The organism is Gordonia sp. w5E2, from assembly GCF_036540975.1.
Lineage (GTDB): Bacteria > Actinomycetota > Actinomycetes > Mycobacteriales > Mycobacteriaceae > Gordonia > Gordonia jacobaea.
Window position 1 is genome coordinate 2,302,121 of record NZ_CP144213.1, and the last position, 115,343, is coordinate 2,417,463.

Genomic DNA, 115,343 nt, shown 5'->3' on the forward strand with positions numbered 1-115,343 from the left:
CAAGATGCCGATGCCGTCCCGGGTGTCCGTGTGCGGGTTCGGTTCTCCGGCCGACTCGTCGACGGCTTCCTTCTCGACCGCGTCGAAGAATCCGAGCATCCCGGCAAGCTGGGGTGGCTCGAACGGATCGTCTCACCCGAGCCGGTGCTCTCACCCGAGATGATGCTCGTGTGCCGTGCCGTGGCCGAGCGCTACGCAGGCACGATGTCCGACGTGATCCGACTTGCCGTGCCGCCTCGACATGCGCGCACCGAGAAGGGGGAGACGCCTGCGCCGACGTCGGACGTCGTCGTTCCCGAACGTGATGGGTGGCGTGCGTATCTCAACGCAGACTCCTTCGTAGACTCACTCGCCGACGGCGCTCCGCGCGCGCTGTGGCAGGCGACGCCGGGGGAGGACTGGCCTGCCCGACTCGCCGAACTCGCTGCCCACGTCGCCGCAGCGGGACGCGGGGTGGTCGTCGTGGTGCCCGATCAACGTGACCTCGACCGATTGTCGGCAGCATGTGAGCCGCTGCTCGGCGACCGGTGCGTCACCCTCGCCGCCGGACTCGGCCCGACCGCCAGGTATCGGCGGTGGTTGGCGGTGCGGCGTGGTGCTGCCGACGTCGTGCTCGGGACCCGTAGCGCGGTGTTCGCGCCCGTGCACGATCTGGGACTGATGGTCATCTGGGACGACGGCGACGACAGCCTGGATGAGCCGCGAGCGCCGTATCCGCATCCGCGCGAGGTCGCGGTGTTGCGGGCGCACATCGAGCGCGCCGGACTCGTGATCGGTGGTTTCGCACGAACCGCCGAGGCGCAGGTGCTCGCCGAGGCGGGCTGGGCACACGACCTCGTGGCCGCGCGCGCGACGGTCCGCGACCGCAGCCCCAGGATCGACGCGATCAGCGACGAGGATTCGCGCGTGGCACGTGATCCGCTGGCGCACAGTGCACGTATACCCGAGGTGGCGTTCGACGCCGCGCGCAAGGCCATCGCCGCCGACACCCCGGTCCTGTTCAGCGTGCCGCGGCGCGGCTACATCCCATCGCTCGCGTGTGCGCGGTGTCGTACCCACGTGCGCTGCCGGTCGTGTCACGGGCCGGTACAGATGGGCGCCGACCAGCAGCTCACCTGCCGATGGTGTGGCCGTGTGGAGTTGCGCTTTCGCTGTGTCGAGTGCGGCGGTACGCAGGTCAGGGCGCTGACGACGGGCGCTCGTCGCACCGCAGAGGAATTAGGACGGGCGTTCGCGGGGGTCCCGGTACTCACCAGCGGTGGCTCGTCGATCCACGACCGGGTCGACGGCGGTGCGCGCGTCGTCGTGTCGACGCCGGGCGCCGAGCCGGTTGCCGACGGCGGTTACGGAGCCGCGGTCGTCCTCGACACGTGGGCCCAGCTCGACAGATTCGACCTACGCGTCGACGAGAACGCGGTCCGCCGATGGATGGCGATCGGTGCGCTGATCCGCGCGCGCCACGACGGCGGCGCGATGGTGATCGTCGCCGACGCCTCACTGAGCCCGGTACAAGCGGTCATCCGGTGGGACCCGGTGGGCTTCGCCGCGCACGAACTCGCCAATCGGGTCGAGCTGGGTTTTCCGCCCGCGGTCACGATGGCGTCGATCGACGGCGACACCGCGTCGATCAACGCGTTCACCGATCTGATCGAATTGCCCGCCGGCGCAGACGTTCTCGGGCCCGTGCCACTGCCGCCGGGTGTGCGTCCTCCCGCAGGTGTTCCCGACGGCGCTGAGATCGAACGCATTCTGGTGCGCACCGATCGTCGGCACGGGCGCGAACTGACGGCGGCGCTGACCGAGGCGCAGGTGCGGCGCAACACACATCATGAGACCGGGCCGATCCGTGTGCAGGTCGATCCACCTACCATCGGATGAGCGCAATGTCTGCGCCCAACGATGCCGAAGGAGTCTGACGTGCGGATCGTGTTCGCCGGAACACCCGAGGTCGCGGTGCCCTCGCTGCAGCGGCTCCTCGAGTCACCCGACCATGAGGTCGTCGGTGTGATCTCACGACCCGATGCGGTCGCGGGGCGTGGTCGTAAGGTGTCGCGGTCACCGATCGCCGAGCTGGCCGATGCGAACGGCATCGAGGTCATCACTCCGCGTCGGATGTCCGACGCCGACGTCGCCGAGGCTCTCGCTCGGTGGCAACCCGCCGTCGGGGCCGTCGTCGCTTATGGCGGGCTGATTCCGCCGGACGTTCTCGAAATCCCACCGCATGGCTGGATCAACCTGCACTTCTCGGTGTTGCCCGCATGGCGTGGCGCCGCACCGGTGCAGGCCGCGATCGCCGCGGGTGACGAGACCACGGGCGCCAGCACCTTCCTGCTGGAGAAGGGACTCGACACCGGCCCCGTGTACGGCGTGCTGACCGAGACGATCCGCCCGACCGACACCAGCGGAGAACTGCTGGACAGATTGGCCGTCGCCGGGTCGACGCTGCTTCTGTCCACCCTGGACGGGATCGCCGCGGGTGCGCTGTCGCCGGTGCTGCAGCCCGCGGACGGGGTCAGCCACGCACCCAAGGTCGAGGTCGACGACGCGCGGGTGCGGTGGGATCTGCCTGCGCACCTGCTCGATCGACGTATTCGTGCGCACACTCCCGCACCGGGCGCATGGACGACGCTCGGCGACGCGCGTGTGAAGGTCGGCCCGGTCGGTCTCGTCGGCTCCGACGACCCTTCCGCGCCAAAGGATCTGGCGCCTGGGCGCGTCGTCGTGACCAAGAAGGTGGTGTTCGTGGGTACGGCCACCGATCCCGTGCGGCTCGGGTGGGTGCAGCCGCCGGGTAAGAAGCAGATGCCGGCCACAGATTGGGCGCGTGGGGCGCGCCTCGACGAGGAGACGGTGCTGTCATGAGTGATCCGAAGCTGCGGAAGAAGGCCGCCGATCCGGTACGCGAGGTCGCCCGAGACGTCCTGCGCGCCGTCCGCGAGCGCGACGCCTACGCCAACCTCGTACTTCCGAAGCTATTGCGGGAACGCAAGATCACCGGACGTGACGCCGCGCTGGCCACGGAGCTGACCTACGGCACCGCGCGTGCGTTCGGCACTCTCGACGCGATCATCGCCGCGGCCGCGAATCGTCCGGTGTCCGAGATCGATGGCGACGTCCTCGATGTACTGCGTCTCGGTGCCTACCAGTTGCTGCGGACCCGCATCGGGGCGCACGCGGCGGTCTCGACGTCCGTCGACCTCATTCGTAGCGAAAAGGGCATGGGCCCTTCGGGTTTCGTGAATGCCGTGCTGCGCAAGATCTCTCAACGCGACGAGGACCTGTGGGTTGACGAACTGGCTCCGCCGATCTGGGACGACCTCGTAGGAAACCTGGCGTTCCGATATGCGCACCCGCGCTGGATCGCGGAGGTCTTCTCCGACGCGCTCGGTGGTTCCGCAGGCGAACTGCAGGCCGCGCTCGCCGCCGACGACGACCGACCACCCGTGCACCTCGTCGCACGCCCGGGACTCATCACCGCAGAGGAATTGGCCCTCACGAGCGGTGGCGAGGTCGGTCGCTACTCGCCGTACGCGGTGTACCTGCCGGGCGGAGACCCCGGCGACATCGAGGCTGTGCGTCAGGGTTATGCGGGAGTTCAGGACGAGGGGAGTCAGCTCGTCGCACGGGCTGTCACCGCCGCCGACGTCGGCGAGGACGGCGGCCGATGGTTGGACATGTGCGCGGGCCCCGGCGGTAAGGCCGCGCTGATCGGCGCGATCGCCGACATCGACGGTGCGCATCTCGACGCCGTCGAGGTGAGTGAACACCGCGCCGACCTGATCCGGGGTGTCACCCGCGACATGCCCGTCGACGTACACGTCGGCGACGCGCGCAACCTCACGCCCGAGACGGGCCTGGCCCCGGGCTACGACAGGATTCTGCTGGACGCCCCGTGCTCGGGACTCGGCTCGCTTCGTCGTCGACCGGAGGCCCGCTGGCGGCGCACTCCCGACGACGTGACCGAACTCGTAGGCCTGCAGCGTGAATTGCTCACGGAGGCATTGCGAATGGTGCGCCCCGGCGGCGTCGTCGTCTATTCGACGTGCTCGCCGCATCCCGCGGAGACGACCGAACTCGTCGCCTCTGTTCTCGACGACGTCCCGGAGGCTCGCCAGCTCGACGCCCGGCCACTGGTCGGCACCGAGGAGATCGGCGACGGCCCACACGTACAACTCTGGCCCCATCGGCAGGGCACCGACGCCATGTTCCTGGCCGCGCTGACGAAGGAATGACCACTACTCCTCGGCGTGTTCGATCCAGTGCGGTCTTGATCGAAAATGCTTGCGGCACCGCCTTATTCGAGGTATACTAGAACAAAGATTCGACGGCGTCGGGGGTCTCATGTTCGCAGAAACCAGTGACCTGGAATCGCTGGTTTTTGCGCTCGGTGAGATGCCTGCCGCTGAGTCCGAAGCCGACGCCGCCGCCCGGCTGACCGTTCTGGAAGAGATCAAATCCGCCTGTGCCGCAGCGCAAGCGCGTGAGGCGGCGCGGCTGGATGAGCTCCGTCGCGCCGATGAGGAACTGCGTGGCGTACCGAAGGCGAGGCAGGGCAGGGGACTCTCGGCCGAAATCGGAATCGCTCGAAAAGCCTCTCCGCAGAAGGGTTCTCAGTATCTCGGGTTCGCGCGGGCGATCCAGCACGAGATGCCCCACACGCGAGACGCGCTGGCGTCGGGTCGGCTGACGGAATGGCGTGCCACCATTCTGGTTCGCGAGACGGCCTACCTCACCCGCGAAACACGCGAGGAGATCGACCGACGGGTCTGTGCGGATCCGACGACGCTCGACGGTGTCGGCGACCGCCAACTCGAGGCGCTCGCCAAGCAGCACGCCTACGAGTTGGAACCTCAGGCCGTGGTGGATCGAAAAGCGAAGGCCGAGAAGGATCGTCGAGTGTCGGTACGTCCGGCGCCCGATCTGATGACTCGGTTGTCCGCGCTGCTGCCGATGAAGCAGGGAATCTCGGTCTACGCGGCACTCAAGCGGTACGCCGACTCGGTCGTCGGTGCAGACGACCGTAGCCACGCGCAGATCATGGCCGACACGCTCGTCGAGCGGGTCACCGGACAGAAATCGGCCGACGCCGTGCCCGTCGCGGTCAACGTCGTCATGTCGGCCGACACGATGCTCGGGGGCGAGAAGGTGGCGGAGGTTCCGGGATACGGGCCGATTCCGGCGTCTATTGCACGTCAGCTCGTCTCCGAGGGCTTCGACCCCGATAGTGAGACCGCGTCGACGTTGAGACGCCTGTACGCAAGGCCGTCCGACGGCACGCTGGTCTCGATGGACGCAAAGTCGCGCTGCTTTCCCGCGGCACTGGTGCTCTTCGTCGCCCGGCGTGACAGGCGATGCAGGGTTGCCTACTGCAACGGGCACGTCGAACACATCGACCACATCCTCGCCCACCGCAGTGGTGGGCCAACGACCGCGGAGAACGGCGAGGGGCTGTGCCGTCTCCACAATCTGGTCAAGGAACTACCCGGTTGGAAATATCGTCGGCGCACCGAGTTCGGCGACATCACCGTGATCGACGTCATCACACCCTCGGGGAGCGAGCACCGGAGCACGTCACCGCCCGCTGTCGGCTTCCGGCCGGCGGGGGAGAGTGCGCTCGAGACCGAACTGGCGGCGCTGATCAACGCAGCGTGACGTCGGTTGCGTAGCTGACGATGACGAGGGTCCCGCCGACCTCGTCGTCGACGACGACGAGTCGACATCAGCTATGGCAGATGGGCGAAATGCAGCGCATTCAGAACACTCAATTGTGATCACTTTCCACGGCGCGCGGATTCTCGGTGCGGGAGTTTGAGCGGTGACCACGTATATTGCCCTTACGTGAACGATCTTCGCGCAGCCCGGTACGCCGAACACATACGTAGCATGGGCCAATTTGTCCGTTTCGGCATTGTCGGGGCGTGCGGAGTCGTCGTCAACATGGTCGTCGCGATCCTGCTCAACAAAGCCCACGGCGGTACCTCGAAGGCGAACGACGTGGTGTGGCACGTCAGCGGAACCGACTTCAACCTGCGGTTCACCGTTATCGTCTGGATCGTCGGATTTCTCGTGGCGAATTGCGTGAATTTCCAGCTCAACCGCACATGGACCTTCAAAAGCTCCAAACATGCCAGCTGGTGGTCGGAGTTCTGGCCATTTCTGGCGGTTGGCAGCGTCGCCGCGATCGTCGGGATGTTCCTGAAGGTCGGCTTCACCAATCCGACGTCGCCGATCTACCTCTCGTCGTCGTTCTTCCACGAGGGAGCAGGCCTGCACTCGCGCGAATACTGGGCCCAGATCATCACGATCGTGATCACGATGCCCATCAACTTCGCCGTCAACAAGCTGTGGACGTTCCGTGCGGTGCGGTCACCGATCGCCGAGCGTGAAGAGCAGGTGCCGCCGACTGCCTCCGCGGAACCTGCCACATCGTCGGGGCCGGTGGACAGTTAGATTGGCTGCCATGACTGACGCCAACGCTCCGATGATCGCGCCGTCGATTCTCTCCGCCGATTTCGCCAATCTCGCAGCCGAATCCGCCGCGGTCGCGCATCCGGGCAGCACTCGCGCCGACTGGTTGCATGTCGACGTGATGGACGCACATTTCGTCCCGAACCTCACCCTTGGACTCCCGGTAGTCGAGAGCCTGCTCAAGGCAACCGACATCCCGCTCGACTGCCACCTGATGATCGACGATCCCAAGCGCTGGGCTCCGCCCTACGCCGAGGCCGGTGCCTACAACGTCACGTTCCACGCCGAGGCGACGTCGGATCCTGTCGACGTTGCGCGCGACATCCGCGCCGCAGGGGCGAAGGCCGGCCTGGCGATCAAGCCGAACACGCCGCTCGAGCCATATCTGGAGATCCTGCGCGACATCGACACGCTGCTCGTGATGAGTGTCGAGCCGGGCTTCGGCGGACAGAAGTTCATCGCAGAGGTGCTGGAGAAGGTCAAGATCGTGCGCACGATCGTCGACTCGTCGGATCTGCGACTGCTCGTCGAGATCGACGGCGGAATCAACGCCGACACCATCGAGCAGGCCGCGGAGGCGGGCGTCGACTGCTTCGTCGCGGGCTCTGCTGTCTACGGCGCCGACGATCCCGGTAAGGCCGTCGCAGCGTTGCGCGAGCAGGCCGCCACGGCCAGGGCTCGTGTCGACTGACGACCCCCTGCTCGATTCTTCGATGCGGTCAGCCATCGAGGAATCGGTCGGCGCGCTGGGGCTCAGCTCTCCCAACCCGCCCGTCGGCGCGGTGATCGTGTCGCCCGACGGCCAGATCATCGCGCGCGGCCACACGCAGCCACCTGGTGGGCCGCATGCCGAGATCATGGCGCTGCGTGCTGCGGGGGACGCGGCGCGCGGCGCAACCGCGGTGGTGACACTCGAACCCTGCAATCACACAGGCCGCACGGGCCCCTGTTCGCAGGCTCTGATCGACGCGGGGATCGCGCGCGTGGTGTTCGCGGTGGCCGACCCCAATCCCACCGCCAGCGGGGGAGCCGGACGGTTGCGCGACGCGGGCGTCGACGTCGAGTCCGGTCGCCTCGACGTCGAGGCGCGCACCGGCCCGCTGCGCCACTGGCTGTTCACGCAGGAGCACGGCAGACCGTTCGTCACCGCGAAGATCGCATCGACCGTTGACGGCCGGGTCGCAGCACCCGACGGCACGAGTCGGTGGATCACCGGCCCTCAGTCGCGGGCGCGCGCACACCGGCAGCGTGGGCAGATCGACGCCATCGTCGTCGGCACCGGAACCGTGCTCGCCGACGATCCCTCGCTCACCGCGCGCCTGCCCGACGACACTCTCGCGCCACACCAGCCGACCAGGGTGGCGATGGGGTTGCGCGACGTCGACGCGTCGGCGCGCATCCGCGACGACGCCGCACCGTTTCTGCATGTCCGCAGCCACGACCCGGCAGACGTCCTCGCGGCGCTACCCGACGCCACCTGGGTGCTCGTCGAGGGTGGACCGGCGATCATCGGTGCGTTCGTCGACGCGGGTCTCGTCGATGAGATCGAGGCCTACGTTGCGCCGACAGTGCTCGGCGCAGGCGCTGCTTCTGTCGATCGGCCGACACTCACGACGCTCGCGCAAGCGCAGAGATTCGCCACCACCGAGGTCGAGCGACTCGGCGACGACGTTCTCATTCGCATGGCGCGCGGCTGAACCTACTTGCGCTTCAGGCGGTTCCGGCCGATGAACCATCCCGCGATGACGCCCGCGAGCGCGATGATCGTCAGCACGAGCCACAGCGACGCTCCGACGTGGATGAACAAGAAATTGATGCGCACGTGTTGGGTGTTCTGCGCGATGAAGATGACGCCCAGAACGATGAGCAGGAGTGGAATCCAGTTGCGTGCGGCGAGTCCGAGGAGCTTCGACGACGTCGTCTGTCCTGTTGAACTGCGCTCGGTGTTCGCGGTCACGGCGACACCGCCTTTCCATGAGGTTGAACATTGCGGTTGAGTGCTGCGGTTGAGCACTGCGGCGTGGGCGATGTACGCCCGCTGATCGGAATTATCACCCGGTGAGGGGCACCGGTGGCGGATTGCGGGTTTCGGGTGAGTGTCGAACCCCTTCACCTGCGTGCTAGCGTCGAAAGTGACGTTCTCGGGGCGGGGTGAAAGTCCCCACCGGCGGTGAGTGGTCGCGATCAGGTCGCGACGACAAGCCCGCGAGCGCCCGGCCACAAGGTCGGGGTCAGCAGATCCGGTGTGATTCCGGAGCCGACGGTCACAGTCCGGATGCGAGAGAACAAGACGGCACACGTGTGCCGCCCTGTCCGCCCCAGCGGGTTGCCGACAGTGTTCGCCAGAACACGCCGGGTAGCCCAGAACGCAGCGGGTCGCCCACAACGAGGGCAGGACAGGAGCGCATATTGTTCACCGGCATCGTCGAAGAACTCGGCACGATCGTCGCGCGCGACGACCTTTCGGATTCGGCCCGATTCACCATTTCCGGACCGCTCGTCACCTCTGACGCCTCACACGGTGACTCGATCGCGGTCAACGGCGTGTGCTTGACTGTCGTGGAGCTTTCGTCCGACGGCGCGTTTACCGTCGACGTGATGGCCGAATCCCTCAATCGCAGCTCGCTCGATGTCCTCGCGACCGGCAGCCGCGTCAATCTCGAACGCGCGATGGCCGCAGACGGACGATTCGGGGGCCACATCGTGCAGGGCCACGTCGACGGAACCGGAACGGTGACCTCCGTGACCCCCTCCGAGCACTGGACCGTCGTGCGCATCGCGGTTCCCGACACGCTGTCGCGCTACCTCGTGGAGAAGGGATCGATCACCGTCGACGGGGTGTCCCTCACGGTTTCGGCCATCGGTACCGAACCCGGCGGGAACGGGCAGAGCTGGTTCGAAATTTCCCTGATCCCCACCACGTTGAACGAGACGAACTTGGGTACGGCGCAGGTGGGTGCCGTGGTCAACCTCGAAGTCGACGTCATCGCCAAGTACGTCGAACGTCTCGCGTCGGCGAATACCACCGCGACACCCGCGGACGCAGCAGGAGTGAAGTGACACAGATGAGCACCGACAACAGCGCCCTCACCGAGAGCCCAGTCACCGACGACACCGGTACGCACACGACGGTCGAGCTCGACACCGTCGAGCGCGCCATCGCCGACATCGCCGCCGGTAAGGCTGTGGTCGTCGTCGACGACGAGGACCGCGAGAACGAGGGCGATCTGATCTTCGCCGCCGAGAAGGCGACCCCGGAACTGGTTGCGTTCATGGTGCGCTACACCTCGGGCTACCTGTGTGTGCCCCTCGACGGCGACACCTGCGACCGGCTCGGCCTGCCCCCGATGTACTCGGTGAACCAGGACAAGCACGGCACCGCCTACACCGTGACGGTCGACGCGCGTGAGGGCATCGGCACCGGCATCAGCGCGTCCGACCGCGCGACGACCATGCGCAAGCTCTCCGACCCGGAGAGCACAGCGAACGACTTCACCCGACCCGGCCACGTGGTGCCGCTCCGCGCCAAGGACGGGGGAGTTCTTCGACGCCCCGGACACACCGAGGCCGCCGTCGACCTCGCGCGCCTCGCGGGCTTCACCCCCGCGGGCGTGATCTGCGAGATCGTCTCGCAGAAGGACGAGGGCTCGATGGCGCAGACTCCCGAACTGCGGGTCTTCGCCGACGAACACGACCTTGCGCTCATCTCGATCGCCGACCTCATCGCGTGGCGGCGTCGACACGAGAAGCACGTCGTCCGCGTCGCCGACGCACGGATCCCGACCAGGCACGGTGAGTTCCGCGCGGTCGGCTACACGAGCATTCACGACGACGTCGAGCACGTCGCGTTGGTGATGGGCGACATCGCGGGCGAGGACGGAACCGGCAGCGACGTGCTGGTGCGTGTGCACTCCGAATGTCTGACCGGTGACGTGTTCGGATCGCTTCGCTGTGATTGCGGGCCGCAACTCGACGCCGCGATGGAGATGGTCGCCACCGAGGGTCGCGGCGTGGTGCTCTACATGCGCGGTCACGAGGGCCGCGGCATTGGGCTCATGCACAAGCTGCAGGCCTATCAGCTGCAGGACGCGGGCTCTGACACGGTCGACGCCAATCTTCAGCTCGGGCTGCCCGCAGACTCGCGTGACTACGGACTCGGCGCGCAGATCCTCGCCGACCTCGGCGTCACCTCGATGCGGTTGCTGACCAACAATCCCGCGAAGCGCGTCGGACTCGACGGCTACGGTCTGCAGATCGTCGAACGTGTGCCGATGCCGGTGCGCGCGAACAAGGAGAACCTGCGGTATCTGCGCACCAAGCGCGACCGTATGGGCCACGACATCATCGGACTCGACGAACCGCTCGCCGACGGCGCAGCGGTCGCAGGTGAGGCGGGACAGGCATGAGCGGCGCGGGCGAACCCGAACTCGACCTCGGCGATGCGGGCGACATCTCGCTCGCCATCGTGTCGTCGCAGTGGCACGCAACGATCTGTACCGCGCTCCTCGACGGGGCGGTGCGGGAGGCAGCCAAGTACGGCGTCGACAACCCGACCATCGTCCAGGTCGCGGGCGCCATCGAACTGCCGGTCATCGTGCAGGCGCTCGCCCGGACCCACGACGCGGTCGTGGCACTCGGGGTCGTGATCAAGGGCGAGACGCCTCATTTCGAATACGTCTGCGACGCGGTGACCGCTGGTCTGACCCGTGTGTCGCTCGACGAGTCGACCCCTGTCGGCAACGGCGTCCTGACCACGCTCAATGAGCAGCAGGCCCTCGACCGCGCCGGGCTTCCCGACTCCAAGGAGGACAAGGGTGCCCAGGCGACCGCCGCGGCGTTGGCGTCGGCGCTCACACTGCGCGCGTTGAGCACCGCCGGGTCGCCCGCGTGACCGAGAGCAGCCCGCAGATGGCGTCGACCGATTCACCCCGCAACGGTGATGCCGAGTGGGACATGATCTACCGACCACGCCGACTCGCGCGGATCGCCGTCGTCGTCGCCATCGTCGTGCTGGCCATCCACATCGTCTTCGGCGTGTTGCTGACGATCTCCGACACCGGCCCGGAGAACATCGGGGCCTCGGATCAGGCGGCGATCATCATCATCGGACTGATCATCGCGGCCGCCATCCTGCTCTTCACCCGGCCGCGGCTGCGCGTGGGAGAGCAGGGTGTATCGGTGCGCAACCTGTGGGGAGACCGACTGTTCGGGTGGGATCGGGTGCGCGGATTGACCTACCCGGACCGTGGGTTCGGTGCACAGTTGCTGCTGCCGGCCGACGAGCACATCCCGGTGTTGGCGGTCCAAGCGGGCGACGGAGACAGGGCTGTAGAGGCGATGGATCGCTATCGCGTCCTCGCAGCGCGGTACCAGAGCGGTTCGTCATCGACCTGACCGGCGGGTGCGCCGCTGTGGTCGGTACCGCGTACTAGCCTGGAATCCGTGGCAGACCCGACTACCTACCGTCCCGCACCGGGGACGATTCCGACCGACCCCGGGGTCTACCGTTTCCGCGATGCACACGGCCGCGTCATCTACGTGGGCAAAGCGAAGAACCTCCGCTCGCGTCTCACGTCGTACTTCGCCGATGTGGCGTCGCTGCATCCACGCACGCGTCGGATGGTCACGACCGCGGCGTCGGTCGAGTGGACGGTCGTCGGCACCGAGGTCGAGGCGCTTCAGCTCGAGTACAACTGGATCAAGGAATTCGATCCGCGGTTCAACGTCCGCTACCGCGACGACAAGACCTACCCGATGCTCGCGGTCACCATGAACGAGGAGTACCCGCGGTTGTTCGTCTACCGCGGTCCGCGTAAGAAGGGCGTCCGGTATTTCGGTCCCTACTCACATGCGTGGGCGATCCGCGAGACGGTCGACCTCCTCACTCGCGTCTTTCCGGCCAGAACCTGCTCCGCCGGTGTGTTCAAACGTCATCGCCAGATCGATCGTCCGTGCCTGCTCGGCTACATCGACAAGTGCGCTGCGCCGTGCATCGGACGCGTGAGTGCCGACGAGCACCGAGCAATCGTCAACGACTTCTGCGACTTCCTCGCCGGACGCACCGATCAGATGATTCGACGCCTCGAACGCGAGATGAACACGGCGGCAGAGCAACTCGACTTCGAACGCGCGGCGCGGCTGCGCGACGACGTCGGCGCGATGCGGCGCGCGATGGAGAAGCAGGCCGTTGTGCTCGGCGACGGAACCGACGCCGACGTCGTCGCGATGGTCGGCGACGATCTCGAGGTCTCGGTGCAGATCTTCCACGTCCGCGACGGGCGTGTACGCGGGCAGCGAGGGTGGGTCGTCGAGAAGCCGGACGACGAGTCGCCGGCCGAGCAGGTCTCGCAGTTCCTCACCCAGTTCTACGGTCGGCAGGACGACCTCGACGGCAGCGAGGCGATCCCGCGAGAAGTCCTGGTCCCGGAATTGCCACCGGACGAGGAGCAACTCGCGGAGTGGCTCTCGGGCCTGCGCGGGTCGAAGGTCCGGCTGCGCGTGCCGCAGCGCGGCGACAAGCGCGCACTCTTCGAGACCGTCGAGCGTAATGCGGGTGAGGCGCTCGCCCAGCACAAGCTCAGGCGCGCAGGCGATCTCACCACGCGGTCGGCCGCGCTGACCGAATTGCAGGAAGCGCTCGGACTCGACCAGGCACCCCTGCGGATCGAATGCGTCGACATCTCGCACGTCCAGGGAACCGACGTCGTCGCATCCCTCGTCGTGTTCGAGGACGGGCTGCCACGCAAGTCCGACTACCGTCACTACTCGATTCGGCAGGCTGCCGGTGACGGGCACTCCGACGACGTGGCATCCATCGCGGAGGTGACCCGCAGGCGATTCCTGCGTCACCGCGCCGACCAGGAGGCCGCCGCGTCGGCCGCGGTGCACGTGACATCGGGCGAGATCTCCGCGCGTGCGGTCGATTCCGCGCCGCCTCCGCCGAAGAAGTTCGCGTATCCGCCCAACCTGTACGTCGTCGACGGCGGCGCGCCCCAGGTCCACGCTGCGGCAGCCGTTCTCGACGAACTCGGCGTCAACGACGTCTCCGTCATCGGCCTCGCCAAGCGTCTCGAAGAAGTGTGGGTGCCCGGCGACGACGATCCGGTGATCCTGCCACGCAACAGCGAGGCGTTGTTCCTCCTGCAACGCGTGCGCGACGAGGCCCACCGGTTCGCGATCACCTTCCATCGCAGCAAGCGCAGTAAGCGGATGACCGAATCGGTGCTCGACGGCGTCGCCGGCCTCGGGCGTGCACGCCGCACCGCGCTGGTCACCCACTTCGGTTCGGTTGCCCGACTGCGCGAGGCGTCGATCGACGAGATCGCACAGGTCCCCGGCATCGGTGAGGCGACGGCGCGCGCGGTCCACGACGCGCTGGAGCCCGTCAACGCGGGCGCTCCGGCCCAGAGTGGTGTTTCAGATCAGAACGGTGTCCCAAGTGTTCCAACCCAGACGGGAGCAGAGAGTGGCTGAGATCGCCGACGACGATCAACTCGTCGTCCTGTTTGTGGCAGGTATGTCGGGTGCAGGCCGATCGACTGTCGCCAACATCTTGGAGGACGACGGCTGGTACGTGGCCGACAACGTCCCCGCTCCGCTGCTCTCGACGCTCGTCGAGACCGTGCGCGAGTCCGACCCGCCGGTCACCCGACTGGCGGTGGTGCTGCGGGCATCCGATCCGACGATCGGCGCGCAGTTGGAGTCTCTGCGCACCCAACTCGAACTCGCGGGGATCGCTACGAAGGTCCTGTTCCTCGATGCGACCGATCCGGTGCTCGTCCGTAGATTCGAGCAGGTTCGTCGTCGACATCCGTTGCAGGGCAGCGAAACTCTCGTCGAAGGCATCGCTCGCGAACGTGTCATCCTCGCCCCGATCAAGAACTCGGCCGACCTCGTCGTCGAGACGTCGTCGTTGACGGTATCGAAGCTGCGTGAGCTCGTCGAGGAGGTCTATCCGCACGACGGCGAGCCACGACTGTCCGTCGCGGTGCAGTCGTTCGGGTTCAAGTACGGATTGCCGATCGACTCCGACATGGTGGCCGATGTCCGATTCCTGCCGAACCCCTATTGGGTGTCGGAGTTGCGTGAGAAGAACGGTCGCGACGAATCGGTTCGCGACTACGTGCTCGGTCACGACGAGGCAGGGCATTTTCTCGATCTCTACACCGACCTCGTCGGTGTCGTCGGCAAGGGCTACCTGCGCGAGGGTAAGCGATACATGACGATCAGCGTCGGGTGCACCGGCGGCAAGCATCGCAGCGTCGCGATCGCCGAAGAACTCGCTTCGCGGTTGAAAGCTGCGGGAGACGACGCCGGTTCGACCCGGTACGACGTACGCGTGATGCACCGCGATCTGGGGCGCGAATGAGCAGCCCGGAACGCATCGTCGCGCTCGGTGGAGGCCACGGCCTCTACGCGACGTTGACGGCGATGAGGTATCTCAGCCAGAACGTCACGGCGGTGGTGACGGTTGCCGACGACGGCGGCTCGTCCGGCAGGCTCCGGAGTGAGCTCGACATCATCCCTCCGGGTGATCTGCGAATGGCGATGGTCGCGCTGATGAGCGCGCCCGCCGCGCTCGACGATCGCGACGACGATCCCGAACCGGGCGCGATGGAGCGCTCCCGTCACGAGCTGTGGGCACGCACTCTGCAGCATCGTTTCGGTGGATACGGCGCACTCGCAGGGCATCCCGTCGGCAATCTGCTCCTCGCGGGCCTGTCCGAGGTTCTCGGCGACCCGGTCGCGGCCCTCGATGAATTGGGCAGACTTTTCGACATCGACGGCCGGGTACTTCCCATGTCGACCGGCCCATTGGAGATCGAGGCGGATGTCTCCGGCCTCGAATCCGATCCACGGATCAGTCGGGTCATCCGGGGACAGGTCGCGGTCGCGACGACGCCGGGCAAGGTGCGTCGCGTGCGTCTGATGCCGCCCGACCCGCCCGCCTGTGACGACGCTCTCGACGCCATCGCTGCCGCCGACCTCGTGGTGCTCGGTCCCGGCTCGTGGTTCTCGAGCGTCATCCCGCACGTGCTTGTGCCTGCCCAGCGAAAGGCGTTGCGGCAGAGCGCAGCCCGCAAGATGTTGTTCGTCAACCTGGCACCCGAACCAGGGGAGACGCCCGGCTTCTCGGTCGAGCGTCACCTTCACGTCCTGCACGCGCACGACGACACGTTGTCGATCGACGACGTCGTCGTCGACTCGGCGTCTGTACCGTCGGGTGCCGAGCGTGATCACCTGGTGCGGGCGGCGAAAAACTTCGGCGCACAACTGCGTGTCGGTGATCTGGCCGTCCCCGGTCAGCACGTACACGACCCCGTCAAGGTTGCATCGCTGGTGAAGGAACTGTGCGAAGGTGAAGGCACCGACTAGGCTGGGTCTATTGTCTGCAGCGCGGGCGTTGCGTGACTCGGGTGTCTGCACAATCGCCCGATCGAGGGGTTTGGGAACCAGGTGACAGGAGGCAAGGGACCGGTGGCAATGACCGCGGCCGTGAAGGACGAGTTGAGCCGGCTCACGGTGACACAGGTGAGTTGCCGCAAAGCCGAGGTGTCTGCACTGTTGCGGTTCGCGGGCGGCCTGCACATCGTCGCCGGTCGCGTGGTGGTCGAGGCCGAGGTCGACATGGGCAACGTTGCGCGCCGCCTACGGCGCGACATCCACGACCTCTACGGCTATGCCTCCGATGTCCACGTTCTCCGCAGCGGCGGCATCCGTAAAAGCGCGCGCTACATCGTGCGTGTCACCAAAGACGGCGAGGGACTCGCGCGTCAGACGGGACTTCTCGACCTGCGTGGCCGACCGGTCCGTGGACTGCCTGCACAGGTTGTCGGCGGTAGCGTCGCCGACGCCGAAGCTGCTTGGCGCGGAGCATTTCTCGCGCACGGATCACTCACCGAACCCGGGCGTTCGTCGGCCCTTGAGGTCAGTTGTCCCGGGCCCGAGGCGGCGCTCGCACTCGTCGGCGCCGCTCGTCGGCTCGGTGTGTCTGCCAAGGCACGCGAGGTGCGCGGAGCCGATCGCGTGGTGATCCGCGACGGCGAGGCCATCGGTGCCCTGCTTACCCGCATGGGCGCACATGACACTCGTCTGGTGTGGGAGGAACGACGGATGCGACGCGAGGTGCGCGCAACCGCGAACCGCCTCGCGAACTTCGACGACGCGAATCTACGACGGTCCGCGCGTGCCGCCGTCGCCGCGGCCGCGCGGGTCGAACGGGCGTTGGAGATCCTCGGCGACGAAGTCCCCGACCACCTCATCGCCGCGGGGCAACTGCGTGTCACGCACAGGCAGGCGTCGCTGGAGGAGCTCGGTCAACTCGCCGATCCGCCGATGACCAAAGACGCCGTCGCGGGACGGATCCGGCGCCTGTTGTCGATGGCCGACAAGAAGGCGCGCACCGAGGGGATTCCCGATACCGAGTCGGCGGTCACGTCGGATCTTCTCGACGACGCCTGACGCTAGCGACCCTAATGGGTGCCGGAGCAGTTCGGGACCACTAGGCTGGACGGTGACTGGGTTCGCGGAGGCACTTTGGCTGCGCCCATGACCCGGGCCGTGAGGCCCGAGACCGATGAAACCGCTTAAGGAGCACACAGTGACTGTTCGGGTAGGCGTCAACGGATTCGGCCGAATCGGCCGCAATTTCTTCCGTGCCGTTGAGGCACAAAAGAAGCTGGGCCAGACCGACATCGAGATCGTCGCGGTCAACGACCTGGCCGACAACAAGTCCCTCGCACACCTGCTGAAGTTCGACTCCGTCGGCGGCATCCTCGACGAGGACGTGTCGCTCGAGGGTGAGGACACCATCGTCGTCGGCAACCAGAAGATCAAGGCGCTCGAGGTCCGCGAGGGTCCGGCAGCGCTTCCCTGGGGCGACCTCGGCGTCGACGTCGTCGTCGAATCGACGGGTATCTTCACCAACGCCGAGAAGGCGAAGGGCCACCTCGAGGCCGGCGCGAAGAAGGTCGTCATCTCGGCACCCGCGACCGGTGAGGACATCACCATCGTCATGGGCGTCAACGACGACAAGTACGACGGCAGCCAGAACATCATCTCCAACGCGTCGTGCACCACCAACTGCCTCGGCCCGTTCGCGAAGGTGATCAACGACGAGTTCGGCATCATCAAGGGCCTGATGACCACGGTCCACGCCTACACCGCCGACCAGAACCTGCAGGACGGTCCGCACAAGGACCTGCGTCGCGCACGTGCAGCGGCGATCAACATCGTCCCGACCTCGACCGGTGCCGCCAAGGCCATCGGCCTCGTGCTGCCCGAGCTGAAGGGCAAGCTCGACGGCTTCGCGCTGCGTGTGCCGATCCCGACCGGCTCGATCACCGACCTCACCGTCGAACTCGAGAAGGGCGCGTCGGTCGACGAGATCAACGCCGCGATGAAGGCTGCCGCCGACGGACCGCTCAAGGGCATCCTGCGGTACTACGACGCACCGATCGTCTCCTCGGACATCGTCGGCGACCCGCACTCGTCGATCTTCGACGCGGGCCTGACCAAGGTCATCGAGGGCAATCTCGCCAAGGTCAGCTCCTGGTACGACAACGAGTGGGGTTACTCCAACCGCCTCGTCGACCTCTCCGATCTGGTGGGTAAGTCGCTGTAATGAGTGTAAAGACTCTGAAAGACCTTCTGGCCGAAGGCGTTTCAGGGCGCGCGGTGCTGGTCCGGTCGGATTTCAACGTTCCGCTCGACGGAACGAAGATCACCGACCCGGGCCGCATCATCGCGTCGCTGCCGACGCTCAACGCGTTGATCGACGCGGGCGCCAAGGTTGTCATCGCCGCCCACCTCGGTCGTCCCAAGGGCGAACCCGACCCGAAGTACTCGTTGGCACCGGTCGCCGCGCGCCTCGGTGAAGAACTCGGCCGCAACGTGCAACTCGCCGCCGACGTCGTCGGTCCCGATGCGCTCGCACGCGCCGAGGGTCTGACCGACGGCGACGTGCTCCTGCTCGAGAACGTTCGATTCGACGCCCGCGAGACGTCGAAGGTCGATGCCGAGCGCGAGTCGATGGCTGCCCAGCTCGCCGAGCTCGTGGGCGACGACGGCGCGTTCGTCTCCGACGGTTTCGGTGTGGTGCACCGCAAGCAGGCGTCGGTGTACGACGTCGCCAAGCTGCTGCCGCACTACGCGGGTCAGCTCGTCGAGCGTGAGGTCGACGTGTTGACCAAACTGACTACCGATCCGGCGCGGCCCTATGCCGTCGTGCTCGGTGGCTCGAAGGTGTCGGACAAGCTCGGCGTGATCGAATCGCTGGCCCCCAAGGTCGACACCCTGGTCATCGGCGGCGGTATGGCGTTCACTTTCCTTGCCGCACAAGGACATTCCGTCGGAAAGTCGTTGCTGCAGGAAGATCAGATCGACGTCTGCAAAGACCTTCTCGACCGGTTCGCCGACGTCATCCATCTTCCGGTCGACGTCGTCGTCGGCGACAAGTTCGCCGCCGATGCCGAGTCCGACACCGTCTCGGTCGAGGACATCCCCGACGAGTGGATGGGCCTCGACATCGGGCCGGAGTCGGTCAACCGCTTCGCCGCGGTCCTGACCGGGGCCAAGACCATCTTCTGGAACGGTCCGATGGGCGTGTTCGAGTTTCCGAAGTTCGCCGCGGGCACCAAGGGTGTGGCCGAGGCGATCATCACCGCAACCAACAACGGCGCGTTCAGCGTCGTCGGCGGTGGCGACTCCGCAGCGGCCGTGCGCACGCTCGGGCTGCCGGAAGAGGGCTTCTCGCACATCTCGACCGGTGGCGGTGCGTCGTTGGAGTTCCTCGAAGGCAAGGAGCTTCCGGGTCTGAAGGTGCTGGAGGACTGATGGCTGCTCGTAAACCGCTCATCGCAGGCAACTGGAAGATGAATCTCAACCATCTCGAGGCCATCGCCCTGGTGCAGAAGATCGCGTTCGCACTGCCGGCGAAGTACTTCGAGAAGGTCGACGTGACGGTGATCCCGCCGTTCACCGACATCCGCAGTGTGCAGACCGTCGTCGACGGCGACAAGCTGCTGCTCACTTACGGGGCGCAGGATCTGTCCGAGCACGACTCGGGCGCCTACACCGGCGAGATCAGCGGAGCCTTCCTCGCGAAGCTCGGCTGCACCTTCGTCATCGTCGGGCACTCGGAGCGTCGGACCATGCACGGTGAGACCGACGAGGTGGTGCTGGCCAAGACCAAGGCGGCGCTGCGTCACGGACTGACCCCCATCGTATGTATCGGCGAGCACCTCGACGTTCGTGAGGCCGGAAACCAGGTCTCACACAACGTCGAGCAGCTCAAGGGTTCGCTGGCAGGGCTCTCGGCAGAAGAGATCGGCAAGGTCGTCGTCGCCTACGAACCCGTCTGGGCCATCGGCACCGGCCGCGTGGCCAGTGCGGAGGATGCCCAAGAGGTCTGTGGCGCCGTGCGCGGTGCGCTTGCCGAGTTGGCCGACGAGGCCACCGCGGCGACGGTACGCGTGCTCTACGGCGGCTCGGTCAATGCCAAGAACGTCGGCGACCTCGGGGCACAGCCCGACGTCGACGGCGCCCTTGTCGGCGGTGCATCGCTGAAGGCCGACGACTTCGCAACGCTCTCGGCCATCGCGGCAGGTGGTCCGCTGCCCTGACGGGTGGTGCCCACCGGCCGTGGGTCGCTCGCGGGGTCATAGCTCGCGACGCGTAGACTATGGCAGGTTGGTTTCGTCATGCGCGCTTGCGCCCGCAACGAGGCCAACCTGCCCTCTGCCGTACACGACGAAACAGGAATGCTCACCGGATGAAGCTCGCGCTCGAAATCGGTCTGATCGTGACCAGCGTTATGCTGGTCGTTCTCGTGCTGCTGCACCGCGGTAAGGGCGGTGGCCTGTCCTCGCTGTTCGGCGGCGGCGTGCAGTCGAGTCTTTCGGGTTCGAGCGTTGTCGAGCGCAATCTCGACCGGCTGACCATCTTCGTTGGCCTGGTGTGGTTCATCCTCATCATCGGCGTCGAACTCGACATCAAGTACTCCTGACCCAGATCACGTACTTCTGACACATTCAGCACAAGGGCCGCGCACATTGCGCGGCCCTTGTGCTGTGTCCGCTCTGTCCTTCTCGGGTTGCGTCGAGATGCCCCGTTCGCTGAATACCTGAATACTTGAGGACATGACCTCAACCGATCCGTCCCACGGTGCCCCGGCCTGGCGTCCATCGACGTCCATCGATGATCTGATCTCCGTTGACGACGAGGGGCGTGCCCTCACCGAACCGCTGCGTGAAGACATCCGGTTGCTTGGCGGTCTTCTCGGTGACGCGATCAGAGAGCACGCGGGCGCCGAGGTTTTCGATCTGGTCGAAGCTGCGCGCGTCGCGGCTTTCAAAATCCGACGCGCCGAGATCGACCGAGATGATCTCGCCGACATGTTCATCGATCTCGACATCGACACCGCGATGCCGGTCATCCGTGCATTCGGTAACTTCGCGCTTCTGGCGAATCTCGCCGAGGACATCCACCGTGAGCGTCGGCGTGCCATTCACGTGCGTGCGGGCGATCCGCCACAGGAGAGCAGCCTTGCGGCCACCTACGCGAAGCTCGCGGCCGCAGACCTGTCCGACGCGCAGGTGGGAGCGGCGCTCGCCGACGCGACGGTTGTCCCGGTGATCACCGCCCATCCGACCGAGACCCGACGTCGCACCGTCTTCGACGCACAGAACCGCATCACCGAGCTCATGCGCTTTCGCGGACGCACCAACCTCACCTCCGACGAGGACGCCGAGGTCATTGAGGCGATCGAGCGCCAGATCCTGACGCTGTGGCAGACGGCACTCATCCGTCTCGAACGTCTCACCATCCAGGACGAGATCCGCTCCGGCCTGCGCTACTACGACGCCTCGTTCTTCGACGTCGTGCCGAAGATCAATACGTCGGTGCGGTCGACACTGCAGGCGGCGTACCCCGACGCGGGCCTGTCCGACGAGCCGATCCTGCGGATGGGCTCGTGGATCGGCGGCGACCGTGACGGCAACCCGTATGTGACCGGCGATGTGGTCGCGTTGGCGACGTCCCTCGCGGCGCGCACCGCGATCGGACACCACCTGTCCGAACTCCGTCTGCTCCGTCAGGAGCTGAGCATGTCGGCGCGGTTGATCGAGACCAGCGGGCGGCTCGTCCAACTCGCGGGTGTCGACGCAGACGATCCGGCAACCGACGAGCCATTCCGGTTGGCACTCAAGCACATTCGTGCGCGACTCGTCGCGACGGCGGAGTCGCTGTTCGGCCCGGACGTGCTGCAGAAGGAGGATCTCGACCTCATCGACGGCAAGCCGCCCTATGCCGACTCCGCCGAACTTCTCGCCGAGCTCGACGTCGTCGACGAAGCGCTCCGCGAGAACCACGACGACGCCATCGCCGACGACCGTCTCCTGCGCCTGCGTGAGGGCGTCAGGACGTTCGGATTCAATCTGTCCGGTCTCGACATGCGGCAGAACTCCGACATGCACGAAGAGGTCGTCGCCGAGCTGCTGGCATGGGCAGGCGTCACACCCGACTACCTGTCGTTGTCCGAGGAGGACAGGGTGGCGGTGCTGTCGGCGGAGCTCCAGGCACGCCGTCCGCTCACCAGGCGCGACTCGGACCTGTCGGAGCTCGCGCGCAAGGAACTCGACATCGTGCGCGCTGCCGCTGTCGCCGTCGCGGCATTCGGCCCGCAGTCGGTACCGAACTACGTCATCTCGATGTGTACCTCGGTCAGCGACATGTTGGAGCCGATGATCCTGCTCAAAGAGGCAGGCCTGATCGACATCGACGACGACGGCAAGCTGGTCTCGACGGTGCGGATCGTCCCGCTGTTCGAGACGATCGAAGATCTCCAGCAGGGCGCCGAAACGCTGCTCGCTGCGCTCGATCTGCCGTTCTACCGTGACCTCGTCGATTCGCAGGCCGGGATGCAGGAGGTCATGCTCGGGTACTCGGATTCGAACAAGGACGGCGGGTACATGGCCGCCAACTGGGCGCTCTATCGCGGTGAGCTCGACCTCGTCGAGGCGGCCAAGAAGGCGGGTATCCGCCTGCGTCTGTTCCACGGCCGCGGTGGCACGGTCGGTCGTGGTGGCGGCCCGAGCTACGACGCGATCCTCGCCCAGCCGCCGGGTGCGGTGCAGGGTTCGCTGCGTATCACCGAGCAGGGCGAGATCATCGCCGCCAAGTACGCGGAACCCGTTGTCGCCGAACGCAATCTGGAGACGCTTCTCGCGGCAACCATCGAGTCGTCGTTGCTCGACGTCGAGGGTCTCGGTGACGAATCGGAACAGGCGTACCAGAACATGGACGAGGTAGCGGCCCTTGCCCGTGCCGCGTACTCGAAGCTCGTGCACGAGACGCCCGGGTTCGTCGAGTACTTCACCACGTCGACACCGCTGTCGGAAATCGGCGCACTCAACATCGGCAGCAGGCCCGCGTCGCGCAAGCAGACCGAGAAGATCTCGGACCTGCGCGCCATTCCGTGGGTGCTGTCGTGGACGCAGTCCCGTGTGATGCTGCCGGGGTGGTATGGCACCGGCACGGCATTCGAGCAGTGGGTCGGCGACGACCCGCAGCGACTCGAGACCCTCCATCGGTACTACGAGAAGTGGCCGTTCTTCCGCACGGTGATGTCGAACATGGCGCAGGTGCTCGCCAAGTCGGACATGGGTCTAGCGCACCGGTACGCGCAGCTCGTTCCGGATGAAGCGTTGCGGGACAAGGTATTCGGAATGATCGTCGACGAGCATGAGCGCACCCTCGCGATGTACGCGAAGATCACCGGCACCGACGACCTGCTGGCCGACAACGCGGCGCTGAAGCGTTCGGTGTACAACCGATTCCCGTATCTCGAGCCGTTGAACCTGCTCCAGGTGGAGCTCTTGCGACGGTTCCGCGCAGGCGACGACAGCCCGCGGGTACGGCGTGGCATCCAGCTCACGATGAACGGGCTGGCGACGGCACTGCGGAACAGCGGCTAGCCAGACCGCCGACCGGGGAACTACACCGCGAGTTTCCCGGCGGCGGCGTCGTCGAGGAACCACACGGTCTCCGACGTCCCGTGCGCTCCGGCACACGGCCAGTCGTCGCGCGACGCCCCCGAATGCGCGGCGGCCACGGCCTCGGCCTTGTCGGCGCCCGACACCAGGAACCACACCGCTGACGACCGGTTGAGCGCGGGGAAGGTCAGCGTGATCCGACGCGGCGGTGGCTTCGGCGAGTTCTCGACGGACACGACTGTCCGCACGTTCTCCGCCGTGGCATCGGTGTGGGGGAAGAGCGAATTGATGTGACCTTCGCCGCCCATCCCGAGCAGGTGCAGATCGAACGCGGGGGAGATTCCGTTATCCGCGTTGGCCGCGAGGACGGTCGCGTAATCCTGTGCGGCAGCCTCGATGTCGTCGCCGAACGGTCCGTCGGACGCCGCCACCGGATGCACTCGGGCCGGGTCGACCGGCACGTGCGCGAGAAGGGCTTCGGTCGCCTGTCCGACGTTGCGTTCGGGGTCGTCGTTCGGAACGAAACGTTCGTCACCCCAGTAGAAGTCGATCCGCGACCAGTCCAGCGGGCTCGTGTCGACCTCGCCTCCCGGTGCCAGAGCGCGCAGAATGCCGATCCCGTTGCTTCCTCCGGTCAGCACCACCGACGCGACCCCACGCTCCTTCTGCGCACGTGACACTATGTCGACGAATCGTGCTGCCGCCGTGGTGGTCAGCATGTCGCGGTCGTCGAACACGAGGGTTTCCGTCGTCATACCGGCGCTCCCTGTGCCTGTAGCTCCACCGCGCCGCGCAGGGCGAGTTCGTACATGTCGTCGGTGTCGAGTCGGCGCAATTCCTCTGCCAGGCAGATCGGCAGGTCGCGGTGCATCATCGCCACGCGGCCGTCGGGTTTGCCCGGGGCGCTCAGTACGGCGTTGCCGTTCTGGTCGATCGACATGACCGTGGTGCCCTCGTCACGGTGAAGGCGTACCTCGAAGCTGCCGATGTTCCGCCGTGTCGGAACGCCGAGCGTCGAAAGAAGCCATCCCGCAAGCAGATCGACGCTCGGGGACGTCGCGGGTCCGGTCACCTCCGCAGCAGTGATCGGGGTATGCGGAGGCCGCTCGACAGCCGACGCGAGCAGCGCTCGCCACCCGGTGATCTGCGTCCACGCGAGGTCGGTGTCGCCGGGAGCGTACGTGGCCAACCTGCGTTCGAGGACCGTCTCCGGGTTCGCCGACTTCGTCGCGTCGAGAATCCGCCGACGCCCGATCTTGCCCATCGTGTCCTTGGCGGGATCCTCGGGCGCCGCACCGGGCCACCACGTCACGATGGGGGTGTCTGGTAGCAGGAACGGAGTCACGACGCTGCGCGGATGATTCGCCAGCTCGCCATGCAGCGTCAGCAGCACGACCTCCGACGCACCCGCATCACCACCGACACGGATCTCCGCGTCGAGCCGCGATTGTTCGTCGCGCGGATCGCAGGAGATCACGATCACCCGGCTCGGGTGTTCGCTACTGGCACCGATGGCCGCCTCGATGGCTGCCTCGGTCGGTTCGCCGTGTTCGGCGACGACCACCAGGGTCAGCACGCGCCCGAGGCTGATGGCGCCTCCGGCCTCGCGGACCATGACGATCTTTTTGGCGACCTCGTTGGTCGTCGTATCGGGCAGGGTGACGATCATCAGTGCCTCCTCGGCGCGGGCGGGGGATGCGGCGAAAACCGGTCGGTCGGCATCGGCCGAGTCGGCGTCAGGGTCGACGCCATGTTCGGCCGGTACGTTCCATCATCTCGTCGGCGGAATCGGGTCCCCAGGTACCCGACTCGTAGGTGTCGGGTCGACCGGACTGCGCCCAGTGCTCGAGGACGGGATCGAGGATCTTCCACGACAATTCGACCTCGTCGTTGACCGGGAACAGCGACGGCTCACCGAGCAGCACGTCGAGGATCAGCCGTTCGTAGGCCTCGGGAGATGCTTCGGTGAACGCCGTGCCGTAACTGAAGTCCATGTTGACGTCGCGGACCTCCATGCTCGACGCGGGCACCTTCGACCCGAACCGCAGTGTGATGCCCTCGTCCGGCTGCACTCTGATCACGAGTGCGTTCTGCGACAGCTCCTCGGTCATCGTCTTGTCGAACGGAAGGTGTGGTGCACGCTTGAAGACCAGTGCAATCTCGGTCACCCTGCGGCCCAAGCGTTTTCCCGTGCGAAGGTAGAAGGGCACGCCCGCCCAGCGTCGTGAATCCACCTCGAGCGCGATCGCCGCGTAGGTCTCGGTGATGGAGTCGGCGCTGAACCCTTCCTCCTCCAGGAGTCCCGGGACCTTCTGGCTGCCCTGCCAGCCCGGCCCGTACTGGCCGCGCGCAGTGTTCTCGTCGAGAGGCAGGATGTTGCTCGTCGCCGAGAGCACCTTGATCTTCTCGGCCTGTAATTGCTTGGGCTCGAACGAGATCGGCTCCTCCATCGCGACCAGCGCCATGAGTTGGAGTAGATGGTTCTGGATCACATCGCGCGCGGCACCGATGCCGTCGTAATAGCCGGCACGTCCGCCGAGGCCGATGTCTTCGGCCATGGTGATCTGGACGTGGTCGACGTAGTGCGAACTCCACAGGGGATCGAACAGTTGGTTCGCGAAGCGCAGCGCGAGAATGTTCTGCACCGTCTCCTTGCCGAGGTAGTGGTCGATGCGGAACACCGACGACTCCGGGAACACGGCATTGACGATGGCGTTGAGTTCTTTCGCCGACTGCAGATCGTGGCCGAACGGCTTCTCGATCACCACGCGGCGCCAGTTGTCGCCCTCCTCGGAGGCCAACCCACTGCGCTCGAGTTGCTCGCATACAGTCGGGAAGGCGTTGGGCGGAATCGACAGGTAGAACGCGTGATTGCCGTCGGTGCCGCGCTCCTTGTCGAGGCGCAACAGCGTTTGCTGCAGACGATCGAACGCGGCGTCGTCGTCGAAGGAGCCCTGAACGAAGCGGAACCCCTCGGACAGCCGCTCCCACACCTCCTCCCGGAACCCGGTGCGGGCATGCTCGCGTACGGCGTCGTGCACGACCTTCGCGAAATCCTCGTCGTCCCAGTCGCGTCGGGCGAACCCGACCAGCGCGAACGAGGGCGGCAGGAGGCCGCGATTGGCGAGGTCGTACACCGCGGGCATCAGCTTCTTGCGTGCGAGATCTCCGGTGACACCGAAGATCACGAGACTGCACGGGCCTGCGATGCGGGGGAGGCGCTTGTCACGTGGGTCGCGGAGCGGGTTCTTCCATCCCTCGGTGCCTGCCACCTACGTCAGCTCTTCTTCGCGGCGGAGAGCTGCTCCTCGGTGGCACCGAGGAGATCGGTCCATGCGTCGACGAACTTCGACACGCCCTCGTCCTCGAGGACCTTGAACACGTCCGAGAAGTCGACGCCGACAGCGGCGATCGCGTCGAAGACCTCACGCGATTCCTGCGCGCGGCCCACGATCGACAACGTGTCGACCCAACCGTGGTCGGCGAACGCGTCCATGGTCTTGCCCGGCATGGTGTTGACGGTGTTCGGTGCGACGAGTTCGCTGACGTAGAGCGTGTCGGCGTAGTCGGGATTCTTGGTTCCCGTCGATGCCCACAGCGCACGCTGCGGCAGCGCTCCCTGTTCCCGGAGTGCGGCGAATCGTGAGTCGATCTCGAACGCCTGCTGGTAGGCGTGGTAGGCCAGACGCGCGTTCGCGAGTGCGGCAGAACCCTTGAGCTGCACGGCCTGTGGCGTGCCGATCGCGTCGAGACGCTTGTCTACCTCGGTGTCGACGCGGGAGACGAAGAACGACGCAACCGAGTGGATCTTCGAGATGTCATGCCCCGCAGCGAGTGCGGCGTCGAGTCCGTTCAGGTAGGCGTCGATGACCTCCTGGTAGCGCTCGACCGAGAAGATCAGGGTGACGTTCACGCTGATGCCCTCCGCGAGGGTGCGGGAGATCGCGGGCAGGCCCTCCTTGGTCGCCGGGATCTTGATCAGCGCGTTGGGACGGTCGACGATCTTCCACAACTCCACGGCCTGCGCGGCCGTGTTGTCGGTGTCGTGTGCAAGGCGGGGATCGACCTCGATCGACACCCGACCGTCGAGTCCGTTGGTGCTGTCAAAGACGGGCTTGAGGACGTCGCAGGCGTTGCGGACGTCGTCGGTGGTCAGCGTCCGGACCGTGCTGTCGACATCGGTGTCGCGTGCGGCCAACTCATTGATCTGGTCGTCGTACGCGGTGCCCTTCGACAATGCGGCCTGGAAGATCGACGGGTTGGTCGTCACGCCGACCACCGACTTGGTGTCAATCAGTTCCTGGAGCTGTCCCGAGCTGATCAGGTCTCGGGACAGGTCGTCCAGCCACACCGAAACCCCGGCTGCGGACAATTCTGCGAGCTTCTCGTTCTGTGTCACGGTTCTCTCCTCCGGCAGTGCGCCCCTTGTGGGGGCGCCTCTAGTGGGTGTGCCTCGGTTGGGATTTCGATGTTCAGTTATGGATCTCGTCCGGCGATCAGCCCGCGACTGCGCGTAGCGACGCCGCGACGACGGCTTCGGCGGTGATGCCGAACTTCTCGTAGAGCACCTTGTAGTCGGCCGATGCGCCGTAGTGCTCGAGCGACACGATCTGGTCGCCATTGCCCACCCAGCGGTACCACGGCATCGCGATACCGGCCTCGACCGAAACCCGCGGCACTGCGGGGGGCAGCACCGAGTCGCGGTAGCCCTGTGGCTGTTCGTCGAACCACTCCATGCTCGGCATGGACACCACACGGGCCGCGATTCCCTTCTCGGCCAGAGTCTTCTGCGCCTCGAGCGCCAACTGCACCTCGGAGCCGGTGCCGATGATGACGACCTGCGCGTCGTCGTCCGAGTCGCTGAGTACGTACGCGCCTGCGGCAACTCCCTCGACCGACGTTCCCTCGAGAACCGGAACGTTCTGTCGGGTGAGCACCAGGCCGACGGGATGGTTGCGACGCGTCAGCAGGTGCGCCCACGCCGCCGCCGTCTCGTTGGCATCAGCCGGACGTACGACGTCGAGGTGGGGGATGGCACGCAGTGCGGCGAGATGCTCGACGGGCTGATGGGTCGGGCCGTCTTCGCCGAGTCCGATGGAATCGTGCGTCCACACGTAGATCGGATCGATCTCCATGAGAGAAGCCAGTCGGACCGATGGACGCATGTAGTCGGCGAACTGCAGGAACGTGCCGCCGTAGGCGCGCGTCGGTCCGTGCAGCACGATTCCGGAGAGCACCGCGCCCATCGCATGCTCGCGGATACCGAAGTGCAGCGTGCGGCCGTAGGGATTGGCCGACCACTTCTTGGTGGAGATCGCGGTCGGGCCGAACGACGCCGCCCCGTCCATGGTGGTGTTGTTCGAGCCCGCGAGGTCGGCCGAACCGCCCCACAGTTCCGGCAGGATGCCACCGAGCGCCGAGAGCACCTTGCCCGACGCCGCGCGGGTCGCGAGATCTTTGTCGCCGGGAGCCCACGTCGGGATCACGTCGCGCCATCCCTCGGGTAGCTCGTGTGCGTGCAGACGGTCGAACAGCTTCTTGTTCTCGGGATTGGCGCTCGCCCAGGCGTCGAACGCCGGCGTCCACGATTCCTTGGCCTCGATCCCGCGCTCGACGAGCTTGCGGGTGTGGCTGATGACCTCTTCGGAGACGTCGAAGTTCTTGTCGGGATCGAATCCGAGGGCTTCCTTGGTCTTGGCGACCTCGTCGGCGCCGAGAGCCGAACCGTGGATGGCGCCGGTGTTCATCTTGTCGGGAGCGGGGTAGCCGATGATGGTGCGCACGCAGATGAGCGACGGCTTGTCGGTGACCTTCTTGGCCGCCTCGATTGCCGCTTCGATCGCCACGACGTCCTCGCCGCTCTCGACCGTCTGCACGTGCCAGCCGTACGCCTCGTAGCGCAGCGGGGTGTTCTCGCCGAGCGCGATGGTGGTGTCGTCTTCGATGGAGATCTGGTTCTGGTCGTAGAACACGATCAGGTTGCCCAGTTCCTGGGTGCCCGCGAGCGAGGACGCCTCGGACGTCACGCCCTCTTCGATGTCGCCGTCGGAGGCGATGACGTAGATGAAGTGGTCGAACGGGCTGGCACCCGGCGCGGCGTCGGGGTCGAAGAGGCCACGTTCGTAACGCGACGCCATGCTCATGCCCACGGCCGACGCGAGTCCCTGACCCAGCGGACCCGTCGTGATCTCGACGCCCTTGGTGTGACGGAACTCGGGGTGTCCCGGCGTCAGCGACTCCCAGGTGCGGAGTGCTTCGAGGTCGGCGAGTTCAAGGCCGAATCCGCCGAGGTAGAGCTGGATGTACTGCGTGAGGCTCGAGTGTCCACACGACAGGACGAAACGGTCACGACCGACCCAGGTGGTGTCGACCGGGTCGTGACGCATGACGCGCTGGTACAGCGTGTAAGCGAGCGGAGCAAGACTCATCGCGGTGCCGGGGTGGCCGTTGCCGACCTTCTGGACGGCGTCGGCGGCAAGAATGCGAGCCGTATTGACCGCACGCGTGTCCACGTCGGACCAGTCCTCGGGGTAGGCCGCCTCGGTGCGTTCGCGGATCTCGTCGGTATCAGCCACGTGTGCCGTCTCCTGTACGTGTTGGTGTGCCTGCGTGATGCGTGTGGTGCTGGTGTGTCGGGCGAACGCCAACTCGCGGGCGTTACGTCCGAGTGCTGATGCAGGGCCTTTCGACCCACGATGACCAGAGTAATCGGCTAGTGCCGTCGGTGTGGGGGGTGGCCGGTAACGATCGTCATGTCAGCCGGTCGTCGCAGGTCGCCGGCGGCGCGGAGCCTCAATTCTTTGATCGAACACCCCAGCGTCTACCATGCTGAGTAGTAGTCGGAAATGCCCGCGAGCCGAATCGTCGGCGGGGCAGGGGAGTTGACGTGAGGATCGGTGAGCGTGTGAGCGGAGATGGTTCCGCCACTTCTCGCGGCACGTCCGAGGTGGATTCTGACCGCCCCGTCAGCGAATCGAACACGACCGTCGGCACGAGTCTCGTCGCTCGCGTTCGCGGCACGGTGATGGCCTATATCGCGCTCACCAAGCCTCGTGTCATCGAATTGCTGCTGGTGGCGACGATCCCGGTCATGCTGCAGGCAGATCGTGGACACGTCGACCTCAGAATCATCGCGTTCACGCTGCTCGGTGGCTGGTTGGGCGCGGCGAGCGCGAACACGCTCAACATGGTCGTCGACGCCGACATCGACAAGAAGATGCGACGCACCGCGAAGCGTCCGCTGGCTCGTCACGCGGTGACGAGAACCAACGCGTTGATCTTCGGATTGCTGCTCTGGGTGGCCTCGTTCGCTGTCCTGTGGTGGTCGGCGAACCTCCTGAGCGCGCTGCTCGTGTCCGCCACGATCATTTTCTACGTCGGTGTGTACACGCTGATTCTCAAGCGTCGTACCTGGCAGAACGTGGTGTGGGGCGGCGCGGCCGGATGTATGCCGACGTTGGTCGGCTGGGCTGCGGTCACTGGTTCGCTCAGTTGGCAGCCGATCGTGCTGTTCGGTGTGATCTTCTTCTGGACGCCGCCGCATACCTGGGCACTGGCAATGCGCTACCGCGAGGACTACAAGGCCGCGGGCGTGCCGATGCTGCCGGTGATCGCCACCGAAGAGCACGTCACCCGCCAGATCCTCATCTACACGTGGCTCACGGTGATCTGCTCGTTCCTGCTCATCGGAGCGGCGAGCTGGATCTACGCCGGCGTCGCCGTGGTGGCGGGCGTGTGGTTCCTCAACCGGGTGCACAAGCTCTATCGCGACACTCGACGCGGCGTCGAGGTGGCACCGTTGAAGGTGTTCCTGCAGTCGAACGAGTATCTCGCGGCCCTGTTCTGCGGACTCGCCATCGACGCCGTGGTCAACCTGCCGACCATCGCCAGCTACTTCTGACGAGTGGCCGCAGGTCGGCGTCACCGCCTCACGGAATGAGTGCGGTGGCTCCCGTTGTGATCCGGTTCTCCAGGTCCGTTTGAGCCTGCGCGGCGTCGGCGAGGCGATACTCCTGACCGACGCGCGCATCGAGGCCGTCGAGAACAGCGTCGAAGTACTCACCCGAACGCCACCGCAATTCGTCGGTGTCGGCGATGAAATGGCCGAGCGTCGGACGCGTCACCGACAGCGAGCCCGCCGGGTTGAGTCGCTGGATATCGAACGGTGGGACAGGTCCGCTGGCCGCGCCGAACACGACGACGATCCCGCGGACCGCGGTCGAGGCGAGTGACTGTTCGAAGGTGTCGGCTCCGACGCCGTCGTACACCACCGGGACCCCCTTGCCGTCGGTGAGGTCACGGACCTGACCGACGAGGTCGTCGCCGTATCGCAGGACGTGGTCGGCACCCGCCTGCGCCGACAACGCCGCCTTCTCGTCTGTCGACACGGTGGTGATCACCGTGATGCCACGACGCTTTGCGAGTTGCGTCAGGATCAGGCCGACGCCCCCGGCGCCGGCGTGCAGCAGGATCGTGTCACCGGCCGCTGGGTGTGCACTACCGTCGAGCAGATAGTGGGCGGTGAGGCCGCGCAGCATCGTCGAGCCCGCTACGACGTCGGGAACACCGTCGGGGACCGGGATGGCACGGGCGGAGCGCACCGCAACGAGTTCGCCGTACGAACCCGGTGCGTCGACCCAGGCGATTCGTTGGCCGGGCTCGAGGTCGGTGACGTCGCTGCCGACCGCGACGATCTCGCCTGCGCCCTCGGTGCCCGGAACATACGGCGGGGTCGACGGGTACATGCCACGCCGTAGATAGGTGTCGATGAAGTTGACCCCGATGGCGGTGGTCCGCGCGATCACCTCGTCACGAGCCGGGATGGGGTCGTCGACGGTCCCGTAGTTGAGCACCTCGGGACCGCCGTGATGTGTCACCTGAATTGCGCGCATGAGTCGTTTCTACACGGCGCCGAAGTGTGGCCGCCGCCGGTCCCGAACGCCACGCTAGAGGTCCGACTCGCTGCTGGAGTTCCTCGTGCCGACGACCGGCGGATCCACCGACCACGGGAAGTTGATCCACTTGTCCGTGGTGCGCCAGCAGTAGTCGGGAGTCGTGATGGTGTGCGGCTTCTGGAAGATCACCGCATTGCGGACCTCGGCGACACGGCCCTGCTGTTCGCAGAAATCGTCGACCAGTTTGAGGGTCTTCCCGGAGTCTGCGACGTCGTCGACGACAAGCACCCGCTGATCGTGCAGGCCGCTGCTCTCGAGTAGTGAGGGGAGCATCACGGGCTCCGACAGAGTCTCACCGATGCCGGTGTAGAACTCGACGTTGAGCGACAGCATCAGCTTGCAGTCGAGCGCATAGGCCATTGCTCCGGCGGGGATGAGGCCGCCGCGAGCTATCCCGATGATGATGTCGGGGACGTACCCGTCGTCTGCGACCATCTGGGCCAGCTCGCGGCAGGCGACGCCGTTGAGTTCCCAGGTGAGGATTTCGCGCTCCTGCGCGGGCGAGTTCATGAACACAACTCTGCCAAGTCTGCGGCTGCCGCACACCTCGGATGGGCCACCGGCCGTCGGTCGGTATGCTCTACAGACCATGAGCGATGAGCAGACCACCGAAAAGGCCGAGAGCTCGACACCGCCGGTCAAGGCGCCCGCCGAGGTCGTCGCCTCGATCAAGAAGTTCGTCGCGGGCGAGGGCGGCGCAGCCAAAGCGGTCCTGCAGCCCATCGGCACCGCCGGGGTACGCATCACGCTCGTCGGCGAGTCCGACGGATACCTCGGCGACCGGGTCGTCGACGACATCGCGACCGCACATGCCGTCGTCGACGCCGTGCCGGGCCTCGAGATCGGGGAGTGGGATCGGGAGCTGACGTCGAAGGCAACCGTGTCGCCCGAGCACTATCGCAAGATGGCCGGCTGGGTCGCCCATTCCGAGCACTTCCCCAAGGCGCGCAACAGCGCGATCATCTGACGGTCCAGCAGGCGTGCCCGTTCAGTTGACGGGTGCGTCGCTGACTTCGCGTCGCTTGGCGTCCTGCTGATCGCCACCTGCCCGCTGGTCGCTGCCGAACCACAGCACCAGCCAGGTGGCGCCGATCATCAACAGCGCGCTTCCGAGCATGTGCGCGATGACCAACACCATCGGTAGGTCCGTGGCGTACTGAATGCCACCGATCACGCCTTGGAGTGCCAGTAGCCCGACGTAGATGAGCGCGGCGCGGGTCTGGGGCATGCGGAGCACCCGTGCCGTGACGGCACCTGCCAGTGCAAGACCCACGAGCACGAACACGAAGTCGGCGTGCAGTTGCGTCATCGCGCTCGGGTCGAGTCCATTGCGCGGCGCATCGGCGTCACCGGCATGCGGCCCCGATCCGGTGACGATGGTCCCGACGTAGATGGTCGCCCAGGTGAGGACATAGATCAGCCACGAGAGGGCGCTGCCGAGGCGAGCCGCCACGACGTTGGTCGACTTCTCCCGCTCGTACGGGGAGGTACGGAACACCAAAACGGTTGCCGCCGATACCAACGCCATCGACAAGACGAAGTGCAGCGAGACGACCCACGGATTCAGGTCGGTGAGCACGGAGATGCCGCCGATGACAGCCTGGAACGGGATGCCGAGCGCGATGAGTGTTGCCAGCCAGCGGTCGCCGCGCGTCGAGCCGCGTCGGCGGAACACGGCGAGCCATGTGCCGATGGCCACGACGGCGAGGACCCAGGTGAGCATCCGGTTTCCGAACTCGATGGCTCCGTGCATCCCGAGCGCCTGATGCGGAACGAAGGAACCGTCGGTGCACTGAGGCCATGTCGGGCAGCCGAGACCCGAACCGGTGAGACGCACCGCGCCTCCGGTGACGACGATGCCGACGTTGACCACCAACTGTGCGATTGCCCAGCCGTAGACGAAACGCGCCGTCGGGTCTGCGAATCCGGGGACGCGGCCCAGCAGGCCACCACGCCGAGTCGTGGTGTCCCGCGATTCGGCATCGTTGGACTCGGGGGACCGCTCGGTACGGGTCTCTGACGTCGTCATTGGAATCGGAACCACCTCACTGCCAGCGCCGAGCCGACGACGGCCCAGGCCAGCAAAACCACTACGCCGAAGACGTCGACACGTCCGTCGGCAGCTTGTTGTAGCGCTTCGGTCAACGCGCCGGACGGCACGACGCGCGCCACCCACCACACGGAGTCGGGTACGCGCGACGACATCACGACGAGGCTGCCGATGCCCAGCATCGCGAACCACAGGAGATTCGCCAGCGCCAGGACGACCTCTGCCTTGAGTGTTCCGCCGAGGAGCAACCCGAGGGCCGAGAACGCAGCGGTGCCCAGCGCGATGACGAAGGCGCCGATCAGTAGGCCGACGGGTTCGGGACGCCATCCGAACGCAAAGCCGATCGCTCCGAGCAGGATTGCCTGTGCGATGACGACGATGACGACGGCCATCGCTTTGCCCGCGATGATGCCCCACCGCGGAATCGGCGTCGCCCCAAGTCTTTTCAGTGCGCCGTACCGTCGGTCGAACCCGACGGCGATGGCCTGTCCGGTGAAGGCGGTCGACATGACCGCGACGGTCAGGATGGCGGGCACGAACGTCGCTGCGCGCTCGGCATTGGTCGTGCCGAGGTCGGTGTCGAGGGGTAGGAGGCACAATCCGATCAACAGTGTGATTGGGATGAACATGGTCAGCAGCAGCTGCTCACCGTTGCGGAGCAGCAGGGTCAACTCGAGCCGCGTCTGTGCGGCGAGCATGGCGGGAAGCGACGCGGGTTGCGGGTTCGGCGCGAAGGTTCCCGGCGGGAACTGCGACGTCGACCGAGTGCGTGCGGCGGTCATCGACGCAACTCCCGTCCGGTGAGGTCGAGGAAGACGTCTTCGAGGCTGCGGGTCTCAACGCGCAGGTCGGTGGCGAGAACGTTGATCTTGGCGCACCACGCGGTCACCGTCGCCAACACCTGTGGTGTCACGTCGCCGCTGACCAGGTAATTGCCGGGCAGCGGTTCGGTGCAGCGATAGTCCTCGGGCAAAGCGAGTTCGAGCATCGTGAGGTCGAGTCCGCGCGGGGCGGTGAACCGCAGTTCGTTCTCGGCTCCGCGGCTGGTCAACTCCGCCGGCGTGCCGTTCGCGACGACCTTTCCGTGGTCGATGATCACGACCTGGTCGGCGAGTTCTTCTGCTTCGTCCATGAGGTGTGTGGTGAGCAACACCGAGACGCCGTCGCCGCGCAGGCGGTCGATGATCTCCCAGACCACCAGGCGTGCCTGGGCGTCGAGTCCCGCGGTGGGTTCGTCGAGGAAGACCAGTTCCGGTCGGCCGACGATGGCGCACGCGAGCGACAGCCGTTGCTGCTGACCGCCGGAGAGGCGTCGGAACGGGGTACGCGCGGCCGATTCCAGACCGAGGGCGCCGAGCAGCCAATCGGGATCGATGGGGTCGGCCGAGTACGCGGCGCAAAGGCGCAGCATTTCCTCGGCCCGAGCGCCGGGATATGCGCCGCCGCCCTGCAGCATGACGCCGATCCGCGTACGGAGTCGGTCGTTGTCACGCCAGGGATCGAGGCCGAGCACCGACACACTGCCCTCGTCGGCGTGGAGGAATCCCTCGCAGATCTCCACCGTCGTGGTCTTGCCTGCGCCGTTGGGGCCGAGGAGTGCGAGGACGGTTCCGGTCTCCAGATCGAGGTCGAGGCCGTCGACGGCGGCACGGTCGTCGTATCGCTTCACCAGTCCGCGTACGCGGAGTGCGGCGTCGGGTTCTGCCGTCGCGTCCGTCGATACGGATCCGCGAGGGCGACGATCGGTCATCGGATCGTCTGCCGGAGATGGTGAAGGTGAAGCCGTGCTGCGCACACGCCAAGACTATGCGTTGAGGGGTGCTGGAGAGAAAACGGTGTTTCCTCGGACACCCCCGTGGTCGACGTCGTCACGTGTCGGCGTTCGACGACGATCGTCGGCGTCTGTGCCGGGTGAACGGCAGATCTTCGAAGAACAGTGCCGTCAGGACCGCGACCATGATCACACCGGCGAGCAGTCCTTGCGCGAGCACAACGCCGCTCGTGTTGGAGCTGGTCGGCATGACGACGATTGCGATGATCGCCGACGCCGCGATGCTCAGTACGCGGAACCACGGCCCGGTTGCCCACGCGGCGAGTGGGATGACGGCCCACAGCAGGTACCAGGCCTGCACGAACGGGAAGAACAAGACGACGGTCGCCATCGCGATGCCGAGACCGCCGAGCGGGTGTAGCCGTCCGGCGAGCGTCGCCAGCATCCATCGGACGACGAAGATCGCGGCGATGAGCTGCCCGATCGGTCGTGCGACGTCGAGGATGGCCTGCGTCTGATCGCCGAGGCCGAGCCACACGCCGACCCTGCCCGTGCTCACCGACATCAAGGTAGGCATCGACATCCAGGATCTGACGATCTCGCCCGTCGACAGCGTCGTGGTCCAGCCGAAACCGAGCCCTGTGCCCAGACAAATGCCCACGACGACTATGGCGAGAATCACGAAGAGAAAGCCTGCCGACGCCGCGAGTGCGCGCACGGAATCGCGCGACCGCGACCACCAGGTACTCACCGGAGCATGACGAAGCGCGGGCAGAGTGGCGCCCCACCGTCCCGCGAGGGCGATGCCGACGAATCCGAGGGCGAGCATCGATGTGACCTTCACCATGGACGACGCCGCGATCACCGCCGTGCCGGCGATGAGCATCCACCCGGCTTGGGTCGGCCAGAATCCGGATCCCCGCAGCCTCCCGCTGCTGTAGATCCCCGCGAAACACAGCTCCAATCCGACGAGCATCAGGCCGAGCATGAGTGCCTCGTTGTGGATGCCTCCGACGAGGTGCAGGATCACGAGCGGATTCATCGCGCCGAGCCAGAGCGCGGCAACTCCCGACACCCCGCAGCGCCGTGCGAGGCGGGGTAGCGCCCAGACGATCAAGCCCACCCCGAGCAGCGCAACGAGTCGATGCAGGAAGATCGCCGCGGTGATGTTGTCGCCGGTGATCTTGGTGATGCCCTCACCGATCCAGATGAAGAACGGGCCATAGGGCGCGGGGGTGTCTCGCCAGAGATTGGGCACCGATCGCGTCAGGACGTCGTCGACGCCGAGTCCGCGGACGGGGCTCACCGAGTACGGATCCATGCCGCGTTCGGCGATGGCGCTCTGTGCCAGGTACGAGTAGATGTCCTTGCTGAGCAGCGGGGGAGCGACGAGGATCGGGGCGATCCAGAGCAGCAGCGTGCTGTCGGCCTGGCGGCGGGTCATGCGCCGCTGCGGGCTTCGACCTTCGAGCACCTCCACGCTGAACCTGCCGACCGCGAAGCGTCCGATCATCAGCCACGCGACGACGAGCATCAGCGTTCCGCCGATCGACATCGTCAGCGCCGTGCTCCACATTCGGGACGGCAGCGACAGGAGGCGCATCCCGGCGACTGGATTCTGCAGCACGGGGATCTGTCCGGTACCCAGCGAACCGATCAGCAGTAGCACCGAACCGGTGGCTCCGAAGATCTTGATCCGGAAGAGGCGTCGATTCTCTTCCGCGTTGAGTGGGCCGACTTCCTGCTCGGTCTCGTGCAGTGTCGCCACCGACCGGCCGTAGCCGCCGGGCGTATCGGAATCCGTGTCGGCTGGTCGGGCAGACTTCAGCCCGAGGTACGTCGCGGCACGACGCAGGACACTGGTTTCAGGCACGAGACGACTGTAATGGTTGCCGCCTCGCGGTCCTCCGACGCCGCACCTGAGCATCGTGCGGGCCAACCCCTTAGGTGACCCTTGCTGGAAGCCGGGAAGCAATTACGTCACACTGGCGTTGTGAAAACCATGCGGAGTGATGCAGTGCTGTCTGCCGACAGCGCCCGTCCCGGTGTGGTCGCCGATCCAGGAGCCATGCATGCCGACGGGCAGACGCGTGCTGCCGTGGTGTCGCTGCTCGTCGAAGACGGGCCGCTGACCGCGGGAGAGATCGCCGAGCGGTTGGGTATCAGTCCAGCGGGCGTGCGTCGTCATCTCGACGCGCTCGTCGATGCCGGTGATGCCGAACACGCCTCGCCCGGTTTCGGCCGGGGCGGCGAGCGCGGTCGGGGCAGGCCTGCGAAGTGGTTCCAACTGACGGCGACCGGCCGCGGAAAGCTTCAACACGCATACGACGATCTCGCCGGAGCTGCGATGCGCAAACTCCGCGACATCGCCGGCGAGGAAGCGATCGGTGAGTTCGCGCGCGACCGCATCGAGGGCATCGTCGACGGGGTACGTCCCGTCGCGGAGTCCGGCTCTGTGGCCGACACCGTCGAAGAGATCGCCGACGCCCTCACCAGCGCGGGTTACGCCGCCAACACCAGGTTGGTCGGCTCCGGCGTCCAGATTTGCCAGCATCACTGCCCCGTGGCACATGTCGCGGCGGAGTTCCCCGAGCTCTGTGAGGCAGAAACCGCGGCGTTCACCGAGCTTCTCGGTACGCACGTACAACGTCTCGCGACGATCGCCAACGGCGATTGCGCGTGTACAACGCATGTCCCCCTGATGATCGGCGACAACCAGCCCGGCAATGACGCCGTCGCCGACCCGAAGCAGACGAGTCGAAAGGCCCAGCGATGACAGTTACAGATGGACAGGCTCCATTGACCCAAGAGGAGACCATCGCCTCACTCGGCACGTACGGATACGGGTGGGCCGATTCCGACGTCGCAGGAGCGAGCGCGCAGCGTGGACTCTCCGACGCCGTGGTCGCCGACATCTCGTCGAAGAAGAGCGAACCGGAGTGGATGCTCGAGAACCGCCTCAAGGCGCTGCGCATCTTCGACCGCAAGCCCATGCCGCACTGGGGCGCCGAGCTCGACGGCATCGACTTCGACAACATCAAGTACTTCGTGCGCTCGACCGAGAAGCAGGCCGCTTCCTGGGAAGACCTGCCCGAGGACATCAAGAACACCTACGACAGGCTCGGCATCCCCGAGGCCGAGAAGCAGCGCCTCGTCGCTGGTGTCGCCGCTCAGTACGAGTCCGAGGTGGTCTACCACCAGATCCGTGAGGACCTCGAGCAGCAGGGCGTGATCTTCCTCGACACCGACACCGGTCTCAAGGAGCATCCCGAGCTCTTCCGCGAGTACTTCGGATCGGTCATCCCGGCGGGCGACAACAAGTTCTCCGCGCTGAACACCGCGGTGTGGTCGGGCGGATCGTTCATCTACGTGCCCCCGGGCGTGCACGTCGACATCCCGCTGCAGGCCTACTTCCGGATCAACACCGAGAACATGGGCCAGTTCGAGCGGACGCTGATCATCGTCGACGAGGGTGCCTACGTGCACTACGTCGAGGGTTGTACCGCGCCGATCTACAAGACCGACTCGCTGCACTCGGCCGTGGTCGAGATCATCGTGAAGAAGGGCGGACGCTGCCGCTACACCACCATCCAGAACTGGTCGAACAACGTCTACAACCTGGTCACCAAGCGTGCCAAGGCTGAGGCGGGCGCCACGATGGAGTGGATCGACGGCAACATCGGCTCGAAGGTCACGATGAAGTACCCGGCCGTCTGGCTGACGGGCGAGTATGCCAAGGGCGAGGTGCTCTCCGTCGCATTCGCCGGCGAGGGTCAGCATCAGGACACGGGTTCCAAGATGGTCCACCTCGCGCCGCACACCTCGAGCAACATCGTCTCCAAGTCGGTCGCGCGTGGCGGTGGACGAGCCTCCTATCGCGGCTTGATCAAGGTCAACAACGGTGCGCACGGCAGCCGTTCGACGGTGAAGTGCGACGCACTGCTCGTCGACACCATCAGCCGTAGCGACACCTACCCGTACGTCGACATCCGCGAGGACGACGTCACGATGGGCCACGAGGCCACCGTCTCCAAGGTCAGCGACGATCAGCTCTTCTACCTGATGAGTCGCGGACTGACCGAGGACGAGGCGATGGCCATGGTCGTGCGTGGATTCGTCGAGCCCATCGCGAAGGAACTCCCGATGGAGTACGCACTCGAACTCAACCGCCTCATCGAACTTCAGATGGAAGGAGCCGTCGGCTGATGGCTGATCCGACAATCCCGGTCTCGGTTCCGGGCAGCACAGTCGCGCCCGTCAACAAGGGCGAACTGTTCACCTCATTCGACGTCGAGGCGTTCGAGGTTCCCAGCTCGCGTGAAGAGGCGTGGCGATTCACCCCGTTCCGACGCTTGCGCGGCCTGCACGACGGCAGCGCGACGGCCGACGGACAGGCAACTGTCTCGGTCACCGGCGCCGGTGACGGCGTCACCGTCGAGACCGTCGGGCGCGACGACAAGCGACTCGGACAGGGCGGAGTCCCGTTCGATCGCATTGCGGCGCAGGCATATTCGTGCTTCGACGAGGCCACGGTCGTCACCGTCGCCCGCGAGGTCGAGGTCGCCGACCCGATCGTGGTCACGCTCGAGGGTCCCGGCGTCGACAAGACGGCGTTCGGTCACGTGCAGATCCGCCTCGAGGCATTCGCGCGCGCCGTCGTCGTTCTCGATCAGAAGGGCAGCGGAACCTACGCGGAGAACGTCGAATTCATCGTCGACGACCAAGCCGCGCTGACGGTCGTCAATGTCCACGACTGGGCCGACGACGCCGTGCACGTCGCAACGCACCACATCAAGGTGGGTCGCGATTCCGTGCTGCGTCACTTCGCGATCAGCCTCGGCGGCGACCTCGTCCGCCTCTCACCGCTGGTCCGCTACGCGGCGCCGGGCGGCGACGTCGAACTCTGGGGTCTGTACTTCGCCGATGCCGGACAGCATCTCGAACAGCGACTCCTCATCGACCACAACCAGCCGAACTGCCGCTCCAACGTGGTGTACAAGGGTGCGCTGCAAGGAGATCCGTCCGGCGACCGCAGTCGTGAGGCGCATACGGTCTGGATCGGCGACGTGCTGATCCGTCCGGAAGCCGAGGGCACCGACACCTTCGAGCTCAACCGCAACCTGCTGCTCACCGACAACGCGCGTGCCGACTCGGTGCCGAACCTCGAGATCGAGACTGGCGAGATCGTCGGTGCGGGCCACGCCAGCGCCACCGGCCGATTCGACGACGAGCAGCTGTTCTACCTGCAGGCCCGCGGCATTCCGGAAGACCAGGCCCGACGCCTCGTCATCCGTGGATTCTTCGGCGAGGTCATCGCCAAGATCACGGTGCCCGAACTGCGCGAACGTCTCTCCGCCGCAATCGAACACGAACTCGAGATCTCCGGCGCCTGATCGCGCTGATCGAGACCGAACCCGCTGATCGAGACTGAACCCGCTGATCGAGCTTGTCGAGATCACCCAGCCCCAGAAAGAAAGCCACATGAGCACACTCGAAATCCGTGACCTGCACGTCGACGTCGCGCAGTCCGACACCGACGCCGAGCCGATCCACATCCTCAAAGGCGTCGACCTCACCGTGAAGTCGGGGGAGACCCACGCATTGATGGGCCCCAACGGCTCCGGCAAGTCGACGCTCTCCTACGCCATCGCCGGCCACCCGAAGTACACGGTCACCAGCGGGTCCATCACCCTCGACGGTGAGGATGTGCTGGAGATGAGTGTCGACGAGCGCGCCCGCGCGGGCCTGTTCCTCGCGATGCAGTACCCCGTCGAGGTTCCCGGCGTCTCGATGTCGAACTTCCTGCGCACCGCGGCGACCGCCGTCCGTGGCGAGGCTCCCAAGCTGCGCCACTGGGTCAAGGAGACCAAGGAAGCGATGACCGCGCTCGACATCGATCCGTCGTTCGCCGAGCGCTCGGTCAACGAGGGCTTCTCCGGTGGCGAGAAGAAGCGCCACGAAATCCTGCAGCTCGACCTGCTCAAGCCGAAGTTCGCGATTCTCGACGAGACCGACTCCGGCCTCGACGTCGACGCCCTGCGCGTTGTCAGCGAGGGCGTGAACACGTACAAGGCGGAGGAGAACGGCGGCATTCTGCTGATCACGCACTACACGCGAATCCTGCGCTACATCAAGCCGGACTTCGTGCACGTGTTCGTCAACGGTCGCGTCGTCGAATCCGGTGGCCCCGAACTGGCCGACGAGCTCGAAGAGAACGGTTACGTCCGCTTCACGACGGCTGCTGCGGCGGGCTGAGCCATGTCGACGGAGACCGTGGCCGAACAGGCTTCGACGCTCGACGTCGACGCCATCCGTGCCGATTTCCCGATTCTGTCTCGCACCGTGCGCGACGGAAAGCCGTTGGTCTACCTCGATTCCGGTGCCACCTCGCAGCGTGCGGTCCAGGTGCTCGACGCCGAGCGTGAGTTCCTGACGACCCACAACGCCGCCGTGCATCGTGGTGCGCATCAGCTCGCCGAGGAGGCCACCGACGACTACGAGGGCGCCCGCGAGAAGATCGCCGCCTTCGTGGGTGTCACCGCAGCCGAGACGGTGTTCACGAAGAACGCCACCGAGTCGCTGAACCTGGTCACCTACACGCTCGGCGACGACCGCAGCGCACCGCTGTTCGGAGGCCGACAACTCGGCGAGGGCGACACGGTCGTCATCACCGAGCTCGAACACCACGCGAATCTCGTTCCGTGGCAAGAGCTGTGCCGACGCACCGGCGCCACCCTGCGCTGGTACGGCGTCACCGACGACGGTCGCATCGACCTCGAATCACTCGAGCTCGACGACACCGTGAAGGTCGTCGCGTTCACGCACCAGTCCAACGTGACCGGTGCCGTGGCCGACGTCGACGAGTTGGTTCGCCGCGCACGTGCTGTCGGTGCGCTCGTCGTGCTCGACGCCTGCCAGTCGGTTCCGCACATGCCCGTCGATTTCCGTGCCCTAGACGTCGACTTCGCGGCGTTCTCCGGACACAAGATGCTCGGACCGTCGGGCGTCGGCGTGCTCTACGGCAAAGCAGAGCTTCTGGCCGCGCTGCCGCCGTTCATCACCGGTGGATCGATGATCGAGACCGTCACGATGGAGGCAACCACCTACGCCGATCCGCCTCAGCGATTCGAGGCAGGCGTGCCGATGACCTCGCAGGTCGTCGGACTGGGTGCAGCGGTCGACTACCTGTCGGCGATCGGGATGGATGCTGTTGCCGCGCATGAGCATTCGCTCGTCGAGCATGCATTGCGCTCGCTCGGTGAGATCGATGGACTGCGCATCATCGGACCGAACACGACCGAAAACCGTGGCGGTGCAGTCTCGTTCGTCGTCGACGGCATTCACGCACACGACCTCGGGCAGATCCTCGACGACGAGGGTGTCGCGATCCGCGTCGGACATCATTGCGCGTGGCCGCTGCACCGACGTTTCGGAGTTGCCGCGACGGCTCGTGCGTCGTTCGCGGTGTACAACACGCACGATGAGGTCGACGCTCTCGCCGCAGCAATCGTCAAGGCGCAGAAGTTCTTCGGGGTCGTCTGACATGCGTATGGAGCAGATGTATCAAGACGTGATCCTCGATCACTACAAGCACCCGCACGGCCGCGGGCTGCGCGAGCCGTTCGGCGCAGAGGTCCATCACGTCAACCCGACATGTGGTGACGAGGTGACCCTGCGCGTGGCGCTGTCCGACGACGGCAACACTGTCACCGACATCTCCTACGACGGGCAGGGCTGCTCGATCTCGCAGGCGTCGACATCGGTGCTGTTCGACCAGCTCGAGGGTGCCAGCGTCGACGACGCGCTGGCCACGGTCGCGTCGTTCAACGCGATGATGACTTCGCGCGGCTCCGACGAGGGCGACGAAGACATCATCGGCGACGGCATCGCGTTTGCCGGAGTGAGCAAGTATCCGGCACGCGTCAAATGTGCACTGCTGGGCTGGATGGCGTTCAAGGACGCCCTGGCCCAGTCGGTGGAAGAACGTGAATCAGAACAGGTGGAAGCTCCATGACCGAACAGCCTTTGGCAGATACTGCCGCAGTCGAGACACCCCCTGTCGAGACGCCCGCGGCTGACGCGCCCGTGAGCGCGCCGAGCACCTCGTTGCCCCAGCTCGAGGACGTCGAGGAAGCGATGCGCGACGTCGTCGACCCCGAGCTCGGAATCAACGTCGTCGATCTCGGACTCGTTTACGGCATCGAGGTCACCGACGACGCGGTCGCCAAGATCGACATGACCCTGACGTCGGCGGCGTGTCCGCTGACCGACGTCATCGAGGACCAGTCACGCGCAGCGCTCATCGGCAGCGGTCTGTGCACCGAGTTGGAGATCAACTGGGTGTGGCTGCCGCCGTGGGGCCCCGACAAGATCACCGACGACGGCCGCGAGCAGCTACGCGCGCTGGGCTTCACCGTCTGAGCCGTCGGAGACACGGAGGCGCGAGGACACGGTGACAGGACGCCCCGGTGCCTGAACACATGGACGAACCCGAAGGACGGTTTCGTCGTGTCCGCCGCTGGAAGCCGCCCACGTACGAGACGCGCGTGGAGAAAATGATCCGCGAGGCCACCGAGCGGGGCGAGTTCGACAACCTGCCGGGCATGGGCAAGCCGCTCGACCTCTCCGATACCGACGACCCCGACTGGTGGGTCAAGCGCAAGATCCGCGACGAAGGACTTGATTCGACGGCCCTGCTGCCCGCCTCGCTGCAACTCCGCAAAGAGGCGCAAGGGTTTCCCGACTCCCTGGCCGACATCGCCGACGAATCAGCGGTGCGCGATATCCTCGCCGACTTCAATCGCCGTGTACGCGAAGCACATCTGACCACGCGGGCCGGACTCCCGTCGGTCGTCACTGCCCACGTCGTCGACGTCGACGAGATCGTCGAGCAGTGGCAGGCGCTCAGGCAGGGGCGTCGGTGACCCTGACGGCACCGCTCGCCTGACCGGTCACACGTCCGACCAGCCGTGACCGGTCGCCGCACCGCGCGCGATCGTCATCTTGGTTCGCATTCCGACGCCCTTGACCACGCGGCCCATCGCCTCGAGTGTGCCCGCGAGGTTGTCGCGCTCGCTGAGGTAGCTGCGTTGGGCGCTGATCGGCATGGTGAAGAAGGCGTCGAAGAAGTCGAGGGTCTGCTCGGCCGAGAGGTCCAGCAGTGCCGACAGACCGCGGATTCGGAGTTCGTGTACCGAACGTGCCGATGCCGGCCACAGCGCGGCCTTCGGGTCGTCGCCGTCCGCGATCGCGACCGCGACGGTGTCGGCACAGGCGAGTGAGGTGGCGACGCTGTAGCCCGTCGTCGGATTCTTCATCCCGCCCGCAGCGCCGAACCGGAAGACCGGGTCCTTCCACGGCGTCGTCGACGCGCCGACGAGCGGAAAGTTCACCACCTCGGTGCGGAGCACGGTCGGTTCATGGTCGCCCAATCGAAAGCGCAGGCGGTGTTCGAGGTCTGGGATCGACAGCGCGGGATGCCCTGCGAGACAGGTCTCTTCGAGCAGCACAGTCCCATCACCGAGCGGCACGGCGTAGAGAAACGACGGTAGTGGTGAGCCTGCGGCACCGAGCTGGCGAGGACTCGCCCAGTCCATGAGCAGCGCGCCCGCGCCGCCGAGTACCGCCTCCGCGTCCTTCGCGTCGACGATGATCCCGAACGCGGTCTGGTACGGGGCGTCGTGCGGCAGCGCACCTCGACAGTCGACGATCTGATCGGCCCGGACGACCGAACCGTCAGCGCACACCACCCGATCAGCCGACACCGACGTCGCGGCCGACGCCACCAGCGCCACCCCGTCGAGGTTCAATTCGGTTGCGAGAGCGACATTGTCGAGAACCGTGTATCCGCGGGCGATCTCGTGACGGGTTCGCGCAGACACCTGCACGGCGTCGGTCTGCGCTGCTATGGCGTTGTCGCTCAACCAGTTCGGCAGTTCGTCGGTCCATGCCGCATAGGTGGCGTGCCACGCCCTGTCGGGGTGCGGATCGATGAGAGTGGTATCCACCCCGTGGTGGCGTAGGCGGTGGGCCAGGCCCCTGCCCGCCGGACCGCCGCCGACCACCGCCGCCGAACGGGACACGGTCACATCGATCCGGTGGCCAACAGTCCGCCGTCGACCTGCAAGGTCTGACCGGTGATCCACGACGCGTTGTCGCTGACGAGGAAGGCGGCAGCCTGCGCGATGTCTTCCGGGTTGCCGAGTCGGCGCAGCGGGTAGCCGGCAATCGCGCGTTCTTCGTTGTCGCCAGCGATGAGTGCGTCGGCGAACTTCGTCTTGACGATGGCGGGCGCGATCGCGTTGACGCGGATCTGCTTGGGCCCGAGTTCCCACGCGAGCTCCGCGGTCAGGCGGATCAACGCGGCTTTCGACGCCCCGTAGGCGGCGATGACTCCGGTGGAGCGGATTCCGGCGACCGAGGCGATGTTGAGCACAGCTCCTCCTGATTCGGCCATGCCCGCCCGATATGCCTCTTGCACGAACCCGAGGGCGGCGACCACGTTCGTGTCGAAGATCTTGCGCACCGCGTCGAGATCGGCGTCGACGAGCGGCCCATACGTCGGGTTGATTCCCGTGTTGTTGACCAGTATGTCGATTCCGCCACCGAGCCGCACCGCGTTCGCAACGGCGTCGGCTCGATGAGCGGCGTCGCCGGTATTGCCGGGACAGATGTCGACCTTCGCCCCGTCAACCGCAGTCCGGATCGACTCGGCTGCCTGCTGCAGCGGTTCGGGTTTACGGCCGGTGATGACCACCGTGGCGCCTCGACGGGCGAGTTCGGTGGCGATGGCCAATCCAATGCCGCGGCTCGCGCCGGTGACGAGTGCGGATCGCCCGGTGAGATCGGGTGTCGGCAACATTCCGGTGGGTTCAGCTGTGCGTTCGGTCACCCTGCCACCGTATCGAGCGACGTGAGGAAGTCGCGGCCGCCCGGGGTGGAAAAACCACGGGCCGACGCACAGTAGACTGGACCGTCGTGATCACCGCGACCGACCTGGAAGTTCGAGCGGGCGCTCGGACCCTGCTGTCGGCGCCCGGCTCAGCATTGCGTATTCAACCCGGCGACCGGATCGGCCTCGTCGGCCGCAATGGCGCAGGTAAGACGACCTCGCTGCGCATTCTCGCGGGCGAGACCGAGCCCTACGCCGGAACGGTGACCAGGACCGGCGATCTCGGCTATCTGCCGCAGGACCCCAAAGAAGGCGACCTCGACGTCGTCGCACGCGATCGCGTGCTGTCTGCGCGTGGGCTCGACGACATCATGCATCAGATGGAAAAGCAGCAGGCCCTGATGGCCGAGGCTGCCGACGACAAGGTGCGCGACAAGGCTGTCGCACGATACGGCCGTCTCGAGGAGCGCTTCTCCGACCTCGGCGGCTACGTCGCCGAGTCCGAGGCCGCGCGCATCTGCAACAGCCTCGGATTGCCCGATCGCGTACTCGGCCAGCCTCTGCGCACGCTCTCGGGCGGACAGCGCCGTCGCATCGAGCTCGCCCGCATCCTGTTCGCAGCCTCCGACGGCTCGGGCAAATCTGCGACGACGCTGCTCCTCGACGAGCCGACCAACCACCTCGACGCCGACTCGATCACCTGGTTGCGCAGCTTCCTGCAGAACCACGAGGGTGGACTCGTGGTGATCAGCCACGACGTCGACCTGCTGGCCGACGTGGTCAACAAGGTGTGGTTCCTCGACGCCGTCCGCGGCGAGGCCGACGTCTACAACATGGGCTGGAAGCGCTACCTCGACGCACGCGCAACCGACGAGCAGCGTCGTAAGCGTGAGCGCGCCAATGCGGAGAAGAAGGCGTCCGCACTGCGCGCACAGGCTGCAAAGCTCGGCGCCAAGGCCACGAAAGCCACTGCGGCACAACAGATGCTCAAGCGTGCCGATCGGATGATCGATTCCCTCGACGAGGAGCAGGTGGCCGACCGCACCGCCCGGATTCGCTTCCCGGAGCCCGCGGCGTGTGGCAAGACTCCGCTGATGGCGTCGGGACTGAGCAAGTCCTACGGCTCGCTCGAGATCTTCACCGGCGTCGACCTCGCGATCGACAAGGGCAGCCGTGTGGTCGTGCTCGGACTCAACGGTGCGGGTAAGACCACCCTGCTCAAGGTGCTCGCCGGTGTCGAGGCGTCGGATACGGGTTCGCTGGAGCCCGGCTACGGACTCAAGATCGGCTACTTCGCGCAGGAGCACGACACCCTCGACGACATGGCGACGGTGTGGGAGAACATTCGGCACGCCGCGCCCGACGCAGGCGAACAGGATCTTCGTAGCCTGCTCGGTGCCTTCATGTTCACCGGACCTCAGCTCGACCAACCCGCGGGCACGCTATCCGGTGGCGAGAAGACGCGACTGTCGCTGGCAGGCCTAGTGTCGTCGGCGGCCAACGTGCTGCTACTCGACGAGCCGACCAACAACCTCGACCCGATCTCGCGCGAGCAGGTGCTCGACGCCCTGCGCAGCTACACCGGTGCCGTGGTCCTCGTTACCCACGATCCCGGTGCCGCGGCGGCGCTCGATCCGCAACGCGTGATTCTTCTGCCCGACGGCACCGAAGACCACTGGAGCGACGAATACCAGGAGCTCATCGAGCTCGCGTGAGCATCACGGCCCCTCCGTCGGTCCAGTCACGATGCCCGACAACTGCACGCGCTTGCCGACGTCCCGCGTGCTGACGTGACCGACGGGAGTGGCCAGAATCTCGTGATGATCGGTGGCATCGGACTCGACGTGCATCGTTCCCGACGCCTCGTTCGCGATGTATCCGCTGGGAGCTGCTACCTCGCGAGCGCGGTAGCAGCCCGTCGGCAGCGAACGAATCAGCAGTCCCTGTGCATCGGTGACACCTGAGCCACGGGATTGCCCGGCGCACGTCGTGATCGCGAACCGCGCACCCGGCAGTGGGTGGCCGTGGATGCGGTCGCGGACTGCGATCCGCAGTTGGCCCGACCCGTCGTCGAATCCGCCCTTGCGGTCGACGCCGGTTCCGATGGATCGACTCGGTTGCTGGTCTCGCGTCGTCACGGTGAATGTTCCCGAACCGGGTGTGGCCGAGGCGGACGCCGACGCTCCGACGATTCCGGCGAGTGTCATTGCGCCGACAACCGTGAGAGTCGTTGTCACACGGACGAATCGGCCGTTCATGCTCGCGTCGCCCACGCGATGATGTTGTCGGCGTAGCCGAGCGGGGGACCGACAAACGCCCCACCGCACGTGACGAGGGCGAGGGTCTCCGGCCCGTCGAGACGGTTGAGTTCCGCTGCCGGAAAGCCCTTCTCCTTGTCGGCCTTCTGGACGTTACGCACCCGGTAGTGGACGGTCTCACCCTTCGCTGTGGTGACCGCGACTTCGGTTCCCGGTGCGAGAGAACTGAACCGGGCGGCGAAGCCACGCCCCTGCGAGGCCTCGTCGACGTGGCCGGTCACGACGATTGTGCCCTTGCCCGATCCGGGTAACGCCGAATCGACCCACCAGCCGAGACGATGGACGTCCTGTGGCGGCAGGAGGGCACCGGTCGTATCCGTCGCAACCGCATCGGTGACAGCGGAATCACCGCCGACCTCAATACTTTTCGGTGCTGCCGGCTCGTCGGTGCGTGCGGCAACGGGTGCGGGTAGCTGGGTCTGAGCAGACGGTGTGGCCACGGACGATTCGCTCGTGCGTGTCGAGCAGCCGACGAGAAGCGTCAGACTCAGAGCCAGCAGGCAGAACAGTGTGAGTATCGGCGTGGTTTTCATGGTCGATCCACCGGTCCCGAAGGAATCGACGACAGCGATGTCCTGCCCGACGGATTGCGGTCGGTCACGTGGTCGACGGGGGTGTTGTAGACCGTCACCGTCGACACCTTGTCGGTGGACACGTCGACGGTGTACGAGCGACCCTCGGGCACATAGCCTTTCGGTGCCGCCGTCTCCTTGACGCGGTAGCAGCCCGGTGCCACCTCACGGTTGACCACACCGCCCTCGCCGGTGGTTTCCCACCCCAACACATCCCCGGAGCAGGTGGACACGATGAAGCTCGCTCCCGGCAGCTTGGCGCCGGTGACTCTGTCTGCCTTGACCACCTGCAGGGTTCCGGAACCATCTCCGCCGCCGTCGGTACGTGCGAAGGAAATCTGGATATGGTTGCCGAGCAGTCCGAGTTCGACTGTGCCGCTTCCCGAAATCAGCCTCAATCCGTCGGGCCAACTGATCGTCTCGAAACTGTAGGTTCCCACGTTCAGGGTCAGTTCGGCGGGGGCGGTGACCATCGTTACCGCGCCGGTCTCGTTGTTGGTGAGACGTACCCGAGCACCCTGCACCGGCGTGATGCCGTTGGGGTAGGGGATGAATGATGTGACATAGAGGTGTGCGGTCCCGGACTCCGGAGGGGCCGTCGGAGAACTCGGGGTTGTCGACGTCGGCGCTTCGACGGTCGTCGACGGACCGGGGGCGGAGGTACTCGGTGCCGACGAACTCGGGGGCGCCGGATTGGTGGCCGTACTCTCCGGTGTCGTGGTTGAAGGTGCCTGCGTCGTCGGCTGGTCAACCGTCGTGGCGGGTGCCACGGTGGTCGACGAGGTCGACGAGGTCGACGAGGTCGACGGGGTTTCCGCCGAACCGACTGCGGGAGCCATCGCAAGGCTGAGCAGGATTCCCGCCGCAAAGGCTGCGGTGCTTGTCCGCGGAGTGCGGAATCTGCTGGGGTGCTTGGGTGATCGTTTCGACATTGGAGTGAGCCTTTCGGTGGGGTGGACGGCCCCGACACCCGTGAAGTCGGGTGGGCCAATCGATTCGTTATCGCCTGCGGCCGTCGGCGGGCGGAAATCATTCACGCGTCGTACGGCCTGTACGTGGCGGTGCATTCACGGCCGGTAGACGGGCCCCGAGGGAATCGAGCTCAGCGGAGTGCGTGCGCCCGGATCACGGCCGGGAGCCGAGGGTCCGGGATTCGTTGTTCCCGGACCTGACGTGCCCTTTGCGGCGAAGTGGATCGTGTAGATGATGTCCCGGCCACGCTCGAGTGGAATGTTGAACGACGACGGCCCCACGAGCGTCAGTCCCGCGGGTACTTCGAGCACAAGGACACTCACCGTCCCGGTCGGGGACTGCACGGTAGCGGGCAAGGTCGTGACGTAAGGGTTGACCGCGACCAGGCGAACCAACACGCCGTTGACCCCGTCGTGCGCGCCGTCGAGCACGGCATTGATCATCACGGACCCATACGCGACAGGGCTTGTGGGCGTGGACGTTTCGGTGCTCGCGGGTGTGCTCGGTGGGGTCGATGACGAGGGCGGGTTGGTCGTCGGCGGCGTGGTTGTTGTTGGCGGTGTTGTCGTCGGCGGCGTCGTGGTTGTCGGCGCCGTGGTGGATGGAGTGGTCACCGACGGCGCGGTCGTGTCGACGTCGGCGTGGGCACCACCCACCCCGAGAGACAGACACGCCACGACGACGATGAGTGTGCTCGAGAAAGAACGGAAATGTGTGACGGTACGCATGAGCGGACTCGCGATCTCCCCGACCCGAATCGGATCACTGTGTGACCCCCGATGTCTGATGAGTCCGAATCGGGAGGGCGATCGTTAACACGCGCGAAGAACCGTTATCCACGCGTTATCTGGTGTCATTCACGCGTTCGACGGCGACCACTGCTCATCTCGACGCCGCATACCGCTTCGTGAGCTCGCCCTTGACCAGCTTGCCGGTGGGTGTGCGAGGCAGATCTGCAACGAAATCGACCGAGCGTGGAACCTTGTACCGCGCAAGCGAATCGCCCGCGAAGTCGAGGAGCTCGTCGGCAAGCGTCGGCGAGGCCTCGTACGCCGGATCGAGTTGCACGAGCGCTTTGGCGACCTCGCCGAGGTCGTCATCGGGCACACCGATCACGGCGACGTCGTAGACGGCCGGGTGGTTGATGAGAACGTTCTCGGCTTCTTGGGGATAGATGTTGACGCCGCCGGTGATGATCATGAACGCCTTGCGGTCGGTGAGATAGAGGAAACCCTCATCGTCGACGTAGCCCATGTCGCCTGTTGTGGCCCAGGTCGGGTGTTTCGGGTGATACGCCGACGCCGTCTTGCCCGGGTCGTTGTGGTACTCGAAAGCGGGTGTCTCACGCTCGAAATACACGAGGCCGACGTCGCCGATGGGCACCTCGTCGCCGGCGTCGTCGCAGATCCTGATGACGCCCATGCCCGCTCGTCCGACGGAACCGGGATGCGTCAACGCGTCCTCGGGGCCGATGAACGTCGCGCCCGCGGCCTCGGTCGATGCGTAGTATTCGTGGATCACCGGACCCCACCATTCGATCATCGCGCGCTTGACTTCGGCGGGGCACGGGGCCGCGGCGTGGATCGCCACCTTCAGGCTCGACACGTCGTATTTGTCGCGGATATCCGCGGGCAACTTGAGCATCCTGATGAACATCGTCGGCACCCATTGGCTGTGCGTGGCGCGATACTCCTCGACGAGACTCAGCGCTTCCTCCGGCTCGAAGTGGTCCATGAACACCACGGTGCCGCCGACAGAATTGGTGACGCCGCAAAAGCGCAGTGGCGCAGCGTGATACAACGGCGCTGGGGATAGGTAGACGCTCTCGGCGTCGAATCCGTACAGCGGGCTGAAGATCGCGGTGTACGCATCGGGGACTTCTGCGACCAAGCCATCCGGTAGCGGTGTGCGAATCCCCTTGGGGCGTCCCGTGGTTCCCGACGAGTAGAGCATGTCGGTGCCGCGGGGTTCGTCGGTACGCAGCGTGTCCGGTGCTGCCGCCAACACGTCGTCGTAGGGTTCGAAGCCATCGATGACCCCACCCCACGCGATGCGATGACCCGCTTCGGCAAGCGCTGCGATATCGCCGCTCGTCGAGACCGCTTCTGCCACAGCGGCATCGGCAAACAGCACCTTCGCCGCGCTGTCGGTGAGGATGTAGGCGGTTTCGTCCGCGGTCAGGTGATGATTGATCGCGGTGACGTAGAGGCCACTGCGGATCGCTGCCCAGTACACCTCGAACATGTGAAGGTTATTGCGCGACACCATCGCGATCGTGTCGCCAGGACGTAGCCCGAGTTCGTCGAGGTGGTTCGCCAACCGCGCGGAGTTGTCGTCGAGTTCGCGATAGGTGAGTGCGGTTCCGGTTGCAGCGTCGACGACGGCGGCTTTGTCAGGTGTGGTGGCGGCGATGGTTCCTGGGAACACGACGATCTCCTCGATGACTCGGGATACGGACGATGCCGAGTGTGATCGGCATCATGCGAGATCGTATACCGAGCGATAGTTCGGCGGGGCCGTCATTGCCGCAATGGCGGGCGCCTAACTCATGACTCCGCAGTGGCGCGCGAGCGCACCGAAGCCTCCACGAGGTCGAGAACTGCCGACAGGTCGTCGGTAGGACGTCCCGAAGCCAATCGGGTGATCAGCCCGTCGAGGACGAGGTCGAGGTAGTCGAGCAGAACGTCGGTGGGGACGTCGTCACGCAGTCGGCCGGTCTCACGGCCGCGTTCGAGTCGATCGAGAGTGGCCTTCTCGAGCTCAGCCGAGCGTTCCAGCCATGCCGACCGGAACGTCGGATCGGTGCGGAGCTTCCGCGCGATTTCCAGCCGCGTGCCCAACCAATCGAAATCCTGTGGGCGCGCGAGCATGTCGCGCATGACCTGAACAAGGCCCTGCTCTGCCGCGACGTCGGCCATGCGTTCGGCGTCTTCCCGTGCGAGCGCGAGGAAGAGTGCCTCCTTGTCGCGGAAATGATGAAAGATCGCACCGCGAGAGAGTCCTGTCGACTCCTCGATGCGTTTGACCGTCGCTCCGTCGTAGCCGTACTCCGCGAAGCAATGCCGCGCGCCGTCGAGAATCTCCCGACGACGCGCGGCAAGGCGGTCATCACTGACCTTGGGCACTGCTATCGCCCTGTCAGCTCTTGATCATGTTGCGGAGCACGTACTGCAGGATGCCACCGTTGCGGTAGTAGTCGGCTTCACCGGGTGTGTCGATGCGCACCTTGGCGTCGAACTCGACCTTCGAGCCGTCTTCCTTGGAGGCGGTGACATGCACCGTCTTCGGCGTGGTGCCGTTGTTCAGCTCCTCGATACCGGTGATGTCGAAGGTCTCCGTGCCGTCGAGGCCCAGCGACTTGTGCGACTCGCCCTCGGGGAACTGCAGCGGGATCACGCCCATGCCGATGAGGTTCGAGCGGTGGATGCGCTCGAAGCTCTCGGTGATGACGGCCTTGACGCCCAGCAGGCTGGTGCCCTTGGCTGCCCAGTCACGCGAGCTACCGGTGCCGTACTCCTTGCCGCCGAGCACGACCAGCGGGGTGCCCTCCTTCGCGTAGTTCTGCGCGGCGTCGTAGATGAACGACTGCGGAGCGCCCTCCTGCGTGAAGTCACGGGTGTAACCACCGGTGACGTCGACGAGCTGGTTCGCCAGGCGGATATTGCCGAAGGTCGACCGGATCATCACCTCGTGGTTACCGCGGCGGGCTCCCAGCGAGTTGTAGTCCTTGCGAGCCACACCGTGCGCGTCGAGGTACTGCGCGGCGGGAGTGCCGGGCTTGATCGTCGAGGCGGGGGAGATGTGGTCGGTGGTCACCGAGTCGCCGAGCTTCGCGAGGACGCGGGCGCCCTTGATGTCGGAGACCGGATCGGCTTCGAGCTTCATGCCGTCGAAGTACGGAGGCTTCCGCACGTAGGTCGACTCGTCGTCCCAGTCGAAGGTCTTGCCCTCGGGGGTCGGCAGGCTCTGCCAGCGCTCGTCGCCCTTGAAGACATCGGCGTAGTCCTCGGCGTACTGCTCGGGGCTAATCGAGCTCGAGATGGTCTGCGCGATCTCCTCGTTGGTCGGCCAGATGTCCTTGAGGAAGACGTCGTTGCCGTCCTGGTCCTGGCCGAGAGGATCGGACTCGAAGTCGAAGTCCATCGTGCCCGCGAGCGCGTAGGCGATGACCAACGGCGGCGACGCGAGGTAGTTCATCTTCACGTCGGGGTTGATACGACCCTCGAAGTTACGGTTACCCGACAGCACCGCGGTCGCGGCCAGGTCGTTGTCGTTGATCGCCTTCGAGATTTCCTCGGGCAGCGGGCCCGAGTTACCGATACAGGTGGTGCAGCCGTAGCCGACGAGGTAGAAGCCGAGCTTCTCCAGGTACGGCCACAGGCCCGCCTTGTCGTAGTAGCCGGTCACGACCTGCGATCCGGGGGCCATCGAGGTCTTGACCCACGGCTTGGAGGTCAGGCCCTTGTCGACGGCCTTCTTGGCGAGCAGGCCGGCGCCGAGCATGACCGACGGGTTCGACGTATTGGTGCAGCTCGTGATCGACGCGATCGTCACGATGCCGTGGTCGAGGATCATGTCGCCACGCTCGGTCGACGACACCTTGACGGGCTTCGACGGCCGACCCGCAGCACCCTTGCTGGCGTTGTGGGCGGGCTCGTAGCCGTCATCGGCGAACGAGAGCTTTGCACCACTGGGGTCGATGGCGGGGGAGTCCGAGGCGGGGAAGCTCTCCGCGTTCGACTCGTCGACACCGTTGTAGGCGGGCGTGTTGCCCTCCTCGACGTAGTTGTGGATGTCCTTGCGGAATGCGTTCTTGGCGTCCCACAACTCGATGCGGTCCTGCGGGCGCTTCGGACCTGCGATCGACGGGACGACCGTCGACAGGTCGAGCTCGATGTACTCGGAGTACTGCGGCTCGGTGGCGTCCTTCTCCAGCCACATGCCCTGTTCCTTGGCGTATGCCTCGACGAGGGCCAGCGTCTCCGCGCTGCGGCCGGTGAGCTTCAGGTAGTTGATGGTCTCGCCGTCGATCGGGAAGATCGCGCAGGTGGAGCCGAACTCGGGGCTCATGTTGCCGATGGTGGCGCGGTTGGCCAGCGGGACCTCGGCGACACCATTGCCGTAGAACTCGACGAACTTGCCGACGACGCCGTGCTTGCGCAGCATCTCCGTGATGGTCAGCACGACGTCGGTCGCGGTGACGCCCGGCTTGGCCGCACCGGTCAGCTTGAAGCCGACGACGCGCGGGATGAGCATCGAAACCGGCTGGCCGAGCATGGCGGCCTCGGCCTCGATACCGCCGACGCCCCAGCCGAGCACGCCGAGACCGTTCTGCATCGTGGTGTGCGAGTCGGTGCCGATGCAGGTGTCGGGGTAGGCGACCTCGGTGCCCTCGGAGTTGGGGCGAACCATGACCGAGCGGGCGAGGTGCTCGATGTTGACCTGGTGCACGATGCCGGTGCCCGGCGGCACGACGCGGAAGTCGTCGAATGCGCCCTGGCCCCAGCGGAGGAACTTGTAGCGCTCTTCGTTGCGCTGGTACTCGATCTCGACGTTGCGCTCGAATGCCTGCGCGTTGCCGAAGGCCTCGATGATGACGGAGTGGTCGATGACCATCTCGGCGGGTGCTAGCGGGTTGACCTTGTCGGGATCGCCGCCGAGTTCCTTGACCGCGTCGCGCATGGTGGTCAGGTCGACCACACAGGGAACGCCGGTGAAGTCCTGCATGATGACGCGAGCCGGGGTGAACTGGATCTCGATGCTCGGCTCGGCCGAGGGATCCCAGTTGGCGATCGCTTCGATGTGGTCCTTGGTGACGTTCGCGCCGTCTTCGGTGCGAAGCAGGTTCTCGGCGAGGACCTTGAGTGCGTAAGGGAGCTTCTCGGTTCCCTTGACAGCGCTCAGCCGGTAGATCTCATACGACTTGTCGCCCACCTCGAGGGTGCCTTGGGCGCCAAAGGAATTGATACTCACGACTTAATCCACTCTCCTCGTGCCGACGGGCTGCGTCGGCGTCGTTCGACGTCTCACGTGTGCGCACGTGGACTGCTTGGCCGGCTCGTCGACGAACGCCGCTCGTCGACTCCGACCGTGACCCGACGGGCTGCGCCGGGTGTTCGAGTGCTGTCGGTGGCGCCGGTGGGTGGTACCGATGCCTCCCTGCCCTCGCGGGGCGGCCACGGGGCCGCCGTGGTCACCGTGTCATCCTAACAGTACGGCTGTACTGTTTACAACACGCGACACGCCCGTTTACCGCCTACCTACAGCATCCTCCATTCTGTCGCATGGCACGAGGCGAGGGTCACGCGGTCGTGTGCGCGTCGGCGACATTTAATGGCTGCGAAACCTTCTCCGGTGACACGCGGGGGTGGGTCCCCGGCCGTGACGACCCATTGGGCAGGATTGTCGTGGCAGCGCGCATGCGGTTCGGAGCATGCGGTAGGTGCACGCAGTTTCGAGCAGAACAGAAAGTTGGGTACAGCCGATGAGTCCAGGTCCACAGGGCTACCCCGCGATCATTCCTGCGAATGTCGACATGACGGCCCTGCGGCAAGAACTGCTTGCCGACCACGTCGCCGCACCCGCCGATCAGGAACCAGCGCTTCGCGCCCTCGTGGCCCGGGCCGAGTCCGACGGGCATGACCTCAACGTGGTCGTTCTGACCGTGCCGCAGCCGAACTTCACCTACTACCGCGACATCGCCACCCAGTTGCAGTCCGAGGTCGGTGGGACCGTGCTGGTCATCGGCCCGAACTCGGTCGGTAGCTCGTCGGCCGACTTCAGTCGCGTGGTGCAGGAGCAGGCCATGGACGACCTGACGCTGCAGAATCCGTCCGTCGCCGCCACACAGATGTACGACGAACTGACGTCGCCGCAGATCGACTGGACGCTCGTGACGCTCCTCCTGGTGGTCGTGACGATCATCGGTGCCGTGCTCGCGCGTGTGCGGACCGTACGTGCGCGTCGGCGCCGCGGTGAGGTCGCGCAACCGGCTGCACAACCGCCGCGAGCAGCCGAGTCGACCTCGGGTGACGACGTGGTGTCGGCGACCGAGTCGTCCGCCCGCTGAGGCAGGCTGCACCAACCAACCTCGCGAAGCTCGGACCCGGGTCGTACGGCACAACCGGGTCTCGTCGTCGTTCGACGCTCTGTTGCCAATTCGATACCTGGCAAGTCATGTCACCCTTTGGGCTGTTCACGGCATTTTCCCAGGTAATCACCCCTATGTAATTCGTTGCAGCGGTTTTCTCGTGTGTCCGATGTGACGTACGGTTCTCATGTCGCTTGTGTTGCTGTTGGTATCCAATGCACCACATGTGGTAGGTGATGCACGTTGGTTGGTTGGGGAAGACGTGCACCCTGTGTTCGGACATGGAGATGCGTGCGACTCGAGACGGTGCGACTCGAGGCATGACATCGCCGGCGAGGGCGAGGAGTTTCACGTGAGGCGAGTGACCACCGGTGTGGCTCGTGGTACCCCGGGGCGGGGTAGGCCGCGATTCGCACGTCTAGGGGCCGTACTTGCGGTCGCGATACTCAGCGGAATGGGTGCGGGCCAGGCATTGGCCGCTCCTGGCGCGACGGCGCCGAAAAAGCCGACGAGTGCGGTGTCGACGTTGATCAATCAGATCGCGACGGCAAATCAGAACATTAAGGATCTCGACGGAGCGGTCGCCGTTCGCCAGGAGAACGCCAACAGGTCGCTTGCCGATTATCAGAACTCGATCGCGGCGCAGCAGCTGGCCACCCAGGCGGCATCCGGCGCCGAGAACTCTCTCACCAAAGCCAACCGTGCTGCCAAAGACGCCCAGAAATCGTTCGATGCACTGATCCGCGATGTCTATCGGAATGGCACCACGTCGAGTTCGATGACCAAGTACGTGTCCTCCGACAATCCCGACAGGGTGCTCGAGCGGATGTCGACGCTCGACCGGCTCGCCCGGAACCAGCAGGACACGATCCGTCGCCTGCAGGTGGCCCGCAACCAACAAGCCAACAGGGTGTCGGCGCTCGAAGCTCTCAAACGGCAGGCGGCGCTTGCCACCTCGGGCGCGGAGCAGCGCAAGAACGACGCACTTGCCGCCGTACGCGAAGCCCGGTCGGCGATGCTCAACGAACAGCAGCGTCGCAATTCGCTCGTGACTCAACGTGATTCGGTCCAGCAGAAACTCGACAAGCTGCGTGGCACGGTCACAACACCCAAGAAGGTCGACGCTCCCGCGCCGACCGACCTGTTGTCGGGACTCTTCCCCGGAATCCCGGGACTCCCGGGACCTCGTCCGAGCGCGCCCGGCGCGACTCAGGTCGAAGGGACGAGTGACAACCAAGCGCTTCAGGTGGCCGCGGAGGCCGCCGCTCGTCTCGCGGGAGACCTTGGCCAGAAGGCACTCGCGGCAATGGTCGGCCAGGCGCAGATCCCGCACTCGGAACTCCTCGACGAACTCGGCCTCGGGGGTGCGTCGCTGGGATCCTCCGGTGCCGACAGCATCGCCAGCAGGCTCGGTTCCGGCAGTCTCGGCACGCTGTTCGGCAGCTCCTCGGGCGGCGGTGGCCCGGTGCGTCCTGGTCTGCGTGGCCCTCAGGCCGTCGAGATCGTGGTGAACCGCGCGCTCTCGCAGCTCAACGTGCCCTACGCGTGGGGTGGTGGTGACGCCAACGGTCCCACCCTCGGTATCCGCGACGGTGGTGTTGCCGACAGCTACGGCGACTACAACAAGGTGGGCTTCGACTGCTCGGGCCTCATGATGTACGCGTTCGGAGGTGTCGGTATCCAGCTCCCGCACTACACGGGTTACCAGTACACATCGGGTCCCCAGGTGCCGCTGGCGCAGATGCAGCGTGGCGACATGATCTTCTACGGTCCCAATGCGAGTGAGCATGTCGCGCTCTACCTCGGCGACAACAAGATGGTCGAGGCGCCGCAGTCGGGCGACGTCGTCAAGGTGTCGCCGCTGCGGACGGCGGGCGCGATGCCCAACGTGGTGCGCCTGCTCTGATTCCGCACCGAGCCGGATGCCGTGATACCGCGCCATCCGAACGACCTTCTTGGCGCGTTTTCAGGACGCACGGCTAGGCTGGCTTGCAATCATGTCGGCAACCGATTCTGCGAAGGCACAACGCGGCTGCGCCGGGATCCGGACGAACCTTAGGAGTAGGGGTTGACCTCTTCGCATCCGAACACTGAGCAGGCGCACGCCGCGTCGAACTCGGGCGGGGGAGCGGTGACGCTCAGCGACGACGACGTGAAGCTCGTGGAACGTGCGATCTATGAGGTCAAGCGTGTGATCGTCGGCCAGGATCAGCTCGTCGAGCGCATCCTCGTCGGACTGCTCGCTCGCGGGCACATCCTCCTCGAGGGTGTCCCCGGTGTGGCCAAGACGCTCGCGGTCGAGACGTTCGCGAAGGTCATCGGCGGCAGCTTCTCCCGCGTTCAGTTCACGCCAGACCTCGTGCCAACCGATCTGCTCGGAACGCGCATCTACCGCCAGGGCCGTGAGGAGTTCGACACCGAGCTCGGCCCGGTTGTCGCGAACTTCCTCCTCGCCGACGAAATCAACCGTGCACCGGCAAAGGTGCAGTCGGCGCTCCTCGAGGTGATGGCCGAGCGGCACGTCTCGATCGGCGGAACCACCTATCCGATGCCGAGCCCATTCCTCGTCATGGCGACGCAGAACCCCATCGAGAACGAGGGTGTCTACCCGCTGCCCGAGGCGCAGCGCGACCGCTTCCTGTTCAAGATCCTCGTCGACTACCCGTCGGTCGAGGAAGAGCGCGAGATCGTCTACCGGATGGGCAATGTGCCACCGAGCGCGGCGCAGATCCTCGATCCGGAGACGACGATCCGGCTGCAGGAGACCGCGGCCAACGTGTTCGTCCACCATGCTTTGGTCGACTATGTCGTCCGTGTCATCAACGCGACCCGACGTCCCGCCGAGCTCGGTCTGCACGACGTCGATTCCTGGTTGTCCTACGGCGCCTCACCGCGTGCGACGCTCGGCATCGTTGCGGCTGCCCGCGCGCTGGCACTCGTGCGTGGTCGCGATTACGTGATCCCCGCCGACATCGTCGAGCTCATCCCCGACGTCCTGCGCCATCGTCTGGTGCTGAGCTACGACGCTCTCGCCGACGAGGTCACAGCCGACCAGATCATCAACCGCATCCTGCAGACCATCGGGTTGCCGCAGGTGGGTACACAGCCCGTGCAGCAACAGTCGCCGCCGATGCAGGCGATGCCGGGTCAGCCCGGCGTCGGACCACAGGCCCCGGGCGTGAACGGCGCACCCGGTCAGAACCCGCAACAGGTACAGCCGGTCAACGGTGCACAGGGCCGCTACCCGGCGGGGCCGGCCAACCAGACGTCAGCGCGGTATGGCGGCTAACAGCACACTGCCGTCGCTCGAATCAGGCCTGCTCGACGAACCGCAGCTCTCGGCAGCGCTGAAGTCGCTCGAACTGACGGTGCGCCGCAAGCTCGACGGCGTGCTGCAGGGCGAACACCAGGGACTGATTCCGGGACCGGGTTCCGAACCGGGAGAGGCACGGCCGTACCAGCCCGGCGACGATATCCGCCGGATGGAGTGGTCGGTCACTGCCCGTACGACCCAGCCCCATGTCCGTCAGATGATCGCCGACCGCGAGCTCGAGACGTGGCTCGTCGTCGACGCGTCAGCGAGCCTCGACTTCGGCACCGTCGCCCACACCAAACGTGAGCTCGCGGTGGCCGCGTCGTCGGCCATCGTGCATCTCACCTCCGGTGGTGGCAATCGCCACGGCGCGGTGGTGTGTACCGGCGACAAGATCGTCCGCGTACCCGCCCACGCCGGGCGTGCCCACGACCTGAGTCTGCTGAAGACGATCGCCACCACCCGTCGCGCGGAACCCGGCGTGCGGGGCGACCTGAAAGCAGGACTCGAAGCGCTGCGCCGACCGCAGCGGCGTCGCGGACTGGCGGTCGTGATCAGCGACTTCCTGGGTCCGATCGACTGGGAGCGCTCGCTGCGCGCCATCGGCGCCCATCACGAGCTGCTGGCGATCGAGGTTCTCGACCCACGCGATCTGGAATTGCCACCCATCGGCGACGTCACCCTCGCCGACGCCGAGTCGGGTGAGATCAGGCAGGTCACGATCACCGAGTCGCTGCGTCGCGACTTCGCCGACGCTGCCCGAGCTCACCAGCAGAAGGTGCATCGGACCATCCGTGGCTGTGGCGGCCCCGTGTTGTCGCTGCGTACCGACCGGGACTGGATCAACGACATGGTGAAGTTCGTGGGGCGTCGTCGCCGCGGACTCGCCGCCGGGGTTGGGTGAGGACGGCAGTGTTCTCGCACCCATGGTGGTTGCTCGCGCTTGTCCTCGTCGCCGCTCTCGGCGCAGGCTATTGGTACATGCTCCGGATGCGGCGCCAGCGGGCGTTGCAGTTCGCCAACACCGAGATGCTCGACCGCATCGTGCCCGCAGAGCCGCGGTGGAAGCGTTGGCTGCGCCACGCACCGATGGTCGCGCTGCTCTTGGCGTTGGTGCTGCTCGTGGTCGCAGTCGCCGGACCGCAGGCCAACCGCAAGATCCCGCGGAACAAGGCGACGGTGATCCTGGTGATGGACGTGTCGCGCTCGATGAACGCCACCGATGTCGCACCGTCGAGAATCAAGGCGGCACAGTCGGCGGCGAAACAGTTCGCCGACAACCTCACCGACGGCATCAACCTGGGACTGATCTCGTTCGCCGGCACGGCGTCGACGTTGGTCACCCCGACGCCGAATCACGACGCCACCAAGCAGGCGGTCGACAAGTTGCAGCTCGCCGACAAGACGGCGACCGGTGAGGGAATCTTCGCCGCTCTGCAGCAGATCCAGACTCTCAACGCGGTGCTCGGCGGAGACGAGGGCGCACCACCCGCGCGCATCGTGCTGCTCTCCGACGGTAAAGAGACCGTGCCGGACGACCCGGACGACCCGCGCGGAGCCTTCACCGCCGCTCGCAAGGCGAAAGAGGAGAAGATCCCCGTTTCCACGATCTCGTTCGGTACCTCGACGGGAACCGTCGATCTCGAGGGCGATCAGGTTCCGGTTCCGGTCGACGACGAGTCGCTGCGCAAGATCGCCAACCTCAGCGGCGGCCGGTTCTTCACGGCGTCGAGTCTCGATGAGCTGAACAAGGTCTACAGCACCTTGCAGGAGGAGATCGGCTACGAGTACCGCAAGGGCGACGATTCGTGGCCGTGGCTGCTCGCCGGCACCATTTTCGTCATCCTCGCCGCGGGCGGTGCGATGCTCATCAACCAGCGATTACCCTGATCGTCGTCGATCATCACCGCATCGACCCTGCCGACGTCACACGCACTCGCAACCGATAGGTTTGTAACCCATGTCGCAGAGCAATGAATCTCCCAGCCGTGTCTCGCGTTCGGTTCTCGTGACCGGAGGCAACCGCGGCATCGGTCTCGCGGTCGCTCGCCGGCTCTCCGCGGACGGTCACAAGGTCGCCGTCACCCACCGCGGCTCCGGCGCCCCCGAGGGCCTGTTCGGCGTGACGTGCGATGTCACCGACACCGCATCCGTCGACGCCGCGTTCAAAGAGGTCGCCGAGCACCAGGGGCCGGTCGAGGTGGTCGTGTCGAACGCGGGTATCACCGCAGACACCCTTCTGATGCGGATGAGCGTCGAGAGCTTCGAAGACGTCGTCGACGCCAACCTGACGGGCGCATTCCGCGTCACCAAGGCCGCGACACGCGACATGCTGCGCAAGCGGTGGGGTCGGTTCATCTACCTCGGTTCGGTCGTCGCGCTGATGGGCACCCCGGGGCAGGCCAACTACGCGGCGTCGAAGGCCGGATTGGTTGGCCTCGCCCGCTCGGTCACCCGCGAGCTCGGCGGACGCAACATCACCGCGAATGTCGTCGCACCCGGCCTGATCGACACCGACATGACCCGGTCGCTGCCCGAGGGGTACACCAAGACGGCCGTCGACCAGGCGATCCCCGCCAAGCGCATGGGGCAGCCGGAAGAAGTGGCCGCAGTGGTCAGCTTCCTCGCGTCCGACGACTCGGCCTACGTCACCGGCAACGTGATCAACGTCGACGGCGGCCTCGGCATGGGCCACTAGACCCCCTCGGCCGCACACCCCCCAGCCTCACACGCACAGACACCATCCACAGACACGCCTACCCGCAGAGGAGCCCAGCACTGTGAGCGGAATCCTGGACGGAAAGACCGTCCTCATCACCGGCATCATCACCGACGCGTCAATCGCGTTCAGCACGGCCAAGGTCGCGCAGGAGCAGGGCGCGAAGGTGATCATCACCGGCATCCCCGAACGACTGCGACTGATCGACCGCATCGCCAAACGGCTCCCGCAGGAGGTTCCGCCAGCGATTCCGCTCGATGTCACCGACGAGCAGAGCCTCGGCGAGCTCGCCGACAAGGTGCGCGAACTCGCGCCCGAGGGGGTCGACGGTCTCGTGCACTCGATCGCGTTCGCACCGAAGACGCTGATGGGGCCCGACGCCGTGCCCTTCCTCGACGGTCCTGGTCCCGATGTCGCGAAGTCGTTCGAGATCTCGGCGTGGAGCTACGCCTCGCTGGCTCGCGCGGCGCTGCCCGTGATGAACGAGGGCGGTTCGATCGTCGGCATGGACTTCGACCCGCGGACCGCGCTGCCGGACTACAACTGGATGGGCGTTGCGAAGGCCGCACTCGAGTCGGTCAACCGCTACGTGGCGCGCGAGGTCGGCTACGCGAAGAAGATCCGTTCCAACCTCGTCGCCGCCGGTCCGATCAAAACGCTTGCAGCCAAGGCGATTTCGGGTACGGCTACCGACGATGCCAAGAAACTCACCATGCTCAACACCTACTGGGACGGCGCGTCGCCCATCGGTTGGGACGTCAACGACCCGGTAGTGGTCGGTAAGAGTGTGTGCACCCTGCTCAGCGATTGGCTGCCCGGCACAACGGGCTCGATCGTGTACGTCGACGGCGGAGCCAGCCACAACACCTGGTTCCCGGAGAACTTCCTCAGCGAGTGACTTCGCAGAGCTCGAGCGCACAGAACAGCACGGCATTCGACGCCGTGCTGTTCCTCTCGTTCGGCGGACCCAACGGGCCCGACGAGGTGATGCCATTCCTCGAGAACGTCACGCGCGGTCGAGGCATCCCGCGCGAGCGACTGGAAGCCGTCGCCGAGCACTACTACCACTTCGGTGGGGTGTCGCCGATCAATCGACTGAACCTGGACATGATCGAGTCGTTGCGTGCCGAACTCGCGCGACGGGGACGCGACCTTCCGGTCTACTTCGGCAACCGCAACTGGGAGCCGATGGTCGAGGACACCGTCGAGCAGATGTACGCCGACGGTCATCGGCGGGTGCTCGTGTTCCCGACCTCCGCCTGGGGCGGCTACTCGGGATGCCGTCAGTATCACGAGGACATCGCCCGTGCCCTCGACGCACTCGCCGCCCGCGTCCCCGATTCGGCTGACGACCCGTTGTTGCTTCGCAAGCTCCCGCAGTACTGGGCCGAGCCGTCTTTCGTCGACGCCGGCGCCGACGCGGTGCGTCGCGCGGTGGCTTCGCTGCCCGCTTCGGACACGCCCACTCATCTCGTCTTCACCGCGCACTCCGTACCGATGTCGGCTGACGCGGCGTCCGGGCCCGTCGACGACACCGCCGAGCGCACCGGCGACACCACGAATGGTGAGGGCATCACAGCCGGTGGCGGTCGGCTCTACTCACGGCAGGTGCGCGCGGCGTCGAACGCCGTCGCCGAGGCGCTCGAAGGTGCTGCACACTCCGATGTCGACCAGGTCTGGCAGTCGAGGTCTGGCCCGCCACAGATCCCGTGGCTCGAGCCCGACATTTGCGACCACCTCGAATCACTCTCCGCGGCAGGCGTTTCCAGAGTGGTGGTGAGTCCCGTCGGATTCATCTCCGATCACCTCGAGGTGGTGTGGGACCTCGACAACGAGGCCGCGGACGTCGCCGAGAAACTCGGGATGGAGTACGCGCGTGCCGACAGCGTGGGAACCGATCCGCGTTTCATCACGATGATCGCCGACCTCATCGAACGCTACGCCGACGGCGAGGGTGACCTGCGGGCACTCGGGTGCGCCGACAACGGTGCGACGTGCCGCCCGAACTGCTGCGTCCCGGTGCGCCGACCTCAGCGGGCCTAGCAGTGGGGTCGGGGTCGGAGGTAGACGACGATGCGGTCGCGACGTCGTTCACCGACCTCGTGGCCGACGGCGCGGCCGCCGACGTGTCGGGTTGGGATTTCTCGTGGTTGGACGGACGCGCAACCGAGGAACGCCCACCGTGGGGTTACGCGCGTGCGATGGCGGATCGTCTCGGCACCGCGTCGGCATCCTTGGATCTTCAAACCGGCGGTGGCGAAGTGCTGGCGGAGGCGGGACGTATCCCGCCGACGGCGGTAGCGACGGAGTCGTGGCCACCCAATGTCGCGCACGCGACCAAGCTGTTGCACCCGCGTGGGGTAGTGGTGGTCAACTGTGCCGATGAGCCACCATTTCCGTTCGCCGACAACGCTTTCGACCTTGTGACAAGCAGGCATCCCGCAACGATCTGGTGGGATGAGATCGCTCGCGTACTCGCACCCGGTGGCACCTACCTCGCACAGCATGTAGGTCCTGCGAGTGCTTTCGAATTGATCGAGTTCTTCCTGGGACCTCAGCCCTCGGGACGCAGACACCGGCGTCCCGAGGACGAGGTGCGGTCAGCTGAATCGGCGGGATTCGAGGTCGTCGATCTTCGCACGGCCAGACTCCGCATCGAGATCTTCGACGTCGCCGCGGTGATCTATCTCCTGAGAAAGGTTGTGTGGTGGGTCCCCGGATTCACGGTGGACGGATATCGGGGCCGGCTTCGCGAACTACACGAGCAGATCCAGCGGGAGGGGCCGTTCGTCGCCCACTCCACACGTCACCTCATCGAGGCACGTCGACGCTGACGACGGCTTTACGGGATCGTCGGTACGTACTCGGAGATGACCCGATTGACCGCGGCGCCGCGTGCGGCGCGGGCAAGCGAGACCAGGCGTCGTAATTCGCCGTCGCCGGAATGCAATTCGTTCGACGTCGCGCCGAAGGTGACGTCACCTCGACCGGCGACGGTGACGATGGCCTCGATCTGAGCGGCGCTATCGATCACTCTCCTCGCACGGGTGTCGTCGTGGGGCGGGAGGTCGACCTGATTGCGCAGCGTGAGCGCGCGGACGGAGCCACGGAGATCGGCAGGAGGGTTGCCTGCGCGCGAGCCGACCCTGGTGGCCAGGGCTGCTGCCTCCGAGACCGATTGCCGCAGTTGATATTCCACTTCACCGACGGGTGCCGACGGGTCTGCGGGCAGCGGGGCGGCGTAGCGGTACACAGACCACCGGCATACGTCGGCGTCGAGGTTGGGGACGAGCGCGAGGGGGCCTGCGCGCTTTCCGATCTCGTCGTCGACAAGCAGGACTTCGCCGGCTGCGAAGCACGCAGACGTGGCAGGTCCGGGGGGCAGACCGTGGGGGTCGCCCGCTGACGGCAGGCGCACCGACATCGCCGTGGCACCGCGTAGGAGTGAGAGGAGTCCGAGAACGCCGTCGTTGCCGATGCGCGGGTGGTCGGTGTGGTCGTCGACCGTGTGGTGATCGGCGAAGATCGCGAGTGTGTCGGCCACGTCGTCGGGTGAGCATCGGCCCGCCAGCCACGCCGCGGCCCAGCCGCCGAGCGCGCATGCTGGCCACGCTCGCGTCACGGTGTGGTCGGTACTGGTCACGAGGAATCACGATACCGATGGCGGCTCACGCGCGCCGCGCGCATCGACACCGACATCGACACCGACACGTCATGGAGGTGCCCGGCGTGGCGACACGCAGCGCGTCGGGTCTGCCCTTAGCGTGTCCGGAGTGAGCGACGATCGATATGGACGAGACGTGCTGGCGACGCCGCGCCGGGCCAAGCCGAGGCCTCCAGAGGTGGCGGCCGAACGTGACCTGGTTGTCGAGGACGCCGCGACCGGCTTCTGTGGTGCCGTCATCGGCTTGGAGAAGAGCTACTCCGGCGACCTGGTGCGACTCGAGGATCGTCACGGACGATCGCGCGTGTTCCTGATGCTGCCGGGGGCGTTTCTCATCGACGGCAAGCCGGTGACGCTCGTACGTCCGCGGACCCGCGGTCCGCAGGCCGCGTCGCGCACCGCATCCGGATCGCGGGCGCTACCGCAACAACGTGCACGGCAAGCCAGAGCGAGTCGACTGTTTGTCGAGGGTGTGCACGACGCCACCCTCATCGAGCGTGTGTGGGGCGCGGACCTCCGCGCGGAAGGCGTCGTCGTGGAGAGTCTCGACGGACTCGACAATCTCGAATCCGCGTTGGCGGAGTTCGGTCCGGCACCGCATCGCCGCGTCGGCGTTCTGGTCGATCATCTCGTCGCGGGATCCAAGGAGGAACGACTGACCGCGGACGTTGGCGAGAACGTTCTGGTGTGCGGGCATCCCTATATCGACGTCTGGCAGGCGGTGAAGCCGTCATCGGTGCGGATCACGAAGTGGCCTGATGTTCCGCGCGGCGAAGACTGGAAGACAGGCATCTGTGCACGACTTCGATGGGGCACACCGCAGGACGGCTGGCGTCGAGTTCTAGCCGGAGTCAACAACTTTCGTGATCTCGAGGTTCCGCTGTTGCGGTCGGTCGAAGAACTGATCGACTTCGTGACGCTCACGCCCGGCGACGACTGACCAGACGGCACAGTTTCTGCTCGTCGTCGGGTTTGTCGGATTCGTTCTGGCACAATGAATATATGAGCGCACTGATCTGGCTTGCCGCCGCGATCGTGCTGCTGATCGGAGAGATCTTCAGTGGCGATCTCGTCCTTCTCATGCTCGCAGGTGGTGCGTTCGCCACTGCGGGTGTCGACGTCGCGTTCGATCCACCGATATGGGTCGACGGAGTCGTCTTCGCCGTGGTGTCCATCCTGCTGGTCGCCGTCGTGCGGCCGGTTGCCAAGCGCCACATGTTGAGTCGACCGCGCGTGCTCACCAACACCGAGGCGTTGGAGGGCAAGCAGGGAATCGTGACCGAGCAGATCGACGGCAATGACGGTCGGGTGAAGATCGGCGGCGAGATCTGGTCGGCGCGGTCGATGGACCCGGCCGAGACCATCGAGCCGGGTGAACATGTGACGATCGTGCAGATCGACGGCGCGACCGCTGTCGTCTGGAAGGGATGAATGGCAATGGAATACATCGGCTTGGCCGTGGTGATCCTGCTGGTGCTCCTCGTTGTGGTGGTCCTGGCGAAATCGGTAGCACTGATTCCGCAGGCCGAGGCCGCGGTGATCGAACGGCTCGGTCGCTACACGCGAACCGTCTCCGGTCAGTTGACGCTCCTGCTGCCGTTCATCGATCGCATTCGCGCACGGGTCGACATCCGTGAACGTGTCGTGTCGTTTCCGCCGCAGCCGGTGATCACCGAGGACAACCTGACCCTGTCGATCGACACGGTCGTGTACTTCCAGGTGACCAACCCGCGGTCGGCGGTCTACGAGATCGACGACTACATCGCGGGTGTCGAGCAGCTCACCATCACCACGTTGCGCAACGTCGTCGGTGGCATGACGCTCGAGGAGACGCTGACCTCTCGTGACTCGATCAACGGGCAGCTGCGTGGTGTCCTCGACGAGGCGACCGGCAGGTGGGGCTTGCGAGTGGCTCGCGTCGAACTGAAGTCGATCATGCCGCCTCCGTCGATCCAGGAGTCGATGGAGAAGCAGATGAAGGCCGACCGGGAGAAGCGCGCGACGATCCTCGCCGCCGAGGGCCAGCGTGAGTCGGCGATCAAGACGGCCGAAGGTAACAAGCAGAGCCAGATCCTCGCGGCGGAGGGCGCCAAGCAGGCTGCGATTCTCGGCGCGGAGGCCGACCGGCAGTCACGCATTCTGCGCGCCCAGGGCGATCGCGCGGCGGTCTACCTGCAGGCGCAAGGCGAGGCCAAGGCCATCGAGAAGACCTTTGCTGCGGTGAAGTCGAGCAAGCCGACGCCCGAGGTTCTCGCCTACCAGTACCTGCAGCAGATTCCGGAGATGGCCAAGGGTGAGGCGAACAAGGTCTGGGTGCTCCCCACCGATTTCGGCTCGGCGCTGCAGGGATTCGCGAGGTCGTTCGCTCAGCAGGGTGATGACGGCGTGTTCCGCTACGAGCCCAACCACGACGAATCGGCCCCGGAGGTCGACGACGCCGAGACCGAGGACTGGTTCTCTCTCGCATCAGATCCCAAGGTGGCGCAGGCGGTAGCAGAGGCCGAGGCCGTTGCGCGCAAGCCCGTCGCCCCCGAGGTGACTGCGCGTCCCGTGCGGTCGTCGCTGCCGTACGCCGAGCCCCAACCTGCTGCGAACGAGTTGGCCGACACCGCGTCTCCCGCGACGACGGCCGACGATGAGGCGCTGCGAACCGAGTGAGGCCGCTTACGCAGTGGTCGACTGGTCGCGTACCGGTAGTCGGACGTCGACGATCAGTCCGATGACCCCGACGGCGAAGAAGGTCGCGCTCAAGAGCATGAGCAGAGGATTGCGCTCGCCGGTCAGAGCGTTGCCGAGCAGGACCACCGCGACGGTGCCCGGCGCAGACGCGATGACCGACGCGATCAGGTAGGGGAGAAGCCGCACGGACGAGAGCCCGGCGCACCAGTTCAACAACCAGAACGGACAGATCGGGATCAATCGCAGCGATCCGATCGCCAGCCACCCGCGTGCGGCAAGCCTCGCGTCGATCGTCATGACAACCGGACGGCTCAGGAAAGGCGTGACCCGATCGCGCCCTGCCCACCGCGCAAGCAGAAATCCGAGCGTCGCGGCAACAGCTGTCGAGATCAGTGCGCCGATGAGTCCGACCACCGGCCCGAACAGCACGCCCGCGGAGACCGTGAACACGGTGCGGGGGATGGGAAACACGGTGACGAGCGCGTACGCGAGGAAGAAGACCCAGACGAACCCCGGTCCGAGGTCCTCGCCCCAACTACGGACGCTCGCAACCGTCGGCACTGGGACCAGGTATGACGTGACCAGCACAGCGCACACCGCTATGAACGCGATGACGGCGTTGCGGACCAGACGTCTGCGTGCCACACGGTCTCCGACATCCTGTGTAGGCGTCGGGGTCACGGTCTCTGAGGGCACCGGGTAACTCTACTCGTCGTCCCTTGTGGCGAACTGCTTCCATGGAGCGCTTACCCGACCGAGCGAACGATCGGCTAAGGTTCGGTTACGCGCCCAACAGGAGCATCACGGAGGTTAGCCAGACCACATGAATGATCAGCCTGTGCAGTCAGACCCGGCACTCGACGAGGCCTACCAACACTGGTCGGAGTCGGCGGCTGCGGTGCTCGCCAAGTCGCGACGTGTCGACGTCGCCGACCTTCCCGATACTCCGGAAGCCCTGCTGTCGACCTCGACAGCCGACGGCCTCACGGTGCGGCCGCTCTACACCCGCAAGGACGAAACCCCCGAGCCCGGACTGCCCGGGGCGTTTCCCTTCGTTCGAGGTGCAGATCCCGCGCGCGATGTGACGGCCGGTTGGCGAGTCACCGAACGATTCGGCGACGACCCGGCGGTCGACGCAGCGGCGGTCAACACCGAGATCCTCGAGGCGATGAACAACGGCACCAGCGGCCTGTGGATCGCGGTCGGCGGGGCTGTGGCTGCCGATGACCTCGCCACGGTGCTCGACGGCGTCTATCTCGATCTCGCGCCGGTGACGCTCGACGCCGGGGCCGACGGAATCGCGGCGGCCGAGGCATTCGCTGCGATCCGTGCGGGCGCGCCGGAGCCGCCGGTGACCACCGCACCCACGGTCGGCACCACGCATTCGCTGGGACTCTCGCCGTTGACTGCGGCGTACAGCGGCCGACCGACCGTGGACGCGGCGCAGGCCACGGCGCTGGCAGTCTCGAATCCCGACCCCGCCCTGCGTGCGTTCCGCGTCGACGGTGCCGACTTTGCCACCGCGGGCGCCGACAACGGCCTCGAGATCGCGCTCGTCGTCGGAGCGGCCCTCACACATCTGCGTGACCTCACCGACGCCGGATTGTCTCCGGCGCAGGCGTTGACCCAGGTGTCGTTCGGTGTGTCGGTAGATGACGACCAGTTCGCATCCATCGCGAAACTGCGTGCGCTGCGTAAGATCTGGGCGCGCGTCGCCGGTGTCGTCGGCGCGCCGGAGGTCGGTGGTGCGCTCACCCACGCGGTGACAGCACTCTCGATGTACTCCCAGCGGGATCCCTGGGTGAACATGCTGCGCAGCACGGTTGCGGCTTTCGGCGCGGGTGTCGGTGGTGCCGACCAGGTGAGCGTCCTGCCCTACGATGCCGCGCTGCCTGCGTCGAAGCGTACGTCGGGGTCGACGTTCACCCGACGTATCGCCCGCAACACCCAACTGTTGCTTCTCGAGGAATCGAACGTCGGCCGCGTCCTCGACCCGGCGGGCGGCTCGTGGTTTGTCGAAAGCCTCACCGACGACCTCGCATCCAACGCGTGGGCGGTCTTCACCGACATCGAAGCGGCCGGTGGCTACCGCGCCGCACTCTCGTCGGACTGGGTCGCCGACCGTATCGGCGAGTCCCTGGCACGACGTGACGTCGAGGTTGCGCACCGGCGTAAGCCGGTCACCGGCGTGAGCGAGTTCCCCAACCTCGACGAGAAGCCGCTCGGCCCCGACACCGCGGACACAACCACCCTCGCGACCGGCGGTCCGCGGCTCGCACGGGTGGGACGTGCATTCGAGGAATTGCGCGACCGATCCGACGCCGTGCTCGCCGACACCGGACGTCGTCCGACGGTGCTGCTGCTGCCGCTCGGAAGCGTCGCCGAACACAACGGTCGTACCACTTTCGTGGCAAATCTCCTTGCCGCAGGCGGTATCGCGGTCATCAACCCCGGGCCGGTGACCGCCGACGACATCGCCGACCTGGCAACAGCGGCGAACACCCCGATCGCGGTCATCTGTGGAACCAAGCAGCGCTATGCCGACGACGGGCCGGCCGCACTTGCGGCGGCACGTGCGGCCGGGATCGGCAATGTGCTTCTCGCCGGCCCTGAAAAGGAGTGGCCTGCAACCGAATCCGACGGGCAGGCGAAGCCCGACGGGTCGCTCCGTGTCGGTATCGACGCCGTCGCCACCCTGAACGATCTCTTTGACACGCTGACCACATCGACCCCGGCCGGGTCGAACACCTCGGGAGCCTCGGCATGACCGAAACACAGCAGACGGGTACGCAGCAGACGGGCACACAGCAGGCGGGAACCATCGGTAGCTTCGCCGACGTCGATCTCGACGGCGCAGGCGATTTCGCGGCCACCGCGGGGTCGTCGGATGTCGCCGACGCGATCGACACGCTCGCAGCGGCAAATGGCTATACGACGGAGCAGGTCGTCTGGAGCACACCCGAACAGATCGACGTCAAGCCCATCTACACCCGGGCCGACCGCGACGCCGTCACCCGCGACGCCGAGCACCCCTATCCGCTCGACTCCATCCCCGGCGCCGCACCCTTCATCCGGGGGCCATACCCCACGATGTACGTGAACCAGCCGTGGACGATTCGTCAGTACGCGGGCTTCTCGACGGCCGCGGAGTCGAACGCCTTCTACCGCCGCAATCTGGCGGCCGGGCAGAAGGGTTTGTCGGTCGCCTTCGACCTCGCAACCCACCGCGGCTACGACTCCGACCACCCGCGCGTCGCAGGTGACGTGGGTATGGCGGGCGTCGCGATCGACTCGATCCTCGACATGCGTCAGCTCTTCGACGGCATCGACCTGGGCGCAGTCTCGGTGTCGATGACGATGAACGGCGCCGTGCTGCCCATCCTGGCGTTGTATGTCGTTGCCGCCGAAGAGCAGGGTGTGCCGCCGGAGAAGTTGGCCGGGACCATCCAGAACGACATTCTCAAAGAGTTCATGGTCCGCAACACCTACATCTATCCGCCCAAGCCCTCCATGCGGATCATCTCCGACATCTTTGCCTACACCAGCGCGAAGATGCCGAAGTTCAACTCCATATCGATCTCCGGCTATCACATCCAAGAGGCCGGAGCGACAGCCGATCTCGAACTCGCCTACACGCTTGCCGACGGCGTCGAGTACATCCGCGCAGGGATCGAGGCCGGCCTCGACATCGACAAGTTCGCGCCACGACTCTCGTTCTTCTGGGGCATCGGCATGAACTTCTTCATGGAGGTCGCCAAGCTCCGTGCCGCACGGCTGCTATGGAGTGAGCTGGTGGCGCAGTTCACTCCGAAGAACCCGAAATCGCTGTCGCTGCGCACACATTCGCAGACCTCCGGATGGTCGCTGACGGCGCAGGACGTCTTCAACAACGTGGCACGCACCTGCGTCGAGGCAATGGCTGCGACGCAGGGCCACACGCAGTCGTTGCACACCAACGCGCTCGACGAGGCCATCGCTCTGCCGACCGACTTCTCGGCCAGGATCGCCCGCAACACGCAGCTACTGCTCCAACAGGAGTCGGGCACGACGCGTCCCATCGATCCGTGGGCGGGGTCGAATTACGTCGAGTGGCTCACCGCGCAACTCGCCGACAAGGCTCGTCGCCATATCGCGGAGGTGGAGGAGACCGGCGGCATGACGCAGGCCATCAACGAGGGTCTGCCGAAACTCCGCATCGAGGAGGCCGCCGCCCGCACACAGGCGCGCATCGACTCCGGGCAGCAACCACTGATCGGCGTGAACAAGTACCGAGTCGATGACGACGAGGAGATCGAGGTCCTCAAGGTCGAGAACTCAAAGGTGCGGGCCGAGCAACTCGAGAAGCTGAAAAGGCTTCGGACACAACGCCATCAGGCCGCGGTCGATGCTGCACTTGCCGATCTCACCCGCGCCGCCGCGTCGACCGACACCTCGGGCGGACTGGACAACAACCTGATGGCGCTCGCGATCGAGGCGGCACGTCATCAGGCGACCGTCGGCGAGATCTCGGCCGCCCTGGAAAAGGTCTATGGTCGCCATCAGGCGCAGATCAAGACCATCAGCGGGGTGTACCGGCATGAGGCAGGCGACGTGAGCAACATCGACGCGGCGACCGACATCGTTCGACGTTTCGCGGAGGCGGAGGGTCGACGACCCCGCGTGCTCGTCGCGAAAATGGGTCAGGACGGCCATGATCGCGGACAGAAGGTGATCGCGACCGCCTTCGCCGACCTCGGCTTCGACGTCGACGTCGGCCCCCTGTTCGCCACGCCGGAAGAGGTCGCCGCACAGGCTGCCGACAACGACGTCCACGTCGTCGGGGTGTCATCGTTGGCGGCGGGTCATCTCACCCTGGTACCTGCGCTGCGTCAGGCGTTGACCGACGTCGGTCGCGAGGACATCATGATCGTCGTCGGCGGCGTCATCCCGCCGGGCGATTTCGACGAGCTCTATGAGGCAGGTGCGGCCGCCATCTTCCCGCCCGGCAGCGTGATCGCCGATTCCGCCGTCGAGTTGATCTCCAAGCTCGCAGACAGCCTCGACATCGAGTTGCCAGAGGTGGCTGCCGGTTAATGGGAGTGCAACGTCGGGTTGATGTTCAGGCGCTGACCGACGGTGTGCTCGGTGATCGTCGCGCCGATCTCGCGAGGGCGATCACCTTGGTCGAGTCAACGCGACCGGATCACCGTGCGGCGGCACAGGAGTTGCTGTTGGCGCTCACCCCGCATGCCGGGAAGTCGTTTCGCGTGGGGATCACCGGTGTGCCGGGGGTCGGCAAGTCGACGACGATCGAAGCGCTCGGGATGCACCTCATCGAGCAGGGTCACCGCGTCGCGGTGCTGGCAGTCGACCCGTCGTCGACGCGTACGGGTGGTTCGATACTCGGCGACAAGACACGCATGGGCACGCTGGCCGTGCACCCCGACGCCTACATCCGCCCGTCTCCGACGTCGGGCACACTCGGTGGCGTCGCGAAGGCGACCCGCGAGAGCATCGTGCTCGTCGAGGCCGCCGGATTCGACGTCGTGCTCGTCGAGACGGTCGGCGTCGGTCAGTCGGAGGTGACCGTCGCCAACATGGTCGATACCTTCACGTTCCTCACCCTCGCGCGGACAGGCGATTCGCTGCAGGGCATCAAGAAGGGCGTGCTCGAACTCGCCGACGTCATCGTGGTGAACAAGGCCGACGGCTCGCATCTGACCGAGGCCAAAGGGGCTGCGCGCGAACTGAAGAACGCGCTCAAGCTGATCTATCCGCACGACGCGCTGTGGGTGCCACCCGTCCTGACGATGAGCGCACTCGAGAACACCGGCGTCGACGACTTCTGGCAGGCCGTCGAGCGCCATCATTCCGTGCTGGTCGACGCGGGCGAGTTCGACGCGAGGCGCAGCCGCCAGCAGATCGACTGGACGTGGACAATGGTGCGCGACGAGTTGCTCAATCGCCTGGCGGCCAGCCCGGAGGTCGCCGGGATCCGCAGTGACGTCGAAGCGCGTGTCGGATCCGGAGACCTGACGCCCGCCCTGGCTGCGCAGGAAATCCTCGCCTCCTTCGATCGTCGGTGACCGAAGGGCCATCGACGGCGAGACCCAGATGACCTGCTACGTTGCTTAGGGTCGCCTAATGTCGGGCACCGTGTCTGTAAGGAAGGCGGTCTCATGCGTTCTCTGGCCAGGATCCCGCGGCGTCGTTTCGCCGCGATGCTTGGGTCGGTGGTATCCATACTCGTCGCGGTGGTGATCGGGTTGGTGCCCACGCTCACCGCGACCCCAGCTGCGGCAGCGCCTGCCACCGCGGGCACGGTGCTAAGCGCCGAGGACATCACCGACAGGCCGGACGCGAAGGTTGCAGGTGCGGGCAAAGTTGTTGCCGTGACCTACCTTTCGCCGCAGAGTGACGGCACGCTCGTGCCCGTGCGTGCCACGATCATGATTCCCGCTGTTGCCGCACCGAAGGATGGCTATCGCGTCCTGGCCTACGGTCACGGCACCGCGGGCCTCGGCGACGACTGCACCGTCACCGACCGCATGGGGCATCAGGGGCGCTACGACTCCTGGCTTGGTCCGTGGCTCAAGAAGGGCTACGTCATCGCGGCGACCGAGTACGCGGGTATCGGCGGCCCCGGTGTGCACGCCTACCTCGACGGCGACATCGCAGGCAAGAACATCCTCGATTCCGTTCGCGCGGCGCGCGTCGTGACCCCACAGTTCACCGGAGCGCAGACCTCGAAGGGCTTTGTGTCCACGGGTGGTTCGCAGGGTGGACACGCCGCGTTGTGGGCGGGTCATCTCACGCCGACTTACGCTCCCGAGTTGACCAATGTCGGTGTCGCCGCGACCTCACCGCCCGTCGACATCGCCGACTACTTCTCGGCGATCCGACCGGGCGTCCCGCCGGTCGAGGTGCCCGACTACGTCACCTACTTCTCGTACGTGCTCGCGGGACTCAAGGTCGCGCGACCCGATGTGGACGTCGATTCCTATCTGACCCCGCAGGGGCGCAAGGTCGTGAAAGATGCGCAGACACTGTGCTACCCGAATCAGGGTCGCGCGACAAAGGGGATGACCGTCGGGCAACTCGTTGCGAAGCCGTTCAACGAGGGTCCGCTGATCCCGGCTTTGCGCTCGGTGACGTACGTCCCCGAAAAGGGTTATCCAGCACCGATTCTGCTCCAGCAGGGCGCACTCGATCCGGTGGCATTCGCGCCGCTGACACAGCGGTGGGTCGATCGCGCGAAGGCGAACGGCGTCAATGTCGATCTGCGGACCTACCAGGCCGGCCACGGCGTCGGTGTCTACGCGGAAACGAACGCGCTGGCATGGTCCGAAGGGCTCCGCTGGCCGACGGCCTGATCGCGGCGCGTCAGCGCTACAACGACCTACAACGACCTACAAAGACCTACAAAGACCTACAAAGACTGCGTCCCGCTCACCGAGGAATCGGTGAGCGGGACGCAGTCGTTGTGGTGGGTTTCTCTCCCCGGGGCAAACCTCAGAACTTGGCGGCCACGGGATCGAGGGTGTTGATCACGAATCCGACCGACGGTGCGCTGGGCACGCTGAAGGCAGGCTGCGTCTTGTCGTCGAGGAACACCACGGTGCCCTTCTGGACCGCGGGCAGCGATGACCAACCCGGAACACGCTCTGCGACAGCGGGATCGCCGCCCGGGGTGTAGACAACGAGCAGATCCGAGTCGAGCAGGTCGATTCGCTCGGCAGAGATGAGGGAGCGCGTCGAACCCTCCTTGTGCTCGGCGGCGACCTTCGGGTTCAGGGTGAATCCGAGCTGGGCGATCAGACCTGCGGCGGCATCGTCGGTGGTGTTGATCGCACCGACCTGGCCGGTCGGACCGACCTGTGCGAAGGTGAACGTCTTGCCAACGGCCGCGGGGTACTTCGCCTTGAAGTCGGAGATCTTCTTGTTCGTCGAGTCGACGAGTTCGGTTGCCTGCTGCTGCTTGCCGAAGATCTGCCCGGTGGTGGTGGCGATCTTCTCCCACGTATCGACCGTCGCGCCCTTGGTCAGGACGGGGATCGTCGGTGCGATCTCAGCCAGCTTGTCGTAGCGGCTCTTGTCGCCGACATAGCCTGCCAGGATCAGATCCGGTTGGTACTTGGCGATCTCGCCGACGCTGACCTGCGAGATGTCTGCAACCTGGATCACCTCGGAGTCGTGCTTGGGCGTCCACTCGAAGCTCGGGGTGCCCTGCGGAACGAACTCAGCGGTGATCGGGATATCCAGCGCCGCAAGGGTATCGGTCCAGTCGGTGATAAGGCTGACCACCTTGGTCGGCTTCTTGTCGATCGTGGTGCTGCCGAACTCGTGGTCGATCGTCACGGGGGCGAACGATTCCGATGACGACGACGATGCGTCGTCCTCTGAGGACGAGCATGCGGCCAGGAAACCGATGAGTCCTGCTGTCAGCAGAACCGCGAGTGCCCGCGTCGCGCGCGTTTTCTTCACTTCAATCCAATCGTCTGTGTCGGGTATGTCAGTTTCGGACGGTACATCGCACATCACATGTCCAACGTCGCACCTCCGTCGACGCGAAGGTCGTGCATGGTGATGTGGCGTGCGGCGTTCGACGCGAGGAATACCACCGTCGATGCAACATCTTCGGGACTTGCTATGCGTCCCAACGGTATTCCGAGTCGATAGGCGTCCGGTTCCCCGGCGAGTACCCGGTCGCGGTCAGCGTCGTCGGTCCACATTCCCCGCAGCATCGGCGTGTCGGTGGAACCGGGGGAGACAATGTTGACGCGGACACCGTACGGCGCGACCCGAAGTCCGAGACTGCGCGCGTACGACGTCGCGGCGGCCTTGGATGCGGCGTACGCGGCCAGCCCCGATCGCGGGGTGGCTCCCGCGTTGCTCGAGACGACCACGACGGATCCGCTCCGTCGCGCGGTGAGGTCGTCGAGTGAGACGTCGAGCAGATTGCGCACCCCGCCCGCGTTCACGGCCATGCAGGTATCCCAGTCGTCGGACATCACTCCGGCGGCCGAGACGACGATATCGACGGGGCCCGCCTGCGTCGCCGCCTTCCACGCATCGCCGACAGCCTGCCGATCGGTGACGTCGACACTACGAATACCGTTGTCGTGCACCAGATCCCACGCGTCCACCGAGGCCCCGTGCGCGCGCAGCAACGCGGTGACGGCTGCCCCGATACCCCCCGCGGCGCCGGTGACCACCGCGCGTGTTCCCGCGAGCGAACCGGGTTGAAGCAACACAGGATCAGGCAGCGCAGAATCAGGCATGGCTGCGCGCCCCGCGCGCGGGGGTGTCCGATTCCGACGTTGCGCCTTTCTGCAGCGCGTCGACAACGTCGTCGGTGGTGAGGACCCGTCCCGCACGCTTTCCGACGTATTCGCACGCCATCGTGTGCTCGTCGCGCGTGAAGTCGGCGACGGCGTCGGCAACGAAGAACGGTTCGACGTCCATCATGAACGCCTCGGTTGCGCTGATCATGCACCCCATGTGGGCGTACACCCCGATCACGATGAGCTGATCACGCCCGTGCCGTGCCAACAGGTGTCTCAGATCGGTGCGCTGAAATCCCGAGTACCGCCACTTGGTGACGGTGATGTCGCCCTGGCGAGGAGCCAGTGCGGGAATGATGTGCTCGTCACGGCCGGAATCGAGTCCACGGCCCCAGAAATCGGCCAGGATTCCTCGACGCGAGGGGTGTTGATCGCCGGGCTGCGCCGTGTAGACGACGGGTATGCCCGCGGCGGTGGCTGCCGCACGAATGGCGACCATGTTCGGGAGCGCGGTCGCCATCGGTTCGGCCTGCGTATCGTAGGCGTCGATGAAGTAGTTCTGCATATCGTGGATCAGCAGCGCGGCGCGCGAGGGTTCCAACTTCCAGTCGACGCGCTGCGGGAACGGTCCGTCGGGAATCTGGTACGGGGTGATCGTCGGGATAGCCACGCCATTAGGGTAGCCTCACCTTTATGCTCGTGTCTCCATGGCCCCCGGAACTGGAAGCGAAATATCGAGCCGACGGACTGTGGGTGGGGGAGACGTTCGACGACGTCCTGCGCTCTCGGGCCGACGACCCGGCGTCCGCCGACCATACCGCTGTCGTCGACATCCACCGCAGGCTCACCTACGTGGAGTTGAACGATCGCGTCAGCCGGATCGCGGCGGGCTTCGTCGAACTCGGGATTGCGCCAGATGACCGTGTGCTGGTGCAGATCCCGAACCGGGTCTGCTACGTCGAAGCCGTCTTCGCGCTGTTCCGACTCCGCGCGATCCCGGTGTTCACGCTTCCCGCTCATCGTGCAGGCGAACTCGTCGGTATCGCGCGCGCTGCCGGTGCCACCGCGATCATCTCGCCACGCGAGGACGCGGGATTCGACTATCGCGGACTCGCCGACACGATTGCGGCGCAAGTTGATTCGGTGACCCGGTGGATCGACGCCGACGACCTCGACGCGTTGTTGGCGCAACCGCTCGAGCACGACCGCGCGAACCCCGCCGAGCTCGCCTTCCTGCAGTTGTCGGGTGGAAGTACGGGCATCCCCAAGCTCATTCCGCGCACACACGACGACTATCTGTACAGCGTGCGTCGCAGTAATGAACTCTGCGGCGTCACCGCCGACACGGTCTATCTCGCGACGCTGCCCGTCGCACACAACTTCCCGATGAGTTCGCCAGGCATTCTCGGCGCGATGTGTGCCGGCGGGACGATCGCCCTCACCGCGTCGCCCGCGCCGTCCGTCGCATGGGAGATGGTGGCGCGCGAGGGCGTGACGATGACCGGCCTCGTGCCGCCCCTTGCGCGGCTGTGGACCGAAACCGCCGAGGCCGGAACATCTTTCGACCTCTCGTCTCTCGACGTCATCCAGGTCGGAGGTGCGCGCTGCCCGGACGAACTCGCACGCCGCATCGGCCCGGCACTCGGGGTGCGCTTGCAGCAGGTTTTCGGTATGGCCGAGGGCCTGGTCTGTTACACGCGGCTCGACGACCCGATCGACGTGATCACGACGACGCAGGGCCGTCCGATGTCGGCAGACGACCAGGTCAGGCTCGTCGACGAGGACGGCGTCGACGTCGGCGCCGGACCTGGCTTCCTGGAGACGCAGGGGCCGTACACGATTCGTTCGTATTGGCTGGACGCGAGCCCGTCGTCGTTCGCGACCGACGGGTGGTATCGCACAGGGGATGTCGTCGAGCTGACCGCAGAGGGCAACATCGTGGTGCGCGGTCGTGGCGGCGATCGTGTCAATCGCGGCGGCGAGAAGGTGTCCGCCGAGCAACTCGAAGAACAGTTGCTGACACACCCTGCGGTGCGCGACGCCATCGTGGTGGCGGTAGCCGACCCCTATCTCGGTGAGCGCACCTGCGCCTACCTGATCGCCGACGACGCCGACAATCCGCCTAACCTCGCGGGTATCCGACGCTTCGTCCGCGAGAACGGCCTTGCGGAGTGGAAGCTCCCCGACATCGTCAAGATCATCGACGAATTCCCCGAGACCGGCGTCGGCAAGGTGAGCCGCAAGAAGCTTCGCGAGATCCTCGCGGGCTGACCCTTCTGACCGATCAGGCCGCTCAGGCCGCTCAGGACAGCGTGCTCTCCACCGGGCGGTCGTTAAGTACTGCGACGACCGCCCGGAGCGCGAAGGCCGCGATGACCGACAGGACGAGCAGCGCGAGTCCGTAGTAGACGATGGCATCCGATGCGGTCCAGATCGTGCCGAAGACGCCTGCGACGAGCGCACCGATCGTCACGCCGCCGACCTCCTGGGCCATCCAGATGCCGTTCACCCGTCCGAGCAGCGGCCCGGGGGTGTGGTGCTGGATGAGGGAATACCGGAGCACTTCCTGCGTCGCCTCGAGATATCCGACGATGCACAGCAGGACGATCGCCAGCCACGCGACCGGTGCGAACCCGAAGAGCACCTGGACGAGCGCCGCGCCCGCGAGTGCGCCGAGCAACACGACACCCGGACGCCGTACCCCTGCCAACCATCCACTGGTGAGTGCGCCGAGCATCGCGCCACAGGCGACGGCCGCGTACAGCAGGCCGGTTGCTCTGGCGTCGCCGCCGAACCGCTCCGCCACGAGCGCGGGAAGGAGTGCCACGAGTCCCGCGCCCAGCATCGCCAGGACACCGACGATCATCACGCCGAGCACGACTCGTTGCGAGGTGAGGAACTCGACGAGTGATTGCGGCGAGTCGCTGTGTGCCGCGTCGGCGGCGTTGACCTGAGCTCCTCCGGACGACGACTCCGACTCTGCGCCAAGGGTTGCCGCAGTGGGAGGCATCGACGGGAGACCCAGCAGGATCAGCACCGTCAGGGTCGCCAGGATCGCGGCGATGGTGTAGGCCCACTCGACACCGGCAGCCGCGATGATCAATCCGGCGATGGCAGGCGAGATCGCGGTCCCGACCCGGACTGTCAGCGAACTGAGTGCGCCGACTGCAACGAGCTTGTCTCGCGGGATCAGCGTCGGCACCGCCGCCATCAACGCCGACGTCGAGAGCGAGCCGATCAGCCCGTCGACGCCCGCAAGAACGTACAGAGCCACCACCGACGTCGTGCCGAATACACCGAAAGCGTTCAGCGCGAGGCCTGCGAAGCTCAGTGCCGCGCCCGTGCGTCCCAGAAGAATCAGCTTCTTGCGATCGAACCGGTCGGCTAGAACACCACCGACCAGCATGCCAACGAACGTCGTGACGCCCGTGACGGCAGTCGCCGCGCCGACCTGCGCCGACGATCCGGTGAGGTCGTACATCTGGATCGGCACCGACACCATGAGGAGCCCGATGCCGATGATCGAGATGAGTCGGGCGCAGAAGATGCGGCGGAAGGCCGCGCTCTCGCGCAGGGGACTGATATCGATCAGGACCCCACGTACCTTGCCGCTCATCGACCACCTTCCGTCTCGCCGCAGTTCACGCTCGCCAATTCGGCGAGGGCGGCCAGCCATCGTTCTGCCAGACGCGCAATGGCATGTGCGTCGATCATTCCGGGCTGGTAGTTCCACGTTGCCGACAGTCGCGGCCCGTCAGGACCGTCGACCGTCGCGACGTCGACGATGAGTCCGTAACCGGCGGGCATCTCGTCGTCGGGTCCGATGTCGACCGACTCGGGCGCCATCGACCACCCATCGAACGCGAAATCACGGTATCGACCAACGTAATTGAACTCGATGGCCGCGCTGGGCAGGTCGATGATCTCCCGGCCGCTGCTTTCGTCGCCGCTCGCGGAACCGTACCGCAGCAGACCGTACCCGACGCCACCGTCCGGGATCGTCGCCCGTTGCGCCGCGAGATCTCTCGCCTGTGTCGCGGCGTCGTCGGTACCGCCGACCCGGATCGGGTGGACGGCCGTGAACCACCCGACGGTGCCGGTGAGATCGGCGCCCGGAACGAGATGTTCGACGCGGCCGTGCCCCTCGGAGTCGACGAGCGTCGGAGTGCTGATCGCCGCACCGAACGCGCCCAACAGCACCTCGTCGACGCCGACACCCAGCCGTGCGCCGACCGGACCCAGGATTTCCCGCGCGACATCGGTATCGACATCGACGCGATGTCGGAGCACGGTGCCCTGGCGATCACGAGTGGGATCGAGGGCACGCGAGAAGACGGCCAGCGGATCGACATCGGCGGCGATCTGACGCCAGAGGTCCGTCTCACCACTGCGGTCCAACTCCGCCAACTCGCGCGCCCACGCACCGAAGTCGGTCGATACCTGCGCGAGCGAGATGTCTTCCGGTGCAACACCTGCGGTCAGCTGCGTGTACGCGGCAATCAGTTCCGGGACGAGCACGCGCCACGACACGCCGTCGACGACGAGGTGATGGATGGCCACCAGCAGGCGGCCCGGTTCATCGCCCCGATCGCTCCACGCGGCCGCGACCATGCGTCCTGCCACGGGATCCAGGCGAGCGCGCACAGTGCGTGCGAGCTCGATCAGATCTCCCTCACTGCCGTCGACGACGAGCACCTCGGGCACGACGCCGGATTCGGTTGTGTCCTCGCGGATCTCGGGGATCTCGAAGTGCCACGGCGACGTGGTGGCGACGAGTCGTGCACGCAGCATGTGGTGGCGCGACACGAGAATGCTGAGCGCCTGTGTGAGCGCGTCGACGTCGAGACCCGCGGGAACCGTGAGCAGCGCTGATTGGTGGAAGCCACCGATGTGCTCGGGGTTGCCGCTCGTGAGTTCGTCGAGCCAGCCGACGATCGGTGTGGCAGGCACGACGCCCGCGGTCACCCGGGCGAGTTCCGGTGTGGCCCCGGCACGTTCGACCGTGTCTGCGAGTCCGACGATGGTGCGGTTGACCATCACGTCACGCGGACTGAGTGTGAAGCCCTCGGCGCGCAACCGGGCGACGAGCTGCATCGCCACGATGCTGTCGCCACCGAGCTCTGCGAAGTCGTCGTCGAGTCCCACCTGGTCGGCCGGCAATTCCAGCACGTCGGCCACGGCGTGACACACTCGCCGCTGCACGTCCGTTTCCGGCGGACGCACAGTGTGGTCGAAGGTCGGTTCCGGTAGCGCGCGGCGATCGATCTTGCCGTTCGGCAGGGTGGGCAGCGCGTCGAGCACGACGACGGTCGCGGGCACCATGTAGTCGGGCAGCATCGCGCGCACGGCAGCACGCAGGGTGGCGGGCTCCACCGGAGCCTGCTTCTCACCTGTCCAGTTCTGTTCTGGATAACGATCGGCTACGACATAGCCGACGAGCCTGCCGGCACGCGCGACGACGAGCGCCGTCGTCACACCCGGTACCGACGTCAGCGCCGACTCGACGTCACCGAGCTCGACACGGAAGCCGCGGATCTTCACCTGGTCGTCGGCACGGCCGCGGAAGTCGAGCTGGCCGTCTCGCGTCCAACGAACCGTGTCGCCCGTGCGATACATCCGCGACCCGTCTGCCGCGAACGGGTCGGCGACAAATCGTTCGGCGGTGAGGTCGCCGCGACCGAGGTAGCCGCGCGCCAATCCCGCTCCGGCGAGGTACAACTCACCGTCGACGCCGTCGGGAACCGGCATGAGTGCCGGGTCGAGGACGTACGCGCGCGCTCCGTCGACGGGTCGGCCGACCACCGGATGCTCGGCGTCGGCCGCGCGTGCGACGAGAGCGTCGACCGTCGCCTCGGTGGGTCCGTACAGGTTGTAGGCGTCGGTGCCGGTGAGTTCGCGATAGCGCTGCCACTGGGCGTCGGGAACCGCTTCGCCACCGAAACCGATGGCGCACAGGGATTCTTCGGCACCGTCGAGTTGACGCAGGTGTGACGGCGTCAGCTCGAGGAAATCCCAGCTTTCGGCACGCAACTGCGCGGCGAGCGCCTGCGCGTCGTGCTGGGTATCGGCGTCGACGATGCTCACCTCGTGGCCGTCGAGGAGCCACAGCTGTGGCTGCCACGAGGCGTCGAACGCCAGCGACCATGCGTGGCCGACGCGCAGGCGATCACGCCCGGCGCGGCGACGTGCGGGCTCGTGGAGCATGCGACGGTGACTTGCGAAGAGGTTCGCAAGACCGCGATGGGGCACCACGACCCCCTTCGGTGTGCCCGTCGACCCGGAGGTGAAGATGACGTAGGCGGGGTGATCGGGCAGCACGGTCGCTGTCCGCCTCAGCGCAGGCGCCGAATCGGCCTGTGTTGGAGCGAGAATCGGGTCGTCGAGGGTGTCGATCACGCGTCGCGGCGCCGCGACGCCGGTCATCGCGGCAACTCGCTCGCGCGGTGTACCCGGCTCGATCGGTAGGTATGCGGCACCCGCGACGAGTACGCCGAAGATCGCTTCGAGCGCGACCACACCACGAGGCAGCGACACGACCACGACGTCCTCGGGACCGATGCCCTCGGCCACGAGCCTGGCCGCGATTGTCTTCACGCGCAGGTCGAGCTCGCCGAACGTGCGAGTACCGTCGTGGCCCCGGAGCGCAGGTGCAGATCGATCGCGGGCCACCGCGGCGTCGAACAACTCGGGGAAGGTCGTCGCAGGAGCGGGCGGACGATGCAGGTCGCGCAGTTCCGTCGCGATACGGATGTCGAGCTCGCGTAGCGGCCGATCCCGTTGTGCCGCCATGAAGTCCAGGATCATGACGAGCCGTTGGGCCATCGATTCGACCGTCGCCCGATCGAACAGATCGGTGCTGTACTCGATCACTCCGCCCACCCGCGGCGTCACGCCGGTGGCGTCCTCGGTGAAGTCGAACGACAGATCGAACTTCGCCGTCGTCGGCAGTGGCGGCGCGATGCCTTCACCCTCGTGTGTTCCCGTGTTTCCGTCGGTTGGTGACTCGGGGAGTCGCCCGTCGACGTAGACCACCATCGTCTGGAACAGCGGGTTGAGCGCCGACGAGCGTGACTGCGCCACCGCTTCGACGACCTGCTCGAACGGGACGTCCTTGTTCTCGAACGCCGACAGGTCGGCCGCGCGGACCCTGGCGAGTAGCTCGGCCACCGTCGGGTCACCCGACACATCGGTGCGCAGCACGAGGGTGTTCAGGAAGAAGCCGACGAGTTGGTCGAGCCGTGCGTCGTCGCGCACGGTGACCGGCGATCCGAGCGGGATGTCGGTGCCTGCACCCAGTCGTGACAGCAGAACCGCCACGGACGCCTGGAACACCATGAACATCGACGTTCCCGTCGATGCGGCAAGCTCCTTGAGTGCCACGACCGTCTCGGGGCGAACGCCGACGAGGACTCCGTCGCCACGACCTGACGGTCGCGGAGGTCGGGCCCGGTCGTAGGGAAGGGACAGCTCCTCCGGCGAACCGTCGAGAGCGCGGCGCCAGAAGTCCAGCTCGCGTCGACCGCGGTCGTCGGCAAGCAGATCCCGCTGCCATGCGGCGAAGTCGGAGTACTGCAGTGCGAGATCGTCCCACTCGGGTGCAATCTGTTGTCCGCGTGCACGATACGCCGTATCGAGGTCGGCACGCAGCGGCGCTGCCGACCACTCGTCGGTGGCGATGTGATGGATCGTGACCACCGCGAACTCGGACGTTGTCGCCACCCGAATCGGTATCTCGGCGGCAAGGTCGAAGGCATGTGCCGCGTCCGCGTGCAACTCAGTGACGTCGGAGACCACGCGGACCGGAATCTGTGGTGCGACGACGACGTCGGGGCGGTCGTCCGGGTACCGCGTTCGGAGTATCTCGTGGCGGTCGACGACGTCGCGGACTGCTGCGCGCAACACTTCCGCGTCGATGGGTGTCGTCCCCTGGGGGCCGTCCGGACGCCAGAGCAGCGGCACGTTGTAGGTGCTGGTGGGTCCCGACACTCCCGCGAGCGTCAGCATCTGGGCCTGACCGAAGGAGAGCACCGGTTCGGCGTCGGCGCGACGACGCAAACTCGTTGTGTCCGAATGTGATTCCGGCGGCGTGGCTTCCCCGTTGGCGACGAGCCACTCGGCTAGTCGAGCGATGCTCGGCTCGTCGAAAACGGTCCGGACCCCGACGTCGTACCCGAGTGAACCGCGAATCAGGTTGACCAACTTGATGGCGGCGAGCGAGTGGCCGCCGAGGGTGAAGAAGCTCGCGTGGATATCGGTGACGTCGGTCCCGAGCACCGCCGAGAAGATCTCGGCGAGGTCGGATTCCAGCGACGTCCGCGGGCTGGTGCCCTGCGAACCGTCGACGGTCGGCGTCGGCAACGCACGGCGGTCGAGCTTGCCGGTCTGATTCAGCGGAAACGCATCGAGCACGACCAGCGGTGACGGAATCATGTAGTCCGGCAGCAACGTCGAGAGTTGACGTGTCACGGACTCGACGACGGACGACTCGTCCTGCGAGCCGGCGTCTTCCGAATCGCTTGCTGCGACGATCCAGCCGACGACCCGATCGGAGTCGACGGCGACCGCGGCGTCGGCGACCTGGGGCAGCGAACGCAGTGCCGCGTCGATCTCGCCGAGCTCGACGCGGTTTCCGCGCACCTTCACCTGGCTGTCGATACGGCCGAGGTATTCGAGGACGCCTGCTCGACGTCGGACCAGATCGCCTGTCCGGTAGACCCGCGCGCCCGGCTGGTCACCGGTTGGATCGGCGACGAAGGAGCCCGCGGTGCGAGCTGGGCGCCCGAGATATCCACGGGCGAGCGGTGTTCCGCGCACGTACAGTTCGCCTACCGCGCCGTCGGGTACACGCCGCAACGACGTGTCGAGGACGAGGAGGTCGGTACCGGCGATCGGACGTCCGATGGGTGCCGTGCGGGTGGACGCGTGTGGAACCGCGGTGTGATCGGTGACGACGACCGTGGTCTCGGTGGGACCGTAGGCATTGATCACTGCCAGCGACGGTGCCGCGGCGAGTACGTCGTCGACGAGCTCGGTGCGTAACGCCTCGCCGCCGACGATCATGTGACGCAGTGAGTCGAGGCCAGGAAGGTGGGGGACGAACAGCTCGAGCAGCGACGGCACGAAGACCGTCGTCGTCACGCCGTGGGCGCCGATGAGGTCGGCGAGTCGGCGGGGGTCGCGCTGTGCGCCCGGTTCTGCGACGAGAACGCGCGCGCCGACAGTGAACGGCAGCAACAACTCCCACACGGCACCGTCGAAACCGACCGGCGTCTTGGCGAGAACGGTGTCGGCTGGTCCGATACCGCCGCCCGGCATGGTCTGCGCGCGCCAGCGCAGCACGTTCACCACGCTGCGATGGGTGACCACCACGCCCTTCGGCCTGCCCGTCGAACCCGACGTGTAGATCACATATGCGGCGTCGTCGGCACGCACGTGAGGCAACGCAGCGTTCGTGGGTGACGTCACCGAGTCCGCAGAGGCCTCATCGAAGAGACCGTCGTCGACGCTGACGGTGGGGACGCTGACCGTGGGGACACTGACGGCGGTCGGTGCCGAGTTGCCGCTTCCGACGATGACGGCAGCGGGGCGCGCGTCGTCGAGGATCGTTGCGACTCGGTCGGCCGGTGTGTCGGTGTCGATCGGCAAATAGGCCGCACCGGCCCGCAGCACACCCTGCAGGGCCGTCAGTTGCGCCATGCTTCGTGGCACGAGAACGGCAACCACGTCGCCGGGGCGTACGCCGAGGTCGATGAGACGGCCAGCCAGGCGTTCGGTCGCCGCTGCGAGCTGGGCGTAGTCGACCGATCCACCATTGGTGTCGGACAACGCTATTCGCGACGAATGCCTGCGGGTGGCGTCGTCGATGAGATCTGCCACCGTATCGGCGTGATCGGCGAGCGCCTGCGCGCCGCGTTCGGCGTCGCGGATGGATGCCTCGTCATCGGGACCGAGAAGCTCGATCTGATCGACGACGACCTCGGGCGTCGCACTGACGACGCGCAGGATGCGGGCAAGGCGTGCGAGCAGGTCTTGAGCGGTTGCGGCGTCGAACATCGTCGTCGCGTACTCGAGGGCGAGCGTCAGTTCACCCGTCTCGGTGTTGTCGACGACGGTGAAGGCGAGATCGAACTTGGCCGATACGGACGTCAGGTGCTCGAACGTCGCCGGGACACCGAGGAAGCGATCGGGCATCGCGCCGAACGGCAGGTATCCGACGCTAACGCAGAACAATGGATTGCGTCCGGGAACGCGCTGCGGTGCAAGGTGTTCGACGATCTGCTGGAAGGGGATGTCCTGGTTGTCGAATGCAGCGAGATCAACTGCGCGGACACGGTCGATGAGTTCGTCGAAACGCGGGTGGCCGCCGACGTCGGTGCGCAACACCTGGGTGTCGACGAAGAAGCCGACGAGGTCGTCGAGCGCGGGATCGTTGCGGCCGGACACCGGCGAACCGAGCGGGATGTCGGTTCCGGCGCCCACCCGGTACAGCAGTGTGGCTACCGCCGCCTGGGCGACCATGAACATGCTGGCTCCACGATCGGCGGCGATACGCGCGAGAGTCGCACGGGTGTCGGCGTCGACGACGGTCGACTCCGTTGCCGCGGGCCCCGGCGCACCGGGACGCCGTGGACGGTCGCGGGGAAGTGCGAGCTCCTCGGGGAGGTCGGCGAGTGTGTCGGTCCAGAAGTCGAGCTGCTTCTGGCCGCGCTCGCTGATCCGATCACGTTGCCACAGTGCGTAATCGGCGTACTGGACGGGCAGCGCCGAGAACTCCGGTACTGCACCTGCGGCCCGCGCGGCGTAGGCAGCAGTGAGATCGGTGAGCAGCGGTCGGTCCGACCATTCGTCGGTGGCGATGTGGTGCATCGCGATGGTCAGGACGGCAACGGTCGACTCGTCGGGTGCAGCGACATGCGCCACCTGCACCCTGATCGGTGGCGCCGAACGCAGATCGAAAGCGCGCGTGAGGAACTCGCGTGTCACCTCTGTGACCTCGGCACCGGCGGTGCGCACCTCGACCACATCGGGGATCTCAGCGGAGTCGAGAACACGTTGGTACACCTCGCCGTCCGCCGTGGTCTCGAAGACGGTGCGCAAACTCTCGTGGCGTGCCAGTACATCTCTCATGGCGGCCGACAGCGCGTCGGTGTCGATGGATTCGTGCACGCGCACGACGTGGCCGTAGTGATACGAGATGTCGTCGGGATCCATCTCGTAGAGCACCCAGAGTCGTTCCTGTGCGGGCGAGAGCGGGATACGGTCCGGCCGAACACCGGTCGTGATGTCGGTGGTCGATCCGGTCAGTTCGGTGCGCAGCGCGATGTCGGCGGGAGTCCTGGCCTCGAAGAGGTCGCGGATCGCCAGTTCGGCGCCGAGTTCGGCGCGCAGGGTGGAGACGAGTCGCATCGCGGCCATGGAGTGACCGCCCAGTGCGAAGAAGTCGTCGTCGATTCCGACGGCACATCCCTCATCGGTGTCCGGGAGTCCGAGGACCTCGGCGAAGACCTCGCACAGCCGCCGTTCGAGCTCGGTGCGGGGTGCGCGTCGTGTTCCACCGACCTCGGGGGCGGGCAGCGCCTTCACGTCGAGCTTGCCGTTGACGGTCATCGGGAACTCGGTGACCGTGGCGAACAGGGTCGGGACCATGTAGTCGGGGAGCTTCGCGCTCAACTCGCGTCGCAAGTGCGCATAGTCGAGTTCCGCGTCTGCGTCGGCGGGAATCACGTATGCCACAAGACGTTTGACGTCGGGTGTCGCCGGATCGGCGGTCGCCACGACTGCCGACGACGCGATCTGCGGCAGCGCGGTCACCGCGGCGTCGATCTCGGCGAGTTCGACCCGATAGCCGCGGACCTTGACCTGATCGTCTGTGCGTCCGAGGAAGTCGAGATTGCCGTCGGGACGGATCTTCATCGCGTCGCCGGTGCGGTACAGGCGGCCTCCGTCGGAGAACGGGTCCGCGACGAACCGCTCTGCGGTCAGATCGGGCCGTCCGAGATATCCGCGCGCAAGGCCCGCGCCGCTGATGTACAACTCGCCCGGCACCCCCGCGGGCACCGGTCGCAGCCACGGGTCGAGCAGGTGTGCGGTGGTGTTCCAGATCGGGGTACCGACCGACGATGTCGGTGTCTCGTCGGTGCCGACCCCGAGGGTGTTGATCGTGTACTCGGTGGGGCCGTAGAGGTTGTAGCCGAGGGTGTGCGGGTGTTGACGAAGCGCGGTCCACACCGGTTCGGAGACTGCCTCACCACCGAGCAGGACAAGCGCGGGCACGTGGTCGCCTGCGAGGAGGCCGTCGGCGAACAACTGCGCGGCGTACGTGGGCGTCACGTTGATGACGTCGATGCGGTGGGTCGCGCAGTAGGCGACGAGCGCTGTCGAATCGGCACGGAGTTGCTCGTCGGCGACGTGGACCTCGTGGCCCTCGACGAGCCACAGCAGCTCTTCCCAGGACATGTCGAACGCGAAAGAGACCGTATGCGCGATGCGGAGTCGCCCGCTGACACCGGCCTCACGGGCGAGCGCGATCGCGGGTTCGAAGACCTTCTCGCGGTGGTTGAGCTGCATGTTGGTCAGGCCGCGGTAGGGCGTGATGACGCCCTTGGGTTTGCCCGTCGAACCCGACGTGTAGATCACGTACGCCGGTTGATCCGGGTCGACGTGGGGAGCCGTCCACGCCGGTGATGTGGGCTCGGGCAGGTCGTCGACCGCAAGTGTCGGCAGGCCGACGGTGTCGAATCGGTGCGCCACCGAGCTGTGGGTGAGGATCAGCAGCGGCGCTGCGTCGTCGATGATGCCGTGGAGTCTGCCGTCGGGGTGATCGAGTTCGAGGGGCAGATACGCTCCGCCGGCCCGCAGGATCGCAAACAGTGCGACGACGGTCTCAATGGAACGGGGGATCGCCAGTGCGACAACTGTTTCCGCTCCGACACCGTGGTCTGCGAGCACATGCGCGACACGGTCGACCTCGCCGTCGAGCTGTGCGTAGGTGAGACGCGAATCGCCGTAGATGAGTGCATCGGCGTCGGGGATCGTTGCGGCGCGCTCGGCGAGCAATCCCGACACCGTGGTGTCGGGGAGCCGATGGAGTGGACCGACGAGCGCAACGTCCGACTCGAGCGAGAGATCGAGGGAGGCAACCGTGGTGTCGAGGTCGCGACCGATCAACTCCAGTGCGTGGCGGAATCGTGTCACGAATCCGTCGGCGTAGCGATGGTCGATCAGGTCGTCTCGATACTCGAGTCGGAACCGAATCGATGCACCAGGTGTCACCACGAGCGCCAACGGGTAATGGGTGTGGTCCAGACTGCCCTCGCCGATGACGTCGTGCAGCGCCGACTGCTCGCGCTCCTCTTCTTCGGTTCGGAAGTTCTGCAGGACGTAGAGGACGTCGAACAGCACCGGATGCTCGGTCTCCTGCTGAAGGCGGGCCAATCCGATGTGGTCGTAGGCCATCAGCTCTACGCGGGCATCCTGACTGCGGCGCAGGAAGTCTCGCACCGACTCCTGCGGATGCAGCACCGTTCGCACGGGGACGGTGTTGAGGAACAGCCCGATCACGGTGTCGAGGCCGGCAACCTCTGTCGGACGGCCGGCGACGGTGGAACCGAACGCGACGTCGGTGACTCCGAGGACGCGCGACAACGTGAGGGTCAGGGCCCCCGAGATGACGGTGTTGAGTGTGACGCCCGCAGACCTCGCGTCAGCGCGGAGTGACTCCGACGCGGCGACACCGAGGTCGACCTCGATCCGACGCGGCGCACGAGGAGTAGACCCCACCGCCCGCGGCGCGACGAGTGCTGGCTCGGTGTAGCCGTCGAGATGTGCGTGCCATGCCGCGAGCGCGTCGGCGTCGGACGTGTCAGCGATCCAGGCGAGGTAGTCGCGCAGTGACGCTTCCGGTGTCGTCGCCTGTGCGCCTTCGAGGTGGGCGAGCAGCCGCGACACCACGAGTCCGCCAGACCAGCCGTCCCACAGTAGGAATCGACGGTTGACGACGATGCGGTCGTGCTCGCCGGGCAGGTGGATCAGCGTGATCCGCCAGAGGGGTGCGGTGCCGATCGGGATCTCGCGACCGCGGTCGGCGTCGAGGACCGCGTCGAGTTCGAAGTCGACGACGTCGGGCGACACCTCCGTGAGGTCGACCTCCGCGATGACGGGATCGACCGCGCTGCGGATGATCTGCACAGGGGAGCCGTCGACCTCGACGAATGCCGCCCGCAACTCGGGATTCTCGTCGAGCAGCGCACGTGCGGCGCGCCGCAGCGCCTCGGCGTCGATTCGGTGGCCGAGGTCGAGCCAGAACTGCGCGGTGTAGATGTCGTCGGATGCGTCGACCTGCGACTGGAAGAACAATCCCTCCTGTAGCGGTGTCAGCGGCCAGATGTCGTCGATGGTTCCGTGTTCGCGAGTGAGTCGCTCGACGGTCGCTTCGTCGAGTGCCACCAGACGTCGATCGGCGTCTGCGATCACCCGGTCGGTGATCGCCTGCGCCAGGGTGTCGGCGTGTGGGATGACTTCCGAATCGACGTCGACGATGACCGACCAGCCTGCGTGATCGGGAGAGTCGTTGCGCAACAGCCTGATCGAGACGGGGTGTGCGGTCGGCAGTCCGTGGTCGCCGACGAGCACGTCGGGTTCGACGATCTGCCCCGCAGCAGTGGCGCCGGCCAACGCCGCGCCGACCTGCGGCGAGAGATAGCGCAGCACATCGAGACCCGGTCGGTTGCCGAGAGTCGGGTTCAGGCCGGAAGGTAGCGAGGGATTCGCCAGGTCGATGCGTACCGGCTCGAGTGCCTGCAACGGGCCGACCGTGCGAGTGCCGACGGGTCGCAGGTCAACGGCAAGGTCGATCAGGAGTTCCCGCGGCGCATCGGCGCCGAAGACGTCTGCGATCGCACCTGCCAGTGCCGCAACGAGAGCGTGCTGGGTGGGATGTTCGACGTTCGGGTCGTCCACGTCGACGCGAGAGCGGTGTGTCGAGTGGTCGGTCCCGGATGCGCCGGATGCGCCGGATGCGCCGTCGATGCGCGGTAGCGACGCTCCCGGCGCGAGGGCTTCAAGATAGTGCGCCAACGCGCCGACATCGGCGGCTCGTCCTGCCAATCCCGTTGCCAGAGTGCTGAGTTCGGCGTCCGGTGCATCGACCTCGATGTGCCTACCCGCGGCGGCGTCGTCGAGCGCGGTCTGGAGGTCGGTGCGGAGGATCTCCGCGGACGTCGGATCGACAAGCGCGGCGTCGAACGCGCCGATGACCTCACCGGTCGCGGGCACGAAGGTCAACCCGTGCGCGGGTGCTTCGGTCGGCTCGCTGTCGGTGATCGAGACCGGAAAGGTGCTGTCATGCGTGGACGCTGTCGTCAAGGTCCACAGGATCGGTGCGGGCCGACTGACCGTGGTGCGCAACGCGGGATGCGCCGCGACCAGCGCAGAGGCGATGTCACCGACCGCGTCAGCGGTCACTGTTGAGGGAGCCCAGGCGCGAATGATGCGGGGCGGCAATGTATCCGGATCGATGTGGCCTTCGCGAAGTCGCGCCAACGCAGGTGTCAGCGATACTGCGCCCGCAGCTCCGTGCGTTTGCGTGTGAACCGAGCGCAGCGCATCGTTGAGCTGTCCGTCGGGAGTGAATGCGCGTAGGCGTTCGGAGGGAGCGGTGGCGAGCGCGCGCAGGAAAGCGGCGAAATCCTCGCCGAGACGATGCGCCTTTTCGGCTTCCTCGGCGACGGTGCGAACGACGACTTCGGCGGGCCTGTCCCGACGCCTGACCTGGATCTGGATCTCGACATCGGAGACAGGACCGGATGCGAGGGCATGCAGCGAGAGTGGATGGCCGCCCATCGTCTGCCGCGAGGTGTTCGCCATGACGTTCACGCCGAGACCGAACATGCGGTACGGGCCGTCAGATGGTGCCGATGAACCCGCGTCCCTGGCCTGCGCTGCGAGAGCACGGCCGAGATCCTCACCGCGAAAACGACTGTGGGCGACGAGCGCGAACACCGCGCGTTCGGTGCGGGCGGCGAGGTCGGCGAGGTTGTCGCGCGGGTGCGCGTCTACGCGCAGCGGCAGCACACTGGTCACCATCGACGGTGTTGTGCGTGCCCTACGGTCAAGGCGCCCGGTCACGGGTAGCGCGAGAACCAGGTCGGTGCGGCGGGTGCGCACATGGGCAAACGCCGCAACCGCGGCGATCAGCAGGACGGTCGGTCGTACCCCTGCATCGCGCGCCAGCGTGCGCAACGGGTCGAGAACCTCGAGGGGAATGTCGAAGCGTGACGCGATGATCCCGCGACCGGGCACCACATCGTCGTCGAGGAGTCGCACCGGCTGCGGCCGGTCGCCCATCCGCGCCAACCAGTAGTCGGCATCGGCGGTGAAGTCGGGACCGTCGCGATAGTCGTGCTCGGCGTCGAGCACCGGGAGCAGCCGCCAGTCCCTGGCTCGCGACGCAGTGCTGTTGCCAGAAGTCTCGGATGTCCCGGAAGCGCCAGATGCCCCGGAAACGCCGGATACGTCGTAATGCTCCTGCACCGCCTGGGTGAAGAAGCCGAGCCCCATGCCGTCGCAGACGAGGTGGTGAACCTTCACAAGCGCCAATGTCGGGTCGGGCTGGTCGATTCCGGAGTCGGTGTCGGTCCGGGCGGTGCGCAGGATCGTGCACTCGGTGAGTGGGCCGTGCGTGATGTCCATCGGCTGCGCGAGTTGTGCGGCCATCCAGTCGCGCGCTTCGGGGAGAGGTATGTCGAGGATGTCGACATCGAAGTCGGTAATGGGCAGGACCCGCTGCCGTACGTCACCGCCCTCTTCGACAAACACGGCGCGCATCGCTTCGGCCTTCTCGAGGACCGCGAGGATAGACGCCCGCAGACGTTCGACATCGGTTCGTGCGTCGACCTCGACGTAAAGTCCGGTCACGTACAGGGCTGGGTCGCCCGAGGCCTGCATCGACAGATAGATGTCACGCTGACCGGCGAGAACGGGCAGTGTCTGATCCTGCGAACTCGCATGCTGCGAAGTCGGATGTTGGGGGCTGACATGCTGCGAGGTCACTGGTTGACTCCGGATTCTGCTGGCGCCGCAAGCGAATCGAGCGCCGTGCACAGTGCAGCGGCGAGGTCGCGCACAGCGGCGTCGTCGAGGTGGTCGGGTAGATAGCTGAAAGTCGCGGCGACAACGGGACCCGACGACTCGTCACGACAGACGATGTCGATCTCGAGCGGGTAGGCGACACCGAGGGCCGGGTCGGGATCTGCGGCGAGTGCCGTCGATTCCACCGAGGGCTGCCAGGGCGAGCCCCCGCCGACGGTGAAGCGTCCGAGGTAGTTGAGCAGCACGGACGGTCGCGACATGGTGGCGAGTGCGGCCGACAACTGCGGGTTGAGGTAGCGCAGCATGCCGAATCCTGCACCGGCAGCGGGCATTGCGGTCCATGCTGTCTCAGCGTCGGCGATTGCGTCGGCGATGTCGCCGGTGGCCGATAGCCGGATCGGCGCGACGGTGGTGAACCAACCGACCGTATGCGACAGATCCGCGTCGACCCCGAACTCATGTGCATCGCGACCATGACGTTCGGTGTCGACGATGAGGTCCGCGGTGTCGAGAGCTCGTGTTGCGGCGACACGCAACGCCCCGAGGAGCAGCGACGTGATCCCCACACCGCGGCGGGTGGGTAGATCGGAGACGAGCGATGCCGAGGTCTCCGGAGACAACGTGACGACGTGGCGCCGCTGGTCGGCGACGGTGCCCGACGTGGCGAGCCGACCGGGCACCAGTTCGCCGCCCGGTGCCAGCACCTGCGCCCAATGGGCCGCCTCGTCGAGCAGTGCCGGGTCGGCGGCGCGTTCGGTCACGGCGGCGGCGAATGCGTGCAGGGGTGTCGGGGTCGGAATCGGTTGCGGCGCAACACCGGTGGCTGCCGTCTCCCAGAGGGTGTGGAGATCCTCGAGCAGGATGCGCCGGGAGACGCCGTCGACGGCGAGATGGTGAATGACCAGGATCAGTCGCCCCGCGATCGGATCGTCGGGTGAGCCGGTCGTCAACCAGGTCGCGCCAACCATGCGTCCTGCGCCGGGCGACAATCTGCCTGCCGCGGCGCTGGATTCGGCCGACACAGCTGCGGCGAGCGCGTCCGGATCGTCGAAGACGGATCTGTCGAGCGTGACGATTCGCAGGACGTCGTCGACGTCGACCGATCCCGGTGGCGCGCTCTGCATGTTCCAGAGCACACCGGCGACGATCTGCAACGAACTCCGAAGCGCCTCATGGGAATCGAGCAGTGCACGGAACATTGCGCGAAGCGTGTCGGCGTCGAGTTCCGCCGGGGTGTCGACGACGAGCGACTGGTTGAACCGGTCGATCGTGCCACCGATCTCACGGAGTCGATGGACGATCGGCAGCAGCGGAATGGGCGTCGGCGCGGTGGCCGCCGGGTCGTCCGTGCTCGTCGGCGCGGCAGACGACGTGTCGTCGATCCACTCGGCGACCGAGCCCAGTCCGGCGACCGTGCGGTGCGTGAAGACGTCCCTCGGCGTGAATCGGATGCCACGTCGCCGTGCGCGATTGACCAAGGTCGTCGAGACGATGCTGTCGCCGCCGAGCGCGAAGAAGTCGTCGTCGACGCTCGGCGGGTCGTCGAGTCCGAGAGTGTCGGCGAAGATGTCGGCGAGCGCGGTCTCGACCGCTGTCGTCGGTGCACGACCCTCCGCGACGCCGACCTCGGGCTCGGGAAGTGCTGCGGCATCGGTCTTTCCGTTGACCGTCAGCGGGATCGAGTCGACGATCAGCACGGCCGACGGGACCTCGTGCTCAGGGAGAGCGTTGCGCAGTGCCTCGTGGAGTGAGTCGGCGTGCAGCGAATCGGAAGCGATATTGTCCGCGACGGCGTAGGCCAGGATTCGGTCGGCACCGCTCGGTCCGGGCCGGGTTAGGACTGCGGCGTCGCGCACGCCGGGCAGACCCGCGAGGGCTGCCCGGATTTCCCCGAGTTCGATACGGAAACCACGGATCTTGACCTGTGTGTCCGCGCGCCCGAGATAGATGAGCGCACCCTGTCGGGTCTGTCGGAACAGGTCCCCGGTGCGATACAGCACCTGACCGGTGCCCGAGGGGTCGGCGACGAAACGGGTTGCATGCAGCGCCGGGCGCTGCAGGTAACCGGCGGCGACCTGGGGGCCGGCGAGGTACAGCTCACCCACGGCACCAACGGGTACCCGGCGCAGATATCCGTCGAGCAGATGGCCGGTGAAACCTGGCAGCAACGCCCCGACGTCGCTGCCCGTGGCGGTATCGATGGTCTCCTGATCGAGCACCAGATACGTTGCATGGACGGTGATTTCGGTGATGCCGTACATGTTCACCAACGTGGTCCGCGGATACCGCCGGCCGAACGATCGTAGGCGCGGCAGGTCGAGCGCCTCGCCACCGAAGATCACGTAACGCAGTGAATCTAATGCCGACCCGGAGCCAATTGTTTCGGGGGTCTCCTGGTGCTCGGGGATCTCCTGGTGCTCGGTGTCTGCGAGATCTGCGGCGTCGAGGGCGAAGAAGGCCGACGGCGTCTGGCTGAGCACGGTCACACCCCGCTCGCCGATGAGGGCGGCGAAGTCGGCGGGCGAGCGCGTGGTGGCGTGATCGGGCAGGACGAGGTGCGCTCCGGTCGAGAGCGGACCCCACAGCTCCCACACCGAGAAATCGAATGCGTAGGAGTGGAACATCGTCCACACGTCGTTCTCGTCGACGTCGAACAGTTCGGCCGTGGCATCGATCAATGCGGCGACGTTGCCGTGCGTGACGGTGACACCCTTGGGCTTTCCGGTCGACCCGGACGTGAAGATCACATAGGCCGGGTCAGCCGGGGTGAGTTCGGGATCGAAAACCGCTGTGTCAGAGAGGGAGTCATCTTCGCGCTGGAGGTAGTCGGCGTCGACGATGACCGTCGGCGCGGCGTCGGCGAGGGTCGACGAGATGCGTTCACTCGGGTACGCGGGATCGATCGGAACGTAGGCGGCGCCGCAGCGCAGTACTGCGATGATCGCGGCGACGAGGTCCGTCGAGCGTTCCAGGATCAGGGCAACCGAGTGGCCGCGTCGCACGCCGTCGCGGCGCAGGCGTGTAGCGATCGACGCGCTGAGTGCGTCGAGTTCGCGATAGGTGAGAGTGTGCGTTCCGCCGGACACGGCGGGACGGTCGGCGAAGGTGCGTGCGGTGGCGGCGAAGATGTCGACAAGGGATCGCCGAGGACGAACGACGTCGGGTGCGGGCAGTACGGGAAGCTCGGCGGACCGGCCGAGGCGCAGCTGCGCGACGTGACTGGTCGGGGCGTCGACGAGCGTGAGGAGTATGGATCTCACGCGCTCTGCGAGATCAGTGACGGTCGGTTCGTCGAAGAGTGCCGCGGCGTACTCCACGCGCAAGCGGATGCCCGCGGAGTCGGCGAGTTCGACGAACTCGAAGGTCAGGTCGAACTTGGCGGTTCGCGCTCGTGGGAAAACGGGTTCTGCACGCAACCCGGTGAATTCGGGGGCGATGATCGGGTCGCGGTACTGAACCATCGTCTGGAACACCGGATGTCGGCTCAGTGCTCGTTCGGGTGCGAGTGCGGTGACGATCTCGTCGAACGGCACATCCTGTGCGGCCAAGGCCGCGACGTCGGTCTCCCTGACGCGGCGCAACACCTCGAGGAGTGTCGGATCACCGGAGAGGTCGGTGCGCAGCGGCAGGGTGTTGACGAACATTCCGATCAGCGACTCGGCGGACGCCGATGACCGGCCGGCCACCGGGGTGCCGACCACGATGTCGTTGCCTGCTCCGGACGCGTTGAGCGCGAGCGCCACAGCGGCGTGCGCTGCCATGAACACGGTCGCGTCGAGTGCCCGTGCGGCAGAGCGGAGCCCGACGAGAACGTCGGCGTCGACGACCATCTCGACTTGGCCACCAACGGGATCCGGCTCGATGGGTCGGGGACGGTCGTAGGGGAGGTCGAGTTCGGCCGGTGCGTCGGCGAGTTGGTCTCGCCAATAGTCGAGTTGTCGGCGCACCAGTGACCGGGAATCGGCGACGGTGCCCAGCCGCTCGATCTCGACAAGCGTGTGATCGGCGTACTGGAGCTGTGGTGCGGCAACCTGCGTGCCGTTGTATCCGGCGGCGAGCTCGTTGAAAAGCGTTGCTGCCGACCATTCGTCCGCGGCGATGTGATGCACCGTGAGGAGCAGCACCGCCGACGCTTCGGAGGTGCGTAGGAGGTCGGCGCGCAGGGGCAGGTCCGCTGACAACTCGAATGGGCGCCCGACGAGTGAGTCGATCGTCGCGTCGAGGTTCGCGGGTTCGATGTGGTGTTCGTCGATCAGCACCCTCGCGCCGTCGACCCCATCGATGACCTGTGCGTCGTCGACGATCCTTGTGCGGAGCGTCTCGTGGCGTTCGACGATGCCGTCGAGTGCGCGTTGCAGGCGCGCAGCGTCGACTGGCCCGTCGAGCTGAACGGCGAACGGAATCGTGTACGCGGCATCGCCGATCCCGCTCTGGAAGGCGAGTCTGCGCTGTGCGGGCGACAGCGGAATCCGTTCGGGGCGTTGCGCGGGCACGCCTGCCGAGTTGTCGGTGACGCCGGTAGTCGTGATTTCAGCGCTGTCGGCCGCGAACAGCGCCGCGAGGTCGACGAGCCGCGGGTGGGCAAAGACCTCGGCGACACCGACGACACGTCCGGTCGCCACCCGCAGCCTCGTCAGCACACGCGTCGCCGACAGGGAGTGGCCACCGAGGTCGAAGAAGTTGTCGTCGACGCTCGGCCGTGCCGCGCCCGCGGCGTCGAAGCCGAGCACGTCGGCGACGGTGTCGACGACGAGGCGCTCGAGTTCGGTGCGCGGCTCGCGTCGGGAGACCGCGCGCGGCGAGGTCGGGGCGGGAAGGGCTCGACGGTCTGTCTTGCCGCCCGGTGTGCGGGGAAGAGAGTCGAGTCGGGTCCACGTGGCAGGGATCATGGCTGCGGGCAACGTATCGGCGAGTTCGGCCGGGACGGCGTCGGGTGCCTGAGCTCCGGCAACGTAGACGTCCAGACGTGCGTGTCCGTCGTGATCCTCACCGGTTACCGCCACGGCATCGTCGACTCCGCCGAGTGCGAGGACAGCTTGTTCGACCTCACCGAGTTCGACGCGGGTGCCACGGATCTTGACCTGCGAGTCGGCACGACCGAGGAGTTGCAGTCTGCCGTCGGCAGTGATCAGACCACGATCGCCGGTGCGATACATCCGGTCACCGCAACCTGCCGGGTTCGCGACGAATCGCGTTGCGGTCCAGTCGGAGTGCCCGTGGTAGCCCCGCGCCAGTTGGACGCCGGTCACGTAGACCTCGCCGGAACGGCCGGCCGACACCGGGTTCAGGTGACGGTCGAGCACGACGACACCAGCGCCCGGAACCTGCGTGCCGACGGTGATCGTGCCGACCGCGGCGGTGCGGATCGTCGCGGTGGTGACGTCCCCCGCGACCTCCGACGACCCGTACGAGTTCACGACTTCTTCTGCGGCGCCCGCGAGTTGAGCAGCAGTGCTGCCGGGAAGCGGCTCACCGGAGACAATCCACCGGCGTATCGACGCGACCGGCGCGGGACGCGCTGAGCTGTCGGGGAGCAGGTCGGCGATTGCCCTCGCCAGTGACGGCACGGCCGTGATCTGGTCGACCGCGTGACGGTCGATCAGCTCGGCGAGTGCCATCGCGTCGCGCGCGGACGCGTCGTCTGCGATGGCGACGGTGGCGCCCGCGGCGAGTGCGCCCAGGATCTCGGTGGTGCCGTCGATGAACGCGATGGCGCTCTTGGCCAGTACGACCGATCCGTCCCACCGCTGCGCGGCCCACGCGATGCGATTCGCCAGCGCAGCAGCGGTACCCACAACACCCTTCGGTGTTCCGGTCGAACCCGACGTATAGATCAGGTAGGCGGCCGACTCTGGATGTGCCGTGTACGGGGCGAGTTCGGGCGAAGTGACCGCGTCGGCGCGAATCTCGGCGAAGCTGTGCTCGTCGAGCACGAGCGCGGGTGCGGCGTCGTCGAGCATGAATCGGATGCGACCGGAAGGGTAGGTCGGGTCGATCGGCGCGACGACCGCGCCGAGCCGGGCAACGGCCAGGATCGCGACCACCATGTCGATGCCACGCGGCAATGCCACTGCGACAACGGATTCGGGTCCGATTCCGCGATCTCTGAGCACGTGAGAGGTTCGTCCTGCGAGCACATCCAGCTCGCGGTACCCGACGCGTCGATCACCCGAGACGAGGGCTGTTCGTCGTGCACAGCGTTGCGCGGTATCCGAGATCTGCTGGGCCACCGGAACATACGGCAGGGGAGCTGACGGCAGCGATGCTGACGGGAGCGATCCTGATGGCGGCGTCGTGGCCGGAGGGGTCACCGTGAGGCCACCCAGGAGCTTCTCACGCGAGTGCGCGAGCAGGGTCAGCCACGCGACGACCTCATCGAGTAGGTGCGGGTCTGCTCCGCGGCGTTCGAGCACCAGCCCGATGGAGGGGTCGTCTTCGACGAGAAGTGTTGCGGTGAAGTCGTTGTCGTCCTCGATGTGGGGCCGCACATCTCCCCGAGGGAAGCTCTCGAACACGACGAGTGACGAGATCGGGCTGCCGAGATCTACTGCCGACATGATGTCGGCGAGCGGCACGTGGTGGCTACCGAGGAGGGCGAGTTGCTCGCGCTGCAGTCGTGTCAGCGTGTCGCCGACGGTGTCCGATGGATCGATGCGCACCCGAACCGGGATCGTGTTGATGAGCATGCCGATCATCTCGTCGACCCCGGGCACCGACGGATCCCTACCGGAGACGACCGTCGCGAATACGACGTCGTCGCAGTCGTTTCGGTCGGCGAGCACGAGTGCCCAGGCGAGCTGGATGACGGTATTCAGTGTCGCCGAGGACTGCGTCGCGACGTCACGCAGCGCCGCCGATACCTCGGCGCTGAGGTGCGCGCGTAGTGGCACGGCGGGCGTCGTCGGCTCGACGATCTCGATGAGCGTCGACGCCTCGACATCTGCGAGTGCCCCGACCCACGGGCCGACGTCGCGGCCCCGTGAGGCAATCCAGCGTGCGTAGTCGCTGATCGGCCGTACGGGTGCGAGGGTGTCGCCCCGGTACGCGCGCACGATCTCGCTGAACATCAGGTGCAGCGACCACCCGTCCAAAGCAACATGGTGTGCGACGACGAACAGCCAGCGAGGGCGTCCGGACTCGGTCACGAGTGTAAAGCGCAGCGGCGGAGGCGAAGTCAGTGCGATGCCGGTCGTGCGGGCGTCCGCGCGCAGGGTGTCGAGTCCGTCGTCGAGCGTGGCGATGTCGACGACGGGGAGCTGTGTCTCGACTGTGGTGTGGACGCGGGCTACGGGTTCGCCGGTCCGTCGACGTGTGTACGAGGTCCGCAATGTTGCGTGTCGAGAGGTGACGGTGGTGATCGCCTCGCGCAGGCGGTCGACGTCGATTTCATGCGTGAGGACCGTCGTGAGATCAAGGTCGGCGAGGATCAGATACGGGTCGACGTCATCGGAGCCACGAGGGGCTGTCGATCGGTAGACGATCGCTTCCTGGAGGCCGGTGAGGGGTAGGACGTCTTCGAGCGCTGCGCTCACAGCAGGTCACCCTCCATCAGTTCGTTGAGTTCGTCGTCGTCGACCCCTGCGGTGGTTGCGGCCGCAGAGCTTGTCGGGAGCGGCTGGCCTGTCGGGTACGAGTTCTCAGCATGCGTAGCGGTTGCGTGGCTGCGTGCCACTGACGCCAGTCCCGCGACCGTGGGATGGTCGAAGATCTCCAGCGGTGTGATTTCCCAGCCGGCCGACGCCGCGGCGCTGACCACTCGCACGGCGACGATGCTGTCGCCCCCGAGTGTGAAGAAGTTGTCGTCCGCGCCGACTGCGGGAAGCCTGAGCACCGTCGCGAACACCTCGGCGAGCGCGGTCTCGACGGGACCCGACGGCGGCCGCGACCGAGCGGCCTGCGCCGCGTAGTCGGGCGCGGGCAGTGCTCGTCGGTCGATCTTGCCGTTGGGCGTGAGGGGAAACTCGTCGAGCACGACGAGTGCCGACGGCACCATGTAGTCGGGCAGGATGTCGGCGATGTCGCTCCGCCACGAGTGGGCCAGCGCGTCGTGCTCGGTGTGGTTGTCTGCGGCCGAGTGCGTGGTCACGTAGCCGACCAGTCGCCCGTCGACGGAGGTGACCACCGCGCCTGCGACGGCCGGGAGGGAAGTGAGCGCAGCCTCGATGTCGCCGAGCTCGACTCGGAACCCGCGCACCTTGACCTGATGGTCGGTGCGGCCGAGGCAGTCGAGTCGGCCATCCGGCCGGATGCGCGCCAGGTCTCCGGTGCGATACATGCGCGCGCCGTCGGTGAACGGGTCGGCGACGAATCGGGCCGCGGTCATGCCGGGCAGGCCGCGGTAGCCGCGAGCGAGTCCGTCTCCGCTGAGATAGAGCTCGCCGACGCGCCCGGCAGGAACCGGGTGCAGCGTCGAATCCAGCACGCGGACACCCGTGTTCGCGATCGGGGTGCCGATGGTGACGTCGGCTGCATCGTCGATCTCAGCCGTCGTCGACCAGATCGTCGTTTCGGTCGGTCCGTACATATTGCGCACCGACCGCGCGGAAGCGACGAGGTCGCGAGCGACGTCGGAGGGCAACTGCTCGCCGCCGACCAGTACGTCGACACCTGCCAGCGCGGGTCCGTGCCCCGCACCGAGGAAAGCCGACCACAACGACGGTGTGGCCTGGATGACGTCCGGTCGATGCCGGGAGATGAGTGCCGCGAGCCGCGCCGGATCGTGAATGTCGTCGTTGTCGGCCAAGACCACACATGCTCCCGCCGAGAGCGGTACGAGTGTCTCCAGGAGTGCGATGTCGAAGGAGATCGTCGTCACCGCCAGCAGTGACCTGCCGGGTCCGAGGCCGAGTCCGCCGACCATGTGGTCGGTGAAGTTCTGCAGGGCACGGTGCGGGATCACCACGCCCTTCGGCTTGCCGGTCGACCCCGACGTGTAGATGAGGTAGGCGGCAGAGTTGTCGACCGGGTCGTCCGACATGGTCTTGATCGGCCGCCCGTGCGGATCGGAAAGGCGCCGGATCTGAACATCGCGGTCTCCGGATGCCACGACGGTGGGTTCGGTGATGGGGGGTTCGGTGATGCGGGATTCGACGACGGCGGGTTCGATGATGGCGACAGGCGCGGCGTCGGCGATGCTGGCAGCTCTGCGGTCGGCGGGAAATCCCGGATCGAGTGGGAGAAAGGCTGCGCCACTGCGCATCACGGCGACCAACGCGACGATGAGGTCGATGCCGCGGGGGAGTGCGACAGCGATGACCGACTCGGGTGCGACTGGCCCCAGCCGTGCCACGAGTTCGTCTGCGCGACGATTGAGTTCGCCGAAATCGATCGCGTCGTCGCCGTATCGCACCGCGATCGCATCGGGTTCGGCGGCCGCGATGCGGGCACCGAGCGGGGTCGGGTCGATCGGTGCCGTCGCGCCGGACGGGAGAACGTCGACGCGTGCCCGCCCGGTGGCCGGCGCACCGGATTCTGGCACATCGGATACGTGCTCGACGATCCGCATGGCGCCGACGGGACGTGTTGGCTCACGCAGGAATTCGCCGACGAACGCCGCGAGTGAGTCGGCGATCCGCGCGGCGTGTGCTCGGCTGTAGATGGCGGCGTCGGCGTCGAGTGTGAGTTCCAGGTCGGAGCGGTCGGACTCCGTCGAGCCGAGGTCGAGTGCGGTGATCGAGAGATCGACGACCGGACCACGACGCAGCGAGCGGACCGTTGCGGTAATTGAGTCGGCTGAGTCGGCGTCTGCCGAACCCGCGGTCCCGGAATCGAAAGTGACTGTTGAGCCGAACGGTTTGACGTTCACTGTCGGTCCCACGACACCGTCGACGTCGCGGCGTCGTGCGTCGCGGACGATGTCCTCGCCTCGGTAACGCGCATGCGGCGCGATCCGGCGGATGCCTGCTGCGGCGTCGGCTGCGAGTTCGCCGGCGGTCGCTGCGGGGGCGACAGCGATACGCAGTGGGGTGACGTTGACCGTTGTGCACACGACATTGGCTGTGGGAGAACCGAATCGGTTCATCATCGGGAACCCGATCACGACGTCGGCGGCACCCGTGGCGCGTGCACAGAATGCCGCGACGGCGGCTACGAGGCGATCAGGCGACATCGCGGCCCCGCCTGCGCCGCGGACCAGGGCACGAGTCGTGTGCGTAGCGGCTGCGATGCGGTGGCCACGAGGCGTGTCGCCCAAGGTCAGGGGACCAGTGACGCCCGCGAGCTCGCGGGTCCAGAATTCTGCACTCGCACCGGCATCGGGTTCCGGCGGAAGGTCGACGACGCTCCCGAGGCGTCGGGTATCACCCGGATCCGCGTAGAGGCGACCGATGCGTCGAACGAGCAGACCGAGGCCGTAGGCGTCGATCACGATGTGGTGCGCGACGACGAGCATCGAGGTGCGCCCACCCGCGTGGAGGATCTCGACGACTGCGCACGGGCCGGATGCGGGATCTATCGCGATCTGGACCGCGGCCTGCGCATACACATCGATCGCGTCGGCATCGGCGCCGAGATCGCGGTCGGTGACCTCGATCGGTACGCCGAGCTCGACTGCCACATCGCCGTCCTGCTCGGAGAACACAGATCGCAGACCGTCGGCTTCGGCGACGGTCTGGCGAACAGCGGCTGAGAGGCGACTGGCATCGGGTCGAGGTTCGAAGTCGACGAGTTGACCGATCGTGAACACATCGGGGTTAGGGGCGACTCGCTGCGCGAACCACAAGCCCTGCTGCGCCGACGTGGCGCGCATCAACGCCCCACTCCGGGAGTGCGTAATGCGGCGATCTCGGGCAATCGACGACAGCAGCCAACCATGAAAAGTTAGCCTACCCTAGCCTAAACGGTAAGCGGGGGCGGGGCTGCGCTGTCGATGTTGGTAAGCCAATGCTTACCAGAGTTCGAGCTGCGATGCTCGCAATTCACCGCATGTCACGAGAGAGGACGGCATGGCCACAACGAATACGGTACTCACCCGAGAACGGATCATCGCCGACATTGCTGGCATCCTCGGTGTTGACGAGAGTGAAATCACCGATGACACAAACGTTCTCGACGTCGGTCTCGACTCGGTTCGGCTGATGTCACTGATCGAGCGCTGGCGCGCCGCAGGTGCTCACAAGGCAGATCTGGTGAGTATGGCCGCTGACCCGGTCGTCGGCTCCTGGATTCGTGAACTCACCGCGGACAGTGTTTCCGGTGCCAACGAGGGAGGGCTCCGGTGAGCGACGCCACTCGTAGCGGGCAACCGGTGAGCGAGACCGCCGACGTCGTTGTCGTCGGCGGCGGGCCGGGAGGTTCGACGGTCGCGACACTCTTGGCGCGCAGCGGCCACCGCGTGGTGCAGTTGGAGAAGGAGTCGTTTCCCCGGTATCAGATCGGCGAATCACTGCTTCCGTCAACGATTCACGGCGTATGCCGACTCCTCGGCGTCGACGAGAAGATCAAGAACGCGGGATTCATGCACAAACGCGGTGGCAGTTTCCGCTGGGGCAAGAATCCGGTGCCGTGGAACTTCTTGTTCGCCATCTCGCCGGAGTTTGCGGGTGAGGGGTCATACGCGTACCAGGTCGAGCGCATGAAGTTCGACCAGATCCTGCTCGAGAACGCTGCGGAGCAGGGAGTCGACGTGCGGCAGCGCAGCAGGGTCAACGGGACAATCACCGACGAGACCGGCCGGGTCACCGGCATCCGTTACGTCGACGCCGACCGGGTTGAGCACCAGATCGACGCCAAGTTCGTCGTCGATGCGTCGGGAAACACCACGCGGTTGTCGAAATATGCGGGCGGAGAACGGATTTACTCCGACTTCTTCCAGAACGTCGCGGTGTTCGGATACTTCGAGAACGGCAAGCGTTTCCCAGCGCCGGACAGCGGCAACATCCTGTGCGCGGCGTTCGACGAGGGGTGGATGTGGTACATCCCGCTATCGGACACGCTGACCAGTGTCGGTGCCGTGATCTCGCGCGACAAGGCAGAGCACGTTCTCAACGCACAGGAAGAGACGCTGCTGCACTACGTCGATCGCTGCGAGATCGTGAAGGACATGCTGTCCGACGCCACCCGCGTCACCGAGGGCACCTACGGCGAGATCCGAATCCGCAAGGACTATTCGTATGCCAATACCCAGTTCTGGGGAAACGGCATGGTTCTCGTCGGCGACGCCGCGTGCTTCATCGATCCGGTGTTCTCCACCGGGGTTCATCTCGCAACGTATTCGGGTGTGCTGGCGGCGCGATCGATCAACAGTGTGTTGGCGGGTGCGATGACCGAAGAGCGCGCGTTCACCGAGTTCGAGGGTCGGTACCGTCGCGAATACGCAGTCTTCTACGAGTTCTTGTCGGCCTTCTACGACATGGAGCAGTCAGAGGACTCGTACTTCTGGAAGGCACGCAAGGTCACCAATTTCGACCGCAACGACATGACCGCATTCGTGTCGCTGGTCGCGGGTGCCTACTCCGGCGAACAGGCCCTCACCGACCCGGAACAGATCATCGAGCGCTTCTCGGCGTCGACGGCCGCCCTCACCGAGGCCGCGGAGCGAACCGGTGGCATGGACACCGACTCGGGCCAGCGGATGGGACATCTCTTCGGTACGCAGGTCGTGCGTGACGTCATGGAGGAGATGAACGCGTTCCAGGCACGCGGGGCGGTTGGTACCGACGGAAGCGAACCGCCACTGCTCGACGGCGGACTCGTTCCGTCGGCCGATGGACTGAGCTGGGCCGAACCGGCTCCCGCGACCGTCTGATCGGCACGCACCTGCCATGCTGACAGCGTTGGCGCTGATCCTCGGGGCGGCACTCGTCTGCGGAGCGATCGCGCGTCGACTCGGATTCCCCTCGATGGCAGGCGAATTGGTCGCCGGTGTGCTGCTCGGCCCGTCGGTTCTCGGCATGGTGGCACCCCAGGTCACGGGAGTGGTCGTCGATGCAGACGGCGCGCCGACCACGGCGATATCCGCGGTCGGCACGCTCGCCGTGGTCTTACTCGTCGGACTTGCGGCAACCGAACTCGACGGGCCGTTCCTGCGCGGGAACGCCCGCACCATCGGCGTCGTCAGCGGAGTCTCTTTCGTGATCCCGCTCGTCGCCGGCATCGGAATCGGACTCGTGCTGCCTGCCGAGTACCTCGGTGACGGTTCGAACACAGGTGACGCCACGAGCACAACAGAATTCGCGGTTCTGCTCGGCGTCGCGATGTCGGTCAGCGCGATACCCGTGATCGCTCGGATCCTCGGCGACCTCCACCTATTGCAGACGAGACTCGGTCGGCTCATCCTTTCGGCGGGCACTCTCACCGACCTCGCCGCGTGGCTGGCGCTGGCTGCTGTCTCAGCCCTGGTCACCGTGGGGCTGCGCGGCTGGCACCTTCCGTTGACTCTGCTGGCAATGATCGGTTCGGTGGCCGTTGCGCTCGTCGCGCGGCCCGTGATCGGGCGTGTGCTGAGTCGGTTGGAATCCGGTGGCCACGACGCACAGTCGGCAGCCGTGATGGTGATCGCCATGGTCGCCGGTGCTGCGGCGACCGAAGCTCTGCACCTCGAAGCCGTCCTCGGGGCGCTGCTCGCCGGGATTGCCTGTGGTCGACGTCCCGAGCGCGTCGTGGCGCCGCTGCGGTTGGTCACCACCGCGGTGCTGGCGCCGGTGTTTCTTGCGTCGGCAGGTCTACACGTCGATCTGCGAGTTCTCGCCTCTCCGGGCGTGGCGGGAGTGGCAGTCGGTGTGATCACCGTCGCCGTCGTCGCCAAACTGCTTGGCGGATACCTCGGGGCTCGCCTCGCGCGTCTGTCGAGATGGGAGTCGATGGCGGTCGGAAGCGGGCTCAACGCTCGCGGGGTCGTCGAGATCATCATTGCGACAACAGGTTTGAGTCTCGGAGTGTTCAGCGAGGAGACCTACATGATTGTCGTCGTCATGGCGGTGGTCACGTCGGTGATGGCGGGGCCGATGGTCGCGGCCGCCGCGCGACGATGCCGGCAGGAGGCCGGTCAGTCAGATCTCGTCGGCGCCGAGAGCGCGCAGCACGGTACGTAGCTTGGCCGTGGTCTCCGCGACTTCCGCGTCGGGATCGGAGTCGGCGACGATACCGCCACCCGCCCAGGTCGCCAGAGTTCCTGTGCGCGAGTCGATTTCCGCACACCGGATAGCGACGAGCCACTCGCCGTCTCCTGGCGTGATCCCGTCGGCCCCGCGCAGCGCTCCCGAGCGCTCGTCAGTAGAGAGATTTCCGACGCACCAGCCGACTGCACCGCCGTAGAAACCACGGTCGCCTTCAGTCGCGAGGATGTACTCCCTGGCCGCGGCGGTCGGGGTTCCGCACACCGCAGGTGTCGGATGCACGGCGATTGCGAGATCGAGCGCCGTCGTCGACGGATCGGCGAGCTCGCCGACGATCGGCGTTCCCAGGTGCCACATCGACGACGTGCCCACGATGCTGGGCGCGTCGGGTACGTCGAGTCGCGTGCACAGCGGCGCGAGGGCGCTCCGCAGAGCATCGACGACGAAACGGTGCTCACCAAGGTCTTTGGCCGACGAGTTCAGCGTTGCTGCGCGCTCGGCGTCGACGATCGGGTCGTGATGGCGTGGAGTGGATCCGGCGAGCGGATGAGCGCTCACCTGACGACCGCGCCGTCGTATGAGTACCTCGGGGCTCGCGCCGACGAGATGCCGCCCGTGGTGGGCATCACCCGCGGGAGTGAGCTCCGTGCGGAAGATTCCCGAGTGCGGGTTCAGTGCGGCGAGGGCGGCCATGAACGACTCCGGTGTCAGCCTCGGGCTGGTGTCCAACAACAGCTTTCGTGCCAGCACCACCTTGGCCAGCGGATTGGTCGAGTCCGCGAGCACTGCCACCGCTGCAGCGACCCTGTCACGGTGTTCCTCGCGGAGCGGTTCTGCGGCGACCACACGGGCCTCGGCGACCGGGCCTGGTGCGTTGGTCGAGCCAACTGCGTTCGGGACGGGGATGTTCGGCACGGGAATGTTCGCGACGGCTGCGGCCCGAGAGCTCGTCGGCACGTCGAAGCGGATGTGTGCGGGCGCGGTCAGCGCGCTCGGTGCCTCGGTGTCGAATGCCAAAGCGCCGACAATCGCTGAGTGCTCGCCGCTCGCGAGTGACTCGGCTGCGCGTGCGGGATCATTGAACGAGGCGACAGCACCACTCGCAGAACAGCGGTAGTCGAGTCCGTAAAGCTCGAAATGATCGGCAGGCGTGGTTGATCCGTCGACGCGGGCGGGCTGAGCGTCGGGATCATCCACGCGCCCTGTCGAGGTCGAAAGAGTCATGATGCCGGTCGTCCTCCTCGTTCGATGCGGATTCGGCGTGCGCTGACGTGTGCTGATGGGTGCGGGTCCGGCCTCGCGGGGGGTACCTGAACCCGACCTAAGGATTAGGTTAGACTTACCTAGTCTTGCGTGCGGCGGTGGCCCACGGAAATCACGACGATCTAGGGAGTGGCGCGTGTGTAGTAAGCGGAACTCCGAACTCGATATCGCTGGCATCGGATTCGGACCGTCGAACTTGGCTTTGGCCATCGCGGTCGAGGAGCACAACGACAACAGCACGGCACGCGATGGTGAGATCCAGGCACGGTTCTTCGAGAAGAAGTCCCAGTTCGGGTGGCACCCCGGCATGCTCCTTCCCGGGGCGACGATGCAGGTGTCGTTCCTCAAAGATCTGGTGACGCAACGTAATACGTCGAGTTCGTACTCGTTCTTGAGCTACCTCGCCGAGCATGACCGGTTGGGCCACTTCATCAACCGTCAGGACTTCTTCCCGCTGCGTGTCGAATTCCACGACTATCTCCGGTGGGCGGCCGAACGCGTGTCGGTGCCGGTCGACTACGGCTCCGAGATCAGCTCGGTCACGTTCACCGACGGCGCATTCGACATCACCTCGGCGTCTGGCGAGAGCGTGCGGTCGCGCAATCTCGTGCTCGGCGGAGGGCTGCGGGCGAAGCTTCCGGCGGGTGTTGTCGCCGGCCGACGCGTCTTCCACAACCATCACGTGCTGCCCAACCTGGCCAAGCTACCGCCACTGACGCATCACCGGTTCGCCGTGATCGGCGCCGGTCAGAGCGCTGCAGAGGTTGCGGCTTTCCTGCATGAGACGACTGGCGCCGAGGTGCACGCCGTTTTCTCCAAGTTCGGCTACACGCCGGCCGACGACAGCCCCTATGCCAACCGCATCTTCGACGCCGAGGCCGTCGACGAGTACTTCTCGGCCGAACCGGCGTGGCGCGACCGTCTGCTCCAGTACCACCGCAGCACGAATTACTCGGCTGTCGATCCGGTACTGATCCAGGACCTCTACGGACGCGAGTACACCGAGCGCGTATCGGGCAATCGCCGCCTCTTCGTACACGGCGCCACCGAGGTCACCGACCTCGACGAGGCCGACGACGTCGCACGCCTGCGCATCGCGCATCGCACAACGGGCGAGGTAATCGATCTCGACTGCGACGCCGTCGTATTCGCAACCGGATTCGAGCCGACCCCTGTCGCGGACATGCTCGGCGATCTCGCTGCCCACTGTGCGGCCGATCAACACGGCCGACCCGTACTCGACCGTGCGTACCGACTGCAGACCTCCCCGGAGATCACGGGGCAGATCTTTGTACAGGGCAACTCAGAACACACACACGGACTCACGTCGACGCTACTGTCGAACGTGGCCATCCGATCGGGGGAGATCCTCGACGCCGTCGTGGGTCGCGGATCGAATCAACCGATGCCGGCGGCCGTACCCGTTGGCCATAGCGCTTCTGGCGCTTGAGTTTTCGAGAGGTGAGCAACGTGACCGGCATCGATGCCGTGCAGGGGCAGGATATTAGGCCTCACGCGACCGAGATCAAGTTGACCATGTACGACCTGCTGCCGCGCACGGTCGAGGTTGTCGAGACCATCGACTTGAGTCCGGACATGCGTCGAGTGCGGTTCTCCATCAGCGCACCGGAGAGCTTCATCGTGGTGCACATGGCACCCGACGACCACATCAAGCTGTTCTTCCCGGATCCCGAAAGTGGCGAGATAGTCATGCCCGGCGTCGGCGCCGAAGGTATGCGGCTGCCGACCGAGGGCAAGTTCCCGATCTATCGCGACTACACCATTCGGGCCTTCGACCGTGAGAGCGGCGTCCTCGACATCGATTTCGTGCTGCACGATCACGGCGTCGCCGGAAAATGGGCGGGAGGCGCGGTTGCGGGCGATCGACTCGGAATGCTCGGTCCGCGCGGCTCCCACATCTATCCGACCGGCTACGACTGGTACCTGCTCGGTGCCGACGACACCGCGCTACCCGCTCTCGCGCGCTGGCTGGAAGAGCTACCCGACGACAAGCAGGTCATCGCCTTCGCCGAGGTCACCGGACCCGAGACGGAGATCGACCTTCCTCAGCGCCCGAACGCCCGGGTGCACTTCGTCCACCGGGGCGCCGATCAGTCGGGCAGGGGCACGAACCTCCTGCGCGCGGTGGAGGAGTTAGACCTCCCCGAAGGCAACTTCTACAGCTGGTTCGCCGGAGAAGCGTTGTCGCTCAAGCCGATTCGACGCCATCTGCGACGCGAGCTCGGTCGGCCGAAGGACTGCGTCAAGGTCGACGGGTACTGGCGCACCGGAACCGTCAACCTCGACCACCACGTCGAGGACGACGAAACGTCGGAATAAGAGGGCCGCCGGAATAGACGCCGATGCTGTCGGCGGGATTCGTCCCGGCCCCTCCGCTCAACCGATGAGGGGCGCCAGGGTCTCGCCGAGGAGTGTCACGCGACCGGGGACATGCCCATTGGCCGGAGAGTTGACCGTCACGCCGTCGATTCCGCTCTCCAGCAGAGCGGAGAAGCGCGCGGCGACCTGTTCGGGACTACCGACGATGGTCGACGCTCGACGAACCTCTGCGGCCGGATTCCGTGCGAGGTACGCCTCGAATTCGGCCGTGGCTTGCTCCTCGGTGGGCGCAATGCAGGCCGAGGTCTGCGCGGTCACCGTGATCTCCGACCGATCGCGGCCGAGCCGATCGCAGTGGGCGGCAAGGACGTCGAGTTTCCGCGGCAGATCCTCGGGTGCGGCGATGAGGTTGGACTCGTCGGCGTACTGCGCGACCATCCGTAACGTCTTCTTCTCGCCACCACCGCCGATCATCACCGGGATGCGGCAAAGTGGCGCAGGAGAATTGATTGCCTCTTCGACGTGGTACCACTTGCCGTCGAGTGATGGCCGCTCGCCGCGCAACATCGGCAGGATGATCTGCAGTGCTTCTTCGAGCTTCTCGAATCGATCGGTGAAGGTACCGAATTCGAAGCCCAGCGACTGATGCTCGAACTCGAACCACCCGGCCCCGATCCCGAGTTGAGCACGACCACCCGACACGACGTCGAGCGCGGTGACGCTTTTCGCCAGCAGCGTCGGGTTCCGATAGGTATTGCCGGTGACCAGAGAGGACAGACGCACCCGCGAGGTGTGCTGGGCGAGTGCGGAGAGCAGTGTGTAGCACTCGATCATCGGCTCGTCCGGGGCGCCGAGGATGGGCAGTTGGTAGAAGTGGTCCATC

The 115,343-nt window shown here is 66.2% G+C and carries 86 protein-coding genes and 1 riboswitch (2 of these 87 running past the window's edge); of the genes, 54 read left to right on the forward strand and 32 right to left on the reverse strand.

The window, feature by feature from the left end; genetic code table 11:
* From RND64_RS10520 to ribD, 7 genes are all read left to right on the forward strand, one after another.
* Nucleotides 1–1,878: the 3' portion of a primosomal protein N' gene (locus RND64_RS10520; protein ID WP_049697284.1), read on the forward strand. The gene continues 54 nt to the left of window position 1, outside the view; only the last 1,878 of its 1,932 coding nucleotides appear in the window; its start codon lies beyond the left edge, outside the window; the stop codon is at nucleotides 1,876–1,878.
* Between the two features lie 39 nt (nucleotides 1,879–1,917).
* Nucleotides 1,918–2,862, forward strand: a complete 945-nt coding sequence (fmt, locus tag RND64_RS10525; protein ID WP_049697285.1) for a methionyl-tRNA formyltransferase — start codon at nucleotides 1,918–1,920, stop codon at nucleotides 2,860–2,862.
* Complete coding sequence (locus RND64_RS10530) at nucleotides 2,859–4,232, forward strand: RsmB/NOP family class I SAM-dependent RNA methyltransferase (protein ID WP_049697286.1); 1,374 nt, start codon at nucleotides 2,859–2,861, stop codon at nucleotides 4,230–4,232. Before fmt ends, RND64_RS10530 begins: the two co-directional genes overlap by 4 nt.
* 109 nt (nucleotides 4,233–4,341) lie before the next feature.
* Nucleotides 4,342–5,652, forward strand: coding sequence for an HNH endonuclease (locus tag RND64_RS10535; RefSeq protein WP_442903971.1), 1,311 nt, complete (start codon nucleotides 4,342–4,344; stop codon nucleotides 5,650–5,652).
* 231 nt (nucleotides 5,653–5,883) lie between these two features.
* Nucleotides 5,884–6,450, forward strand: a complete 567-nt coding sequence (locus tag RND64_RS10540; protein ID WP_049697509.1) for a GtrA family protein — start codon at nucleotides 5,884–5,886, stop codon at nucleotides 6,448–6,450.
* A gap of 10 nt (nucleotides 6,451–6,460) precedes the next feature.
* On the forward strand, nucleotides 6,461–7,159 hold the full coding sequence (rpe, locus tag RND64_RS10545) for a ribulose-phosphate 3-epimerase (RefSeq protein WP_235434263.1): 699 nt from the start codon (nucleotides 6,461–6,463) through the stop codon (nucleotides 7,157–7,159).
* Nucleotides 7,160–7,181: 22 nt separating this feature from the next.
* Nucleotides 7,182–8,165 carry a bifunctional diaminohydroxyphosphoribosylaminopyrimidine deaminase/5-amino-6-(5-phosphoribosylamino)uracil reductase RibD gene (gene ribD / locus RND64_RS10550; RefSeq protein ID WP_331436628.1) on the forward strand — a complete coding sequence of 328 codons (984 nt, stop codon included), beginning with the start codon at nucleotides 7,182–7,184 and terminating at the stop codon, nucleotides 8,163–8,165.
* A gap of 2 nt (nucleotides 8,166–8,167) precedes the next feature.
* Here the strand turns inward: ribD and RND64_RS10555 are convergent, their stop codons facing one another.
* Nucleotides 8,168–8,425 carry a lipopolysaccharide assembly protein LapA domain-containing protein gene (locus RND64_RS10555; protein ID WP_049697512.1) on the reverse strand — a complete coding sequence of 86 codons (258 nt, stop codon included), beginning with the start codon at nucleotides 8,423–8,425 and terminating at the stop codon, nucleotides 8,168–8,170.
* A gap of 176 nt (nucleotides 8,426–8,601) precedes the next feature.
* Nucleotides 8,602–8,759: riboswitch (FMN riboswitch) on the forward strand.
* Between the two features lie 118 nt (nucleotides 8,760–8,877).
* On the opposite strand from RND64_RS10555, the gene RND64_RS10560 reads away from it, so the two are divergent.
* The 13 genes from RND64_RS10560 (at nucleotide 8,878) to ppc (ending at nucleotide 23,441) form a co-directional block, all read left to right on the forward strand.
* Nucleotides 8,878–9,528 carry a riboflavin synthase gene (locus tag RND64_RS10560; protein ID WP_331436629.1) on the forward strand — a complete coding sequence of 217 codons (651 nt, stop codon included), beginning with the start codon at nucleotides 8,878–8,880 and terminating at the stop codon, nucleotides 9,526–9,528.
* Nucleotides 9,529–9,533: 5 nt separating this feature from the next.
* Nucleotides 9,534–10,874 (forward strand): bifunctional 3,4-dihydroxy-2-butanone-4-phosphate synthase/GTP cyclohydrolase II, encoded by a 1,341-nt coding sequence (locus RND64_RS10565; RefSeq protein WP_331436630.1) that lies wholly within the window; start codon nucleotides 9,534–9,536, stop codon nucleotides 10,872–10,874.
* Nucleotides 10,871–11,359, forward strand: coding sequence for a 6,7-dimethyl-8-ribityllumazine synthase (ribH, locus tag RND64_RS10570; protein ID WP_049697288.1), 489 nt, complete (start codon nucleotides 10,871–10,873; stop codon nucleotides 11,357–11,359). Before RND64_RS10565 ends, ribH begins: the two co-directional genes overlap by 4 nt.
* A gap of 17 nt (nucleotides 11,360–11,376) precedes the next feature.
* Nucleotides 11,377–11,862, forward strand: a complete 486-nt coding sequence (locus tag RND64_RS10575) for a PH domain-containing protein (RefSeq protein ID WP_331436668.1) — start codon at nucleotides 11,377–11,379, stop codon at nucleotides 11,860–11,862.
* Nucleotides 11,863–11,910: 48 nt separating this feature from the next.
* Entirely contained in the window at nucleotides 11,911–13,941 is a 2,031-nt protein-coding gene (uvrC, locus tag RND64_RS10580; RefSeq protein WP_331436631.1) for an excinuclease ABC subunit UvrC, read from the forward strand.
* Nucleotides 13,934–14,836 (forward strand): RNase adapter RapZ, encoded by a 903-nt coding sequence (gene rapZ / locus RND64_RS10585; protein ID WP_049697291.1) that lies wholly within the window; start codon nucleotides 13,934–13,936, stop codon nucleotides 14,834–14,836. The genes uvrC and rapZ overlap by 8 nt, the downstream gene beginning before the upstream one ends.
* The gene (locus RND64_RS10590) at nucleotides 14,833–15,843 is read left to right on the forward strand and encodes a gluconeogenesis factor YvcK family protein (protein ID WP_049697292.1); all 1,011 of its coding nucleotides are present in this window, start codon (nucleotides 14,833–14,835) and stop codon (nucleotides 15,841–15,843) included. The genes rapZ and RND64_RS10590 overlap by 4 nt, the downstream gene beginning before the upstream one ends.
* Before the next feature lie 108 nt (nucleotides 15,844–15,951).
* Entirely contained in the window at nucleotides 15,952–16,929 is a 978-nt protein-coding gene (whiA, locus tag RND64_RS10595) for a DNA-binding protein WhiA (RefSeq protein ID WP_200903193.1), read from the forward strand.
* 139 nt (nucleotides 16,930–17,068) lie between these two features.
* Nucleotides 17,069–18,091: a type I glyceraldehyde-3-phosphate dehydrogenase gene (gap, locus tag RND64_RS10600; protein WP_049697293.1), complete on the forward strand. Its 1,023-nt coding sequence runs from the start codon at nucleotides 17,069–17,071 to the stop codon at nucleotides 18,089–18,091.
* Nucleotides 18,091–19,302 carry a phosphoglycerate kinase gene (locus RND64_RS10605; RefSeq protein ID WP_049697294.1) on the forward strand — a complete coding sequence of 404 codons (1,212 nt, stop codon included), beginning with the start codon at nucleotides 18,091–18,093 and terminating at the stop codon, nucleotides 19,300–19,302. Before gap ends, RND64_RS10605 begins: the two co-directional genes overlap by 1 nt.
* Entirely contained in the window at nucleotides 19,302–20,090 is a 789-nt protein-coding gene (tpiA, locus tag RND64_RS10610) for a triose-phosphate isomerase (protein ID WP_049697295.1), read from the forward strand. Before RND64_RS10605 ends, tpiA begins: the two co-directional genes overlap by 1 nt.
* A gap of 149 nt (nucleotides 20,091–20,239) precedes the next feature.
* Entirely contained in the window at nucleotides 20,240–20,473 is a 234-nt protein-coding gene (secG, locus tag RND64_RS10615; protein ID WP_049697296.1) for a preprotein translocase subunit SecG, read from the forward strand.
* 133 nt (nucleotides 20,474–20,606) lie between these two features.
* Nucleotides 20,607–23,441, forward strand: coding sequence for a phosphoenolpyruvate carboxylase (gene ppc / locus RND64_RS10620; protein ID WP_049697297.1), 2,835 nt, complete (start codon nucleotides 20,607–20,609; stop codon nucleotides 23,439–23,441).
* Between the two features lie 20 nt (nucleotides 23,442–23,461).
* On the opposite strand, the gene pgl is transcribed toward ppc, so the two are convergent.
* The 5 genes from pgl to tkt all read right to left on the reverse strand — a co-directional run bounded on the left by pgl (nucleotide 23,462) and on the right by tkt (nucleotide 30,034).
* A complete protein-coding gene (pgl, locus tag RND64_RS10625) occupies nucleotides 23,462–24,214 on the reverse strand; it encodes a 6-phosphogluconolactonase (protein WP_049697298.1) in 753 nt (250 codons plus the stop codon).
* Nucleotides 24,211–25,128, reverse strand: a complete 918-nt coding sequence (locus RND64_RS10630) for a glucose-6-phosphate dehydrogenase assembly protein OpcA (protein WP_049697299.1) — start codon at nucleotides 25,126–25,128, stop codon at nucleotides 24,211–24,213. The genes pgl and RND64_RS10630 overlap by 4 nt, the downstream gene beginning before the upstream one ends.
* A gap of 67 nt (nucleotides 25,129–25,195) precedes the next feature.
* Nucleotides 25,196–26,731 (reverse strand): glucose-6-phosphate dehydrogenase, encoded by a 1,536-nt coding sequence (gene zwf, locus RND64_RS10635; RefSeq protein ID WP_049697300.1) that lies wholly within the window; start codon nucleotides 26,729–26,731, stop codon nucleotides 25,196–25,198.
* A gap of 5 nt (nucleotides 26,732–26,736) precedes the next feature.
* Entirely contained in the window at nucleotides 26,737–27,858 is a 1,122-nt protein-coding gene (tal, locus tag RND64_RS10640) for a transaldolase (protein ID WP_049697301.1), read from the reverse strand.
* Nucleotides 27,859–27,955: 97 nt separating this feature from the next.
* On the reverse strand, nucleotides 27,956–30,034 hold the full coding sequence (tkt, locus tag RND64_RS10645; protein ID WP_049697515.1) for a transketolase: 2,079 nt from the start codon (nucleotides 30,032–30,034) through the stop codon (nucleotides 27,956–27,958).
* Nucleotides 30,035–30,345: 311 nt separating this feature from the next.
* On the opposite strand from tkt, the gene RND64_RS10650 reads away from it, so the two are divergent.
* The gene (locus RND64_RS10650) at nucleotides 30,346–31,359 is read left to right on the forward strand and encodes a heme o synthase (RefSeq protein WP_152929978.1); all 1,014 of its coding nucleotides are present in this window, start codon (nucleotides 30,346–30,348) and stop codon (nucleotides 31,357–31,359) included.
* A gap of 28 nt (nucleotides 31,360–31,387) precedes the next feature.
* Here RND64_RS10650 and RND64_RS10655 read toward each other — a convergent pair whose 3' ends face one another.
* Nucleotides 31,388–32,350 (reverse strand): quinone oxidoreductase family protein, encoded by a 963-nt coding sequence (locus RND64_RS10655; RefSeq protein WP_270482750.1) that lies wholly within the window; start codon nucleotides 32,348–32,350, stop codon nucleotides 31,388–31,390.
* A 54-nt stretch (nucleotides 32,351–32,404) separates the two neighbouring features.
* On the reverse strand, nucleotides 32,405–32,923 hold the full coding sequence (locus RND64_RS10660; RefSeq protein WP_049697517.1) for a phosphoribosyltransferase: 519 nt from the start codon (nucleotides 32,921–32,923) through the stop codon (nucleotides 32,405–32,407).
* A gap of 79 nt (nucleotides 32,924–33,002) precedes the next feature.
* Between RND64_RS10660 and RND64_RS10665 the strand changes: the two genes are divergently transcribed.
* The gene (locus RND64_RS10665) at nucleotides 33,003–33,380 is read left to right on the forward strand and encodes a hypothetical protein (RefSeq protein ID WP_331436632.1); all 378 of its coding nucleotides are present in this window, start codon (nucleotides 33,003–33,005) and stop codon (nucleotides 33,378–33,380) included.
* 21 nt (nucleotides 33,381–33,401) lie between these two features.
* On the opposite strand, the gene RND64_RS10670 is transcribed toward RND64_RS10665, so the two are convergent.
* The 4 genes from RND64_RS10670 to mptB form a co-directional block, all read right to left on the reverse strand.
* The gene (locus RND64_RS10670; protein WP_331436633.1) at nucleotides 33,402–34,442 is read right to left on the reverse strand and encodes a COX15/CtaA family protein; all 1,041 of its coding nucleotides are present in this window, start codon (nucleotides 34,440–34,442) and stop codon (nucleotides 33,402–33,404) included.
* Nucleotides 34,439–35,245 (reverse strand): ABC transporter permease, encoded by an 807-nt coding sequence (locus RND64_RS10675; RefSeq protein WP_049697305.1) that lies wholly within the window; start codon nucleotides 35,243–35,245, stop codon nucleotides 34,439–34,441. The genes RND64_RS10670 and RND64_RS10675 overlap by 4 nt, the downstream gene beginning before the upstream one ends.
* Entirely contained in the window at nucleotides 35,242–36,213 is a 972-nt protein-coding gene (locus RND64_RS10680; RefSeq protein ID WP_331436634.1) for an ABC transporter ATP-binding protein, read from the reverse strand. Before RND64_RS10680 ends, RND64_RS10675 begins: the two co-directional genes overlap by 4 nt.
* A gap of 118 nt (nucleotides 36,214–36,331) precedes the next feature.
* Nucleotides 36,332–38,107, reverse strand: a complete 1,776-nt coding sequence (gene mptB / locus RND64_RS10685) for a polyprenol phosphomannose-dependent alpha 1,6 mannosyltransferase MptB (RefSeq protein ID WP_442903972.1) — start codon at nucleotides 38,105–38,107, stop codon at nucleotides 36,332–36,334.
* A gap of 129 nt (nucleotides 38,108–38,236) precedes the next feature.
* On the opposite strand from mptB, the gene RND64_RS10690 reads away from it, so the two are divergent.
* The 8 genes from RND64_RS10690 to RND64_RS10725 all read left to right on the forward strand — a co-directional run bounded on the left by RND64_RS10690 (nucleotide 38,237) and on the right by RND64_RS10725 (nucleotide 45,158).
* Complete coding sequence (locus tag RND64_RS10690) at nucleotides 38,237–39,010, forward strand: helix-turn-helix transcriptional regulator (protein ID WP_049697308.1); 774 nt, start codon at nucleotides 38,237–38,239, stop codon at nucleotides 39,008–39,010.
* Nucleotides 39,007–40,440 (forward strand): Fe-S cluster assembly protein SufB, encoded by a 1,434-nt coding sequence (gene sufB / locus RND64_RS10695; protein ID WP_049697309.1) that lies wholly within the window; start codon nucleotides 39,007–39,009, stop codon nucleotides 40,438–40,440. Before RND64_RS10690 ends, sufB begins: the two co-directional genes overlap by 4 nt.
* Nucleotides 40,440–41,627, forward strand: a complete 1,188-nt coding sequence (gene sufD / locus RND64_RS10700) for a Fe-S cluster assembly protein SufD (RefSeq protein WP_049697310.1) — start codon at nucleotides 40,440–40,442, stop codon at nucleotides 41,625–41,627. The genes sufB and sufD overlap by 1 nt, the downstream gene beginning before the upstream one ends.
* Before the next feature lie 88 nt (nucleotides 41,628–41,715).
* Entirely contained in the window at nucleotides 41,716–42,489 is a 774-nt protein-coding gene (gene sufC / locus RND64_RS10705; RefSeq protein WP_049697311.1) for a Fe-S cluster assembly ATPase SufC, read from the forward strand.
* A gap of 3 nt (nucleotides 42,490–42,492) precedes the next feature.
* Nucleotides 42,493–43,776, forward strand: coding sequence for a cysteine desulfurase (locus tag RND64_RS10710; RefSeq protein WP_049697312.1), 1,284 nt, complete (start codon nucleotides 42,493–42,495; stop codon nucleotides 43,774–43,776).
* Between the two features lies 1 nt (nucleotide 43,777).
* Entirely contained in the window at nucleotides 43,778–44,248 is a 471-nt protein-coding gene (gene sufU, locus RND64_RS10715; RefSeq protein ID WP_049697313.1) for a Fe-S cluster assembly sulfur transfer protein SufU, read from the forward strand.
* The gene (locus tag RND64_RS10720; protein WP_049697314.1) at nucleotides 44,245–44,655 is read left to right on the forward strand and encodes a metal-sulfur cluster assembly factor; all 411 of its coding nucleotides are present in this window, start codon (nucleotides 44,245–44,247) and stop codon (nucleotides 44,653–44,655) included. The genes sufU and RND64_RS10720 overlap by 4 nt, the downstream gene beginning before the upstream one ends.
* 59 nt (nucleotides 44,656–44,714) lie before the next feature.
* A complete protein-coding gene (locus tag RND64_RS10725; RefSeq protein WP_049697315.1) occupies nucleotides 44,715–45,158 on the forward strand; it encodes a J-domain-containing protein in 444 nt (147 codons plus the stop codon).
* 27 nt (nucleotides 45,159–45,185) lie between these two features.
* On the opposite strand, the gene RND64_RS10730 is transcribed toward RND64_RS10725, so the two are convergent.
* Together RND64_RS10730 and RND64_RS10735 are read right to left on the reverse strand one after the other, a co-directional pair.
* Nucleotides 45,186–46,322 (reverse strand): lycopene cyclase family protein, encoded by a 1,137-nt coding sequence (locus tag RND64_RS10730; protein WP_049697316.1) that lies wholly within the window; start codon nucleotides 46,320–46,322, stop codon nucleotides 45,186–45,188.
* Nucleotides 46,319–47,095 (reverse strand): SDR family oxidoreductase, encoded by a 777-nt coding sequence (locus RND64_RS10735; RefSeq protein WP_049697518.1) that lies wholly within the window; start codon nucleotides 47,093–47,095, stop codon nucleotides 46,319–46,321. Before RND64_RS10735 ends, RND64_RS10730 begins: the two co-directional genes overlap by 4 nt.
* 116 nt (nucleotides 47,096–47,211) lie before the next feature.
* Between RND64_RS10735 and RND64_RS10740 the strand changes: the two genes are divergently transcribed.
* A complete protein-coding gene (locus RND64_RS10740) occupies nucleotides 47,212–48,840 on the forward strand; it encodes an ABC-F family ATP-binding cassette domain-containing protein (protein ID WP_005202799.1) in 1,629 nt (542 codons plus the stop codon).
* Between the two features lie 3 nt (nucleotides 48,841–48,843).
* Here RND64_RS10740 and RND64_RS10745 read toward each other — a convergent pair whose 3' ends face one another.
* The 4 genes from RND64_RS10745 to RND64_RS10760 all read right to left on the reverse strand — a co-directional run bounded on the left by RND64_RS10745 (nucleotide 48,844) and on the right by RND64_RS10760 (nucleotide 51,430).
* Nucleotides 48,844–49,398 carry a prealbumin-like fold domain-containing protein gene (locus RND64_RS10745; protein ID WP_235434265.1) on the reverse strand — a complete coding sequence of 185 codons (555 nt, stop codon included), beginning with the start codon at nucleotides 49,396–49,398 and terminating at the stop codon, nucleotides 48,844–48,846.
* Entirely contained in the window at nucleotides 49,380–49,976 is a 597-nt protein-coding gene (locus RND64_RS10750; protein ID WP_049697317.1) for a class F sortase, read from the reverse strand. The genes RND64_RS10745 and RND64_RS10750 overlap by 19 nt, the downstream gene beginning before the upstream one ends.
* Nucleotides 49,973–50,947 carry an MSCRAMM family protein gene (locus RND64_RS10755; protein WP_235434266.1) on the reverse strand — a complete coding sequence of 325 codons (975 nt, stop codon included), beginning with the start codon at nucleotides 50,945–50,947 and terminating at the stop codon, nucleotides 49,973–49,975. The genes RND64_RS10750 and RND64_RS10755 overlap by 4 nt, the downstream gene beginning before the upstream one ends.
* A 135-nt stretch (nucleotides 50,948–51,082) precedes the next feature.
* Nucleotides 51,083–51,430, reverse strand: coding sequence for a hypothetical protein (locus tag RND64_RS10760; RefSeq protein WP_049697318.1), 348 nt, complete (start codon nucleotides 51,428–51,430; stop codon nucleotides 51,083–51,085).
* 31 nt (nucleotides 51,431–51,461) lie between these two features.
* Between RND64_RS10760 and RND64_RS10765 the strand changes: the two genes are divergently transcribed.
* Nucleotides 51,462–51,803, forward strand: coding sequence for a hypothetical protein (locus tag RND64_RS10765; RefSeq protein WP_049697319.1), 342 nt, complete (start codon nucleotides 51,462–51,464; stop codon nucleotides 51,801–51,803).
* Between the two features lie 66 nt (nucleotides 51,804–51,869).
* Here the strand turns inward: RND64_RS10765 and RND64_RS10770 are convergent, their stop codons facing one another.
* The 3 genes from RND64_RS10770 to RND64_RS10780 form a co-directional block, all read right to left on the reverse strand.
* Nucleotides 51,870–53,414 (reverse strand): acyl-CoA synthetase, encoded by a 1,545-nt coding sequence (locus RND64_RS10770; protein ID WP_049697320.1) that lies wholly within the window; start codon nucleotides 53,412–53,414, stop codon nucleotides 51,870–51,872.
* A 119-nt stretch (nucleotides 53,415–53,533) separates the two neighbouring features.
* A complete protein-coding gene (locus RND64_RS10775) occupies nucleotides 53,534–54,112 on the reverse strand; it encodes a TetR/AcrR family transcriptional regulator (RefSeq protein WP_005202820.1) in 579 nt (192 codons plus the stop codon).
* A gap of 13 nt (nucleotides 54,113–54,125) precedes the next feature.
* Nucleotides 54,126–56,960 carry an aconitate hydratase gene (locus RND64_RS10780; RefSeq protein ID WP_049697321.1) on the reverse strand — a complete coding sequence of 945 codons (2,835 nt, stop codon included), beginning with the start codon at nucleotides 56,958–56,960 and terminating at the stop codon, nucleotides 54,126–54,128.
* 511 nt (nucleotides 56,961–57,471) lie between these two features.
* Here RND64_RS10780 and RND64_RS10785 point away from each other — a divergent pair.
* The 9 genes from RND64_RS10785 to RND64_RS10825 all read left to right on the forward strand — a co-directional run bounded on the left by RND64_RS10785 (nucleotide 57,472) and on the right by RND64_RS10825 (nucleotide 66,943).
* Nucleotides 57,472–58,056 carry an Rv1476 family membrane protein gene (locus tag RND64_RS10785; RefSeq protein ID WP_049697323.1) on the forward strand — a complete coding sequence of 195 codons (585 nt, stop codon included), beginning with the start codon at nucleotides 57,472–57,474 and terminating at the stop codon, nucleotides 58,054–58,056.
* A gap of 394 nt (nucleotides 58,057–58,450) precedes the next feature.
* Entirely contained in the window at nucleotides 58,451–59,983 is a 1,533-nt protein-coding gene (locus tag RND64_RS10790) for an NlpC/P60 family protein (RefSeq protein ID WP_049697522.1), read from the forward strand.
* A gap of 162 nt (nucleotides 59,984–60,145) precedes the next feature.
* The gene (locus tag RND64_RS10795; RefSeq protein WP_049697324.1) at nucleotides 60,146–61,366 is read left to right on the forward strand and encodes an AAA family ATPase; all 1,221 of its coding nucleotides are present in this window, start codon (nucleotides 60,146–60,148) and stop codon (nucleotides 61,364–61,366) included.
* A complete protein-coding gene (locus RND64_RS10800; RefSeq protein ID WP_049697325.1) occupies nucleotides 61,356–62,294 on the forward strand; it encodes a DUF58 domain-containing protein in 939 nt (312 codons plus the stop codon). Before RND64_RS10795 ends, RND64_RS10800 begins: the two co-directional genes overlap by 11 nt.
* 8 nt (nucleotides 62,295–62,302) lie before the next feature.
* Nucleotides 62,303–63,280 carry a VWA domain-containing protein gene (locus RND64_RS10805; RefSeq protein ID WP_049697523.1) on the forward strand — a complete coding sequence of 326 codons (978 nt, stop codon included), beginning with the start codon at nucleotides 62,303–62,305 and terminating at the stop codon, nucleotides 63,278–63,280.
* Between the two features lie 70 nt (nucleotides 63,281–63,350).
* Nucleotides 63,351–64,088: a 3-oxoacyl-ACP reductase FabG1 gene (gene fabG1 / locus RND64_RS10810; protein WP_049697326.1), complete on the forward strand. Its 738-nt coding sequence runs from the start codon at nucleotides 63,351–63,353 to the stop codon at nucleotides 64,086–64,088.
* Between the two features lie 82 nt (nucleotides 64,089–64,170).
* Nucleotides 64,171–65,007, forward strand: a complete 837-nt coding sequence (gene inhA / locus RND64_RS10815) for an NADH-dependent enoyl-ACP reductase InhA (RefSeq protein WP_005202835.1) — start codon at nucleotides 64,171–64,173, stop codon at nucleotides 65,005–65,007.
* Nucleotides 65,004–66,152, forward strand: a complete 1,149-nt coding sequence (locus tag RND64_RS10820; RefSeq protein ID WP_049697327.1) for a ferrochelatase — start codon at nucleotides 65,004–65,006, stop codon at nucleotides 66,150–66,152. The genes inhA and RND64_RS10820 overlap by 4 nt, the downstream gene beginning before the upstream one ends.
* 2 nt (nucleotides 66,153–66,154) lie before the next feature.
* Nucleotides 66,155–66,943, forward strand: a complete 789-nt coding sequence (locus RND64_RS10825; protein WP_049697524.1) for a class I SAM-dependent methyltransferase — start codon at nucleotides 66,155–66,157, stop codon at nucleotides 66,941–66,943.
* 8 nt (nucleotides 66,944–66,951) lie between these two features.
* Here RND64_RS10825 and RND64_RS10830 read toward each other — a convergent pair whose 3' ends face one another.
* Complete coding sequence (locus RND64_RS10830; protein ID WP_049697328.1) at nucleotides 66,952–67,752, reverse strand: hypothetical protein; 801 nt, start codon at nucleotides 67,750–67,752, stop codon at nucleotides 66,952–66,954.
* 130 nt (nucleotides 67,753–67,882) lie between these two features.
* Between RND64_RS10830 and RND64_RS10835 the strand changes: the two genes are divergently transcribed.
* The 3 genes from RND64_RS10835 to RND64_RS10845 all read left to right on the forward strand — a co-directional run bounded on the left by RND64_RS10835 (nucleotide 67,883) and on the right by RND64_RS10845 (nucleotide 70,431).
* Nucleotides 67,883–68,713, forward strand: a complete 831-nt coding sequence (locus RND64_RS10835) for a DUF3097 domain-containing protein (RefSeq protein ID WP_049697329.1) — start codon at nucleotides 67,883–67,885, stop codon at nucleotides 68,711–68,713.
* A 62-nt stretch (nucleotides 68,714–68,775) separates the two neighbouring features.
* A complete protein-coding gene (locus RND64_RS10840; RefSeq protein WP_049697330.1) occupies nucleotides 68,776–69,204 on the forward strand; it encodes an NfeD family protein in 429 nt (142 codons plus the stop codon).
* Entirely contained in the window at nucleotides 69,205–70,431 is a 1,227-nt protein-coding gene (locus tag RND64_RS10845) for an SPFH domain-containing protein (RefSeq protein ID WP_049697331.1), read from the forward strand. It abuts the gene before it with no gap.
* Between the two features lie 6 nt (nucleotides 70,432–70,437).
* Here RND64_RS10845 and RND64_RS10850 read toward each other — a convergent pair whose 3' ends face one another.
* Nucleotides 70,438–71,148: a TVP38/TMEM64 family protein gene (locus RND64_RS10850; protein ID WP_049697332.1), complete on the reverse strand. Its 711-nt coding sequence runs from the start codon at nucleotides 71,146–71,148 to the stop codon at nucleotides 70,438–70,440.
* A gap of 127 nt (nucleotides 71,149–71,275) precedes the next feature.
* On the opposite strand from RND64_RS10850, the gene RND64_RS10855 reads away from it, so the two are divergent.
* From RND64_RS10855 to RND64_RS10870, 4 genes are all read left to right on the forward strand, one after another.
* Nucleotides 71,276–73,219 (forward strand): methylmalonyl-CoA mutase family protein, encoded by a 1,944-nt coding sequence (locus RND64_RS10855; RefSeq protein WP_049697333.1) that lies wholly within the window; start codon nucleotides 71,276–71,278, stop codon nucleotides 73,217–73,219.
* Nucleotides 73,216–75,525, forward strand: coding sequence for a methylmalonyl-CoA mutase (gene scpA / locus RND64_RS10860; RefSeq protein ID WP_049697334.1), 2,310 nt, complete (start codon nucleotides 73,216–73,218; stop codon nucleotides 75,523–75,525). The genes RND64_RS10855 and scpA overlap by 4 nt, the downstream gene beginning before the upstream one ends.
* The gene (meaB, locus tag RND64_RS10865; RefSeq protein ID WP_049697335.1) at nucleotides 75,525–76,517 is read left to right on the forward strand and encodes a methylmalonyl Co-A mutase-associated GTPase MeaB; all 993 of its coding nucleotides are present in this window, start codon (nucleotides 75,525–75,527) and stop codon (nucleotides 76,515–76,517) included. The genes scpA and meaB overlap by 1 nt, the downstream gene beginning before the upstream one ends.
* A gap of 93 nt (nucleotides 76,518–76,610) precedes the next feature.
* Nucleotides 76,611–77,804: a lipase family protein gene (locus tag RND64_RS10870; RefSeq protein ID WP_049697336.1), complete on the forward strand. Its 1,194-nt coding sequence runs from the start codon at nucleotides 76,611–76,613 to the stop codon at nucleotides 77,802–77,804.
* Nucleotides 77,805–77,943: 139 nt separating this feature from the next.
* On the opposite strand, the gene RND64_RS10875 is transcribed toward RND64_RS10870, so the two are convergent.
* The 3 genes from RND64_RS10875 to RND64_RS10885 are packed head-to-tail and all read right to left on the reverse strand — an operon-like array spanning nucleotide 77,944 to nucleotide 80,385.
* Complete coding sequence (locus RND64_RS10875) at nucleotides 77,944–78,915, reverse strand: ABC transporter substrate-binding protein (protein ID WP_049697525.1); 972 nt, start codon at nucleotides 78,913–78,915, stop codon at nucleotides 77,944–77,946.
* Nucleotides 78,916–78,968: 53 nt separating this feature from the next.
* Entirely contained in the window at nucleotides 78,969–79,712 is a 744-nt protein-coding gene (locus tag RND64_RS10880; protein ID WP_049697337.1) for a 2,3-dihydro-2,3-dihydroxybenzoate dehydrogenase, read from the reverse strand.
* The gene (locus tag RND64_RS10885; protein WP_049697338.1) at nucleotides 79,705–80,385 is read right to left on the reverse strand and encodes an isochorismatase family protein; all 681 of its coding nucleotides are present in this window, start codon (nucleotides 80,383–80,385) and stop codon (nucleotides 79,705–79,707) included. Before RND64_RS10885 ends, RND64_RS10880 begins: the two co-directional genes overlap by 8 nt.
* A gap of 23 nt (nucleotides 80,386–80,408) precedes the next feature.
* Between RND64_RS10885 and RND64_RS10890 the strand changes: the two genes are divergently transcribed.
* Nucleotides 80,409–81,986, forward strand: coding sequence for a (2,3-dihydroxybenzoyl)adenylate synthase (locus tag RND64_RS10890; protein WP_049697339.1), 1,578 nt, complete (start codon nucleotides 80,409–80,411; stop codon nucleotides 81,984–81,986).
* A gap of 31 nt (nucleotides 81,987–82,017) precedes the next feature.
* Here RND64_RS10890 and entS read toward each other — a convergent pair whose 3' ends face one another.
* Genes entS through RND64_RS10910 form a run of 4 tightly spaced genes read right to left on the reverse strand, consistent with a single transcriptional unit; the run spans nucleotide 82,018 to nucleotide 107,550 of the window.
* Nucleotides 82,018–83,331, reverse strand: a complete 1,314-nt coding sequence (gene entS, locus RND64_RS10895) for an enterobactin transporter EntS (protein ID WP_049697340.1) — start codon at nucleotides 83,329–83,331, stop codon at nucleotides 82,018–82,020.
* Nucleotides 83,328–96,764, reverse strand: a complete 13,437-nt coding sequence (locus RND64_RS10900) for a non-ribosomal peptide synthetase (RefSeq protein ID WP_049697341.1) — start codon at nucleotides 96,762–96,764, stop codon at nucleotides 83,328–83,330. Before RND64_RS10900 ends, entS begins: the two co-directional genes overlap by 4 nt.
* The gene (locus tag RND64_RS10905) at nucleotides 96,761–104,335 is read right to left on the reverse strand and encodes a non-ribosomal peptide synthetase (RefSeq protein ID WP_049697342.1); all 7,575 of its coding nucleotides are present in this window, start codon (nucleotides 104,333–104,335) and stop codon (nucleotides 96,761–96,763) included. Before RND64_RS10905 ends, RND64_RS10900 begins: the two co-directional genes overlap by 4 nt.
* The gene (locus RND64_RS10910) at nucleotides 104,332–107,550 is read right to left on the reverse strand and encodes a non-ribosomal peptide synthetase (RefSeq protein ID WP_049697343.1); all 3,219 of its coding nucleotides are present in this window, start codon (nucleotides 107,548–107,550) and stop codon (nucleotides 104,332–104,334) included. The genes RND64_RS10905 and RND64_RS10910 overlap by 4 nt, the downstream gene beginning before the upstream one ends.
* A 196-nt stretch (nucleotides 107,551–107,746) precedes the next feature.
* Here RND64_RS10910 and RND64_RS10915 point away from each other — a divergent pair, with 196 nt between their 5' ends.
* Genes RND64_RS10915 through RND64_RS10925 form a run of 3 tightly spaced genes read left to right on the forward strand, consistent with a single transcriptional unit; the run spans nucleotide 107,747 to nucleotide 110,833 of the window.
* On the forward strand, nucleotides 107,747–108,022 hold the full coding sequence (locus RND64_RS10915) for a phosphopantetheine-binding protein (protein ID WP_049697344.1): 276 nt from the start codon (nucleotides 107,747–107,749) through the stop codon (nucleotides 108,020–108,022).
* Nucleotides 108,019–109,548, forward strand: coding sequence for a tryptophan 7-halogenase (locus RND64_RS10920; protein ID WP_049697345.1), 1,530 nt, complete (start codon nucleotides 108,019–108,021; stop codon nucleotides 109,546–109,548). Before RND64_RS10915 ends, RND64_RS10920 begins: the two co-directional genes overlap by 4 nt.
* Before the next feature lie 16 nt (nucleotides 109,549–109,564).
* Nucleotides 109,565–110,833 (forward strand): cation:proton antiporter, encoded by a 1,269-nt coding sequence (locus RND64_RS10925; RefSeq protein ID WP_049697346.1) that lies wholly within the window; start codon nucleotides 109,565–109,567, stop codon nucleotides 110,831–110,833.
* On the opposite strand, the gene RND64_RS10930 is transcribed toward RND64_RS10925, so the two are convergent.
* The gene (locus tag RND64_RS10930; protein ID WP_049697347.1) at nucleotides 110,792–112,081 is read right to left on the reverse strand and encodes an isochorismate synthase; all 1,290 of its coding nucleotides are present in this window, start codon (nucleotides 112,079–112,081) and stop codon (nucleotides 110,792–110,794) included. The genes RND64_RS10925 and RND64_RS10930 overlap by 42 nt on opposite strands.
* A 175-nt stretch (nucleotides 112,082–112,256) precedes the next feature.
* Between RND64_RS10930 and RND64_RS10935 the strand changes: the two genes are divergently transcribed.
* Nucleotides 112,257–113,570, forward strand: a complete 1,314-nt coding sequence (locus RND64_RS10935) for a lysine N(6)-hydroxylase/L-ornithine N(5)-oxygenase family protein (protein WP_049697348.1) — start codon at nucleotides 112,257–112,259, stop codon at nucleotides 113,568–113,570.
* Between the two features lie 20 nt (nucleotides 113,571–113,590).
* Entirely contained in the window at nucleotides 113,591–114,460 is an 870-nt protein-coding gene (locus RND64_RS10940) for a siderophore-interacting protein (RefSeq protein WP_049697526.1), read from the forward strand.
* A 57-nt stretch (nucleotides 114,461–114,517) separates the two neighbouring features.
* Here the strand turns inward: RND64_RS10940 and RND64_RS10945 are convergent, their stop codons facing one another.
* Nucleotides 114,518–115,343: the 3' portion of an LLM class F420-dependent oxidoreductase gene (locus RND64_RS10945; protein WP_049697349.1), read on the reverse strand. 125 nt of this gene lie beyond the right edge of the window; the window shows 826 of its 951 coding nt (coding positions 126–951); its start codon lies beyond the right edge, outside the window — the gene reads right to left on this strand; its stop codon occupies nucleotides 114,518–114,520.

Bases quoted from the DNA above. Each gene is read 5' to 3' on its own strand.
- RND64_RS10530 (WP_049697286.1), top strand. From the start codon at position 2,859: ATGAGTGATCCGAAGCTGCGGAAGAAGGCCGCCGATCCGGTACGCGAG.
- RND64_RS10535 (WP_442903971.1), top strand. From the start codon at position 4,342: ATGTTCGCAGAAACCAGTGACCTGGAATCGCTGGTTTTTGCGCTCGGT.
- RND64_RS10540 (WP_049697509.1), top strand. From the start codon at position 5,884: ATGGGCCAATTTGTCCGTTTCGGCATTGTCGGGGCGTGCGGAGTCGTC.
- rpe (WP_235434263.1), top strand. From the start codon at position 6,461: ATGACTGACGCCAACGCTCCGATGATCGCGCCGTCGATTCTCTCCGCC.
- ribD (WP_331436628.1), top strand. From the start codon at position 7,182: ATGCGGTCAGCCATCGAGGAATCGGTCGGCGCGCTGGGGCTCAGCTCT.
- RND64_RS10565 (WP_331436630.1), top strand. From the start codon at position 9,534: ATGAGCACCGACAACAGCGCCCTCACCGAGAGCCCAGTCACCGACGAC.
- ribH (WP_049697288.1), top strand. From the start codon at position 10,871: ATGAGCGGCGCGGGCGAACCCGAACTCGACCTCGGCGATGCGGGCGAC.
- RND64_RS10575 (WP_331436668.1), top strand. From the start codon at position 11,377: ATGGCGTCGACCGATTCACCCCGCAACGGTGATGCCGAGTGGGACATG.
- RND64_RS10590 (WP_049697292.1), top strand. From the start codon at position 14,833: ATGAGCAGCCCGGAACGCATCGTCGCGCTCGGTGGAGGCCACGGCCTC.
- whiA (WP_200903193.1), top strand. From the start codon at position 15,952: ATGACCGCGGCCGTGAAGGACGAGTTGAGCCGGCTCACGGTGACACAG.
- RND64_RS10605 (WP_049697294.1), top strand. From the start codon at position 18,091: ATGAGTGTAAAGACTCTGAAAGACCTTCTGGCCGAAGGCGTTTCAGGG.
- tpiA (WP_049697295.1), top strand. From the start codon at position 19,302: ATGGCTGCTCGTAAACCGCTCATCGCAGGCAACTGGAAGATGAATCTC.
- secG (WP_049697296.1), top strand. From the start codon at position 20,240: ATGAAGCTCGCGCTCGAAATCGGTCTGATCGTGACCAGCGTTATGCTG.
- ppc (WP_049697297.1), top strand. From the start codon at position 20,607: ATGACCTCAACCGATCCGTCCCACGGTGCCCCGGCCTGGCGTCCATCG.
- pgl (WP_049697298.1), bottom strand. From the start codon at position 24,214: ATGACGACGGAAACCCTCGTGTTCGACGACCGCGACATGCTGACCACC.
- RND64_RS10630 (WP_049697299.1), bottom strand. From the start codon at position 25,128: ATGATCGTCACCCTGCCCGATACGACGACCAACGAGGTCGCCAAAAAG.
- RND64_RS10655 (WP_270482750.1), bottom strand. From the start codon at position 32,350: ATGCGCGCAATTCAGGTGACACATCACGGCGGTCCCGAGGTGCTCAAC.
- RND64_RS10660 (WP_049697517.1), bottom strand. From the start codon at position 32,923: ATGAACTCGCCCGCGCAGGAGCGCGAAATCCTCACCTGGGAACTCAAC.
- RND64_RS10665 (WP_331436632.1), top strand. From the start codon at position 33,003: ATGAGCGATGAGCAGACCACCGAAAAGGCCGAGAGCTCGACACCGCCG.
- RND64_RS10670 (WP_331436633.1), bottom strand. From the start codon at position 34,442: ATGACGACGTCAGAGACCCGTACCGAGCGGTCCCCCGAGTCCAACGAT.
- RND64_RS10675 (WP_049697305.1), bottom strand. From the start codon at position 35,245: ATGACCGCCGCACGCACTCGGTCGACGTCGCAGTTCCCGCCGGGAACC.
- RND64_RS10680 (WP_331436634.1), bottom strand. From the start codon at position 36,213: ATGACCGATCGTCGCCCTCGCGGATCCGTATCGACGGACGCGACGGCA.
- RND64_RS10690 (WP_049697308.1), top strand. From the start codon at position 38,237: ATGCGGAGTGATGCAGTGCTGTCTGCCGACAGCGCCCGTCCCGGTGTG.
- sufB (WP_049697309.1), top strand. From the start codon at position 39,007: ATGACAGTTACAGATGGACAGGCTCCATTGACCCAAGAGGAGACCATC.
- sufD (WP_049697310.1), top strand. From the start codon at position 40,440: ATGGCTGATCCGACAATCCCGGTCTCGGTTCCGGGCAGCACAGTCGCG.
- sufC (WP_049697311.1), top strand. From the start codon at position 41,716: ATGAGCACACTCGAAATCCGTGACCTGCACGTCGACGTCGCGCAGTCC.
- RND64_RS10710 (WP_049697312.1), top strand. From the start codon at position 42,493: ATGTCGACGGAGACCGTGGCCGAACAGGCTTCGACGCTCGACGTCGAC.
- sufU (WP_049697313.1), top strand. From the start codon at position 43,778: ATGCGTATGGAGCAGATGTATCAAGACGTGATCCTCGATCACTACAAG.
- RND64_RS10720 (WP_049697314.1), top strand. From the start codon at position 44,245: ATGACCGAACAGCCTTTGGCAGATACTGCCGCAGTCGAGACACCCCCT.
- RND64_RS10725 (WP_049697315.1), top strand. From the start codon at position 44,715: ATGGACGAACCCGAAGGACGGTTTCGTCGTGTCCGCCGCTGGAAGCCG.
- RND64_RS10735 (WP_049697518.1), bottom strand. From the start codon at position 47,095: ATGTTGCCGACACCCGATCTCACCGGGCGATCCGCACTCGTCACCGGC.
- RND64_RS10750 (WP_049697317.1), bottom strand. From the start codon at position 49,976: ATGAAAACCACGCCGATACTCACACTGTTCTGCCTGCTGGCTCTGAGT.
- RND64_RS10755 (WP_235434266.1), bottom strand. From the start codon at position 50,947: ATGTCGAAACGATCACCCAAGCACCCCAGCAGATTCCGCACTCCGCGG.
- RND64_RS10760 (WP_049697318.1), bottom strand. From the start codon at position 51,430: ATGATCAATGCCGTGCTCGACGGCGCGCACGACGGGGTCAACGGCGTG.
- RND64_RS10785 (WP_049697323.1), top strand. From the start codon at position 57,472: ATGAGTCCAGGTCCACAGGGCTACCCCGCGATCATTCCTGCGAATGTC.
- RND64_RS10800 (WP_049697325.1), top strand. From the start codon at position 61,356: ATGGCGGCTAACAGCACACTGCCGTCGCTCGAATCAGGCCTGCTCGAC.
- fabG1 (WP_049697326.1), top strand. From the start codon at position 63,351: ATGTCGCAGAGCAATGAATCTCCCAGCCGTGTCTCGCGTTCGGTTCTC.
- RND64_RS10840 (WP_049697330.1), top strand. From the start codon at position 68,776: ATGAGCGCACTGATCTGGCTTGCCGCCGCGATCGTGCTGCTGATCGGA.
- RND64_RS10845 (WP_049697331.1), top strand. From the start codon at position 69,205: ATGGCAATGGAATACATCGGCTTGGCCGTGGTGATCCTGCTGGTGCTC.
- RND64_RS10855 (WP_049697333.1), top strand. From the start codon at position 71,276: ATGAATGATCAGCCTGTGCAGTCAGACCCGGCACTCGACGAGGCCTAC.
- scpA (WP_049697334.1), top strand. From the start codon at position 73,216: ATGACCGAAACACAGCAGACGGGTACGCAGCAGACGGGCACACAGCAG.
- meaB (WP_049697335.1), top strand. From the start codon at position 75,525: ATGGGAGTGCAACGTCGGGTTGATGTTCAGGCGCTGACCGACGGTGTG.
- RND64_RS10870 (WP_049697336.1), top strand. From the start codon at position 76,611: ATGCGTTCTCTGGCCAGGATCCCGCGGCGTCGTTTCGCCGCGATGCTT.
- RND64_RS10880 (WP_049697337.1), bottom strand. From the start codon at position 79,712: ATGCCTGATTCTGCGCTGCCTGATCCTGTGTTGCTTCAACCCGGTTCG.
- RND64_RS10890 (WP_049697339.1), top strand. From the start codon at position 80,409: ATGCTCGTGTCTCCATGGCCCCCGGAACTGGAAGCGAAATATCGAGCC.
- entS (WP_049697340.1), bottom strand. From the start codon at position 83,331: ATGAGCGGCAAGGTACGTGGGGTCCTGATCGATATCAGTCCCCTGCGC.
- RND64_RS10910 (WP_049697343.1), bottom strand. From the start codon at position 107,550: ATGCGCGCCACGTCGGCGCAGCAGGGCTTGTGGTTCGCGCAGCGAGTC.
- RND64_RS10915 (WP_049697344.1), top strand. From the start codon at position 107,747: ATGGCCACAACGAATACGGTACTCACCCGAGAACGGATCATCGCCGAC.
- RND64_RS10925 (WP_049697346.1), top strand. From the start codon at position 109,565: ATGCTGACAGCGTTGGCGCTGATCCTCGGGGCGGCACTCGTCTGCGGA.
- RND64_RS10930 (WP_049697347.1), bottom strand. From the start codon at position 112,081: ATGACTCTTTCGACCTCGACAGGGCGCGTGGATGATCCCGACGCTCAG.